General features: G+C 62.9%; 74 protein-coding genes, 2 tRNA genes, 2 rRNA genes and 2 pseudogenes (2 of these 80 only partly in view). 54 read left to right on the top strand and 26 right to left on the bottom strand.

Features of this window, described 5'->3' with window-relative positions:
* The 5 genes from ACMGT0_RS27525 to ACMGT0_RS27505 form a co-directional block, all read left to right on the top strand.
* A 23S ribosomal RNA gene (locus ACMGT0_RS27525) occupies positions 1-1,359 on the top strand; it begins 1,532 nt to the left of the window's first position.
* A 149-nt stretch (positions 1,360-1,508) separates the two neighbouring features.
* Positions 1,509-1,624 (top strand): 5S ribosomal RNA (gene rrf / locus ACMGT0_RS27520).
* Between the two features lie 150 nt (positions 1,625-1,774).
* A complete protein-coding gene (locus tag ACMGT0_RS27515) occupies positions 1,775-2,434 on the top strand; it encodes a paraquat-inducible protein A (RefSeq protein WP_054063335.1) in 660 nt (219 codons plus the stop codon).
* Positions 2,421-3,044, top strand: coding sequence for a paraquat-inducible protein A (locus ACMGT0_RS27510; protein ID WP_054059590.1), 624 nt, complete (start codon positions 2,421-2,423; stop codon positions 3,042-3,044). Before ACMGT0_RS27515 ends, ACMGT0_RS27510 begins: the two co-directional genes overlap by 14 nt.
* Positions 3,037-5,340 (top strand): PqiB family protein, encoded by a 2,304-nt coding sequence (locus ACMGT0_RS27505; protein ID WP_054059589.1) that lies wholly within the window; start codon positions 3,037-3,039, stop codon positions 5,338-5,340. Before ACMGT0_RS27510 ends, ACMGT0_RS27505 begins: the two co-directional genes overlap by 8 nt.
* Positions 5,341-5,410: 70 nt before the next feature.
* Here ACMGT0_RS27505 and mksF read toward each other — a convergent pair whose 3' ends face one another.
* Genes mksF through mksB form a run of 3 tightly spaced genes read right to left on the bottom strand, consistent with a single transcriptional unit; the run spans position 5,411 to position 10,231 of the window.
* Positions 5,411-8,251 carry an Mks condensin complex protein MksF gene (mksF, locus tag ACMGT0_RS27500; protein WP_054063336.1) on the bottom strand — a complete coding sequence of 947 codons (2,841 nt, stop codon included), beginning with the start codon at positions 8,249-8,251 and terminating at the stop codon, positions 5,411-5,413.
* Positions 8,248-8,961 carry an Mks condensin complex protein MksE gene (gene mksE / locus ACMGT0_RS27495; RefSeq protein WP_054063337.1) on the bottom strand — a complete coding sequence of 238 codons (714 nt, stop codon included), beginning with the start codon at positions 8,959-8,961 and terminating at the stop codon, positions 8,248-8,250. Before mksE ends, mksF begins: the two co-directional genes overlap by 4 nt.
* On the bottom strand, positions 8,951-10,231 hold the full coding sequence (gene mksB, locus ACMGT0_RS27490) for an Mks condensin complex protein MksB (RefSeq protein ID WP_054059586.1): 1,281 nt from the start codon (positions 10,229-10,231) through the stop codon (positions 8,951-8,953). Before mksB ends, mksE begins: the two co-directional genes overlap by 11 nt.
* A 168-nt stretch (positions 10,232-10,399) precedes the next feature.
* Here mksB and ACMGT0_RS27485 point away from each other — a divergent pair, with 168 nt between their 5' ends.
* From ACMGT0_RS27485 to can, 3 genes are all read left to right on the top strand, one after another.
* Positions 10,400-11,191: a hypothetical protein gene (locus ACMGT0_RS27485; protein WP_054063338.1), complete on the top strand. Its 792-nt coding sequence runs from the start codon at positions 10,400-10,402 to the stop codon at positions 11,189-11,191.
* Positions 11,184-11,636, top strand: a complete 453-nt coding sequence (gene rimI, locus ACMGT0_RS27480) for a ribosomal protein S18-alanine N-acetyltransferase (protein ID WP_054059584.1) — start codon at positions 11,184-11,186, stop codon at positions 11,634-11,636. The genes ACMGT0_RS27485 and rimI overlap by 8 nt, the downstream gene beginning before the upstream one ends.
* Before the next feature lie 94 nt (positions 11,637-11,730).
* Complete coding sequence (gene can / locus ACMGT0_RS27475; protein WP_054059583.1) at positions 11,731-12,375, top strand: carbonate dehydratase; 645 nt, start codon at positions 11,731-11,733, stop codon at positions 12,373-12,375.
* A 78-nt stretch (positions 12,376-12,453) separates the two neighbouring features.
* On the opposite strand, the gene ACMGT0_RS27470 is transcribed toward can, so the two are convergent.
* From ACMGT0_RS27470 to ACMGT0_RS27450, 5 genes are all read right to left on the bottom strand, one after another.
* Entirely contained in the window at positions 12,454-13,629 is a 1,176-nt protein-coding gene (locus tag ACMGT0_RS27470) for a hypothetical protein (RefSeq protein ID WP_416770586.1), read from the bottom strand.
* A gap of 116 nt (positions 13,630-13,745) precedes the next feature.
* Positions 13,746-15,374 carry a J domain-containing protein gene (locus ACMGT0_RS27465; protein ID WP_416770584.1) on the bottom strand — a complete coding sequence of 543 codons (1,629 nt, stop codon included), beginning with the start codon at positions 15,372-15,374 and terminating at the stop codon, positions 13,746-13,748.
* Between the two features lie 12 nt (positions 15,375-15,386).
* Positions 15,387-17,084: a molecular chaperone HscC gene (locus tag ACMGT0_RS27460; RefSeq protein WP_273826337.1), complete on the bottom strand. Its 1,698-nt coding sequence runs from the start codon at positions 17,082-17,084 to the stop codon at positions 15,387-15,389.
* Positions 17,085-17,300: 216 nt separating this feature from the next.
* Positions 17,301-19,001, bottom strand: a complete 1,701-nt coding sequence (acpA, locus tag ACMGT0_RS27455; RefSeq protein WP_416770582.1) for an acid phosphatase — start codon at positions 18,999-19,001, stop codon at positions 17,301-17,303.
* A 202-nt stretch (positions 19,002-19,203) separates the two neighbouring features.
* On the bottom strand, positions 19,204-20,622 hold the full coding sequence (locus ACMGT0_RS27450; protein WP_416770580.1) for a short-chain fatty acid transporter: 1,419 nt from the start codon (positions 20,620-20,622) through the stop codon (positions 19,204-19,206).
* A 326-nt stretch (positions 20,623-20,948) separates the two neighbouring features.
* Here ACMGT0_RS27450 and ACMGT0_RS27445 point away from each other — a divergent pair, with 326 nt between their 5' ends.
* Positions 20,949-22,262: an MFS transporter gene (locus ACMGT0_RS27445; RefSeq protein WP_054060190.1), complete on the top strand. Its 1,314-nt coding sequence runs from the start codon at positions 20,949-20,951 to the stop codon at positions 22,260-22,262.
* 127 nt (positions 22,263-22,389) lie between these two features.
* Positions 22,390-22,719: a hypothetical protein gene (locus ACMGT0_RS27440; protein WP_416770577.1), complete on the top strand. Its 330-nt coding sequence runs from the start codon at positions 22,390-22,392 to the stop codon at positions 22,717-22,719.
* A gap of 6 nt (positions 22,720-22,725) precedes the next feature.
* Here ACMGT0_RS27440 and ACMGT0_RS27435 read toward each other — a convergent pair whose 3' ends face one another.
* From ACMGT0_RS27435 to ACMGT0_RS27425, 3 genes are read right to left on the bottom strand one after another with little or no spacing between them, the layout of a single operon-like run.
* Positions 22,726-23,754, bottom strand: coding sequence for an SIS domain-containing protein (locus tag ACMGT0_RS27435; RefSeq protein WP_054063343.1), 1,029 nt, complete (start codon positions 23,752-23,754; stop codon positions 22,726-22,728).
* 20 nt (positions 23,755-23,774) lie between these two features.
* Positions 23,775-24,776 (bottom strand): ROK family protein, encoded by a 1,002-nt coding sequence (locus ACMGT0_RS27430; RefSeq protein ID WP_416770575.1) that lies wholly within the window; start codon positions 24,774-24,776, stop codon positions 23,775-23,777.
* Positions 24,777-24,784: 8 nt separating this feature from the next.
* Entirely contained in the window at positions 24,785-26,191 is a 1,407-nt protein-coding gene (locus ACMGT0_RS27425; RefSeq protein WP_054063345.1) for an APC family permease, read from the bottom strand.
* Between the two features lie 206 nt (positions 26,192-26,397).
* Here ACMGT0_RS27425 and ACMGT0_RS27420 point away from each other — a divergent pair, with 206 nt between their 5' ends.
* Together ACMGT0_RS27420 and ACMGT0_RS27415 are read left to right on the top strand one after the other, a co-directional pair.
* Entirely contained in the window at positions 26,398-27,600 is a 1,203-nt protein-coding gene (locus ACMGT0_RS27420; RefSeq protein ID WP_416770573.1) for an ROK family transcriptional regulator, read from the top strand.
* 86 nt (positions 27,601-27,686) lie between these two features.
* Positions 27,687-28,385 (top strand): metallophosphoesterase, encoded by a 699-nt coding sequence (locus tag ACMGT0_RS27415; protein WP_054060184.1) that lies wholly within the window; start codon positions 27,687-27,689, stop codon positions 28,383-28,385.
* Here ACMGT0_RS27415 and ACMGT0_RS27410 read toward each other — a convergent pair.
* Positions 28,366-28,590: a DUF6555 family protein gene (locus ACMGT0_RS27410; protein ID WP_054060183.1), complete on the bottom strand. Its 225-nt coding sequence runs from the start codon at positions 28,588-28,590 to the stop codon at positions 28,366-28,368. The genes ACMGT0_RS27415 and ACMGT0_RS27410 overlap by 20 nt on opposite strands.
* 128 nt (positions 28,591-28,718) lie before the next feature.
* Between ACMGT0_RS27410 and ACMGT0_RS27405 the strand changes: the two are divergent.
* A pseudogene (locus ACMGT0_RS27405) lies at positions 28,719-29,543 on the top strand (PAS domain-containing protein); the annotation flags it as partial.
* A 108-nt stretch (positions 29,544-29,651) separates the two neighbouring features.
* Positions 29,652-30,083 (top strand): methyl-accepting chemotaxis protein, encoded by a 432-nt coding sequence (locus tag ACMGT0_RS27400; RefSeq protein ID WP_416773564.1) that lies wholly within the window; start codon positions 29,652-29,654, stop codon positions 30,081-30,083.
* 60 nt (positions 30,084-30,143) lie between these two features.
* Here ACMGT0_RS27400 and ACMGT0_RS27395 read toward each other — a convergent pair whose 3' ends face one another.
* Positions 30,144-30,626 (bottom strand): RidA family protein, encoded by a 483-nt coding sequence (locus tag ACMGT0_RS27395; RefSeq protein ID WP_054060182.1) that lies wholly within the window; start codon positions 30,624-30,626, stop codon positions 30,144-30,146.
* 177 nt (positions 30,627-30,803) lie between these two features.
* Between ACMGT0_RS27395 and ACMGT0_RS27390 the strand changes: the two genes are divergently transcribed.
* From ACMGT0_RS27390 to ACMGT0_RS27355, 8 genes are all read left to right on the top strand, one after another.
* Positions 30,804-31,691 (top strand): Dyp-type peroxidase, encoded by an 888-nt coding sequence (locus ACMGT0_RS27390; protein WP_416770570.1) that lies wholly within the window; start codon positions 30,804-30,806, stop codon positions 31,689-31,691.
* Positions 31,692-31,937: 246 nt separating this feature from the next.
* The gene (locus tag ACMGT0_RS27385; protein WP_054060180.1) at positions 31,938-32,396 is read left to right on the top strand and encodes a hypothetical protein; all 459 of its coding nucleotides are present in this window, start codon (positions 31,938-31,940) and stop codon (positions 32,394-32,396) included.
* Positions 32,397-32,617: 221 nt separating this feature from the next.
* Entirely contained in the window at positions 32,618-33,712 is a 1,095-nt protein-coding gene (gene ddlA, locus ACMGT0_RS27380; protein WP_054060191.1) for a D-alanine--D-alanine ligase, read from the top strand.
* Positions 33,713-33,798: 86 nt separating this feature from the next.
* Entirely contained in the window at positions 33,799-34,305 is a 507-nt protein-coding gene (locus ACMGT0_RS27375; RefSeq protein WP_054060179.1) for a GNAT family N-acetyltransferase, read from the top strand.
* Positions 34,306-34,453: 148 nt separating this feature from the next.
* Positions 34,454-35,185, top strand: coding sequence for an AraC family transcriptional regulator (locus tag ACMGT0_RS27370; RefSeq protein ID WP_054060178.1), 732 nt, complete (start codon positions 34,454-34,456; stop codon positions 35,183-35,185).
* 85 nt (positions 35,186-35,270) lie between these two features.
* On the top strand, positions 35,271-36,752 hold the full coding sequence (locus ACMGT0_RS27365; protein ID WP_054063349.1) for an efflux transporter outer membrane subunit: 1,482 nt from the start codon (positions 35,271-35,273) through the stop codon (positions 36,750-36,752).
* On the top strand, positions 36,749-37,891 hold the full coding sequence (locus ACMGT0_RS27360; RefSeq protein ID WP_416770566.1) for an HlyD family secretion protein: 1,143 nt from the start codon (positions 36,749-36,751) through the stop codon (positions 37,889-37,891). Before ACMGT0_RS27365 ends, ACMGT0_RS27360 begins: the two co-directional genes overlap by 4 nt.
* Positions 37,881-39,395: a DHA2 family efflux MFS transporter permease subunit gene (locus ACMGT0_RS27355; RefSeq protein ID WP_416770565.1), complete on the top strand. Its 1,515-nt coding sequence runs from the start codon at positions 37,881-37,883 to the stop codon at positions 39,393-39,395. The genes ACMGT0_RS27360 and ACMGT0_RS27355 overlap by 11 nt, the downstream gene beginning before the upstream one ends.
* A gap of 252 nt (positions 39,396-39,647) precedes the next feature.
* On the opposite strand, the gene ACMGT0_RS27350 is transcribed toward ACMGT0_RS27355, so the two are convergent.
* Positions 39,648-39,724 (bottom strand) — tRNA-Met (locus ACMGT0_RS27350).
* 115 nt (positions 39,725-39,839) lie between these two features.
* Positions 39,840-41,051, bottom strand: a complete 1,212-nt coding sequence (locus ACMGT0_RS27345; RefSeq protein WP_416773562.1) for a methyl-accepting chemotaxis protein — start codon at positions 41,049-41,051, stop codon at positions 39,840-39,842.
* Between the two features lie 1,181 nt (positions 41,052-42,232).
* On the opposite strand from ACMGT0_RS27345, the gene ACMGT0_RS27340 reads away from it, so the two are divergent.
* The 24 genes and pseudogenes from ACMGT0_RS27340 to ACMGT0_RS27225 all read left to right on the top strand — a co-directional run bounded on the left by ACMGT0_RS27340 (position 42,233) and on the right by ACMGT0_RS27225 (position 70,158).
* Positions 42,233-43,450: an MFS transporter gene (locus ACMGT0_RS27340; protein ID WP_054060606.1), complete on the top strand. Its 1,218-nt coding sequence runs from the start codon at positions 42,233-42,235 to the stop codon at positions 43,448-43,450.
* A gap of 205 nt (positions 43,451-43,655) precedes the next feature.
* A pseudogene (locus tag ACMGT0_RS27335) lies at positions 43,656-44,708 on the top strand (cache domain-containing protein); the annotation flags it as partial.
* 135 nt (positions 44,709-44,843) lie between these two features.
* Positions 44,844-45,611, top strand: a complete 768-nt coding sequence (locus tag ACMGT0_RS27330) for a methyl-accepting chemotaxis protein (protein ID WP_416773561.1) — start codon at positions 44,844-44,846, stop codon at positions 45,609-45,611.
* An 889-nt stretch (positions 45,612-46,500) separates the two neighbouring features.
* Positions 46,501-48,027 (top strand): B12-binding domain-containing radical SAM protein, encoded by a 1,527-nt coding sequence (locus tag ACMGT0_RS27325; protein ID WP_054060608.1) that lies wholly within the window; start codon positions 46,501-46,503, stop codon positions 48,025-48,027.
* Positions 48,028-48,030: 3 nt separating this feature from the next.
* The gene (locus ACMGT0_RS27320) at positions 48,031-49,023 is read left to right on the top strand and encodes a kinase (RefSeq protein ID WP_054060609.1); all 993 of its coding nucleotides are present in this window, start codon (positions 48,031-48,033) and stop codon (positions 49,021-49,023) included.
* 2 nt (positions 49,024-49,025) lie between these two features.
* Positions 49,026-49,979: a GDP-L-fucose synthase family protein gene (locus ACMGT0_RS27315; protein WP_054060610.1), complete on the top strand. Its 954-nt coding sequence runs from the start codon at positions 49,026-49,028 to the stop codon at positions 49,977-49,979.
* A complete protein-coding gene (locus tag ACMGT0_RS27310; RefSeq protein WP_054060611.1) occupies positions 49,972-50,805 on the top strand; it encodes a transketolase in 834 nt (277 codons plus the stop codon). The genes ACMGT0_RS27315 and ACMGT0_RS27310 overlap by 8 nt, the downstream gene beginning before the upstream one ends.
* Positions 50,802-51,782 (top strand): transketolase family protein, encoded by a 981-nt coding sequence (locus ACMGT0_RS27305; RefSeq protein WP_054060612.1) that lies wholly within the window; start codon positions 50,802-50,804, stop codon positions 51,780-51,782. Before ACMGT0_RS27310 ends, ACMGT0_RS27305 begins: the two co-directional genes overlap by 4 nt.
* A gap of 37 nt (positions 51,783-51,819) precedes the next feature.
* A complete protein-coding gene (locus tag ACMGT0_RS27300; RefSeq protein ID WP_204375752.1) occupies positions 51,820-52,989 on the top strand; it encodes a DegT/DnrJ/EryC1/StrS family aminotransferase in 1,170 nt (389 codons plus the stop codon).
* 3 nt (positions 52,990-52,992) lie between these two features.
* Positions 52,993-53,718, top strand: a complete 726-nt coding sequence (locus tag ACMGT0_RS27295; protein ID WP_054060614.1) for a sugar phosphate nucleotidyltransferase — start codon at positions 52,993-52,995, stop codon at positions 53,716-53,718.
* A 76-nt stretch (positions 53,719-53,794) separates the two neighbouring features.
* Positions 53,795-54,733 carry an NAD-dependent epimerase/dehydratase family protein gene (locus tag ACMGT0_RS27290; protein WP_054060615.1) on the top strand — a complete coding sequence of 313 codons (939 nt, stop codon included), beginning with the start codon at positions 53,795-53,797 and terminating at the stop codon, positions 54,731-54,733.
* Between the two features lie 38 nt (positions 54,734-54,771).
* A complete protein-coding gene (locus ACMGT0_RS27285; protein ID WP_054060616.1) occupies positions 54,772-55,581 on the top strand; it encodes an ABC transporter permease in 810 nt (269 codons plus the stop codon).
* 5 nt (positions 55,582-55,586) lie between these two features.
* The gene (locus tag ACMGT0_RS27280; protein ID WP_416770559.1) at positions 55,587-56,909 is read left to right on the top strand and encodes an ABC transporter ATP-binding protein; all 1,323 of its coding nucleotides are present in this window, start codon (positions 55,587-55,589) and stop codon (positions 56,907-56,909) included.
* Positions 56,906-58,459 (top strand): hypothetical protein, encoded by a 1,554-nt coding sequence (locus ACMGT0_RS27275; RefSeq protein WP_416770558.1) that lies wholly within the window; start codon positions 56,906-56,908, stop codon positions 58,457-58,459. Before ACMGT0_RS27280 ends, ACMGT0_RS27275 begins: the two co-directional genes overlap by 4 nt.
* On the top strand, positions 58,456-60,210 hold the full coding sequence (locus ACMGT0_RS27270; RefSeq protein WP_416770557.1) for a hypothetical protein: 1,755 nt from the start codon (positions 58,456-58,458) through the stop codon (positions 60,208-60,210). Before ACMGT0_RS27275 ends, ACMGT0_RS27270 begins: the two co-directional genes overlap by 4 nt.
* Complete coding sequence (locus tag ACMGT0_RS27265) at positions 60,207-62,144, top strand: hypothetical protein (protein ID WP_416770555.1); 1,938 nt, start codon at positions 60,207-60,209, stop codon at positions 62,142-62,144. The genes ACMGT0_RS27270 and ACMGT0_RS27265 overlap by 4 nt, the downstream gene beginning before the upstream one ends.
* A 2-nt stretch (positions 62,145-62,146) precedes the next feature.
* On the top strand, positions 62,147-63,154 hold the full coding sequence (locus tag ACMGT0_RS27260) for a hypothetical protein (protein WP_416770554.1): 1,008 nt from the start codon (positions 62,147-62,149) through the stop codon (positions 63,152-63,154).
* An 11-nt stretch (positions 63,155-63,165) separates the two neighbouring features.
* Positions 63,166-64,092 carry a glycosyltransferase family 2 protein gene (locus tag ACMGT0_RS27255; RefSeq protein WP_054063358.1) on the top strand — a complete coding sequence of 309 codons (927 nt, stop codon included), beginning with the start codon at positions 63,166-63,168 and terminating at the stop codon, positions 64,090-64,092.
* Positions 64,093-64,159: 67 nt separating this feature from the next.
* Positions 64,160-64,810, top strand: a complete 651-nt coding sequence (gene cysC, locus ACMGT0_RS27250) for an adenylyl-sulfate kinase (protein ID WP_273824003.1) — start codon at positions 64,160-64,162, stop codon at positions 64,808-64,810.
* 251 nt (positions 64,811-65,061) lie between these two features.
* Positions 65,062-66,057 carry a 2-dehydro-3-deoxygalactonokinase gene (locus tag ACMGT0_RS27245; RefSeq protein ID WP_416770552.1) on the top strand — a complete coding sequence of 332 codons (996 nt, stop codon included), beginning with the start codon at positions 65,062-65,064 and terminating at the stop codon, positions 66,055-66,057.
* Between the two features lie 14 nt (positions 66,058-66,071).
* Positions 66,072-66,692, top strand: a complete 621-nt coding sequence (locus tag ACMGT0_RS27240; RefSeq protein ID WP_054060625.1) for a 2-dehydro-3-deoxy-6-phosphogalactonate aldolase — start codon at positions 66,072-66,074, stop codon at positions 66,690-66,692.
* 48 nt (positions 66,693-66,740) lie between these two features.
* On the top strand, positions 66,741-67,889 hold the full coding sequence (gene dgoD, locus ACMGT0_RS27235; RefSeq protein ID WP_416770551.1) for a galactonate dehydratase: 1,149 nt from the start codon (positions 66,741-66,743) through the stop codon (positions 67,887-67,889).
* A 91-nt stretch (positions 67,890-67,980) separates the two neighbouring features.
* Complete coding sequence (locus ACMGT0_RS27230; protein ID WP_054060627.1) at positions 67,981-69,291, top strand: MFS transporter; 1,311 nt, start codon at positions 67,981-67,983, stop codon at positions 69,289-69,291.
* A 63-nt stretch (positions 69,292-69,354) separates the two neighbouring features.
* A complete protein-coding gene (locus ACMGT0_RS27225) occupies positions 69,355-70,158 on the top strand; it encodes an IclR family transcriptional regulator (RefSeq protein ID WP_054060628.1) in 804 nt (267 codons plus the stop codon).
* Positions 70,159-70,161: 3 nt separating this feature from the next.
* Here the strand turns inward: ACMGT0_RS27225 and ACMGT0_RS27220 are convergent, their stop codons facing one another.
* Both ACMGT0_RS27220 and ACMGT0_RS27215 read right to left on the bottom strand, forming a co-directional pair.
* On the bottom strand, positions 70,162-70,899 hold the full coding sequence (locus tag ACMGT0_RS27220) for a FadR/GntR family transcriptional regulator (protein ID WP_054060629.1): 738 nt from the start codon (positions 70,897-70,899) through the stop codon (positions 70,162-70,164).
* 109 nt (positions 70,900-71,008) lie between these two features.
* Positions 71,009-72,745: an IlvD/Edd family dehydratase gene (locus tag ACMGT0_RS27215; protein WP_054060630.1), complete on the bottom strand. Its 1,737-nt coding sequence runs from the start codon at positions 72,743-72,745 to the stop codon at positions 71,009-71,011.
* A gap of 191 nt (positions 72,746-72,936) precedes the next feature.
* Here ACMGT0_RS27215 and araD1 point away from each other — a divergent pair, with 191 nt between their 5' ends.
* From araD1 to araH, 5 genes are all read left to right on the top strand, one after another.
* Complete coding sequence (gene araD1, locus ACMGT0_RS27210) at positions 72,937-73,929, top strand: AraD1 family protein (protein ID WP_054060631.1); 993 nt, start codon at positions 72,937-72,939, stop codon at positions 73,927-73,929.
* A 110-nt stretch (positions 73,930-74,039) separates the two neighbouring features.
* Positions 74,040-74,915, top strand: a complete 876-nt coding sequence (locus ACMGT0_RS27205; protein ID WP_054060632.1) for an SMP-30/gluconolactonase/LRE family protein — start codon at positions 74,040-74,042, stop codon at positions 74,913-74,915.
* 74 nt (positions 74,916-74,989) lie between these two features.
* On the top strand, positions 74,990-75,994 hold the full coding sequence (locus ACMGT0_RS27200) for a substrate-binding domain-containing protein (RefSeq protein WP_416770548.1): 1,005 nt from the start codon (positions 74,990-74,992) through the stop codon (positions 75,992-75,994).
* Between the two features lie 61 nt (positions 75,995-76,055).
* Positions 76,056-77,600, top strand: a complete 1,545-nt coding sequence (araG, locus tag ACMGT0_RS27195; protein ID WP_054060634.1) for an L-arabinose ABC transporter ATP-binding protein AraG — start codon at positions 76,056-76,058, stop codon at positions 77,598-77,600.
* 9 nt (positions 77,601-77,609) lie between these two features.
* Positions 77,610-78,578 (top strand): L-arabinose ABC transporter permease AraH, encoded by a 969-nt coding sequence (araH, locus tag ACMGT0_RS27190; RefSeq protein ID WP_054063361.1) that lies wholly within the window; start codon positions 77,610-77,612, stop codon positions 78,576-78,578.
* A gap of 82 nt (positions 78,579-78,660) precedes the next feature.
* Here araH and ACMGT0_RS27185 read toward each other — a convergent pair whose 3' ends face one another.
* Complete coding sequence (locus tag ACMGT0_RS27185) at positions 78,661-79,809, bottom strand: aldose epimerase family protein (protein WP_416770545.1); 1,149 nt, start codon at positions 79,807-79,809, stop codon at positions 78,661-78,663.
* Positions 79,810-80,013: 204 nt separating this feature from the next.
* On the opposite strand from ACMGT0_RS27185, the gene ACMGT0_RS27180 reads away from it, so the two are divergent.
* Positions 80,014-80,784: an SDR family NAD(P)-dependent oxidoreductase gene (locus tag ACMGT0_RS27180; RefSeq protein ID WP_273823985.1), complete on the top strand. Its 771-nt coding sequence runs from the start codon at positions 80,014-80,016 to the stop codon at positions 80,782-80,784.
* Positions 80,785-80,907: 123 nt separating this feature from the next.
* Here ACMGT0_RS27180 and ychF read toward each other — a convergent pair whose 3' ends face one another.
* From ychF to ACMGT0_RS27140, 8 genes are all read right to left on the bottom strand, one after another.
* Entirely contained in the window at positions 80,908-82,008 is a 1,101-nt protein-coding gene (gene ychF / locus ACMGT0_RS27175) for a redox-regulated ATPase YchF (RefSeq protein WP_416770543.1), read from the bottom strand.
* A 23-nt stretch (positions 82,009-82,031) separates the two neighbouring features.
* Positions 82,032-82,616, bottom strand: a complete 585-nt coding sequence (gene pth / locus ACMGT0_RS27170) for an aminoacyl-tRNA hydrolase (RefSeq protein ID WP_054060639.1) — start codon at positions 82,614-82,616, stop codon at positions 82,032-82,034.
* A gap of 165 nt (positions 82,617-82,781) precedes the next feature.
* The gene (locus ACMGT0_RS27165; RefSeq protein ID WP_054060640.1) at positions 82,782-83,378 is read right to left on the bottom strand and encodes a 50S ribosomal protein L25/general stress protein Ctc; all 597 of its coding nucleotides are present in this window, start codon (positions 83,376-83,378) and stop codon (positions 82,782-82,784) included.
* 136 nt (positions 83,379-83,514) lie between these two features.
* Positions 83,515-84,456, bottom strand: coding sequence for a ribose-phosphate pyrophosphokinase (locus ACMGT0_RS27160; protein WP_003171603.1), 942 nt, complete (start codon positions 84,454-84,456; stop codon positions 83,515-83,517).
* Positions 84,457-84,502: 46 nt separating this feature from the next.
* Positions 84,503-84,577, bottom strand: a tRNA-Gln gene (locus ACMGT0_RS27155).
* Positions 84,578-84,600: 23 nt separating this feature from the next.
* Entirely contained in the window at positions 84,601-85,464 is an 864-nt protein-coding gene (ispE, locus tag ACMGT0_RS27150) for a 4-(cytidine 5'-diphospho)-2-C-methyl-D-erythritol kinase (RefSeq protein WP_054060641.1), read from the bottom strand.
* 1 nt (position 85,465) lies between these two features.
* Positions 85,466-86,083, bottom strand: a complete 618-nt coding sequence (gene lolB / locus ACMGT0_RS27145; protein WP_054060642.1) for a lipoprotein insertase outer membrane protein LolB — start codon at positions 86,081-86,083, stop codon at positions 85,466-85,468.
* Positions 86,084-86,087: 4 nt separating this feature from the next.
* Positions 86,088-87,812 carry a tetratricopeptide repeat protein gene (locus tag ACMGT0_RS27140; RefSeq protein ID WP_054060643.1) on the bottom strand — a complete coding sequence of 575 codons (1,725 nt, stop codon included), beginning with the start codon at positions 87,810-87,812 and terminating at the stop codon, positions 86,088-86,090.
* 186 nt (positions 87,813-87,998) lie between these two features.
* Between ACMGT0_RS27140 and hemA the strand changes: the two genes are divergently transcribed.
* A complete protein-coding gene (gene hemA, locus ACMGT0_RS27135) occupies positions 87,999-89,288 on the top strand; it encodes a glutamyl-tRNA reductase (RefSeq protein WP_054060644.1) in 1,290 nt (429 codons plus the stop codon).
* On the top strand, positions 89,285-89,601 hold the 5' end (the start) of the coding sequence (gene prfA, locus ACMGT0_RS27130; protein WP_054060645.1) for a peptide chain release factor 1. 766 nt of this gene lie beyond the right edge of the window; 317 of the gene's 1,083 nt are visible here — the first part of the coding sequence; it begins with the start codon at positions 89,285-89,287; the stop codon falls past the right edge of the window. The genes hemA and prfA overlap by 4 nt, the downstream gene beginning before the upstream one ends.

Raw genomic sequence — 89,601 nt, 5'->3', positions numbered from 1 at the left:
GAAGTGGTTGATGCCATGCTTCCAAGAAAAGCTTCTAAGCTTCAGATAACCAGGAACCGTACCCCAAACCGACACAGGTGGTTAGGTAGAGAATACCAAGGCGCTTGAGAGAACTCGGGTGAAGGAACTAGGCAAAATGGCACCGTAACTTCGGGAGAAGGTGCGCCGGTGAGGGTGAAGGACTTGCTCCGTAAGCCCATGCCGGTCGAAGATACCAGGCCGCTGCGACTGTTTATTAAAAACACAGCACTCTGCAAACACGAAAGTGGACGTATAGGGTGTGACGCCTGCCCGGTGCCGGAAGGTTAATTGATGGGGTTAGCGAAAGCGAAGCTCTTGATCGAAGCCCCGGTAAACGGCGGCCGTAACTATAACGGTCCTAAGGTAGCGAAATTCCTTGTCGGGTAAGTTCCGACCTGCACGAATGGCGTAACGATGGCGGCGCTGTCTCCACCCGAGACTCAGTGAAATTGAAATCGCTGTGAAGATGCAGTGTATCCGCGGCTAGACGGAAAGACCCCGTGAACCTTTACTATAGCTTTGCACTGGACTTTGAATTTGCTTGTGTAGGATAGGTGGGAGGCTTTGAAGCGTGAACGCCAGTTTGCGTGGAGCCATTCTTGAAATACCACCCTGGCAACTTTGAGGTTCTAACTCAGGTCCGTTATCCGGATCGAGGACAGTGTATGGTGGGTAGTTTGACTGGGGCGGTCTCCTCCTAAAGAGTAACGGAGGAGTACGAAGGTGCGCTCAGACCGGTCGGAAATCGGTCGCAGAGTATAAAGGCAAAAGCGCGCTTGACTGCGAGACAGACACGTCGAGCAGGTACGAAAGTAGGTCTTAGTGATCCGGTGGTTCTGTATGGAAGGGCCATCGCTCAACGGATAAAAGGTACTCCGGGGATAACAGGCTGATACCGCCCAAGAGTTCATATCGACGGCGGTGTTTGGCACCTCGATGTCGGCTCATCACATCCTGGGGCTGAAGCCGGTCCCAAGGGTATGGCTGTTCGCCATTTAAAGTGGTACGCGAGCTGGGTTTAGAACGTCGTGAGACAGTTCGGTCCCTATCTGCCGTGGACGTTTGAGATTTGAGAGGGGCTGCTCCTAGTACGAGAGGACCGGAGTGGACGAACCTCTGGTGTTCCGGTTGTCACGCCAGTGGCATTGCCGGGTAGCTATGTTCGGAAAAGATAACCGCTGAAAGCATCTAAGCGGGAAACTTGCCTCAAGATGAGATCTCACTGGAACCTTGAGTTCCCTGAAGGGCCGTCGAAGACTACGACGTTGATAGGTGGGGTGTGTAAGCGCTGTGAGGCGTTGAGCTAACCCATACTAATTGCCCGTGAGGCTTGACCATATAACACCCAAGCAATTTGCGTCGAATGAGCAGATTGCGGTGTATGAAGACGAAGTGAACCGAAAGTTTGCCACGCACAAAGCACCGAAAACTGTCACGTACCCGATTCGCTGGAGCGTTGCCCAGGCAACGAGCCGGCTACCGAATTTCTTGACGACCATAGAGCATTGGAACCACCTGATCCCATCCCGAACTCAGAAGTGAAACGATGCATCGCCGATGGTAGTGTGGGGTTTCCCCATGTGAGAGTAGGTCATCGTCAAGATTAAATTCCAAAACCCCTATCTGCGCAGGCAGGTAGGGGTTTTGTCTTTTCTGGGCTCCGACGCGGCGCACCCCGACAAATTTGCACAGTTATTTTCGAGCCAGCCCACTAGAATAGGCTCAATTTCCTACAGAGTCAGAGCCTCTATCTATGCCGGATCCGGTTGACACCCCTCAGGTGTCGGAACTGCCCCTGGACGAGCTGGTGGCTTGCCACGAGTGCGATCTGCTGATGCGCAAGCCCCAGCTCGGCCTGGGTGAAAAGGCCCAGTGCCCACGCTGTGGGTACGAACTCTATGCCCACCGCCACAATGTCGTCGAACGCAGCCTGGCGCTGGTGATCGCGGCCCTGCTGCTGTACGTCCCGGCGAACTTTTTGCCCATCATGCAACTCAATCTTCTGGGGCGTACTTCCGACGACACGGTGTGGAGCGGCGTCCTGGGCCTGCACCACACCGGCATGACCGGCATCGCCGTCGTGGTGTTTCTGTGCAGCATGGGCATTCCCCTGCTCAAGCTGCTGTGCCAGCTGGCGGTGCTGCTGAGCATCCGCTGGGATATCGGCCGCAGCTATGGCCTGCTGCTCTATCGCATTTACCATCACCTGCGTGATTGGGGCATGCTCGAGGTCTACCTGATGGGCGTGCTGGTCGCCATCGTCAAGTTGGCGGACCTCGCGGAGTTGAGCCTGGGTCTTGGCCTGGCCTGTTTTGTCGGTCTGTTGTTGCTGCAGATCCTGCTGGAGGTGGTGATGTCTCCCCATCAGATCTGGCAGGCGTTGTCGGGAGAGGATGAACATGCGGGCGATTGATGCAGGTATCCTGATCTGCACGGAATGCCATGAGCTGAACCGGCACGAGCCGGATACCGACGGGCAGCTTTGCACCCGCTGCGGTGCCCAGGTGCATCCGCGCCGTCCCAACAGCCTGATGCGCACCTGGGCCCTGCTGCTGACCTCGGCGATTCTCTATATCCCGGCCAACATGCTGCCGATCATGACCGTCAGCTCCCTGGGCAAGGGCGACCCGGACACCATCATGTCCGGCGTCATCACCCTGGTGCAACATGGCATGTTTCCGATTGCCGCCGTGGTTTTTGTCGCCAGTATTCTGGTACCCACGTTCAAACTGGTGGGCATCGGCCTGCTACTGTTCTCGGTACAGCGTCACCAGCCGCTGTCGGCCCGGCAGCGAATCATCATGTACCGTTTCATCGAATTCATTGGCCGCTGGTCAATGTTGGATATTTTCGTGATCGCCATCCTGGTGGCGATCGTCAACTTCGGCAGAATCGCCAGCGTCGAGGCCAACCTCGGCGCGGTGGCCTTCGCCAGTGTGGTGATATTGACGATGCTTGCTGCAATAACCTTTGACCCCCGACTGATTTGGGACAACACGGAGTCGGACGACGACAATGAGTGATCTGCCAAAAGCCAAAACCCGCCCGGCATCGAACTGGTCGGCCATCTGGGTTCTGCCACTGATCGCCCTGATCATCGGCGGCTGGCTCGGCTGGCGGGCCTACAACCAGACCGGTATCGAGATCCAGGTACGTTTCGAGAGCGGCCAGGGCATCCAGGCCAACAAGACCGAAGTCGTCTACAAGGGCATGCCGATCGGCAAGGTTAAGGCCTTGACCCTGGACACCGAGGGCTCTACCAAGGGGGTGAACGTCACCATCGAGATGAACAAGGACGTCGAGTCGTCCCTGCGCACCAACACCCGCTTCTGGCTGGTCAAGCCGAATGTCTCCCTGGCCGGTATCACCGGCCTGGAAACCCTGGTCTCGGGCAACTACATTGCCGTCAGCCCGGGTGATGGCGAACCGGCGCGCAAGTTCAAGGCACTGTCCGAGGAGCCGCCGCTCTCGGACCTCAAGCCCGGCCTGCATATCACCATCAAGGCTGACCGGCTGGGTTCGCTCAATCGCGGCAGCCCGGTGTTCTACAAGCAGATCCAGGTCGGCCAGATCAAGAGCTATGCACTGTCGCCGGACCAGAACATGGTTGAGCTGAAGGTTTTCATCGAGCCGGCCTATGCCAGCCTGGTGCGCAAGCACACGCGTTTCTGGAACGCCAGCGGCATCAGTATCGACGCCAACCTGTCGGGGGTGAAGTTGCGCAGCGAGTCCCTGGCCAGCATCGTCGCCGGTGGCATCGCCTTCGCCACGCCGGAAAACCGCAAGGACAGCCCGCCCACCGACCCGAGCCTGCCGTTCCGCCTCTACGAGGACTTCGATGCGGCCCAGGCGGGGATCCGGGTGAAGGTGAAGCTCAGCGATTTCGAAGGCTTGCAGGCCGGCCGTACGCCGGTGATGTACAAGGGTATCCAGGTCGGCAGCCTGAAGACCCTGAAGATCGATCCCGACCTGACCAGCGCCAATGCCGAACTGACCCTCGACCCCCTCGCCGAGGATTACCTGGTGGAGGGCACGCAGTTCTGGGTGGTCAAGCCGTCGATTTCCCTGGCCGGGATCACCGGCCTGGAAGCGCTGGTCAAGGGTAACTACATTGCTGTGCGGCCTGGCGACAAGGGCGGCCGTCCCCAGCGCGAGTTCGAGGCACGGGCCAAGGCGCCACCGCTCGACCTGCGTTCACCCGGCCTGCACCTGGTGCTGTTCACCGACAACCTCGGTTCGCTGGAAGTCGGCAGCCCGATTCTCTACAAGCAGGTCAAGGTCGGTTCGGTGCAGAGCTACCAGTTCTCCCGCGACCGCAAGCAGGTGGTGATCGGCGTCCATATCGAGAAAGAGTACGAGGGCCTGGTCAACGCCTCGACCCGCTTCTGGAATGTCAGCGGCATCACCCTGACCGGCGGCCTCACCGGCGGCATCCAGGTCAAGAGCGAGTCGTTGCAGACCCTGATCGCCGGCGGGATCGCCTTCGAGACCCTGCGCGAGAAGGCTCCGCTGAAACGGCGTATTCCACGTTTCCGTCTGTTCCCCAACCACGAGGCGGCCGAGCAGCAGGGTACCCTGATCACCATCCGGGTCGACCGTGCCGACGGCTTGCGCCCTGGTACGCCGATCCGTTTCAAGGGGCTGGATGTCGGCAAGATCGAAAGCGTCGACCTCAGCGATGACCTGCAGTCGGTACTGCTGTCGGCACGCATTACCGAGGTGCCGGAGAAGATCGCCCGGGTCGGCAGCCAGTTCTGGGTGGTCAAGCCGGAGCTGGGCCTGATCAAGACCGCCAACCTGGAAACCCTGGTCACCGGCCAGTACATCGAGGTGCAGCCGGCGACGAAGAAGCAGGGCGCACAGACGAGCTTCGTTGCGCTCAAGCAACCACCGGAGGCACAGGTGGCCGAGGCCGGCCTGAGCCTGACCCTGAGTGCCCCGCGCCGTGGTTCGCTGAAGGAGGGTGTTCCGGTGACCTATCGCGAGGTGGCGGTGGGCAAGGTCACCGGCTACGAACTGGGCGCGACTGGCGACCGGGTACTGATCCATATCCTGATCGAGCCGCGTTATGCGCCGCTGGTGCGCACTGGCAGCCGCTTCTGGAACAGCAGCGGGTTCGGTTTCGATGTCAGCCTGTTCAAGGGCGCGACGGTGCGTACCGAGTCGCTGGAGACCCTGATCCAGGGCGGTATCGCCTTCGCCACGCCGGATGGCGAACGGATGGGCGCGGCGGCACGGCCGCAGCAGACCTTCGCGTTGTTCGACAAGTCAGAGGATGAATGGCTGACCTGGGCGCCGAAGATCCCGCTGGGCAAGTAGCCACGAATCCGGGACAAACAAAAACGCCGCGATCCAATGATCGCGGCGTTCTTGTTTACAGCCCGTGGAATCAGGCCTCGTCCAGCTCCGGCTCCGCAGCCTCGCTGTTGAGCGTGGCCCGAACCTGGTCCAGGCGACGAATGTACTTCCAGTCCGCTTCGTCGATATAGATTCCGTTCGGGCCGCTGCCGCCTTCCAGGTCGATGGCCACATGGGCCGAGACCTGCGGCTTCACGCTCGCCAGGATCGGCACGAAGCCCAGTTGCAGGCTGGTCTCCAGCAGCGCCGCCTGGTTGCGCTCGTCGATGTCCGCCGCCTCGTCGAGGTAGTACGGCAGGCGCACGCGACCGGCCAGGTCACGGTCCATCAGGTGCAGCAACAGGTACATGTTGGTCAGCGCCTTGATGGTCATGGTGGTGCCGTTGGACGCCGCGCCATCGATGTCGGTGTGGATCACCGGCTGGCCATGGACCTTGGTGATTTCGAACGCCAGTTCGAACAGGTCCTTCAGGCCCAGCTGGTTGTGGTTGGCCGCCACCAGCCGCGCCAGGTATTCCTTGGCCTCTTCGTTCTTGTTGTCCTGCTCGGCGCTCTGGGTCAGGTCGAACACCGACAGCGTCTCGCCTTCCTCGTACTGGCCGGCGCTGTGGATGATCTGGTCGATGTGCTTGAGCGCTTCCTTGTTCGGCGCCAGAACGATGCGGAAGCTCTGCAGGTTGGACACCTGGCGCTTGTTGATCTCGCGGTTGAACAGCGCCAGTTGGTGCTCGAGGCTGTCGTAGTCGCTGCGGATGTTGCGCAGGGTCCGGGCGATGTCGGTGACCGCGGCGCGACGGGCCTTGCCCAGGGTCAGGGCTTCGTCGGTGCGATGGTCATAGGCGTTGATCAGCAGTTGCAGGCGGCGCTCGACGTCGTCTTCGCTGTCGAACTTGGCCACGCCCTTGAGGCGGACCTGGGCATACAGCGCCTCGATCTGCCCATCGACCCGCTGCAGGCCCTGCCAGCTGTCCTGGTAGTCGTTGAGCAACGGCAGCAGGTTGTCCATGGAGTCATCGACCGGCTCCATGAACGGCGTACCGAACGGCAGGTCCGCCGGCAGCAACTGCCGACGACGCAGGGCATCGTCGAGGGTGCGTTGCTTGGCTTCCATGTCGCCGATCTGCCGGCCGACCAGTTGCAGCTTGGCCGACAGTTGCTGGACGCGTTCGGTGAAGGCATCGCTGGAACGCTTGAGTTCGTCCTGGGCGGCTTCCATCTGCGCCAATTGTTCCAGCTTCTCGGGCTCTTCGGCGGACAACGTCTCGGCCCGGCGGAAGTCTTCCAGCGCCTTCTGCGCATCCAGCACCTGCTGGTACAGCGCTTCGGTCTGCGACTTGCTCGCTGCCCGGTCGGCGGCCACGGCCTGCTGGGTCTTGAGCTGCTTGAGTTCCTTTTCCAGGCGCTCCTTCTGGTCACGCAGGGCCGCGCGGTCGGCCAGGGCCTGCAAGGCCGGCGGTTCGATGTGCGACAGGTCGATGGCAAGGCCGGGAGCGACGAACCGTTCACCCTTGAAGCCGTCGAGGATCAGTTCCAGCGACTTGACCCACTCGCCCTCGTCATCCAGGGCGATGCCATGTTCACCCAGCGGCAGGCTGAACAGCGAACTGTTGAACAGGCGCATCAGGCGCTCGACGTCCTGCTGCGAGAACTCTTCGCGCAGGCGGGCATAGCTGTTGTTGTCGGCGTGATCGAGTTGCTGCTTGACCGACTTGAGGCGTTTTTCCAGATCGCGCAGGCGCTCTTCCAGGTCCTCGGCACTGAACTGCCGGGACTGGGCCAGGGCGCCGGCGAGTTCGTCGTGGGCATCCTTGGCGGCCAGCAGTTGCTGTTCCAGCACCTTGACGTCGTCGACCAGGGCGAAGCGATGCTTGAGCACCGACAACTCGCCGAGCCAGCGCTGGATACCGCTGATCTCCCGCTCCAGGCGCATCAGTTCCTGGGTACTGCCGCGCTGGTCGTTCTGCAGGGCGTCCTGTTCCCGGCGGTAGTGCTCGGACTGGATCACCAGCTCTTCCTTGCGCGCTGTGGCGTAGTCCGACCAGGTGCCCAGCAGCGAGTCCAGCAGCGGCGAGATGCGGTGCAGCTTGCCGCGCAGCACGTCGCGCTGGCGTACCCCGGCGGCCAGCGCCTCCACCAGCGGACCGGCGGCGACCAGCGAGTTGTAGTCCTGCTCCATGCGCCGCACATCGCGGAACGCTTCCTCGCAGGCGGCGATATAGTCGACGCTGCCGGAACGCAGGCTGTGCTCGAAGGCATCGAGGAACAGTTGCTTGAGCTTGGCCGCGGTGATCTCGCGCATGTGCAGCAGGTTGATGAACAGCGCGCGGAAGGTCTTCAGGCTCTGCTCGCTGGTGGAGCGCAGCGGGATCAGGGTCAGGTCCAGCGGGATCGAGGTGTGCCCGCCGACCAGCAGCCGCCGCAGCTCATCGGGCTTGAGCTCATAGGCCTTCAGGCCGTTGCGCTCGAGGTTGTTGAACAGCTCCTTCTGGCGCAGGCAGGTGTCGTCCTTCTGGTAGTGCGCCAGGTCCAGTTGTCCGGCATAGGCGAAGAACTGGTGGCCGAAACCGCCGCCCGGGCCGCGCCCGACCACGCCGATCACATGCGGGCCGTGGGGCAGCGAAACTTCCACGAGGATGTAGCTGGTGTCGCTGGCGAAGTAGAAGCGGCGCGACTGCTCCAGGCTGTACTTGCCGAAACTCATGTCCGACATGCGCGCCAGGATCGGGAACTGCAGGGCGTTGATCGACGCCGACTTGCCGAGGTTGTTCGCCCCGTACACCGACAGCGGGTTTTCCAGCGGGAACAGCCCGAGGCTGTAGCCGGCGGTGTTCAACAGGGCGAAGCGGCGAATGCCGTAGCGTTCCTGGCTCATGCATCCATCTCCTGCTGCTCGTCGGCGATGGCCCGGGCCAGCGCGTCTTCTTCACTTTCTTCCCGGGTTTCGTCGAATTCGCTGAGGTCCAGCGGGTCGTCGGTCTCCAGGAGTTTTTCGTCGCTGTCCTCGTCGACGATCACCGGCGTCGGCAACGGCAGCACGCTGTGCAGGCTGGCCGCCATGTCGCGGTCCTGCTGGACCGACAGGCAGACATCGAGGAAGCGGTGCATCGGCGGCAGGAAGCGGAACAGGCCGGGTTCCTCCAGGGCAAAGCCGAGTTGCGTCATGCGGCGCATGATCTTCTCTTCCAGCTCGTCCTGGCTGGTGACTTCGGCCTGGACGAACAGGTCGCGGTACTTCTCCAGCAGCGAGGGCAGTTCGTCACGGCCGAGACTGCCGCCGTCGAGCACGGCGATCGGGTCGCGGCCCTGGTCGGCCAGGTGCTCGACCAGGATGAAGGTGAACAGCGCCAGGCGCTGGGCGGTCTTGTTCACCTGCGCCGTGGCATTGTCCGGGACGAAGTAGTAGAAGCCGCGGGTATCGCAGACCAGTTCGAAGCCGAGCGCCTTGAACAGCGTGCGGTACTGGTCCTGGCAGTTCGACAGTTGGGCGTACAGCTCCGGATCGCGGCGGCTGATGTGATAACCCTTGAACAGCTCGCGAAAGATCGGCGCCAGCTGGGACAGTTCGGAAAGATCAAGATGCATGAGGTGTGCTCGCGGAATTCTCGGCGCTGTCTTCGACACGCGAGAGCAGGGCGAAGGAGCGTAGGCTGACCAGGTGCTCCTGTGTGTAGTAGTCGCGGCGTTCGAGACGCTCGCGCTGGAAACGTTTCTCCCGCGACAGGCGCGAGAACCAGTAGAGCAATTCGTCGGTGGCGCCGTCCGGCTCCTGTTCCAGCAGCCAGCTCATCAGGTCCGGCATCGGCAGGGCGTCGGTGCAGCGTTCGAGCATTTCCTTGACCGTGCGCGGGGCTCGTGGCGAATCGCCGCCGCGGGTTGCCTTGTGCGCCTTGGGGAAGCGCGACGGCTTGGCCTCGAAGCGGGCCAGCGCATAGACATAGGCTTCGACCTGGCCGGAACTGCCGAGGAAGGTGCTCTGCGGTCGGGTGAACATCGGCATCGCCGCCTGCGGCACGGCGTCGAGGCCCTTGCGGCGGATCACCGACAGTGCCAGCGCCGCGCCACGGGTCACGGCGTTGTGCCGGCGGGCTTCTTCACGCAGTGGCAGCAGCAGTTCGCGGGCATGACGCAGGGTCAGCTGGGCGCTGGTCTGCATTTCCAGGATGCGCGCGTGGGTGCGCAGCAGCATGTCGTCATCGACCAGGTGACCCAGGCGCTGCTGCTCGCCGAGCATGCGCAGCAGGACGTTCTCGACCTTGCGCACGCCCTGTTCGAAGGCCCCGTCGGCGTTCACCAGCTGGATCATCGGCTCGACGTATTCGTCCCAGGTCGCCAGGACCTCGGCATAGCGCTGGCGCAGCGGGATCTGCCGGTCGCTGGTCTTGGCCCGTTCGGCCACGGCGACCAGGGCCTGTTCGTCGTTGGCGAGTTTTTTCAGCACGTCGCGCACGCGCATGTCGAGCAGGCGCAACTGGCGCGCCAGGTCGTTGCCATCGCGGATCTCGAAGGCATCCTGGATGTAGCCGGCCAGGCGTTCGAGGTGACGCAGGTAGGCTTCGATCTCCAGGCACAGGCCCAGGCGATGCTCGCGGCGCAGGTAGGCCAGGAAATCATGGATCTGCGCGTTCAGCTCGAAGCGGTTCGGGCTTTTCGCCACCGGCACCAGGATGTCGAGGCGGATCCACACGTCCAGCAGGCTGGTGATGTCCTGGGGCGTGCTTTCCAGTTGCTGGGCGGCCAACTGCTGACGCAGCTCGCCAAGGCTCATGGTGCCTTGGTCGAAGTGTTCGCACAGAGGCTCCAGGAGTGCCCAGTGTTCGGCGAGGGCGCGCAGGACGCGCTTGGGTTCGATCATGGGAATGGCCGACTGATTGGCAAATTAAAAGGGGAGATTGTACTGCATGAAACGGCTTGTTGACCCGCGGGCGATCAGAGGTACGCGGTTATTGCGATCAACTGCGGGCGATCTTGGCCGAAGGGCGGTAGAATCAGCGCCCTGAACTTATCCACAGATGGCCGCCCCTTGTTGATCGAGTCCCGCCGCCGCGCCTATCTGACCGCCATGCAGGTGGTCCACTGGCTGCCCCGCACCGAACTGCCGTTCGCCGCGCCGTCGCGCCCGGAACTGTTTGTCGAGCCCGAACCGCTGGTCGAGATACCGGCCGAAATCACCGCGCCGGCCCCTGAAGTGCGCAAGGTCGCGGAACCGTCGGCCAGGCCCGCCGAGCGGCCGAAAATCGAAGTGCCGCGGCCGTCCGCGAGTGCCCGTGCCGAAAGCAAGCCAAAGGTCGAGACAGAGGAAACTCCCGCACCGGTCAAGGCGCCCGTGGTGCCGCCGCCGCGTTTCTCCCTGCAATTGCTGCGGGCCGGGCGTTGCCTGCTGCTGGTCGAGCTGGTGACCGGCCAGCCGTTCCAGAGCCGCGATCCGTCCTACCTGCTGCTCAAGGACATGTTGCGTGCCGCCGGCCTGCCGGATGCGCCGCAGATCATCGGCGAGCCGGTACGTTGGCCGCTGCTGGCCCGCGGCAACCTGGACCAGGGCCCGGACGCGGCCCGCGAGTTCGTCCAGGGCTTTGTCCAGGCACGGCTGGAAGAGGCCGAGTGCGCCTGTCTGTGGCTGATCGGCCTGCCGGCGGTGCGTTTCGCCGGTGAGGTCGATGCCCAATCCTACAACCGCGAGCTGCAGGTCGAAGGCCTGGGCTCGGCCTGGGCGCTGCCTGGCCTGGAATTACTGATGGACGAGCCGCAGCGCAAGGCGGATGTCTGGCAAGCCATGCGTCGGCTGATGGCGCGTTGGAAACACAACGATGAGTGATGCGGTAAGTTTTCGCCTGGCCACCGAGGCGGACCTGGATGCAATCCTGAAGATCGAATACGCGGCGTTCAGCCATCCCTGGACCCGCGGCATCTTCACCGATGCCCTGAAGTCCTACCAGGTGTGGCTGATGTTCGAGGGCAACCAGCAGGTGGGGCATGGGGTGATCCAGGTGATCATCGATGAGGCGCACCTGTTGAACATCACCGTCAAGCCGGAAAACCAGGGACGTGGCCTTGGCCTGCGGCTGCTCGAAGAGCTGATGAAACGGGCCTACGACCTCGGCGCCCGCGAGTGTTTCCTGGAGGTTCGCGACAGCAACCAGACCGCGTACCGGCTGTACGAGCGCTATGGTTTCAACGAGGTCGGCCGTCGTCGTGACTACTACCCGGCGGTCGGTGGGCGCGAGGATGCGCTGGTGATGGCCGCGACGCTGGTCGACTGATCCGGCCCGATTCGAGAGCGCTGCAAACGACGGCGTGACCCCGAGCGCGGGTCGGTTGTCAGAGAACAGTGCATCAATCTCGAGGCTTTACAGCATGAACGAACTACAAGACCTGATTGATAACAACGAGCGCTGGGCCGCTGCGATCAAGGAAGAGGACCCGGAGTTCTTCGCCAAGCTGGCACGCCAACAGACGCCGGAGTTCCTCTGGATCGGCTGTTCCGACGCCCGTGTACCGGCCAACGAGATCGTCGGCATGTTGCCGGGTGATCTGTTCGTCCACCGCAACGTGGCCAACGTGGTGCTGCACACCGACCTCAACTGCCTGTCGGTGATCCAGTACGCGGTGGACGTGCTCAAGGTCAAGCATATCCTGGTCACCGGCCACTACGGTTGCGGCGGCGTGCGTGCGTCGATGCAGGACCGCCAGTTCGGCCTGATCGATGGCTGGCTGCGCTCCATTCGCGATCTCTACTACGAGAACCGCGAAGCGCTGGCGAAGCTGCCGACCGAGGAAGAGCAGGTCGACCGCCTGTGCGAGTTGAACGTGATCCAGCAGGTGGCCAACGTCGCCCACACCAGCATCGTCCAGAACGCCTGGCATCGCGGGCAGAGCCTGTCGGTGCATGGCTGCATCTACGGGATCAAGGATGGTCGCTGGAAGAGCCTGGACACTACCATCAGCGGCTTCGAGCAACTGCCACCGCAGTATCGCCTGCGGCCGGTCGGCGCGCCCTGAGTCAAGGCTGCCGGGTTCCGGCAGGAGAGAAAGACGGGGGGAGCCGGCAAGCTGGCTCCCCCCGTCTGCTTTTCAGGGTCAGATATGGGGTGCTTCGGTGGTCGGTTTCGGCGCCGGCTCACGCAGTTGCTTGAGCTGGGTCTTGACTGAAGTCGTGGTGCATTTCTTCTGCGCATCGGCCTTGCTCAGGTTGCGCACCGAGACATAGAACAGCTCACAGGTCTGTTCCTTGTTGGTCACCTGCCAGTTCTGCGTGCAACTGGTGAGCAGGGTCTTCGGATCGCTACCCGGCTTCTGCCCCATGCCCGCCTGCCAGCAGGCCGCGCTCAGGTCCTGGCCCATCACTTTCAGGCCGGCCGCATCGGCCTTGGCCTGGTCGCCGTTGTAGTTCGACGGATCGGCCGCATACCAGATATAGCTCGGATGGTTGGAGCCCAGTACCGGTACCGTCACCCCGGTCGTCGGGCTGATCTCGGCCAGGCCGAGCACCGCCACCGTGGCGCCATACTGCTGCTTGATCCAGTTACGCACCGGCGCACCGAACGCCACCATCGGCAGGGCCGTGCCCTTGGCGGTCACGCTGACTTGCTTGACCATGGTGGTCTGGTAGTCGGTGAAGTAGCCGTACACGCCTTCCAGGGTGCTGCCGGCGCTGGCGGGTGCGGCGATCGGGGCGATGTCGATGATGGTCTGGTAACCCGGCGTCTGCTCCTTGGGAATGCCGTTGTCAGTCAGCAGTTCGGCCCAGCGGTCGGTGGTCTTCGACTCCAGATAGTCCTGGGCCTGGGTCAGCGAGTAATCCGGCGGGAAGTGCAGCAGTTCGACGCTCTTGCGGTTGTCCAGGGCCATGCCCAGCGGCAGGAACAGGTACCAGCTGTACTCCCACTTGCCGTCGGCATTGAGTTTCGACGCCCCCTTGTAGGCCAGGTCGCCAGCGTCCAGCAGGGCCGCCAGCGGCTTTTCGTAGCCATCCGGAACACCGCTGAAGTGGGCGTAGAGCTGGCCGTTGTCGGTTTTCACCGTCACCTTGGCACTGCTGTAGCCGTCGCGTTGCACGCTCTGGTTCAGGTAGTGCTCGGCGGTCTGTTCCAGTGTCCAGTTGCGGTAGCAGATCACGTTGCAGTTGTTGGGGTAGGCGAACAGTTGGGTGACCCGTTCGGTGCTGCCCAGTTTCAGGTCGGCGTCGGCGTGGGCAGTGGCCATGCCCAGGGTCATGGCGGCGAGGGTGAACGTCAGTCCTGCGAGTTTCGACATGCTCATATCCTTTTCAGCGTAGGGCCCCCGTGTGGGGGAAGTACATAAAGGTACAGCCGGAACAGCGTGGAGCGGTTTTTCAGAAATCTTTTCTGATAATTTGCGGTGGCCAGGGACTAGTGCGACTTGGAGCTGGTCAACGGAAAACCGGGAAAGAAGTGCACGCAAAGGCTGCTGACGACCAGCATCAGTGCGGCGAAACACCACTGCCGCGTGCTCCACTGGGTCCAGTAGCAGACTGTCTGCCAGGGGCTGCGCCAGAAGGAGCCCGCCGGTTCGATGGGCTTGCGCTGGCTGTCGGTCAGGCCGACCAGGCCAATGCCCAGCACCGAGACCATTCCCAGCAGCCCCAGGGCCGCCCAGAACACGCCGGTGATGATCAGTTGCAGCACACCGTGGCGGATCAGCAGGACACGACCGTTGGCAGAAAGACGCTTGGGCAGCAGGTGTTCAGTCAGCCAGACGTCGAGGGGGGAGAGGTTCCAGGCCAGCACCACCCACCAACTGGCCACGGTCCGCCCCAGCAGCGCCAGTGCGCCGGCGATGATCAGCGAGCCGAACACGGCCCCCTCCATGGTTTGGCCCTTGCCCAGATGCCCGGCCATGCCCGGAACCAGCGCCAGCAGGTAGGCCAGCGTCAGCAGTAGCCCGAACAGAATCCAGCCATGGTCCGGCACGTTGCGGGGCAGGTACTTGTGCCAGAAGAATACATCCGGTTCGGGCAGGCGCTCGATCAATCGCGGGTGGCGGTGGGTCAGTTGTTCGCTCAGTTGCTGGCAGGCCTGCCAGTCGGCACCGGAGAACTTGCGGATCTTGCGGAATTTCTGCCAGCGACTGCCCGAACCGAGCAGCAGGTGCGCCGCCATGTGTTCCGACGACGGTGAAGGTTGCACCTGGGCGCGGGCCAGCAGGTTCTGATAGAAGCCTTCTTCATGGCAGCGGCCCAGCAGCGCCTGCCACAGCCACTCGGGCTCCGGTGTCACACCGGTACGCTCGTCCCAGCCGAACAACTGGCAGACCCGCTCGAACAGCGGCAGGCTCCACTGGTTTTCGTGAAGCATCTGCAGCAGCAGGTGTTGCCATTGCAGGCGACGGTCGAAGATTCTCAGCCAGGGCTGCCCGCTGTAGTGCTGCAACTGGTTGATGAACTCGCGTTCCTGGCCGGCCTCCAGCTGTGCCTGGAGTTCCTGCCGGTACCCTTGCAGCAGGTCGGCGGACAAGGTCTGCTCCTGCTCCGGCGCCATCCGTACGGTCTGCCAGGGCGTCAGCCATTCCCGTTGCTGCACGGCCCAACCGAGAATGGCGCCGCGCAGGCCCGGCTGCTCGAAGCACAGGCGCAGCAACGCCTGCTCGAAGGCGCTGGCGCAGTCCTGCTGGACAGCCTGTTCCCAGCGTTCGGGCAGATGTTCGGGGCTCAGGCCGGACATCAGCGCTTGGGCCCGGTCCTCGGCCTGCTGCGCTGCGGATGGCCCGTTCGGCGGCTGCAGTGGCGGCAGCCTTGACCCGTCCGGCTGTTCGGGCGCCTCGACGACCACTGCGGGCTCGGGAGGACGTCTTTCGACCACGACCTCGTCGTCATCGCGCCAGCGGGCAATGTCCAGAGCCTCTTCATAGGCTTCGCGCAGGCGCTGGAAGGCCTCGGCATTCTCGTCCGGGCGGGTGACCTTCAGCAGTCGCGCATAGCTGCGCTTGATACTGCGCTCATCGGCGTCTTCGGTCAGTTGCAGGATCGACCAACAGTCCATGTCGCAACTCCCTTAGTGCCAGATGCCGTTGTCGAGCCTGTTCAGCTGTTCGGTCAGTTCACTGCGTGCCTCGCGAATCCGCCGTTCGTCCTGGCTGTCCAGCACCTGCTGGAACTGGCCGGCCAGGTAGCCGATGCGTTCGCGCAGCTCGCCCAGGCTTTCCTGGTAGAGACGCTCCAGGCGGGCGGTCAGCACGGTATTGACCTGCTGGTCGCGTGGGTGGATCTTGAGCTGGCTCAAGGCCTGCAGGCGTTGCCGGATTTCCTCTGGAGTGAGCACGCCAGGGTTGTTCTCGATCACCAGCGAGTGCTGTTCACCGGTCAGCGGCACGGTGACCTGGGCTTCGAGCAGGCCGTTGTTGTCATAGGTGAAGCGCACATCCAGCTCGACCTCGCCGGCCTTGCGCTTGGGCACCGGCATTTCCAGTTCGCCGAGGAAGACGTTGTCGCGCACCAGGCGGCTTTCGCCCTGGTAGATCTTCAGTTTCACCACTTCCTGGTTGTCGTGCAGGGTGTACACGTTCTTGACCCGGCTGACCGGGACAATGCTGTTGCGCTCGATGATCGGCAGGTAGTGCCCGCTTTCGATCTGCTGGCCGTACTGCTGGGAGGTCTCGATACCCAGGGTGTAGGAGCAGACATCGGTCAGCACCACTTCCTCGAGGGCCGCCGAGCGGGCCTTGAGCGCGGCCTGGACGGCCGCACCGTGGGCCACCACCTCATCGGGGTTGAGGCTGATGGACGGGAAGCGGCCGAACAGCCCGGCCGCGAGCTTGCGCACCAGCGGCATGCGGGTGGTGCCGCCGACCAGGAGGATCTCATCGAGATCGCTGACGCGAATCCGCGCATCGCGCAGGGCGCGTTCGATCGGGCCGCGCAGGCGTTCCAGCAGCGGCGCGTAGAGATCGGCCAACTGCTGCTGGGTGAAGGTCTGGCTCCACTGGCGGCCATCGACCCGCAGGGTGAATTCGGCGCTCGGTTCCTGGCCGAGGGCCTTGCGTACCCGCTCGGCCTCACGGCGCAGGGGCTGGATCACGCTGGCCTGGTCCGGGAAGTCCGGTGCGTTGCGCTGGCTGTCGACAAAGCATTCGAGCAGCGCGGCATCGAAATCCTCGCCGCCGAGGAAGTTGTCGCCGGCGCTGGCGCGAACTTCCATCACGCCATCGAACAGTTCGAGGATCGACACGTCGAAGGTGCCGCCGCCGAGGTCGAAGACCAGGAACGAGGTTTCCTTGTCGCGCTGGTGCAGGCCGTAGGCGAGGGCCGCCGCAGTGGGCTCGTTGATCAGTTTGTCGACCTTGAGCCCGGCCAGTTCACCGGCGATTCGCGTGGCCTTGCGCTGGGCATCGCTGAAGTAGGCCGGGACGCTGATCACCGCTTCGTGCACGGTTTCGCCGTAGGCGCGTTCGACGTCTTCCTTGAGGCTCTTGAGCACCAGTGCGGAAAGCTCTTCTGGGCGGAACAGGCGATCGCCCAGGCGCACTTCCTGGGCACTGCCCATGTGGCGCTTGAACAGCGCGGTGGTGCTGCGCGGGTGGGTGTGCAGACGCTCCTTGGCGGCTTGGCCAACGAGGATCCGGCCTTCGTCGTCGAGTCCGACCACGCTCGGCGTGAGGAACTGGCCGAGTGCATTGGGCACCAACTCGCTGGCCTCACCGCGCCAGACGGCGACAAGACTGTTGGTGGTTCCCAGGTCGATCCCTACGATCATTGCGCTGAACTCCCTTTGCGATCTGCAAAAAACTGAAACAGAAATAATCCGCTCAGGATATTACCTGAGGATGGAGGGGGTAAAGAGGGTGGTAGCACTTGGCCATTATTGGTTTGGGGAGGGGGAAGTCCTGGTGGGCTTTGAGGGTCCTGTTCGCGGATGAACCGGGGCGCCGGCGGTCCGGCGCTCCGGTTTATGCGCGAACGGGGCCCCGAATCAGGCGGTAAAGCGCAGGGCGTTGGTCAGGTCGCCCATCGGCTTCTGCCCGCGGGCGGTCATCGCCTCATCGCGCTCCCTGATGCCGTCGAGTTTCTCCAGCTGGAACACGCGAGTGATCAGGCGCAGGATCGACGCGGTGTCGTACACCGTGTGGTCCACCGTGCCCTTGCGCGCGAAGGGCGAGACCACCAACGCCGGAATCCGCGTGCCCGGGCCCCAGCGGTCGCCCTTGGGCGGTGCCACGTGGTCCCACCAGCCGCCGTTCTCGTCGACCGTGACCACCACCACCATGTTCTGCCACTGCGGGCTTTCGCGCAGTACCTTCAGGGCCCGCACGATATGCCGGTCGCCGGCGGCCACGTCGGCGTAGCCGGCGTGCATGTTGAGGTTGCCCTGGGGCTTGTAGAAGGTCACAGCCGGCAGTTTGCCGGCTGCGGCGTCGGCGAGGAACCTGTTGGTGGCGGTCTCGTCGCCCAGCCCGCCATCACGCAGGCGCTTGGCACGTTCTGCAGGATTTTCCGGGCCCTGGCGGGTGAAGTAGTTGAACGGCTGGTGGTGATACTGGAAGTTCGGGATCTTCGGAATGCCGCCCGAGTCCTTGAACTGCTCCAGGGTCACCTGCCAGGCACCGGCATACCAGGCCCAGTCGATGTTCTTCTTCGACAGCTTGTCGCCGATGTGCTCGTGGGTCTGCGGCACCAGCACGGTCGGCAGGTCCGGCTTGGCGTAGTCCGGACGCTCGGGGTCGCGGATCCAGGTCGGCCAGTACGGCGGCGCCATGGTGTTCACCGCGTAGCCGTCGGGGGTCAGCGCGCTCGGGCCGAACTGCGGCGGGCCGCTCATGGCGCTGGCCGGGGATTTCTCCAGCGGCATCAGGCGCGGGTCGGTCGGATCATCGCTTTGCACCTTGGCGATCTGCGACTTGGCCACCGAGTTGACGGCATCCGGGTAGAACGGCACCTTGGCGCTGATCAGGTACTGGTGGTTGAGGAACGAGCCGCCGAAGGCGCCCTGGAAGAAGTTGTCGCAGAGCACGAACTCCTTCGCCACGTCCCACAGACGCAGGGAGTAGCGGGTCTGGGCGTAGTAGCCCATGGTCAGGCCGCCAGAGTCGGCCCAGGCGACGAAACGGTCGTTCTTGCCGCCGTTGATCTGCATCTGGTTCTGGTAGAACACGTGCCACAGGTCGCGGGTGACCAGGCCCAGGGGCAGGTCTTCGCCGTTCGGGCCCTTGAGGGCGTAGGGGGCGTTGGGCAGGTTTTCCTGGAACTGGGTTTCCACCGGGTAAGTCACGCCGTCGAGGCTTTGCGGGCCGACCTGGAGCACGCCGCCCCAGGTCGGAGGCAGGGTCTGCAGCAGGCTGCCATCGCGGTCGTATTGCTGGTAGTCGGCCGGCTTGAGCGAGGACAGCGGTTTCTCCACGCCCGGGAAGTCGCCGAACAGGTTGTTGAAGCTGCGGTTCTCGGCGTAGATCACCACCACGGTCTTGACCTGTTCCTGCAACGCCTTGTCCAGCGCGGCACCGGACAGCTCCTTGACCTCGGGCTGCTTGCCCGGCTCGCCTGGCGAGCCACAGGCACTCAGGGTCGCGCCAGCCCCCAGCACGGCGACACCACCGAGAAAACGGCGGCGGCTGGTATTGGTCGGGGTGTCGGCATCGGCGGCCGGCGACTGCTCGGGGGCTTTCTCGTCACTCATCCTGGGTTCCTGCTGGCTGGGTTAGACGTAACAAAATATTTCGCATCGCACGCTAGCAACGCAATATGACAGAACGGCGACGACCGCTCTGCGTCGGGCCATGCAGTATGCCTGTTGGGGACGGGGAGGAAAGTGCTGGCGTTAGGCCGACGAACGCTGGCCTGGCTGGCGCGTGTCTTGGCCAGCCAGGCTGAATGCCCCGCTACGGCATCACCGGCCCGCTATAGGCCAGGGTCGTCCCCAGCGCCCACAGCAGCACCAGCACCAGCGGCGCATGCACCAGCAACTGCACGAAGGAGAAACCGATCAGGTCGCGCGCCTTCAGGCCCAGCACGCCGAGCAGCGGCAGCATGTAGAACGGGTTGATCAGGTTCGGCAGGGCCTCGGCTGCGTTGTAGATCTGTACCGCCCAGCCCAGGTGGTACTTGAGTTCGTTGGCGACCTGCATCACGTACGGCGCCTCGATGATCCACTTGCCGCCACCGGACGGAATGAAGAAGCCCAGCACCGCCGAGTACACGCCCATCAGCAGCGCATAGGTGTCATGGGAGGCGATCCGGGTGAAGAAGGTCGAGATGTGATGCGCCAGGGTCTGGGCGTCGCTGCCCTTGACCGTGGTCATCAGCGCCGCGATCGAGCCGTACAGCGGGAACTGGATCAGCACCCCGGTGGTGGTCGGCACGGCCCGCGATACCGCGTCGAGGAAACTGCGCGGGCGCCAGTGCAGCAGGGCGCCCACCATCAGGAACAGGAAGTTGTAGGTGTTCAGCCCGGAGATGGCGCTGATCGCCGGCTTGCTCGAGAACTCGTGGAACAGCCAACCGGCGGCCAGCAGGGCCAACAGCAGGGTCAGCAGCGGGCTGTGTTCCAGCCATTCGCCAGGCCGGGTGCGCGGGCTCAGCGGTGGCAGGTTGAAGCTCGGGTCGACGCCGCAGGCCCTGGCATCGCGAGCCGTGTTGGGCCCGGGCGCGGTGGCGTAGGCCACCACCAGCGAGACCACGATCAGCGCCAGCAGCAGTGCCCCGGATTGCCAGAGGAAAATGGTCTGGGTGAAGGGAATGACCCCGGTGATCGACAGGATCGACGGCGGCAGGCTGGCCGGATTGGCCTGCAACTGTGCGGCGGACGACGACAGGCCCAGTGCCCACACCGCGCCAAGACCGAGGTAGGCGGCGGCCCCGGCGGCGCGGTAGTCCATGTGCAGGTCGGTACGTCGGGCCAGGGCCCGCACCAGCAGGCCGCCGAACACCAGCGACAGGCCCCAGTTGAGCAGTGACGCGACCATCGAAATCAGCGCCACCCAGGCCACGGCCGAGCGGCCGTTGCCGGGAATGCGTGCCAGGCGGTCGATCAGCCTCACCGCGGGCGGTGAGCTGGCGACCACATAACCGCCAATGACCACGAAGGCCATCTGCATGGTGAAGGGAATCAGGCTCCAGAAGCCATCGCCGAACGCCATGGCGGCATCGGTCGGTTTGGCGCCCATGGCCAGGGTACCCAGGGCGACGACGATCACCGCCAGTGCGGCGAACACCCAGGAGTCGGGAAACCAGCGCTCGGCCCAGTTCGAGCAGCGCAGGGCAAAGCGGGCATAGCGGCTTTCATCAATGTCGGCAGCCACGGAAGTACCTCGGTTTTCTTATGATTGTAGGGAGGACAGCCGCCCCGATGGAGGCGACCGGAACCGCTCAAGAATGCGGTATTCACCGCTCGCTGCAAAGGGCTGGCGAATGAGTACGGACGGGTACTGATTGTCGAAAAATGGAACCGGCTACGCATATTTCTGCTAAAAAGTGACCCGATGACAGGTTTGAGGTTGTGGTCGCCGCCGAGTGCACTAACCTTTGCCCCTTGCCGGCCGAGTGCTGATTCGGCTCACTTGTCTGTTTCCGTTACAGGTTGGCCCGCCCCTGCGGCTGTCCCCGAATACGCTATTCCGAGTTCTTTATGACCGTTGATGCCTATCCACGAAACCGCCGTTTCTCCCGGTCCGACTACAAGACCCTGGGCCTCGCTGCATTGGGCGGTGCGCTGGAAATCTACGATTTCATCATCTTCGTGTTTTTCGCCCTGACCCTCAGCCAGTTGTTCTTCCCGCCGGAAATGCCCGAATGGCTGCGGCTGCTGCAGAGCTTCGGGATTTTCGTCACCGGTTACCTGGCGCGGCCGCTGGGCGGCATCCTGATGGCGCATTTCGCCGATCGGCTGGGGCGCAAGCGGGTGTTCAGCCTGAGCATCCTGATGATGGCCTTGCCCTGCCTGCTGATCGGGGTGATGCCGACCTACGCCCAGATCGGCTACTGGGCGCCGCTGCTGCTGTTGCTGCTGCGGGTGCTGCAGGGCGCGGCAGTGGGGGGCGAGGTGCCCAGTGCCTGGGTGTTCGTGGCCGAGCATGCACCGCCCGCGCATCGGGGGTATGCCCTGGGTGTGCTGCAGGCCGGGTTGACCTTCGGGTACCTGCTGGGCGCGCTGACGGCGACCTTGCTGGCGCGGGTCTACAGCCCGGCGGAGATTCTCGATTTCGCCTGGCGCTTGCCGTTCCTGCTCGGTGGGGTGTTCGGCGTAATCGGGGTCTGGCTGCGCCGCTGGCTCAGTGAAACCCCGGTGTTCATGGCCTTGCAGGCCCAGCGCGAAGCGGGCGGCGAGTTGCCGCTGCGCACGGTGCTGCGCGAGCACCGGCGCTCGATCGTGCCGGCGATGCTGCTGACCTGCGTGCTGACTTCAGCGGTGGTGGTGCTGGTGGTGATCACCCCGACCGTCATGCAGAAGACTTTCGGCATGAGTGCCAGTCATACCTTTGCCCTGAGCAGCCTGGGTATCGTGTTCCTGAATATCGGCTGTGTACTGGCCGGCCTGCTCGCCGACCGCATCGGCGCCTGGCGCGCCGTGTCGTTCTACAGTCTGTTGCTGCCGGTGGGTATCGGCCTGCTGTATGCCTGTCTGATCCAGGGGGGAGCCTGGATCAACCTGGCCTATGCCGTGGCCGGGCTGGCCTGTGGCGTGGTCGGCGCGGTGCCGTCGGTGATGGTCGGGCTGTTCCCCAGTCGCATCCGCGTGTCCGGTATCTCGTTCACCTACAATATTGCCTACGCTCTCTGGGCCAGTACCACGCCGCTGCTGCTGATCGGCCTGATGCCCTGGAGCCCGTGGGTCTGCGTGGGCTACTGCCTGGTCATGGGGGCGGTCGGGTTGCTCACGGCCTTGTATTTCGGCGGTCGGATCGCAATGAGTGTCGATTCGCGGCCTTGTATCGGGCATTGACCGGCAATGGAGGGGCATCCGCCGGAAAGCGGTTTTTCGAGGAGATAAAGGTTCTGACATCCTGAACAGGACAATGCACGGAGTGGCGGCGTCGGTTCAGGCATTTTCCCGCAAGAGGCATTTCGAAATGGATTTTCGTGTACTTCTGGCCGTGGGCATCACCTTCGGCATTTCCCTGGCAGCCCCGCTGGCGGGATCCGCCGACGGGCCGTGGCCCCGCAACGCGTCGTCCGGGGCCAGCGCCTCACCTGTCCCGGCCTGGCCGGCTTGTCCGCAAACGCCAGTGCCGCATGGCGTCGGTTACCCTGTCCGAACGAACTTCATCCAGCATTCCTCGTCCCTGACGAGAGCGGTGTTTCGTTCGGCTCTCCATCGGCGGCAGGCCGAAGGCGCGCGATTGAGCGGCCATCTCGATGAGCTGCCACTCAAGGAGCATTTGCCGGTGTGGGTGTTCTGAGCCGACTCAGCGGGTCTGCGTGACTTTTTTCAGGAAGCGCGGTTGATCCGGATTGCGCCCGCGCAACTCGGCCAGTTTCGCCGCCATCAGGTAGAAACCCTGGATCATGGTGAATGGCTCCAGCAGCGGATGGGCAGTGGCAACGCTGGGCAACTCCGCGCCGGGTGTGCCGCTGGGTGCGACCACCATGACCTGGGCCCCACGCAGACGCATATCGTCGGCGAAGGCCAGGGTGCCGGCCTGCTCCGGTCCGGAGGGTGCGAATATCAGCACCGGATAACCGGCCTCGATGATTTCCATCGGTCCGTGGCGCACTTCGGCGCTGGAAAAGGCTTCGGCCTGGATACCCGAGGTTTCCTTGAGTTTCAGCGCGGCCTCCTGGGCGATCGGCAGCGCCGGGCCGCGGCCGATGACGATCATCTTATCGGCATGCCGCAGCACCTTCAGGGCCAGTGTCCATTCCTCGTTTGCCGCCTCGGCCAGGGCCCCGGGCAGGCTTTGCAGGGCTTCTTGCAACGCGCTGTCGTGGCCTCGCCGGGCGCCCAGGGCCGCGACGGTCTGCACGCCGGCCATCAGCATCGCCACGTAGCTCTTGGTCGCCGCCACGCTCTGCTCCAGCCCGGCCGGCAACAGCACCTCGGCATCACTGGCGGCGGCCAGCGGCGAGTCGGCGGTGTTGACGAAGGCCGCGACGCTGGCGCCCAGGCGCTTGAGATAGTCGACGCTGGCGATCAGGTCCGGGCTCCTGCCCGATTGGGACAGCGCCGCCACCCAGCATTTCTTCAGGCGCAGCGGTGGTTGTTGCAGGCTGACCAGCGACAGCGGGATCGACAGCCAGGGAATTCCCAACTGGCTCATCATGGCGTAGCCGAAGAAGGCGGCGGCGTGATCGGAGCTGCCGCGGGCGACACTGATGACCAGCTCCGGCAGGTCGCTGGCCAGTTGCTCCGCCAGTGAATGGATCGCGCGGTCCTCATCGAGCATGTGTTGCACGACGGCGGGGATCGACAGGGTTTCCTGGTGCATCAGCGACATGACAGTGTTACCTGGGTGCTTCAGCCACGCGGGCTGTCGGGTAGGGAGAGAAGGTCGCCGGGAATGAAACTCAACCCGGCGGCGTCCATGGCCATGCTCAGCGCGCCCCACAGCGGCGCGTCATGGGTGAAATGGGCGGCGACGATCTCTGGCGGAAACGGCACCACCTGGCGGATCAGTTGTTCGAGCACCGGGGCCAGGGTCGACGCCTGGTGGAACAGGCCGCCGCCAATCGCGATGCGGCTGACATCCAGCGCCACCGCAAGGTTGGCAACCTGCACCGCCATACCGGCGATCCGTTGTTCCAGGGCCTGGCGTACGGCGCGGTCGTCACTGTCGAACAGGTCCAGGACACGGTGGCCTTGGCCGAGCATCTCGTTCGCCAACTGGGTGAGGGCGCTGCCCGAGAAGAACTCCTCCAGCGGCGCCGCGCCTTTTTCGTGAGTTCGCCACAGATCCGTGCGCGACGGGTCGAGAAAGGGTTCCAGCATATAGCCGATCTCCATGGCCGCGCCGTTACGACCACGAATCAGGCGGCCGTTGGCGATGGCCGCGGCGGCGAGGCCGGTGCCGAGGTTGAGGTAGATCGCATCCTCGATCCCCGCCAGCGACCCCCAGCGTGCTTCCGCCAGGGCCCCGGCCTTGACATCGTTGTCGAGCATCACGGCAGCGGTGCCCAGGCTGCCGCCGAGCAGCGCCGGCAGGTCGAGTGCCTCGAACCCAGGCGTATTCGGTGCCATCAGCAGCCGGCTGCCGCGCACCACGCCGGGAAACACCGCCGCCACGCTGGCTACCGGCACCTCCCCAAAGTCGGCAATACAGCCACGGGCGGCCTGGAGGATACGCTCCAGCGCGGGCTCGCCCCGCAGGCCATCGGCATGGGTCGCCAGCCTGCGGGTACTCAGGTGCCGGCTCGACGGGTCATAACAGGCGACCTGGGTCTTGGTGCCGCCGACATCAATCGCCAGCAGCACGCCTGGGCTGGGCACCTGGGCGCCCGGGGTATTCAACGGCTCGAACATCGTCGCGATCACTTCTTGTCGAAAGGCCAGAGCCGGTGTGCCCGTGCCCAGAGCAGATAAGCCACGCAGCCTGCGGCGACCCACACCAGCGACCATTGGATCGGGTAGGCGCCGGGGGCGTTGTGGTTGGAGGCGAAGTAGATATAGACCCAGCCCACCAGCGCGACGAGCGCCGGGATCGGGTACAGCCACATCTTGTAGGGGCGCTCCAGGTGCGGCTTGGTCTGGCGCAGCACGAACAGCGAAATGATCTGGGCCACCGACTGCACCAGAATCATCACCGTGGTCAGCAGCTGGATCAGCGTGGTCAGGTCGGTGAGGCGGCCGATCATGAACCCGACCGAGGTCAGCACGCCCATGCTCAGGATGCCGTAGACGGGGAAATCATGCCTGGCGTGAGTGACGCTGAAGGCATTGAAGAACACCTTGTCCTTCGCCGCCTCGAACGGCACCCGCGAACCGCCCAGCAAGCCGGCGAATACCGAGGCGACGGCGGTGATCAGGATCAGCACGGTGACCACGCCCGCGGCGGTGCTGCCCCAGGTTTCGCTCAACACCACCGAGGCCACGGACTTGTAGGCTGCGGAGTCCGGGTCGAGCATGCGGTGCCAGTCCACCACACCCAGCACGCCGACCTGCATCAACAGGTAGACCGCGAGGATGCCGAGGATCGACAGCACGATCGACCTGGGAATCACCCGGCCCGGCTGTTCCACTTCACCGGCCAGATAGGCCGAGGTGTTGTAGCCCAGGTAGTCGTAGATGCCGATGGTCAGGCCGCCGGCCACGCCTAGCCAGAAACTGCTATCGCCGAGGTTGAACGCGCCTTCCGGGAAGCTGAAGGCCAGGTCGGCATGGAAGTGGCTGAGGGCGGCGACAATCAGCGCGCCGATGCTGATCAGCATGATCACCCAGAGCCCGATGCTCAAGCGGGCGATCGACTCGATCCTGCGCCAGAGCAGGAAGATGATGCCCCAGATCAGGACCAGGCCGATCAGGTTACCGGCGGTCTGGCTCATGTCCGGCCAGAACCAGGTCAGGTATTGCACGAAGCCGATGATACCGGTGGACATGATCAACGGGATGAACAGCATCGCGGTCCACACGAACAGGAAGGGCAACAGCTGGCCCGTACGTCTGCCGAAGGCTTCGCGCAGGTAGACGTAGGTCCCGCCGGCGCCGGGCAGGCATGCCCCGAGTTCGGCCCAGACCAGGCCGTCGCATAGCGCCAGCAAGGCACCGAGGATCCAGCCGAGGTAAGCCTGCGGACCGCCCATGATGACGATCATGGTGGGAATGGTAATGAAGGGACCCACGCCGCACATCTGGCTCATGTTCAGGGCCGTGGCGGGAAACAGACCGATCTTGCGCTTGATGCCGGACGAACCCTGCCCGGTGGGAGTGGTTGTGCTCATGCGTGACGACCTCTTGTGCGAGTGACGGAAGGTGGAGGGCAGGTGGCAAGGGTGTTGCGCGCCGGCGGCGGCTTCCATCGACTCGGTATCATTATTGTTATGGGGTGCGCTGGCCCCTGAAGCGGCTGCGACCGATGCGTAGAAAAACACGCCAATAAAATTAATTCAACTTGATTTAATTAATTGGCGGCAACGATCATCCGCCCATGAAAAATCCACAGCACACCCGTACGGTCACCACCGGCACCAACGCCGAACACGCCCGCCTGCACAACCGCCGGGTGATTCTCGAAGCGATTCGCCTGGGCGGACGCCTGACCCGCGCCGACCTCACGCGCCTGACGTCGCTGACCGCGCAGACGGTTTCGAACATCGTCACCGAACTGCAGGAAGAGGGCGTGCTGCTGGTGCATGCGGCCGAGAAGATCGGTCGCGGCCAGCCGCCGGTGCCGTTGTCGATCAACCCGCAGGGTGGGTATTCCATCGGCTTTCATGTCGAGCAGCACTCGATCATCGGTGTGCTGCTCGACCTGCTTGGCGACGCTCAGGCCCAGGTCACCCACGCGGTCAGCTATCCGAGTTTCGACGACGCGCTGCCGCTGCTGCTCGATACCGTGGGGCAGTTCCGGGCGCTACGTCCTGATGGGCGTTTTCTCGGAGTAGGGGTGGCGTTGCCTGGGCCGTTCAGCGTCGAAGGCATGACCTCGGTGGGGCCGACGGCGATGTCCGGTTGGGATGATCCGCAGATTCCGACACGCCTGCACCAGGCCGTCGGCTTGCCGGTACTGATCGAGAACGATGCCACGGCCGCGAGCATGGGCGAACGGCTGTACGGGATTGCCAGCGACCTGCACCACTTCGTCCACCTGTTTATCGGCAGCGGCCTTGGGGCCGGCTTGTACCTGGGCAATCGCCTGTATTCCGGGCACTGGCACAACGCCGGGGAAATCGGTCACATGACGGTGGTGCCCGGCGGCAAGGCCTGTCATTGCGGCAACCAGGGCTGTCTGGAGCGCTATATCTCGATTGCCGCGCTGCTGGAACATCTGGGGCAATCCGGCGACCAGGACCTGGCGGCCTGGAATTTCGACGATCCACGTTTCAAGGCCGGTGTCGACTCCTGGCTGGACGAGGCCGCGCCGGCGCTGCGCCAGGCGATCAACATCCTTGAATCGTTGCTCGATCCACAGACCATCCTGATCAGCGGTTTCCTTCCGCAGGCGATCCTCGCCCGGCTGGTGGCCCGGCTGGAACCCTTGCATCGCTCCATCAGCTGCCGCCCGGATCGTGAATACCCGCGCATCCAGCTGGGCACCGCCGGGCACGATGCGGTGGCGTTGGGGGCGGCGGCGTTGATGATCCTCGCGGAGATCAGCCCGGGCTATGAAGCCTTGCTCAAACCGGAGTGAGCCGGCTTATAGTGACTTCATTCAAGAGATGATGCCGCGAAGTCTCCACTGATTTCGGCGTTGTGGCACTGGCACAGGAACGGGTCATGGCTCGGTTTGCTCACTATTCCCTCAACACCCGTGGCCGGGATTTCGCCGTGGGCGACATTCATGGTCATTTCAGCCGCTTGCAGGCCGCGCTGGACCAGATCGGGTTCAACCCCGAATGTGATCGGCTGTTCAGCGTCGGCGATCTGGTCGACCGCGGGCCCCAGAGCGAGTTGGCCCTGCAATGGCTGGAGCGCCCCTGGTTCGCCGCGGTCCAGGGCAACCACGAGGCGCTGGCGATCCAGCATGCCCAGGGCCTTTCGCTGGACCAGGCGATGTACCGTGCCAGCGGTGGCGGCTGGTTTATCGACAGCAGCGCGCAAAGCCAGCGCCGGTTCGCCGCCGGTTTCGCCCGGCTGCCGATTGCACTGGAGGTCGAGACCCGACTCGGGCCGGTGGGGATCGTGCACGCCGACTGCCCCTTTGCGAGCTGGGGTGAACTGCGGGACTACCTGTCGGGTGATACTCAGGCGCAGATCGCGGTAGAGGAGGTCTGCCAGTGGTCGCGCAGCCGTGTGAGGAACCATGACACCACTGGTATCCGGGAGGTCAGGGCCGTGCTGGTCGGGCACACCACGCAGCGCCAGCCCACCGTGCTGGGCAATGTCTATCACATCGACACGGGCGGCTGGAGCAACGGGTGTTTCACGCTGGTGGAACTCGACGGGCTGGGCTTCGTCAGGCCTGACGCCAACTGACCGCTTCGATGCCGAACTTCTCGGCCACCGGCTTGCTGGTCTTTTTCACCCGTTCTCGGCCGAACCTGCCGATTCGGCCGACGCCGGCGTCGCAACTGGCCCAGTGCCAGGCCTCGGCGTTGTCCATGCGTTCGCAGCGGATGATGAAGGACTTGGGGGTACCGTGAAGGGTGTAATCGATAACGTACAGCTTTGCCGTGCTCATGGATGTGGAACTCCTCCCTGTTGTCTTGGGAGTGATCCCCCTGTACCGGAAAAATTCCGTCGATCAGCCCGGCGGTCCGTTGTGGCAAATAACTCGGAACAGTCCTTCAGAAAAAATCCCGATAGCCGATGGCAAGGACAGATAGCCGTATTTCCCTTTTGCCATCGGTGCGCACCATGTTCAACAAACGCTTGAAGCAGGAGCTGTCGGCTCTTCGCGAGGAATTGTCCAGTCTCCATCAGGTCAGGGAAAGTCTTGAACAGGAAATGCTCGTGCTCACACTGGACGCCGATGGCCGCATCCAGTCCGTCAACAGCAACTTCATCACGGAAATGCTTTACCAGAGCAGCGCCCTGGTCGGTCGTCATATTGAGGACTTCGTGCCGACGTACCTGAAAAGCTCGGATTTTCACCAGCGCTTCAAAAACGCGCTGACCCGCGCCGAACATTTCAGCGGGGCAATACGCCTGCTGCGCGGCAATGGCCAGGAAGCCTGGCTGCGCTCGATCATGCAGCCGATCCGTGGCTCCGATGGCCGAGTGCGGAGTTTCTCGATCTTTTCCAACGACCTGACCCGCACCATCGAAGGTTCTCGTGAGCACGAGAACCTGATCGGCGCCTTGCTGCGTTCCACGGCGGTGATCGAATTCAACCTGGCCGGTGAGGTCCTGACCGCCAATGATCGGTTCCTCAATGGCATGGGCTATAGCCTGGCGCAGATCAAGGGCAAGCATCATGGCATCTTCTGCGAACCGGGGGAGGTCAACAGCCCCGAGTACCAGGCGTTCTGGCAGCGCCTGAATGCCGGTGAGTTCATCGCTGGCCGTTTCAAGCGCGTGGACAGTCATGGCCGGGTGGTCTGGCTGGAGGCGTCCTACAACCCGGTGCTCGACTCCAACGAGCGGCTGTACAAGGTGGTGAAGTTCGCCACCATCATCACTGACCAGGTGAACCAGGAGCAGGCGGTGGCCGAGGCGGCGAATATCGCCTACAGCACTTCGTTGCAGACCGACGCCAGTGCCCAGCGCGGCACCACCGTGGTGACCCAGGCGGTCGACGTGATGCGTGATCTGGCGCAGCACATGCAACATGCCGGCGAGGGGATCGAGGCGCTCAACGCCCAGTCCCAGGTGATCGGCACCATCGTCAAGACCATCAGCGGCATTGCCGAACAGACCAACCTGCTGGCGCTGAACGCCGCCATCGAGGCCGCGCGGGCGGGTGAACAGGGGCGCGGGTTCGCGGTGGTGGCCGATGAGGTTCGCCAGTTGGCTTCGCGAACCAGCCAGGCGACCGACGAGATCGTCACCGTGGTGCGCCAGAACCAGGACATGGCCCGTGATGCGGTGTCGCTGATGAACAGCGGCAAGACCCAGGCCGAGGAGGGCCTGGCGTTGGCGGCCGAGGCCGGCACGGTGATCGTCGAGATCCAGGACGGCGCCCAGCGGGTGGTCAGCGCGGTCGGGCAGTTCGCCAACCAGCTGGGTACCTGATGCGGGGCCCGGTCAACGGCGATGGGCGGACGGTCGATTCCCGTCCGCCGCCTGCGACTTCTAGGGCTTGAGTGCCACGACCATATCGATCTCGACCGAGGCATTCTTCGGCAATTGGAACACCCCGACCGAGGTCCGGGTGTGCACGCCAGCTTCGCCGAAGACGGTATAGAGCACTTCCGAAGCGCCGTCGGCGACTTCGCTCTGCTGGGTGAAGTCCTCGGCGCTCTGGACGAAGACGCTGATCCGCAGGATCTTGCGGATCCGTTCCAGGTCGCCGTCGAGCATCTGCCGCAGAATCGCCAGGGCCCGCATGGTGCTGATCCGGGCACCGTGCCGGGCCTGCTCCAGGGTGGTCTGCGCGCCGACACGACCGGTCACCATCACCGTGTTGTCGACCCGCGGAATCTGCCCGCTGACATAAATCTCGAGATCGTTCTGCACCGCCGGCACGTAATTGCCGCCAATCTTCATTTCACCTTCGAAGCTGTAGCCGAGCTGATCGGCGACCTGGGCGAAGCGTTCGTTTCTGGATTGCGGCATCGTTATCTTCCTGATGATGGTGAGTGTCGTGGGGGGTGCCCAGCCTGGCTCGGCCGGGTCCGACATGCAGCAGATCATACGGCTCTCAGGCGCAACAATCACGATCAAGTCAGCGCTTGCACGCAAGCGCGGCCGCTGCAACACAGGTAAACTTGCGCCTTTCACAAAGGAGTTCCCATGAGCCACTACCAGCCCGGCATCCTCGCCAAGCCTGTACCCCCGCAGGCACGCCATCTGTTTTTCGCCCTGGAGTCCGCCGAGGCCTTGCCGGCTGCGCTCGACAACTTGGCCCGGCTGGTGGATGGGAAAAACGCCGTGGTCGGTTTTGGCGAGTCGCTGGTGCAGGTGCTGGGGGCTCGGATCGAGGGGTTGCGCACGTTCCCGGTGATCAGTGGCCCGGGTGTGGACAACCCTTCGACCCAGCAGGCGCTGTGGTGCTGGCTGCATGGCGAGGACCGCGGCGAACTGTTGCACCGCAGCCGCGAGCTGGAGCTGGCACTGGCGCCGGCATTGAAGCAGGTACAGATGACCGAGGCCTTCCGCCACAAGACCGGCCACGACCTGACCGGCTATGAGGACGGTACCGAGAACCCGGTGGACGAAGCCGCCGTCGAGGCGGGGATCGCCGCGGGCGATGTGCCCGGCCTGCACGGTGGCAGTTTTGTCGCGATCCAGCAGTGGCAGCATGACCTGGAGCGGTTTGCCGCCATGCCGTCCCATGAGCAGGACAACATCATGGGCCGCCGCAAGAGCGACAACGAGGAGCTGGAGGACGCGCCGGAGTCGGCCCACGTCAAGCGAACCGCCCAGGAAAGCTTCGCCCCCGAAGCGTTCATCGTGCGCCGTTCCATGCCCTGGGCGAACGAGCAGGGCGCCGGCCTGATGTTCGTCGCCTTCGGACGTACCCTGGATGCCTTCGAGGCTCAACTGCGGCGCATGAGCGGGCTGGATGACGGGATCACCGACGGCCTCTACCGCTTCAGTCGGCCGATCACGGGCGGCTACTACTGGTGCCCGCCGCTGAAGGATGGCCACCTTGACCTGAGCGTACTACTGGCCGTTTAAGCCGAGTCGTTCGCATTTGTGTAAAAAAACGCCGGGTGCCGCGCACCTGGCGTTTTTTTTCGGCCTGGGAACTAGACTTGCAGTGTAGCTTGCTCGCAGTTGAGCCCGGTCGGCGATGCCTTCGCACTCTTGGCCCGCCCGCCGGCTGCGAGCCTGGCCCCTGGCGGAGGCGGCGGTGTTTGCTGGCGTCATCCGCCAGCGTGCAAGGGTGCGACTCAGGCCCTGTCAGGGCTGGGAGTTTTTCTCATGTTACCCCTACGTTCCCCCTTGTTCGTGGCGCTGGCCGTTGGGCTGCTGACCACGGGCGTCCTCCGGCTGCAGGCTGCACCTGCCGACAGTGAACCGATCAACATGGCAGTGGTGCAACTGGCGCCACAGCAACAGAATGGCGTGGAGTACCTCAGCGGCGGTATCGGCGAGGATGAGCTGAAGGCACTGGCCCAGACCCGCGGCTACAACCTGCACATCGTTTCTTCCTCGGGGCCGCAGGACAAGTACCTGGCCGATGTGAACATCTCGATCAACAAGGCCGGTGGCGAGTCGGTGCTGAGCCTGATGCAGGTCGGTCCGCTGGTCTACGTGAAGCTACCGGTGGGGCACTATCAGGTCGTCGCCAGCCACGACGGGCATCAAAGCCGGCAGGATGTCGTCATCGATGGCAAGGGCACCCAGACGCTGAACGTACACTGGAAGGACGCCTATTGAGTGGGCGCCGCTCGCCGGCCGACTCAGGTTCGACTGATCCAGGCGTGCTGGAAGGTCTTCCTCGGGTCGGCTGTTCGTCGCAGGAAAACTCCGCTGACGAGCAATAGCCCGGAACATACCCGGATTGTCGATTTTGGGGATGCACAATCGACGTCTTGCGCATAGGCTGCGTACACCGGGGCCAGGGGTCCCGCAACCTATTCTGGAAACGAGGCGGGATGATGGGCAAGTTGCGAGTCGGGATCATTTTCGGTGGGCTGGGCGCGGAGCACGAGGTGTCGTTGCAATCGGCCAAAAACGTGGTCGATGCGTTGGACCGCGAGCGCTTCGAGCCGGTGCTGATCGGTATCGACAAGCAGGGACGCTGGCACCTCAATGACAGCTCCAACTTCCTGCTCAACGCCGAGAATCCGGCACTGATCGCGCTGAACCAGTCCAATCGCGAACTGGCCGTGGTGCCGGGCAAGGTCGGCCGGCAACTGGTCGAGGCCGGCAGCCAGGCCCTGCTGGACCAGGTCGACGTGATTTTCCCGATCGTCCACGGCACCCTCGGCGAAGACGGCTGCCTGCAGGGGTTGCTGCGCATGGCCGACCTGCCGTTCGTCGGCTCCGATGTGCTCGGCTCGGCGGTGTGCATGGACAAGGACATCAGCAAGCGCCTGCTGCGCGATGCCGGCCTGGCCGTGACCCCGTTCATCACCGTCAACCGCGCCACGGCTGCGCGGCTGGACTTCGATCAGGCCCGGGCCAAGCTCGGCCTGCCGCTGTTCATCAAGCCGGCGAACCAGGGCTCGTCGGTGGGGGTGAGCAAGGTCGAGGACGCCGGGCAATTCCAGGCGGCCATGGCGCTGGCCCTGGGGTTCGACGAGAAGGTACTGGTGGAGTCGGCGGTCAGCGGCCGGGAAATCGAATGCGCGATCCTCGGCAACGACCAGCCGATTGCCAGTGGCTGTGGTGAGATCGTCGTGCGCAGCGGTTTCTATTCCTACGACAGCAAGTACATCGATGCCCAGGCCGCCGAGGTGGTGGTACCGGCGGCCATCAGCGAGCAGGCCAGCGAGCGCATCCGCAGCGTGGCGCTCGAAGCGTTCCAGGTGCTCGGTTGCTCGGGGCTTGCCCGTGTCGATGTGTTCCTGACCGACAGCGGTGAAGTGCTGATCAACGAGATCAATTCGCTGCCGGGCTTCACCCGCATCAGCATGTACCCCAAGCTGTGGCAGGCGGCGGGGATGACCTACAGCGAGCTGGTCAGTCGCCTGATCGAACTGGCGCTGGAGCGGCACGAAGCACGGCGTGGATTGAAGAACAGCCGTTGAGGTCGGGGCACGACGTTACCTGGGTACGGGGTGCCGCTAGCGTACGGGGGCAACCCGGTTGCCATAGCCATTGTCAGGAGGACAGCATGTCGTTGAGTCACCGTCCGGTCGAGGCGCGGGATCTGCCCGTGATCTGTGGTTTTGCCCAAGGCGAGGAGGAACTGTTTTTCTTCTTTCCCAAGGCCCGTTACCCGCTGACCGTCGAGCAACTGCAGGGCTCGGTCGACCAGCGTTCGGACTCGACCGTGGTCGAGCTGGACGGCGAGGTGGTGGGCTTCGCCAACTTCTATCAGTGGGAGCAGGGCGGCACCTGCTCCATCGGCAACGTGGTCATTGCCCCGCATGTCCGTGGGCGTGGGGTGGGCGAGTACCTGGTCCGGCTGATGATCCGGATTGCCCGGGAGCGTCACCAGGCCAGCGAAGTGCGCCTGTCCTGCTTCAACCGGAACCTGGCGGGCTTGTTGTTCTATCCGAAGCTGGGCTTCGTGCCCTATGGCATCGAGGAACGACAGGACTTCAAGGGGCGGAGGGTGGCGCTGATCCAGTTACGTTGGGCTGGTGAGCAATCAACTGGCGCCATTCAGACCAGGTGAAGCAGGTAATCTCGCCATTCCCGGCTGTTCGAGCATTTCTGTGCAGTTTTTCAGGCAGGTGTGGGTATCTTGGCAATCGCCTGTCTTCGCCTTGGGATAGCATGGGTTCTATCGAATGGGCCTGGAAGGCATGGGCGAGAGGCGAGGCATGCAGACCCTGATCAGCGATTACCAGCACGGTGAGGTGGTGGGCAGCCACTGTCACAACGAGGCGCAACTGGTCTATGCGACCCGGGGCGTGATGTATGTGTGCACCGAGCAGGGCAGTTGGGCCATTCCCACCGGTCATGCGCTGTGGGTGCCGGGCGGCGTTGCCCATGAGATTCGCATGAGTGGCGAGGTGCGCATGCGCACCTTGTTGATCGACCCGGCGCTGCACCCAGTGGCGGTGCTCCAGTGCCAGGTGATCCAGGTGTCGCACCTGCTGCGTGAATTGATCCTCGCTTCGGCGCAGGGCGGCAGCGAGGAACGACGCTATCATCTCGGGGCACTGATCCTGCTGGAGCTGCAGGCTGCCCGACAGGTCGACCTGTACATTCCGGCGCCCCGCGATGCCCGTCTGCGTACCTTGTGTACCCGCTTCATCGACCAGCCCGCGCAGGAGTGGACGCTGGAGCAGTGCGGTGCACAGTTGAACATGAGCTCGCGAACCTTCGCCCGGCTGTTCCAGCGCGAACTGGCGATGTCCTTCGGCGAGTGGCGCACCCGTGCGCGGCTGGTGCTCAGCCAGCAGAGCCTGGCCCAGGGCACGTCGATCCTCGACGTGGCGCTCGAGTACGGTTATCAGAGCGCCAGCGCCTTTGCCGCGGTTTTCAAGCGCGAACTGGGACACACGCCGCGGCAGTACCGCATGAACGAGCCGACAGGTTGTCCCGTTTGATGCTGCGGTTGTCCCGATCACGGGAGAACCGTCCCTAGGCCGCCACCTACTCTGGGATTCACGATCCTGACTGTGAATTCCGTCGATGCACTCACTCCCTTCCCGACGCGCCAGGCCCATCGCCCTGGGCGCCTTGCTCGCCTTGTTGACCGCCTGCGGCGGTACCTCGGCACCCTCACCACTGACTCAGCCGATTGCCAGCCAGGACAGCAATCCGCTGGCGACACTGCCGGCCGGTGCCAGCGATCAGCCACTGCCCGAGCGCTGGTGGCAGTTGTATCAGGATCCGGTTCTCGACCAGTTGGTACAACAGGCGCTGCGCCACAACCAGGACCTGGCCCGGGCTGATGCCAACGTCCAGGCGATGCTGGCGGGGATTGGCGAGCTGGATGCACAGCGCTGGCCTTCGACGCAAACCCGTTTTGCGGCGCAGTATGGCAAGACCGCCAACGACCAGACCCTGGCCCAGGCCACGGACAGTCATGCGCCGGCGCAGTGGACCTTCGAACCGGGCATCGAGCTGGCCTACCAGGTGGACATCTGGGGTCAGGTGCGTCGTGCCATCGAGCGTGCGCGGGTGCAGGCGGGCGCGGCGAGCGATGCCCGTGACCTGCTGCGGATCAACGTGGCGGCACAGACCAGCCGGGCCTATCTGGATCACTGCACTTACGGCGCGCAGTTGGGCGTGACGAACCATTCGTTGCAGACCGTCGAGCACAGCCTTGAACTGACCGAAACCCAGCGCAGGGCCGGGATCGCCACCGAGCTGGATACCCTGCGGCTGCGTAGCCTGCGTGATCGCCTGCGGGCCGAATTGCCGCTGCTCGACGCCCGTCGGCGGGTGGCCGTGTATGAGCTGAACATGCTCACCGGCCAGGCTTCCGGCAGTGACCCGCAGTGTGCGGTCATCCCCAGGTTGACGGTGGCGTTGCCTGTCGGCGATGGCTGGCATCTGCTGGAGCGTCGTCCGGACATCCGCCAGGCCCGGCGCAACCTCGAAGCGGCCGTATTGGCCAGCGATATCGCCAGGGCGGATCTCTATCCCAAGGTGAGCTTCGGCGCGTCGCTGACTTCATCGGCCCAGTCACTGCACGAACTGGGCGACAGCCGCTCGGTGATGTTCGGCATCGGTCCGCTGATCAGTTGGGAGTTCCCCAATATCAAGGCCAACCGCATGCGAATCGACAGGGCCCGGGCACTGGAGCAGGCACAACTGGCCGGCTTCCGCGGTGCGGTCCTCGCGGCTCTTGCCGATGTGCGCCAGACCCTCGCCCTGTTCGATGGCCAGCGCCAGCGTGCGGCGGCGCTCCAGGCAGCCCTGCAGGACAGTGAACGCAGCTATGCCCTGGCGCAAACCCACTACCGCGCCGGTACGGTCGACGCCCTGCAACTGCTCGACAGCGAGCGCGAGCTGATGAATGTGCGCCGCCGTGAAGTCCAGGCGCGAGGCGAGCTGGCGCGCAGCGAGGTCAATCTTTTCCGGGCCCTGGGCGGCGGCTGGCAGCCGCTCGCCGTCGGTCACGCCAACACGCAATCAACGAGTCCCGAAGCTGGAGTAGAACCATGAACCTTGCCGTCGATGAACAGACCCTCGCCCAGGGCGAGCAATTGCGCAAGAAGGCCCGGCGGCGGCGCCTGATGCTGCTCGGGGGCGCAATCGCGGTGCTCGGGGCGCTGGGGTTCGGCAGTTGGTGGGCGACGACCGGGCGCTACCTGGAAAGCACCGATGATGCCTACGTGCGCGCCGATTGGGTGGCGCTCAGTGCGCGGGTGCCGGGTTACGTCGCCGAGGTGCTGGTGCAGGACGACCAGCCGGTAAAGGCCGGTGACGTGGTGGTGCGCCTACAGGACCGTGATTACCAGGCCCGGCTGGCCCAGGCCCAGGCTGCAGTCGCCGAGGCGCAGGCGGCGCTGGTTGCCGGGCGGGCGAGCCGCCAGGTTGCCGCCGAGCGCGTCGGCTTGCAGCAGCAGGCCATCGCCGTGGCCCAGGCGCAGGTGCGCAGTGCGGCTGCGGAGAACCAGCGGGCCGAGCTGGATCGACGGCGTTACCAGGGGCTGGCGCGGGACGATGCCGCGACCGTGCAGCGCCTGGAAAGCGCCAATGCCAGCGCGCAGCAGGCCATGGCGGCGTTGCAGGGCGCCCAGGCCGGCCTGCGCCGGCAGCAGGCCCAATTGGGGGAGTCCCGGGCTCGCCTGCAACTGGCCGAAGCCGAGATCCAGCAGCAGATCGCCGCGCACGCCAGTACCGTGGCTCGTGCCAGGCTGGCCGAACAGGACGTCGAGGACACCCTGATCCGTGCGCCGATCGATGGCGTGGTCGGCCAGCGGCGGGTCAGGGCCGGGCAGTACCTGGTGGCCGGCCAGCCGATGCTGGCGGTGGTGCCGGTACGCCAGGCCTACGTGGTGGCCAACTACAAGGAAACCCAACTGGCGGACATGCGTCCCGGCCAGCCGGTGGAGATCCATGTCGACAGCTTCTTCCATCGGCCGCTGCACGGCCGGGTGGTCAGCTTCTCGCCGGGATCGGGCAATGTGTTCGCCTTGCTGCCTTCGGACAATGCGACGGGCAACTTCACCAAGATCGTCCAGCGTTTCCCGGTGCGGATCCAGCTCGACCCCGATAATGAGGTGCTGCCGATACTGCCCGGCATGTCGGTCACCACCGTCGTCGACACCCATCGTCAGGAGGCGCGCAATGAGCGCTGAGGCACCGGTTTCGCCGCGCGCCTGGGTGGCGGTGATGGGCGGGTTGCTCGGCTGTTTCATGGCCGGCATGAACGTCCATGTCACCAGCGCCGCGCTGCCGGAAATCGAAGGCGCGCTGGGGGCGACTTTCGAGGAGGGCTCATGGATTTCCACCGCGTATCTGGTGGCGGAAATCATCATGATCCCGCTGACCGCCTGGCTGGTCGAAGTGTTCTCTCTGAGACGGGTGATGTGGACCGGCTCGCTGATCTTCCTGCTGGCTTCGATCGCCTGTTCCTGGGCGCCGAACCTGCCGGTGATGATTGCCATACGTGTGGTTCAGGGCGCGGCGGGGGCAGTGCTGATTCCGCTGTCGTTCCAACTGATCATCACCGAGTTGCCGGCCAGCCGGATGGCCATGGGCATGGCGCTGTTCAGCCTGGCCAACAGTGTCGCCCAGGCGGCCGGGCCGTCGATCGGTGGCTGGCTGACCGACGCCTACTCGTGGCGCTGGATCTTCTATCTGCAACTGTTTCCCGGCATCGCGCTGCTGCTGGCGGTGGCCTGGGCGATCGAGGCCAGGCCGATGAACCTGGCGCTGTTGCGCCGGGGCGACTGGCTGGGCATCGGCGCCATGGTGGTGGGGCTGGGCGGGCTGCAGATCGTCCTGGAGGAGGGCGGGCGCAAGGACTGGTTCGGCTCCGGCGAGATTCGCTGGCTGTCGCTGGCGGCAGGCGTGGCCTTGCTGGTCTTCGTGCTGTCGCAACTGTTTGGCCGGCGCGCGTTCATCAACCTGCGTTTACTGGGACACTACAACTTCGGCGTGGCCAGCGTGGCGATGTTCATCTTCGGTGGCGCGACATTCGGGCTGGTGTTCCTGGTGCCCAACTACCTTTCCCAGGTGCAGGGCTACAACGCCCATGAGATCGGTGTCAGCCTGATTGCCTACGGCGTGGTGCAATTGGTGCTGGCGCCGGTGATGCCGCGGCTGATGGGCTGGTCGAGTCCGAAGATCATGGTGGCGACCGGGTTCCTGATCATGGCCCTGGGCTGCTGGCTCGGGGCGTTTCTCGACGCCGATAGTGCGGCGAACGTGATCATTCCTTCCACCGTGGTCCGTGGTATCGGCCAGCCCTTCATCATGGTGGCCTTGTCGGTGCTGGCGGTGGCCGGGCTGGACAAGCGCCAGGCGGGTTCGGCCTCGGCGCTGTTCTCGATGTTGCGCAACCTCGGCGGGGCGGTGGGCACGGCGGCGCTCACGCAAATCGTGGCAATGCGCGAACGCTTTCATTCCGAGCGCATTGGCGAGGGAATGAATGTCTTTGTCCCTGCCGTCCAGGAGCGCCTGGGACCGACGGTGGGCGACTGGCTGCCGGACCAGCAGCAGGCATTGGCGATGCTGGGCAAGACGGTGCAGCATCAGTCCTGGCTGATGGCTTATGGCGATGCGTTTTTTGTCGCCTGTGTGGCGCTGCTCGGTTGTGCCTGTGCGGCGCTGTTGATGCGGCGTCAGGGCGGTGGCTGATGCGTTGAGGCTCGCGGATAAATCCCCCACAAGTGCTCGCGCCGTGCATGAATCCTGCGAACGACGCTGTCACTGTGGGGCCAGGCGGTCCGGCGTCCCGGTTTATCCGCGAAGGGGGCGAAGCCCTCACCACCTGACTCTCAGGTGACCAGCATTCCGGTGGGTGCTGGCAGCAGGCTTCAGGAGGGAGCCAGCACTTTTTCGGCGGGCATAAAAAAACGGCTTACCTTGCGGTAAGCCGTTTTTAGTACTTGGTGGCTACACAGGGACTTGAACCCCGGACCCCAGCATTATGAATGCTATGCTCTAACCAACTGAGCTATGTAGCCAAGTGGCGCGCATTATTCGCTCTGAACGATGATGTGTCAAGCAAATATCTGAAAATTTTCTCTACGCTATCAAAAACTTAACGCCCAACGGCGAAATCCGTGGGCGTTGCCCGTCTCAATTCAGGCGGAAGCGCCCGGTATTGTCACTCAGGGCCTTGCTGCCTTCGCTCAGGGTGTCCGCCGCGCGGTTCACCGCCCGCGCCCCTTCGAGCAGCCGGACCGCCGCCTGATCGACCTGCTGGATATTGCCGCTGACCTCGTCCGCGGTGCTGGCCTGCTCGTCCACCGCCGTGGCGATCTGGGCGAGGGTGTCGGTCACGCTCTGCACGGCGCTGGCGATTTCCACCAGGCGCTGGCCCAACCCGGTGACCGATTCGGCATCGGTCTGCGCCTGGACGCAAGCCGCTTCCATCAGGGCCACGGCCTGGCTCACGGTGGCCCGCAGGCTGTCGACGGTGCTGGCGATCTGTGCGGTGGAGCTCTGGGTGCGTTGCGACAGGCTGCGCACTTCGTCCGCGACTACGGCGAAGCCACGGCCCTGTTCACCGGCCCGGGCCGCCTCGATGGCGGCGTTGAGGGCGAGCAGGTTGGTCTGTTCGGCCACGCCGCGGATGGTGTCGACCACCAGTTGGATCTGCTGGCCCTGTTCGCTGACCCGGCCCAGCGCCGTGGCGGTTTCGTTCAGGCGCTGGTTGAGCTGCTGGATGCTGGCGGTGGTGCGCTGGCTGTCGCGGCTGCTGTCCGAGGCGATGCGCCGGGTATTCTGGGCGCTGCCGGAGGCCTGCTCGCAGCTCTGGGCGACGCCCTGGGAGGTGGCCGCCAACTGCGTGGCCGCCGCGGCGATCTGGCTGATCTGCTGCTGCTGCGCCTCGACCTCGTTGAGCGCACCGCTGGAATGGCTGTTGAGGGTACGCACGGCGTCGCTCAGTTGAAGGGTTTCATGGTCGACGCCCTGCAGGCTGGTACGCAGTTGCACCACCGCCACGTTCAGCGCGGTACTGATGGCCGCCAGTTCGTCACGGCCTTCGACCGGCACTTGCAGGCACAGGTTGCCGTCACGCAGGGATTCGGCCAGCAGGGTGATACCGCTGGCGCTGCGGCGGATCGAGGCCTGCAGGCAGATGAACAGGTACAGCGCAGCCAGCAGCAGGCAGCCGAAGATCGCCGCCACCAGGCTGAACTGGCCGGTGGCCGAGTCGTGGTAGTGGTCCAGGCGGCTGTCGAGGGTGTTCAGCGAGTCCTGGCGCAGGTCGGCCAACTGGCCGAGCAGGGTGTCGAGGGTTTTCTCGAAACCCTCGGGCTTGAGGGTGATGCTGCCGCCGAACATGCCGTCATCCAGCGCCTTGAGGCCTTCGTCCAGGTGCTTGAGGTTTTCCTGGTAGCGTCCGGCCCAGTCCTGCAGGGCCGGTGGCAGGCGGGTTTGCAGCTGGGTGCCGGTCTTGGCCAACTGGTCGCGGGCGTCACCGATACGGCTGCGCAGGTCCTTGAGTTGCAGGCGGCTCTGCAGGCTGAACTGGCCGGAGACCACCGAGGCCTGGCCGACGCTGGCCAGGCGGCCGACCCGCTCGATCAGGTCGGGCGCGTATTGGGTGGAAATCTGGGTCAGCAGGTAGGTTTCCATCCAGGAGGCGAGGATCAGCCGGCTGTCCATGGCGATCTGTTCGCGCAGGCCTTGCAGGGCGCTCAGGGCGGAGGTGAAACGGTCATAACCGTCCGGCCACCAGCCGACCTTGCTCAGGCTGGCCGAGTCGAGGCCGGAGACGGTGGCTTGCAGCACCTGGTAACGCTTGAGGGTGTCGGCATCGGCGCCTTCGCTCTGCAGCGCCTGGCCCAGTTGTTCAAGGGCCTGGTTGATCTCGGGCTGGGCCTTGTCCAGCAGGGCCATGGCGGCGAGGGTGGCAGGCGTCGGCTGGCGATTGGTCTCCGTGGCCTTCCAGCGAGCCGCACGGTCGCGCTGGGCGGTGAGCAGGTTGTCCAGGCTGTCCAGCGCCAGCAACTGGCGGACGCCGGCACGTTCTTCGCCGATCAGTGCCAGTTTGCTGCGGTAATCCTGGCCGATCATGTACAGGCTGCCCATCAGCGGGACGATGAACAGCAGGAACAGCACCTGAAATTTGCGGGCAAAACCGAATCGTCCGAGCAGTCGCATTCCCGGTGATAAAAAAGCGTGCATTGCCGACCACTCCTCAAGGCATCCGCACCGTTGGAGTGCGCTCATGACGGGTTGGTCATGACGGATGCCGTCGTTAAAGACCTCGGAAGTTTCGCCAGTGAGGGCGTTATCGGCCGGCCGCTGTAGCGAATCTTCCCATTCTCGTGGCCCTTTGTAAGGAACCGCGCTGTAGGAATCAGGGCACGCAAGATTCAGACCAGTAGCAAAGAGCTATCAATGGTTTTTCGTCGGATTAAATTGATCGTTAGCTCAACAAGTATCTGGTCTTGATGCACTAAAAAATGGCACATTGACGCACCTGCACCTGTGCATCCATCCGCGTCACGGACTACCTCATGGCTCTCACTGAAACCTCTTCCGGCCCGATGCCGACGTCGGCGCCCGCGCAATCCAGCCCGCTGGTGATGCGCATCATCGGCGCCGTGGCGCTGGCCCACCTGATCAACGACCTGATCCAGTCGGTCCTGCCGTCGATCTATCCGATGCTCAAGGACAGCTACGGGCTGACCTTCACCCAGGTCGGGCTGATCACCCTGACCTTCCAGGTGACCGCATCGCTGCTGCAACCCTGGGTCGGCTTCTATACCGATCGGCATCCGAAGCCGTTGCTGTTACCGGCGGGAATGATCTGTACGCTGATCGGGATTCTGATGCTGTCCCAGGTCGGCAGTTTCCCACTGATTCTGTTGGCTTCGGCACTGATCGGCGTGGGCTCCTCGACCTTTCACCCGGAAGCCTCGCGTGTGGCGCGCCTGGCTTCGGGAGGGCGCTACGGGCTGGCGCAGTCGACCTTCCAGGTTGGCGGTAACGCCGGTTCGGCCTTCGGCCCGCTGCTGGCCGCGGCGATCATCATTCCGTTCGGTCAGGGCCATGTCGCCTGGTTCGGGCTGTTCGCCCTGTTTGCCCTCGGCGTGCTCTACGGCATCAGTCGCTGGTATCGCGCGCACCTGAACCTGTTCAGGCTCAAGCAGGGCCAGAAGGCCACTCACGGCCTATCGAAAGGGCGGGTGCTGGGGGCGCTGGTGGTGCTCGGCCTGCTGGTGTTTTCCAAGTACTTCTACATGGCCAGTTTCACCAGCTACTTCACCTTCTACATGATCGAGAAATTCCAGCTGTCGGTCGCCAGTTCGCAACTGCACCTGTTCCTGTTCCTTGGCGCGGTGGCGGCGGGGACCTTTGCCGGCGGCCCCATCGGCGACAGGATCGGACGCAAGGCGGTGATCTGGTTCTCGATCCTCGGTGTCGCGCCGTTCACCCTGGCATTGCCGTATGTCGACCTGTTCTGGACCACCGTGCTCAGCGTGGTGATCGGTTTCATCCTGGCCTCGGCGTTCTCGGCGATCGTGGTGTTCGCCCAGGAACTGGTGCCGGGTAACGTCGGCATGATCGCCGGGGTGTTCTTCGGCCTGATGTTCGGCTTCGGCGGGATCGGCGCGGCGCTGCTGGGGCATCTGGCGGATATCCACGGCATCGAGTACGTCTACACGATGTGTTCGTTCCTGCCATTGTTCGGAGTGTTGGCAGTGTTGCTGCCAAGGACGAAAAAGGCCTGAGCCGGGCAGCGGGCCGGCTTGCCCCGGTCAAGGGCAGCCGGTTTGAACCTGCGGAAACGGACCGGGCGATCAGCTATCCGGGACAATTTATGATGTTTTTGTGCACGATAGCGCGATAAAGATTTTGATTCGCCAGCCGAAACAGGCTTAATAGCAAAGGGCCATAAACCTGTCTGGTCCGGCTGTTTGCCTCTCACTTCCCCGGATGGTGGTCGTCGCAATGAAAATAAAAAACAAACTCGTCCTGGCCTTTGTGCTGGTCGCCTTCATCCCCGTGAGCCTGGTGGCGGTCATCTCGGTGGTGAATATCCGGACTGAGGCGGTCGATCAGTTCATTGATGGCAGCACCCGGGAAATACGCCAGATCGACGGCAATATCCGGCAATTCTTCGACGGCACGCAGCAGAACGTCGATCAGATGGCGACCGATCCTGTATACACCTCCGTTGACAGCCTCAAGCACTACGAGACCGCCGATGCGGCCAGCCGGCCCCTGCCTCCGGCGGCCAGGCAGGTCATCGATGCGTTTGCCCGTTATGGCGCGACGCACCCGGCGGCCGCGATTCTTTCCATTGGCCTGGAGGACGGCACCTACGCCAAATGGCCGGACGATCCGCAGCTGGCCAACTACGATCCGCGCGTACGTCCCTGGTACAAGGCGGCCATGGCCAGCCCCGGAAAGACCGTTCGTACCCCCGCCTATTACTATGACAAGGACGCCGTGGCACTGGTGGGCAGCGCCCGGGCGATGCTCGATGCTTCCGGCAAGCCCAAGGGGGTATTCGTCGTCAGTGTTTCGCTGAAGAACCTCACCGAACTGGTCAAGAGCATCAAGCTCGGCCAGAGCGGCTACGTGATGCTGATCGAGGACGGCACCGTACTGGTCGACCCGCGCGATGCTGCCCACGGCTTCAAGAAGCTCAAGGACCTCGGCGAGCCTTACGCCAAGCTGGCGGCTACCGGAGAGGGCTCCACCGAAGTGCAGATCGATGGGGTCAACTATATGGCCAACATCTGGACTTCGCCGGGCCTCGGCTGGCGCTATGTCGGCCTGATCCAATACGACGAAGTGATGGCGGGGGCGACCCGCATGACCTATGTCACGGCGCTGATCGTGGTGGTGCTGGCAGTGATTTTCGCCTTGCTGGCCGCAGCGTTCTCCAAGGTGATCGTCAAGCCGATCGGCCAGGTCAGTACCGGCTTGCAGTCGATTGCCGAGGGCGAGGGCGACCTGCGTCGTGATCTCGATGTTCAGGGCAAGGACGAAACCGCGGAGTTGGCCGGCTGGTTCAACAAGTTCCTGGCCGCCATTCGCCAGTTGATCCAGCGCATCGGCGCGGCCTCGACCAATCTGCAGGATGCCTCGCGGGTCAACAGTGAGGTGGCCAGCAACATGAACGAGGCTGCCGGTCGCCAGCGTGAGGCGGTGGAACTGGTGTCCACGGCCTTCAACGAGATGGTCGCCACCGCCAACGAAGTGGCCCGCTCGTGCAGCACCGCGGCCACCTCCGCCGAGAGCGGACATCAGCGTGTGGCGGAAGGCAAGCAGCAGATCGAGCAGACCACCGAGAACGTCAATCGCCTGGGGCGCCGCCTGACCGAGTCGTCCCAGGCCATGGTCGAACTGGAGGAGGGCAGCCGCAGCATCAACCAGATTCTGGGCACCATCCGCGCGATTGCCGAGCAGACCAACCTGCTGGCGCTGAACGCCGCGATCGAGGCTGCGCGGGCCGGTGACCAGGGGCGGGGTTTTGCGGTGGTGGCCGATGAAGTGCGGGCGCTGGCCAAGCGTACGTCGGATTCCACCGGCGAAATCGACCAGTTGCTCAACGCCCTGGGCAGCAAGACCCAGGAGGTTTCGCAGAAGATGGAAAGCTGCCTGGACCTGTCGCGAGCCAGCGTCTCTTCCATCGAGAGCGCGCGGGGCAGCTTCGAGGGTATCGAGCTGTCGGTCAACGAAATCCGCGACCAGAACCTGCAGATCTCGGCGGCGGCGGAGGAGCAGCACAGTGTCGCCGAGGAGATCAACCGGCATATCCAGCAGATCTACGATGAGGCACGGCTGGTCGAAAGCCTGGCCAATTCGGCGCAGGAAGACTCCGGTCGGCTGTCGCATCTGTCGGAGGAGTTGAATGGGTTGGTCGGGCGGTTCAAGTCGTAGAGGACATCGCCGGGGAGGGGGCAGCCTGATTCCCTCCCGGGTTCTGAACTTGAGGTAAGTCCAATCCCTGGTGTGACGCTATCCCGGATATACGGTTGTGAGCGTCGATGCTTTAAGGGGTGATGGTCTTCAGGCGAAAAGTCTTAAGGCAGTATCGCTCTCGTGGAATTTTGTCGAGAGGAATCATGTGGTTACAGTTGTTGTAAGCGATCTTTCCACACTCCCCGCGTTTATTCTGTAATCGCTCTTCTAAACAATAGTGAATGACCTGCCGTCTGTTTGAGAGTTTCAGTTTGAGGCTGTATGGGAACTATCAGGGATAACAACTAGCCGGCCTCTTTGGCTCTCCCTTGAGTCCCGGGGCAACTACGCCAATTGTCGCACAGCAACTGCGTAATATATGGGAGCTGCTTTTGCACTCTCTTGGGGCGGGATGCCGCATTTTGAGTCATGGTGACTTGAATCGATCAGTGATGCGAAGGGAGCGGCCTTCTTGTGTCCCTGGTTGGCTGTCCAAGGCAATGCGGGAAGATAGCGGGGGTTATTCGTGGCGAGGCTGCGAAGCGTCTCTGTGCAGCCATTTCCTACTTTTTGTATCAGCTTTAGACACATTCGGGCATCTTTCGTTAGTGTCTGAGTGCCAGTATTTATGCGGTGCAGGAGTAGTAAATTTTTTCCAGTGCTATTGCAGGGTATTTCAATAACCTTATCCTGGTCAAGGACTTAATAGTGTAAGAAAAGGGCGTTAGACTTCTTCGGAAATTGTGCTTTAATCGAGTGCTTTCATGCCGCTGGCATATGAGTCTCCCTGTGTTGCAATACTTGTGGGCGTCAGTTTGTTTTTCATGGCTTGGAGCCTTGGGCAGCAAGAAACGGAAGAAAAGCACCTATGGATGCACTATTTGTAACACCTGATTCTTCGGCAAAGGCCTATCAGGGGCTGGCAAGCGTATATTCCGCGATAGAGCCGCCGACGTGGTCGTTGCTGCTGGCCGAGTCCTGTCGCAGCAAGGGCTTCGAGGTCGGTATCCTGGACTGCGATGCCGAGAAGCTGAGCCTTGAACAGGCGGTTCTGCGTGTCGAGTCCCACCGGCCGAGGCTGGTGGTGTTCGTCGTCTACGGACAGAACCCCAACTCCGGCACGACCAGCATGATTGGCGCCCTCGAACTGGCCGCCGCGCTCAAGGAACAGTCGCCCCTGTTCAAGATCTGCTTCGTCGGCTCGCACATCAGCGCCTTGCCCAGAGAGGTTCTGTCACATTCCTGTGTCGATCTGGTGCTGCTCAACGAAGGCGTCTATGCCCTGCATTCGCTATTGGCGAGCAATCTGGGCGATGACCTGTCTTCGATCCGGGGAATCGGTTACAAGCAACGTGGTCCGGCGAACTTCCCCATGCCGGTGCTCAATCCGCCCGAGCGATTGGTTCCCCAGGAGCGCATGGACATCGACATGCCAGGGTATGCCTGGGACCTGTTGCCCTACAAGGAACGTCCCCTGGACCTCTACCGGGCGCATTTCTGGCACGCCGGTTTCGACCATGCCCAGCGTACGCCTTTCGCGGCGATCTATACGTCGCTGGGCTGCAACTTCGGTTGCAACTTCTGCATGATCAACATCGTCAACCGGACGGACAACTCGGAGTCCGCCGATGCCGCCAGCTTCCGTGGCATGCGCTTCTGGAGCCCGGCCTGGGTGATGCGCGAGATGGAAAAGCTGGCCAGGCTTGGCGTGCACACGTTGCGTATCAGCGACGAGATGTTCTTCCTCAACCGCAAATTCTACGAGCCGGTCCTGCGCCAGGTGATCGAACGCGAGTTCGATTTCAACATGTGGACCTACTCGCGCGTGGACACGGTACGTCGTGACGCCCTGGAGCTGTTCAAGCAGGCAGGGGTCAACTGGTTGGCGCTGGGGGTCGAGGCGGGCAACCAGATGGTTCGCCAGGAGGTGTCCAAGGGCTCCTTCAAGGAAGTCAACATTCGTGACGTCTGCGACGTGATCCGGCAGACCGACATCAATGTGATCAGCAATTTCATTTTCGGCTTTCCGGACGATACGTTGGAGACGATGCAGGAAACCCTGGATCTGGCCATCGAGTTGAACTGCGAAATGGCCAACATGTATCCCTGCCAGGCATTGCCGGGCAGCCCGATGAACCGGATCGCACGAGAGGAAGGCTGGAAGCTGCCCTCGAGTTATGAAGGGTATGCGTTTCTGTCCTATGAATGCGAGCCCTTGCCCACCAAGCACCTGTCGGCGGCACAGGTACTGAAGTTCAGGGATGAGGCCTGGCAGCGTTATTTCACCAATCCGACCTACCTGAATCTTGTCGAGCAGAAATTCGGGCCCACGCAGCGCCTGAATATCGAAGACATGACTCGGATCAAGTTGCGGCGGAAACTGCTGGGGGACTAGCCTGTGATCATAACGCGTACACCCTATCGTATTTCGTTCTTCGGCGGTGGCACCGATTATCCAGGCTGGTTTCGTGAGCAAGGGGGCTCGGTCATCTCCACCTCCATCGACAAGTATTGCTACATCAGCTGTCGTCACCTGCCACCGTTCTTCGACCACAAGTACCGGATCGTCTACTCGACGATCGAAAACGTGATGGAGCCGGAAGAAATCAAGCACCCCGCAGTACGTGCCGTATTGCGGCACATGGAGTGCGACCGTGGCCTGGAGATACACCATGATGGCGACCTGCCAGCGCGTTCCGGGCTAGGTTCAAGCTCATCGTTCACCGTGGGCCTGCTGCATGCGTTGAAGGCGCTCGATGGGAAACAGGTGTGCCAGGACTCCCTGGCGAAACTGGCCATTCATGTCGAGCAGGATGTCATCAAGGAAAGTGTCGGCTCGCAGGATCAGATCGCAGCAGCCTATGGTGGTTTCAATCGCATCGATTTTCTGCGTGATGGCAACTTCAAGGTATCTCCTGTCATCCTGCCCGAGTCGCGGCTGCGCCACCTGCAAAATCACCTCATGCTGTTCTTCACCGGATTTTCCCGGATTGCTGCGGAAATCGCACAATCGAAAATCCAGAACATATCCGTACGTCATAGCGAACTGACGCAAATCATGCAGATGGTCGACGAGTCCTTGTCGATCCTTCAGTCCAACAGTTCGCTGGACGAGTTCGGTGAGCTGCTGCATGAGGGCTGGAAGCTGAAGAAGGGCCTGTCTGACCGGGTCAGCAACCCCGACCTGGATGCGATCTATGAAGCCGCCCGATCAGCCGGCGCGACCGGTGGGAAGTTGCTGGGTGCGGGTGGGGGCGGTTTCATGCTGTTTTTTGTCAAGCCAGAGCTGCAGTGGCGGGTTCGCGAACGCTTGAAGGCTCTGATTCATGTGCCTTTCCAGTTCGAGAGTTCCGGTAGCCGGGTCGTTCTTTATCAGCCTAACGGACTTTAAGCATGTCACAGCGTCTCTCAAGGCACTCGCGAATCTACATCGCGGGGCACCGTGGAATGATTGGCTCGGCATTTGTCCGGCATTTCACCGCAGCCGGTTTCACCGATCTGCTCCTGCGTGGGCACGACCAGTTGGAACTCACCGACAAGTCGGCAGTCGATGCGTTTTTCGCCGAGCAGCGTCCCGAGATCGTCATTCTCGCGGCGGGCAAGGTGGGAGGTATTGTCGATAACGTCAATTATCCGGCCGACTTCATTACCCGTAACCTGGAAATCCAGGCCAATGTCATCCAGAGCGCCCACCGCCATGGTGTGCGGCGACTCGTGTTCTTCGGCTCGTCCTGCATGTACCCGCGTGAGTGTCCGCAGCCCATGGCTGAGGACGCGCTGTTGAGTGGAAAGCCGGAAATGACCAGCATCGCCTATGCGATGGCCAAGCTGGCCGGGGTTCATATGTGCCTGGCGTACAACCGGCAGTATGGCGAGCAGCGTTTCATTCCCGTGATTCCGAACAGCGTATACGGCGAGAACGACAACTTCGATCCCCAGTCCGGGCATGTGCTTTCGGCGTTGATCAGCCGCTTTCATGCCGCTCACAAGGCGCAGCAACCGCTGACCACGTTGTGGGGTACCGGCACGCCGCGGCGCGAATTCCTGTGTGCCGATGACCTGGCCGCCGCCTGTCATGTGCTGCTGGAAGCGGATCTTTCGACCGTCGAGCTGCCGATCAATATCGGCTCGGGGCATGACCTGTCCATCCGGGAGTTGGCCCAACTGATCGCGACTGTCGTCGGCTACCGCGGCGAGATCGCCTGGGACACCCAGCGACCGGATGGCACTCTGCGCAAGTTGCTGGACAGCTCGCGCATCCTTGAACTGGGTTGGCAGCCGTCGATCTCCCTGGAGGCGGGCATCCGCCGAACCTATGCATCTTTTCTGGAGAGCAGCCATGCATGAACCTGAACCTGTGCTCGCCACTTACCTGGAAGAGAAGGCGCATTGGGTCTGGCGGGAGACCTTGAAGATCCACCGGCATACGCCGGAGACCCGGGTCGCCTCGTCGTTATCGCCCATCGAGATTTTCGTGGTGCTCTACTACGGTGGTTTCCTGCGGCAGAATCCGGCCGATCCCCTCTGGCCAGGGCGTGACCGTTGCATCATCAGCAAGGGCCATGGTTCGTTGTGCATGTACCCGATTCTTGCCGACCTCGGCTATTTCCCCGCCGATGAGCTGGAGCGTGTGTGCCAGGAGGGCAGTTTCCTCGGCGGAATCCCCGACCCGGTGATTCCCGGCTATGAAACGGTCAATGGTTCTCTGGGGCACGGCGTCGGTGTCGGTGCCGGCATGGCCCTGGGCCTGAAACGGCGTGGCCGTGACCAGCAGGTCCATGTGGTCACCGGCGATGGTGAATTGCATGAGGGCTCGAACTGGGAGGCCTTCATGTTTGCTGCGCAGCATCAGCTGGATAACCTCACGGTGATTGTCGACAACAACCAGATCAGCATGCTCGGCCCCACCGACAGCATCGTTTCCCATCGTGACCTGCATGCCAAGTTCACCGCATTCGGCTGGCAGGTTCAGGTCGTGGAGGATGGCCATTCTCCGCAGGCCATTGCCGCTGCGCTGAGTGCCAGCCGAGCCTCCGGCGAGCCGCAACCCCGGGCGATCATCGTCAATACCCGCAAGGGGCATCGGGTGCCGGGCCTGGAAAACGCGCCGTTGTCGCACATCACCCCGATTGCGCCGCAGTTGATTGATGAGTTGCTGGGAGTCGAATCATGAGTGACACGCTGCAGTCGATAAAGCCACGGGCGATGCGTGACACGCTGCTGGCGTCCATCGTCGAGGCCATGGAGGCCGATGACGACATTTTCTTTGCCACCGCCGACTTCGGTTCGCCGGTGCTCGACCAGATCCGCGAGCGTTATCCACAACGGTTCGTCAATGTCGGGATCGCCGAGCAGAACCTGATCAATGTCTCGGCGGGGCTGGCTCTCGAAGGGTTCAAGGTGTTCGCGTATGCGATTGCACCCTTCATCACCATGCGCTGCTTCGAGCAGATTCGCGTGAACCTGGCGCTGCTTTCCACCGTGCGGCCCATGAACGTGAACCTGATCGGGGTGGGGGCCGGCTACAGCTATGTGGTCTCCGGTCCGACTCATCAGTGTTACGAGGACCTCACACTGATGCGCAGTCTGCCGAACATGCAGGTGCTTTCGCCGGCCGACCAGGTGACGTCGGCCGCACTGGCCTCCCGCTGCCTGGAGCGTCCGGGGATCAAGTACCTGCGTCTGGATGCCCAGGTCCTGCCGGTGGTCTACACACAGGGCGCGCCGGATCTCGCACGTGGTTTCCAGGTTCATGGTGACGGTGACGCGCTTTGTCTGGTCTCCACCGGATACATGACACAGACCGCTCTCAAGGCCGCCGAGCGCCTGGCGAGCGATGGGCTGCGCGTCACCGTGGTCGACCTGTTCGACCTCAGCGGTTTTGATGAGCAGGCGCTGATTACCCTGTTCGCCAGATTTCGTGGTGTCGTTTCACTGGAAGAGGGGTTCGAGGGGCGTGGTGGCCTGGACGCCCTGCTCTTCAATCTGCTGGCTCGGCGCCTGCCCGAAACTCGCCTGTTCAACGTGGGCGTGGCTCCCCAGTACCGGTTCGAGCTGGGTGAGCGGACCGCGCTGCACGAGCAGGTCGGTATCGGGGTCGATGCAGTGACCCACAAGGTCCGCGATTTTCACGCTTCACTCTCTCTTTGATTCCATGCCCAGTAGCAAGACGGAGCAATCTTCGATCATGAAATACCCCTTGATGCGCAACAACATCCTGCGTGAAGACCTGGACGCGGTCATCGAACATCTGCGCCAGGATGATCCCAAGCTCACCCATGGCGAGCATGTGAAAGCCTTCGAAGCGGAGTGGTCGCAGTGGCTTGGGGTCAAGTACAGTGTTTTCGTCAACTCGGGGGCCTCGTCGAACCTGTTGACCATGGCCTTGCTGAAATTGCGCTATCCACAGGGCGGCGAGGTGATCGTGCCATCCCTGACCTGGGTATCGGATATCGCCAGCGTCCTGCAGAACGGTTTTACCCCGGTTTTCACCGATATCGATCCGCGTACCCTGTCCATGGACCCCAGGCAGATCCTCGACAAGCTGAGCGAGCATACCCGGGCGGTGTTCCTGACCCATGTCCAGGGCTTCGATGGCATCGATGACGAGGTGCTGGCGGAACTGGATCGCCGGGGTATTCCGCTGATCGAGGACGTGTGCGAGTCGCACGGTGCCGAACACGCCGGACGGCGCTTGGGCAGCATCGGCTGGGTGTCGAACTTCTCTTTCTACTATGCCCACCACATGAGCACTATCGAGGGCGGGATGATCTGCACCAATGACCCGCTCGTCTATCAGCAGGCCCGCATGCTGCGTTCCCATGGCATGGTGCGCGAGGCCAATGATCCGCAGACCCAGGCCGAGTACCGGGCTGCCAACCCCGAGCTCAATCCCGACTTCATCTTCGCGTTTCCCGCCTTCAACACCCGTAACACCGAGATCGGCGGAATTCTCGGGCGCAAGCAACTCAAGCGCCTGTCGGCCAACGTCGAGCGCCGCACGCAGAACCTGCATCGCTTCCTCAGCCAGATCGATCCGCGCAAGTACCGTACCGATTTCAAGTTGGAAGGTTCGAGCAACTACGCGTTCAACCTGGTCCTGCGCGAGCCCGATGACGAGTTGGTCGAGCGGCTCATGGTCCACATGCGCGAGGGCGGCATCGAGTTTCGCCGTGGCAGTGCCGGTGGCGGTAACCAGCTGCGCCAGCCATACCTGAAAGGGATCGTGCCGGACGGCTACTATCGCGAGTTCCCCGAGACCGAACACATCCATTTCTACGGCTTCTACATCGGCAACTTCCCGGATCTGCGTGATGAGGAAATCGATGAGTTGTGCCGCTATCTCAATGATGTCTAAGCCATGACGGTCCGTACCGCGATTATCCTCGCCGGGGGACTGGGTACCCGGCTGCGCAGCGTCGTCTCCAGCGTTCCCAAACCGATGGCACCGATCAATGGCCGGCCGTTTCTGGAGTACCTGCTCGATTACTGGATCGAGCAGGGCATCTCGCGCTTCATTCTGTCGGTGGGGTACCAGTGCACGGTCATCACCGAGCACTTTGGCGGGCGCTATCGTTCTGCCGAAGTAGAGTATGCGATCGAGCACGAGCGCCTGGGGACCGGCGGTGGCCTGTTGTTGGCGGCGGCGATGCTCAAGGATGAAGACGCGTTCGTGCTGCTCAACGGCGATACGTTCTTTGCCGTCGAGCTCGCGGCACTCGACCGTTTTGCCCGCAAGGCCGGTTCGGACTGGGCGCTGTCGCTGTTCCGGGCCGAGGAGGCGAACCGCTACATGGGCCTGGAACTGACCGATGAGCAGCGGATTCTCTCGCTGGCATCGCAGCGCGGGTTGCCGGGTTGTCTCGCCAACGGTGGCGTCTACTGGGTACGCCGGGACAGCCTGGCCAGTTCGCCGTTCGTGGCCGGCAACAGCGTGTCGCTGGAGGATGAGCTCTTGCCGACATTGTTGGCGCGCGGGGCCTGCCTGTCCGGGTTCGCCGCCGAGGGTTCGTTCATCGATATCGGCATTCCCCATGATTACCAGCGTGCCGGGCAGGTGCTGAACACGTCGGAGCTGCGCGGTTGATGCTCCCGGGGATGATGGCCGCCCAGGGTTGCCACGGCATTTACATTTCTTACTCACTCGAAAAAGGAAGCAGACGATGAGTCTCAATATTCTCGTGACCGGCGGAGCCGGCTATCTGGGGTCCACGCTGGTCCCCGCGCTGTTGGCGGCTGGGCACAAGGTCACGGTACTGGATAACTTTCTGTTCAAGCAGGCCAGCCTGAACCATGTATGCCACGACCCCAACTTCACGGTGGTGAGGGGCGATATTCGACTGGAGAGCGTCATGGCCCCCCTGTTGAGCAAGGCCGATGTGGTCATCCCCCTGGCCGCTCTGGTGGGGGCGCCGATCTGCAATGCGGACCCGGTGGGAGCCTCGAGTATCAACCACGACGCGATCAAGTTGATGCTGCGCCTGATGTCGCCGCAACAGCTCGTGCTCATGCCGACCACCAACAGCGCGTATGGCACCGGCGATGCCGACAACTTCTGCAACGAGGACTCCCCGTTGCGGCCGATTTCCCAGTACGCCAAGGAAAAGGTCGAGGTCGAAAAGCACCTGATGCAACGTGAGAACGCCATCAGCTTCCGCCTGGCAACCGTCTTCGGCATGTCGCCACGCATGCGCACGGACCTTCTGGTCAACGACTTCACCTATCGTGCGGTGTATGACCGATTCGTCGTGTTGTTCGAGAGTTCGTTCAAGCGTAACTACATCCATGTGCGGGATGTCGCGCGAGTCTTTCTGCATGGCCTGGAGAACTTCTCGTCGATGAAGGGCGAGGTCTATAACGTCGGCCTGTCGGACGCGAACATCTCCAAGCGCGAGCTGTGCGAGCGGATTCAGGCACATATTCCTGATTTCGTGTTTCTCGAAGCGCCCGTCGGCAAGGATCAGGACCAGCGCAACTACGTGGTTTCCAATGCCAAGGTGGAGGCAACCGGCTTTTGTCCCATCATGTCGCTGGATGACGGCATCCGTGACCTGATCAAGGGCTTCACCATGATCAAGAACTCTGTCTACGGTAACGTCTGACCCTGTCGCTCTCCCTGGTTGAATGAAAGGATCGTCATTTGCTCAAGAACCCTTCGCGGCAACACCTGGTACGCAATGTGATTCGCCATCGTTCCATGATCCAGGCGCTGGCGGTCCGCGATCTGCAGAACCGTTATGCGGGAACCCTGGGCGGGATGGTGTGGACCTTCATGCATCCGCTCGCTGTCGTGGTGGTGTTCTATTTCGTCTTCGCGGTGGGCTTTCGTGCCCAGGGGCCGGTAGGGACTCCCTTCGTCCTCTGGTTCGTCTGTGGTCTGGTGCCGTGGTTCTTCTTCAGTGAAGCGCTGCAGGCCATTACCCACTCGATCACCCGTAACGATCACCTGGTGAAGAAGACCGTCTTTCCGACGGAGGTCCTGCCGGTGGTACACCTGGTGTCCGGGCTGGTCCCCCATGGGGTGTTCCTGCTGGTGTTGGCGGGCATGATGCTGTTCTATGACGTGACGTTCCTTTGGCAGCGCCTGCTGTTCGTCTATTTCCTGCTCTGCATGAGTGTCCTGCTGTTGGGGCTGGGCTGGTTGCTGGCGGCCTTGCAGGTGTTCTATCGGGATATCGGCCAGGCGCTGACGATCCTGCTCAACCTGTGGTTCTGGAGTACCCCGATCGTCTGGTCGCTGGAGATCATGCCTCCCGCCATCCGCGAGTGGGCGGTCTATAACCCGATCTACTACATCATCCAGGGCTATCGTGGGCTGTTGATCTTTCCAACGGTTTCCTGGCCGCCGATGAGCCAGACACTGGTTTTCTGGGGTGTGAGCCTCAGCCTGTTTTTCCTTGGCTCAGCCATTTTTCGCCGGCTGAAGCCGGAATTCGCGGATGTTCTCTAAACGCCATGCCGAACGATATCGCCCTCTCCGTGACGGATGTCTCGAAGAAATTCAGGTTGTTCGCTTCACCCCGCGAGCGTCTTGTCGAGGCGCTGCATCCGTTGCGCAAGCAGTATCATCGGGAGTTCTGGGCACTGCGCGGGGTTTCCTTCGACGTGATGAAGGGGGAGATCATCGGCGTGCTCGGGCGCAACGGCTCGGGCAAGTCGACGCTGTTGCAGATCATTTGCGAGGTGATGCAGGCGACCACCGGCAGTGTCCAGGTCAATGGCAAGATCTCTGCCCTGCTGGAGCTGGGGGCGGGGTTCAACCCGGAGTTCAGTGGACGCGAGAACGTGATTCTCAATGGCGCCATCATGGGGTTTTCCCGGAGCGAGATGATCGCAAGGATGCCCGCCATCGAGGCTTTCGCCGAGATTGGCGAACACTTCGACCAGTCGGTGAAAACCTACTCGTCCGGGATGTTCGTCAGGGTCGCCTTTGCGGCGGCGATTCATGTCGAGCCGGAGATTCTGGTGGTTGACGAGGCCCTGAGTGTCGGCGATGCGAAGTTTCAGCATCGCTGTTTCCAGCGCATTCGCGAGTTTGTCGAGCAGGGCAAGACCATTCTGTTCGTGTCCCACAGTGTCGACACGATGCTGCGCTTGTGCAGGCGCGGGCTGGTGATCGACCACGGGAACCTGTGTTACGACGGTCCGATTGCGAGTGCGGTGAACGTGTACCAGAACCTGTTGTTCGGGACACAGGCAGTAGAACCGCCGACTGCCGGTGAGCAGGAATCGTCCCATGCCGAGCAGGCCCGGCTGCTGGGCAGCGGGCGTGCGGATGTCGTCGCTGGCCGGCCTTTCTACAACGACCATGAGACGCGTCTGGGCAGTGGCCAGGTGCAGGTCATCGATATCGAGATTCTCGCCGATGGGCGTTGCGATCCGCCCCGGATTCCGGCGAATCAGCCTGTGCAATTGCTGGTCAAGTTGCTGTTCCATGAAGCGCTGGAAGGGGTTTCGGTCGGCTTTGGCATCGTTTCGCTCGACGGTACCTATGTTTTTGGAACCAACCTGCACATGCAGGGCGCGCCGTTGCTGTCGGCGGGTGCCGGTGAGTGCCTGGTGATCAGGTTCGATTGGCAGGCCCGCCTGGTCGGCGGCGAGTATTTCCTGAATGTCGGCTGCTCGCAGATCACCGCCGAGTCCGACCGTTTCCTGGACGTGCGGCGTTCGGTGAGCCGGCTCACCTTTGCCGACACACCGGGCATTACCGGTTTTGTCGATTTGCAGGTCAAGCACGAAGTCTTGTCGTCGTCCGGCATGGAGGAGGCCCGCTCATGAGTTTGAAGCGACCTCTTGTTCTCGGTTATCCGAGAAGCGGTTTCACATTGTTGCTCAGTGTCATCGCGGAAATACGCCGCGTGACCGGGCTCAGCGATCCCGCACCGGGTGGCGCGTTCCTCCAGGCATTCTGTCAAACGGTGGGGGAGCAGGTCGCGCTGCGCATACAGGACGTTTTCGAGCGGCGGGGATTGGCCCAGGCGCTGATCTACAACAACAACTTCAGGTACCTGCCAGGAGGGCCGAAGTGGGTGAAGGGCGATGCCCCGCGGACCGCCTGTTTTCGCAAGTACATCGGCGTCAGGGGGGCGGGGGATTTCACCCTGATCACTTCGCACCCGGTGGAGATCCTGTCCGTCTATGGAACGGCCCACTCCCATGTGGGGCCGGATATCTGGCCGACCCACCCGGCCTTCAGCGAGCACCAGCGCTTTGCATCCATGCGGCACCCTGCCGGAACTGTGTCGTCGGCCTGCTTTTCGTTCAATGCCCTGGCCAGCGAGTACATTCAGCGCTTCATTCCCCCCGAACAGGATAACGACGAGCTGCGCCAGCGCATCGCCCTGTACAAACTCTCCGACCTGAATTTCTTCGAAGCCCTGGCTGGCCCGCTGCAAGCCTATCTGCGGGTTTTCGAGGACTACGCCAGCGCGTATCACATCATGCGCTGGGAGGATCTCATCCAGGCGCCGGTGCCGACCATCCTGGGGCTGGCCGAAGCCCAAGGGGTTTTCCTGGATGCGCAGCAGGCGGCCGAGATCTGGCAACGTATCGACCATGTCAACCTGACCGGTGCGCATCGGCACAACCTGCGGCGAGGGCAGGGAATCGTCGGTGGTTGGCGGAACTGGCTGACCAATACCCACCTGGATATCCTGCGTGACCACGGTCTGGAGCGCATGGGGCAACGTTACGGCTACGGCGTTTTCGAGGCGCTCGACGAGAGCGCCTACACACCGTTCCAGCGCGAGCTGGCAGGGTTGCTGGAGCGGCGCGAGATCTTTCGTGACTATGGCGACGAGGACCTGTTCGGCTTTGCGTTCAACAAGTCGAACCTGGATCTCGAGCGTTTTGCATTCAAGCGTTATGCGTGGAAAAGACATACCCAGATCGAGCGCTCGACCTGTTCGGACGATGAGCTGGTGGCGCAGGTCTCCGCTTGTGCCGAGGAGACTTGCGAGGTCATCAACGCCGCGCTGGCCTGCTGGCTCGACAACGGCCTGCCGCAGGCCGGTGTCAGCGAGCGGGTGGAACGGGTGATCCGTGCGCTCGAGCCGCTGCATCTCGAGACGCAGGTGCTCGATGGCTATCGTGAGCAACTGTTGGCGGCGGGAGACGCTCAGTGCGCGGCCGGGCCCTCGGCCGCCGCGGGCACGCCGGTGTTGCTCGAAAGTTTCGGAACCACAAACATCGTCGCCTATGCCGGTCGCTACTACGGTGTACCGCAGGCATTGGGCGCACTGGATTTCAGCAGCGATATCGGGCATTTGCCGGGTATCCAGGTCGACGAGCGACTGGCGGACCTGCTTGTACGGATTAGACATTCATGAACAACCTGCAATTTTGCGCGCCGCGGCTTGATGCGTTCCTGGAGCTGCTGGAACCGTCATGGTCGAACCAGGACCTGGTCGTCCGGCTGATCGGAGACAATACCCTGGCCCGGGACCTGGCGGAGGCCGCGCAGGCCCGAGGGGTCGGGCTGTTGCGCGAGTTGCCCCGGGAGGATGAGGTAGCCGCTGGTGCGCAGTGGATCATCTTCACGGAAGAGGACGGTGCGCGCCTGGCAGACCAATTGCTGGCCTGTGTCGGTTTGAGCGACGTTTCACTGCTGGCCCCGATCACCGATCATCATTTCAGCCGCCGGCCGCTGTTCCTGGTTTCCATTCCCAAGTCGGGGACTCACCTGCTCTATGAGCTGGCACGGGCCCTGGGTTATCAGGAAGGCGTGGTGCTGCCGGAGTTTCCCAAGCCGCAAACCTGGTACTGCGTCGAATACAGCAACTCGCATACGGTAGCGGCCGATTTCTTTGTCGACAGCGTGCGGCGTTCCAGTTTCGGAAATCGCCATCATGCGTTCCTGTCTTCGCCGGCATTGTTCATGTACCGCCACCCGCTGGATATCCTGGTGTCCGAGGCCAACTACTATGAGCGTGAAGGCAAGACCACCTTTGCGGGCTGGCTGAGTGGTCTCGATGTGGCTGGGCGGATCAGCCGCCTGCTGGACGACAACTGGCTGCTGGGTTCCTTGCGGCAGCGCATTGGCGGTTTCCTGCCCTGGCTGGACTTTCCCAATGTCGCTTCGCTGTCCTTCGAGGAACTGATTGGTGCGGCCGGTGGCGGGCGGGAGGCGGATCAACTGCGCCTGATCTGGTCCATCCTGCTCAAGCTCCAGGCTCCGGGCTCGCCGGTGGCCATTGCCGCGAAGCTGTTCAACCGTGACTCCGCCACATTCCGTTCGGGGCAGATCGGTGGCTTCCGGCAGGCAATGGCTGCGGCGGATATCGCCCGTTTCGTCGAGCATAACCAGGACTTGCTGAGCACCCTGGGATACCCCCTCGACGGCAGCATCGATTTGCCGGCCAACCGGCGCGGACGCCAGGCTTCGCCACTGCGTTATGCGACCGAGACATTCGATGAGACACCCATCCTGCTGGAGGGCGATTTTTTCAGCTGCAATCTGGTGCGTTTCAGGAGGCGCCTGTACGCACTGCCTCTGCAGGTCGGGGCTGTTGACCTGCGTGCCTGCTCCGAAGCGCAACTGGCAGCCTTGCCTTCGGCAACGTCGATCGGCGAACTCAAGGCCCTGCTGCTGCTGGGGAGGAGTGCGGTCGAGGAGCGCCAGGTCGTCCTCCAGGAGGTATCCCGTCTCCTGGTTGGGCGCTCTGCCGAACCGGAGGAGGGGCCTTCGCTGGTGACGACATATAACGGCTTCAATGTGTTCAGGATCCAGCAACGTTTCATAGGGCTACGCCAGGCGGCCGGTCCCATGGATCTTTCCGGCAGCTTGCAAACCCTGCTCAAGCGTTATCCGACCAGCGACCTGCTGATCGCCAGAACACTGGATGAGCTGGCCGAGCATATCGATGGCTTGTCCATGGTGATGCGTGGGTATGACACCCGGAATGAGGGCGAATCTGACCTGCACGGACAATTACAGGATGCCAATCGCGAACTGGCGTACCAGTTGGAGCGGGCCAACGCACGTATAGACAGCATGGAACAGATGTTGCACCACTTGAGCCAGCCCTGGTGGCAGCGCCTGTGGAGTCGGATCACCAGCAAGCCAGGAGGGCAATCATGAATCAATTGGCAGTGGCCGTTCCCTGGAATCAGAGCCACTACATTCCCTGGCGTGGGTGCCACCCGTTGTATCGGGCGCTGTTCGAGTCGATGCCTGAGGGAGTGAGCATCAACGCCTGGGATAACGTTGCCTTGCGGCATCTGCTGGAGCGATCCGAGCCTTTGCGTCAGCGGCTGCTGGCGGCGCTGGCGAGTCAGTCCGGCAATCAGTGGCCGGAACCCTGCTCGAGTTGTTTCGGACCTGAAAACCGCCTGCTGACGCAGGCGTTGCCGGGCGCTATCGAATTCTTTCACTCCATTGCGTTTCCCAGCCTGACCCGGCCCTTTGTGCTGCATTGCGAGTCCTTGCGTGGCCTGTTTGCACCGTGGGCAACAGCGCAAGCCAGCATCGGCGAGCAGTTGCCGCGCATTCGCGAGCATTACCGTGCATTGCTGGGAGGCCCCTGGTGTCTGGGGGTTTTCTCGGCACAGGCGGATACCCTCGTGGCGCTGAACGATTTCCTTGGGTTGCCGCAGTTGCAGTCCCGGTTGTTCACGTCCCGCCTCGGTTTACCGGTCTCCGCGGTTCAGGCTCGTGGGCGGCTTCCCGATAAGCCGTCGCTTGCCCGTCCACGGTTCCTGTTCGTATCGGTCCCGGACCATGAGAGCGACTTTTTCAGCTGTGGTGGGCATCGTGTCCTGCGCTTCTGGAAGGCATTCTGCGCCGCTGGCCACAATGGCCTGCTCAGCATGGCCTGTGAGCGCCCTGACGCCCAGGCCCTGGTCGCCGCAGGCGTGGACCTGGCCTTTGTCGAGCAGCAGACCGGTCGCAGCATTCTGTGGGCCAGCCCTGCCCAGGCCGATGTCGAAGCCTTGATGGCGGGGTCGCATGTGCTGCTGCAACCGGCCGATGTGTTGTGTCCGTTCGAAATTCTCCAGGCCATGAGCCTGGGCTGCGTGCCCGTGGTTTCGGCGCTTCGCGGGGTTGGCACGTACTTGCAGGATGGCCAGGGCGGTCTGATCGTCGGTACCGAGCCCGAGATAACCGATCCCTGGCTGCTTCCGGTGCGCCAGGAGCATGAGCAAGCCTTGCTTGTCGATGAATTGCTGGCGCGTATTCCTGGCTTGCTGCAGCCGCAGACTTACCTGGCGTTGCAGGAGCAGGGCCATCGGAGAGCGGTGACGGAGTTCTCCGGGCAGGCGTTTGCCGGGACGTTCTGGGCACAGGTCCGTCAGCTTCACGTGGACAGTTCCACGCCTGCTCCCTCAGCGAACGGCCCGGGTGTGCCGCTCGTGGACGGGGGGCTGCTGGACATGACCGGTTTACGGCGGGCGTTCAGCCAGGATGCCCGCCCGCGGATGCGGATCAATACCGGAGAGCGCAGTGTCTGGTCCGTGGGTGGCTGTTTCGTGCTCGTGGAGGGCAACTCTTCCCTGCATGCCCACGATTGCTCGGTATTGGCTCAATACACCCGCACTCAGGCGCGGCCCGCGATATGGGCCAACAGCCTGCTCGAACTGGCGGGAGCCTATCTGCCGCAGGAAGGAAGGGTGGATCAGCCCGAACCGTCGGCGCTGGTGAAACTGTTGTCGAGATGGCTGATGCCTTTCCCCTGGCTGCACAGCCAATGCTCGCAATGGCTGCGTCGCTATCGTCGTGCGCGGCAGCCGCAAGCGAGCCGCACCCCGAGCCCGCCAGTGGGGGCGGCAGAGCAGCCACACCTGGTCGTGGAAGGTTTCCATGGCTACAACATCATCCGCTATGGAAAGCGTTTTTACGCCATCCTGCAAAGCGATGGGGCATTCGAGCCCAAGCATCTGGAGACTTCGCACTCCGGCCGCTACCACAGTGACGTGGATTTGCAGGCTGTCGAGCAACTGGTCATTGCGAGCCTGGCGGGCGGCGTGGACAACGACACGCTTGCGAATCAATCGTCCGTGGCGCACAGGAGGTGAACATGACGCTATCTCATGCAAGGCCAGCGGTTCATCTCTGGGTCTATAACCATTCGTTCTACGGTATCAGCGACCAGGTCGATTTCCTGGTGATGGCGCTGCAGCAGCAGGGTTACCCGGTCAGTGTGGGCAAGCGTCCGAGCGACAGTCGCTTGAATATCGTCATCGAAAACTTCTCCGAGAGCACCCGGGACACGCTCATCGATTTCTGCGAGTCCCGTGGCAAGCGGGTGGCGGTCATCATGACCGAGCACCTCGACTTCGTGGACGACCAGATACTGATCCACGGCGACCCGCTCTGGAACAACAACGACTACATGCACCCGGCGGTGCAGGTGGCGCGCATCCAGCACCTGTTCGAGTGCCTGCCTCATATCTGCGCGTTCCTGATGCTGGGAGACTTGCCGGAATTGATCAACATGGACAAGTTGCTGCCCGGCGTCCCCGTGCGGGCCATCGGTTTCCCCTCGCTGCCGAAAGTCGCTCCCGATCCCGGCGACTCTACGCAAAGCGATCTGTTGTTCACGGGGGCCGTCACCGAATACCGCGGGCGCATGCTCGACAGATTGCGTGGTGAGGGTTTCTCGATCGCGTGCCCGGAGCGTTTCGTTTCCCGTGGGCAACGCGATGCCCTGAACCGTTCGGCACGGCTGGTGCTCAATATCCCCCAGCGCCTGGATTGGCGCTGGTTGTCGCTGATGCGCATCATTGCCGCCCTCCGGGTGGGGAAGGTGACCGTTTCGCTGGGCACGGCCGACACCTCGCAGATCGCCGCCTGCTGCCCTCAGATCAACCTGGAACACACCGATTGGCTCGACGTATTGCGTGGCCATGTCGAAGGCAAGGATGCCCTGTATGTGCGCATGCATGCGGAGTATGAAGCCATGGCGGCAAGGTTCATGCTGAAACACCCGTTTCCGCATGATCTTTTCGATTACTGGCAAATGATCGATCGCGTGCCTTATTCCGGAAATGGAGGTGAAAGATGGACGCAGAGTTATCCACAATGAGGCGTACCGTCATGCCTGCCAGCGCTAGGTCCTGCGTACCCGACACACAGGAGCAGGAGCCGCTGATTTCCCTGCTGCTGCCGACTCGTGGACGCCCGGAACTGGTCGAACGTTTTTTCGCCAGCGTGGTTGCCACGGCAGAATGCCTGTCCGCCGTGGAGGTGATCCTGTATGTGGACGACGATGACCCCGGTAGCCATGACCTGCATTGCGACGCGGTGCATACGGTGCGGCTCATCGGGCCCAACCAGTCCATGGGGGCCTATAACACCGCCTGCCTGCGCGCCTCGCGGGGGCAGATCATCGTGTTGGTCAACGATGACATGGTCATGCGTACGCCCGGTTGGGACCGCGAGCTCAGGGCCCTGGATCGGCGTTTCGCCGACCGGGTGTATCTCGGCTACTGCAACGACCTGCTGAAGAAGGGCGGCCTGGCCACGTTCCCCATCCTGTCACGCAGCACCTGCGAATTGCTGGTCGACCCTTACCCGGCCGCCTATGCCGGCGCGTTCATCGATTTCCATCTGTTCGACATTTTCAAGCGTATCCAGCATGAGGGGTTCGATCGCATCGTCTATCTGGACGACGTGGTCTTCGAGCACCTGCACTATCGGACGGGCAAGGCTGACTTTGACGAAACCTACAGCAAGCGTGGGCGTTTCAAGGATGACCCCATTTTCATCACCCTGGGTGACAATCGTCGTGATGCCGCCAGGCGTGTCGTCCGGGCGTTGCGCGGCGAGTCCGTGGGCGAGGCGGTACTCAGTGGCGCCTCGGGTGATGGGCCGGCGAAGGAGCGGGGTGCCTTGTTCTTTTACTTCAGGCGGATCTTTCTTGACCGGCAGCTACCCTTGCGTTGGCGCACCTATCTGTGGATCTGGTTCACCCTGCGCCACTCGGCAGCCCATGGCCTGTTGAAACCCTTTGTCAAAGGGTGAGTCTTTGGAATCCGCCACGAACAGGTGCTGTGTAAACCTGTCGTTTTCAACGCTGGAGAAGCAACTGATGAGCAGTGATGAAACCAGGCACCTGCCCGAGCCGGTGGAGCGCGATCTGCACTGGCAGTCGATCGAGATCGACAAGAGCGCACATGCCGCCCTCATGGGGCAGAAACCCGTTGTCCTGTGGTTTACCGGGCTGTCGGCCGCCGGCAAGACCACCGTCGCCAATCTGGTGGAAAAGCGTCTTCACGCGTTGGGGCGCCACAGTTATCTGCTCGATGGCGACAACGTACGGCAGGGGCTGAATGCCGACCTGGGGTTCAGTGATGAGGACCGTGCGGAGAATATCCGCCGTGTTGCGCATGTCGCGAAGCTGATGGTGGATGCCGGGTTGATCACCCTGGTGTCGTTCATCTCGCCTTTTCGGGCCGAGCGGGCGATGGCACGGGGCTTGTTCGAGGAGCACGAGTTCTACGAGATATTCATCGACACACCGTTGGCGGTCGCCGAAGAGCGCGATCCCAAGGGGCTGTACAAGAAGGCGCGCAGTGGCCAGCTCAAGAACTTCACCGGCATCGACTCGGTCTACGAGGTCCCGCAAGCCCCGGACATTCATATTGAAACGGTGCGCATGAGCGCCCAGCAAGCCGCTACTCATGTGGTGGATCATCTGATCCGCCAGGGATGCCTTGCTTCCAGCCACGCTGTTGCCTAGCTGTTGTCTCATACGCCGAATACGAAAACGCCGCGATCAACGCGGCGTTTTCGTTCTGCATGACGTGTGGCGGGTCCCACGTATCGGAGAAGGTCTGATATCAGCTCAAATCGATTGATCCAGGTTGTAGTTATTTTTTCCCAATATATGGGATGTAAATTTATATATTGAGATTATTGGCATCTCGGGTTTATAGTCGCCTCCATCAGCTCCACGCCCTCACTGTCCAAAAACAACTTTCAGGTGAAGCGATGCAGGCGCAATTGATCGCGCTCGATTGGGGGACGACCTCACTTCGGGCCTACAAACTCGCCGCGGGCGGCCAGGTGCTCGAACAGCGTTCGCTGTCGTCGGGTATCATGCAGTTGCCCAGTGTGCCGCGGATGATCGCCGGCCAACGGTGCGCCGATGGTTTTGAACTGGCTTTCGACGAGGCCTGTGGCGACTGGCTCGATGCCCAACCCGGGCTGGCGGTGATCGCCTGCGGCATGGTCGGCAGCGCCCAGGGCTGGTCCGAGGCTACCTATCGCGACACTCCGGCGAATGTCGCCAGCCTGGGCACCGCTCTCAACGCCGTGCGCAGCCTGCGTGGCGTCGATGTGCATATCGTGCCCGGCGTGATCGAGCGTTCCCGCCTGCCGAACGTGATGCGCGGCGAAGAGACACAGGTCCTCGGCGCGCTGCAAGGCCTGCCGGCGGACGCTGGCGGCCGTCTGCTGATCGGCTTGCCGGGCAGCCATTCGAAATGGGTCGAGGTGGCTGACGGCTGCATCGTCCATTTCGACACCTTCATGACCGGCGAGCTGTTCGCCGTACTCAGTGAACACAGCATCCTGGGGCGTACCCAGCAGCGCGGTGCGCCCTTCGACAGCGAGGCGTTCGATCGCGGCGTCCGGGTGGCGCTCTCCTGCGAGGGTGAAAACGGCCCTCTCTCGACCTTGTTCAGCGCACGCACGCTGGGGCTGACGGGCGAACTGAGCCCGGCCGGACAGACCGACTACCTGTCGGGCCTGTTGATTGGTCATGAGCTTGTCGCCCTTGCCAATGCCCAGCGCCGTCGACGCGACAGCGCCGACCTACCGTCGATCATGCTGATCGGCAATGCCCAACTTTGTGCCCGCTACAGCCGGGCGCTCGAGCGTTGCGGTTTTGCCCGGGCAAGCCTGGCCGAACACGCCACCGAGCGTGGTCTGTGGCACCTGGCCGAAGCCGCCGGGCTGCTGGGCCGGACGCCTGCGTTCAATTAGACAAGAGGTCTGACATGCTCAAGCAAGCACTGGCGAAAAACGGCCTGATCGCAATTCTTCGCGGTCTGCGTCCGCAAGAGGCGGCGGCCATCGGCGAGGTGTTGTACCAGGCCGGTTTCCGTGTCATCGAGGTGCCGCTCAACTCTCCCGAACCGTACGAAAGTATCCGCATTCTGCGCAGCCTGTTGCCCGCCGATTGCCTGATCGGTGCCGGCACGGTGCTGACCCCGGAACAGGTCGGGCAGGTGAAGGCCGCAGGGGGGCAGGTGATCGTCATGCCCCACAGTGATCCCCGGGTCCTGCGGGCGGCCAGGACGGCAGGGCTGTACCTGTCGCCAGGTGTCGCCACGCCGACCGAGGCCTTCGCCGCGCTGGCCGAAGGCGCCGATGTGCTGAAGATGTTCCCCGCCGAGCAGATGGGCCCGGCAGTGGTCAAGGCCTGGCTGGCGGTGCTGCCGGCGGGAACGTTGCTGATCCCGGTCGGCGGAATCACTCCGGACAACATGCCAGCGTTCGTCGAGGCGGGCGTCAGTGGTTTCGGCCTGGGCTCCGGGCTGTTCAAGCCGGGGCTGAGTGCCGACGAAACGGCGCTGCGGGCCAAGGCTTACGTGCAGGCCTGGAACGCATTGCGTTAAGACTTCCCGGCGCCGTGTGCGCTGCATCCCGACAAGAGAGACGACACGATGAAAATCACCAAGCTGACGACCTTTATCGTTCCGCCACGCTGGCTGTTCCTCAAGGTCGAAACCGATGAAGGCGTGACCGGTTGGGGCGAGCCGGTGGTCGAAGGCCGGGCCCATACGGTCGCGGCGGCGGTCGATGAGTTGTCGGATTACCTGGTCGGCAAGGACCCGCGCAATATCGAGGACATCTGGACCGTGCTCTATCGCGGCGGCTTCTATCGTGGCGGCGCCGTGCACATGAGCGCCCTGGCCGGGATCGACCAGGCGCTGTGGGACATCAAGGGCAAGGCCCTGGGGGTGTCGGTCAGCGATCTGCTGGGTGGTCAGGTGCGCGAGCGTATCCGCGTGTACTCGTGGATCGGCGGCGACCGTCCGGCCGACACCGCCCGGGCTGCCAGGGAAGCCGTCGGCCGGGGGTTCACCGCGGTGAAGATGAATGGCACCGAAGAGCTGCAATTCGTCGACAGTTTCGAAAAGGTCGACCTGGCCCTGGCCAACGTCGCCGCTGTGCGCGACGCGGTGGGGCCGAGCGTCGGCATCGGCGTGGACTTCCATGGCCGGGTGCACAAGCCCATGGCCAAGGTGTTGATGAAGGAACTCGACGCCTACAAGCTGATGTTCATCGAGGAGCCGGTGCTCAGCGAAAACTACGAGGCCCTGAAGGAGCTGGCACCGCTGACCAGCACGCCGATCGCGCTGGGGGAGCGTCTGTTTTCGCGCTGGGATTTCAAGCGGGTGCTCAGCGAAGGTTACGTCGACATCATCCAGCCGGATGCCTCCCATGCCGGCGGCATCACCGAAACCCGCAAGATCGCCAACATGGCCGAAGCCTATGACGTGGCGCTGGCGTTGCATTGTCCGTTGGGCCCGATTGCCCTGGCGGCCTGCCTGCAACTGGATGCGGCTTGCTACAACGCCTTCATCCAGGAGCAGAGCCTGGGCATCCATTACAACGAAAGCAATGACCTGCTGGATTACGTCAGGGACCCTCGGGTGTTCGACTATGACCAGGGGTTCGTGAAGATCCCGAATGGCCCGGGGCTGGGCATCGAGATCAACGAGGCCTACGTGACGGAACGCGCCGCCATCGGTCATCGCTGGCGCAACCCGATCTGGCGCCATGCCGACGGCAGTTTTGCCGAGTGGTGATGGCGGGCTGATCCATCAGGGAGGGGCCATGAGCGGACCCCGACATCGTTGTGAATGAACGCCCTCAATAACCATAAGAAGAGGCACACCCATGCAACCGGAAGTCCTGACCGGGCAGGCGTCGTTGCTGACGCCGAGCCGCAAGCGCTTTTTCATCATGGTCCTGCTGTTCATCACCGTGGTGATCAACTACCTGGACCGCAGCAACCTGTCGATCGCCGCCCCCGCGTTGACCAGTGAACTGGGGATCGACCCGATTCATGTCGGGCTGATTTTCTCGGCGTTCGGCTGGACCTACGCGGCGATGCAGATCCCCGGTGGCTGGCTGGTGGACCGGGTGCCACCACGCCTGCTCTACAGTCTGGCGCTGTTGTTGTGGTCGGCGGCCACGCTGCTGCTCGGTTTCGCTGCCAGCTTCATCGCGCTGTTCGTCCTGCGCATGGCCGTGGGGGCGCTGGAAGCTCCCGCCTATCCGATCAACAGCCGTGTGGTGACCACCTGGTTTCCCGAGCGCGAGCGCGCGACCGCCATCGGTTTCTACACCTCCGGGCAGTTCGTCGGGCTGGCCTTTCTGACGCCGCTGCTGGCCTGGCTGCAGCATCGATACGGTTGGCACATGGTGTTCATCAGCACTGGTGTGGTGGGCATTCTCTGGGCGTTCGTCTGGTACGCGGTGTATCGCGAGCCGCGGGAGTTCAAGGGGGTCAACCCGGCGGAAATCGACCTGATCCGCGAGGGCGGCGGGCTGGTGGATATCCAGGCCGAGACCGCCCGGCGCAAGGCGCCGTTCAGCTGGACCGACCTGGGTATCGTGTTGAGCCAGCGCAAGTTGTGGGGCATCTACCTCGGGCAGTTCTGCCTCAATTCGACGTTGTGGTTTTTCCTGACCTGGTTTCCGACCTATCTGGTGAAATACCGCGGCATGGATTTCATCAAGTCCGGCCTGCTGGCCTCGGTGCCGTTTCTCGCGGCTTTCGTCGGCGTGCTGTGCTCGGGGCTGTTCTCCGACTGGCTGATCCGCCGTGGCGCGACGCTCGGTCTGGCCCGCAAGTTGCCGATCATCGGCGGCCTGCTGATTTCCACCGTGATCATCGGGGCCAACTTCGTCGAATCGACACCCTGGGTGATCGCCTGCCTGGCGCTGGCGTTTTTCGGCAACGGGATGGCCTCGATCAGTTGGTCGCTGGTCTCGACCCTGGCGCCGGCGCGCCTGTTGGGGCTGACGGGCGGAGTATTCAACTGCATCGGCAACCTGGCGGCGATCGCCACGCCGATCGTGATCGGCTTTCTCGTCAGCGGCGACTCCTTCGCCCCCGGGATCACCTACATCGCCGCGCTGGCATTGATCGGCGCGCTGTCCTATGTGGTGCTGGTGGGCAAGGTGGCGCGGATCGAACTCTAGGCAAGGGCAAGAGCGGGCGACCATAATGCCGCCCGTTCTCTCGCTCATTGTTGAAGGCCGGATATGCAGGAAGACGCCGCGAAAAACGCCAAGGACGCCGCACCGACGGGGACCCAGACGCTGCTGCGCGGTCTTGCGGTGGTCCAGGCCGTGGCCAGTGGGGCCCGCGATCTCAAGGAGATTGCCCGGCTGATCGGCACCACCCGCAGCACCACCCATCGCCTGGCCAGTTGCCTGGTGGAGGAGCGCTATCTGCGGGTCGTGCCGCAAATCGGTTACCTGCTCGGCCCCAGGCTGATCGAGCTGGGGTTCCAGGCGCGCGAGGCCGTACCGCTGGTGACCCTGGCCGGGCCGTACCTGGATGAGTTGTCGGCGCTGACCGGCGATACCATCCACCTGGCGATCCGTGAAGACGATGACGTGCTGTACCTGCACAAGAATCCCGGCCGTAATGGCCCGGAAATGCGTTCGCGGGTCGGGCACCGCATGCCGTTGGCGCGCACCGGGATCGGCAAGGCGTTGCTGCTCGATGACTCGCCAGAAGAGTGGCAGCGCCTGTATCGGATCAGTTTGCCGGTGGGCGGCAGGACCCCGTCATGGCCGTTGCAGCCGGTCTCATCCTGGGAGCAGTTCGAGCAGCGCATGCTGGAATACGTGGCGGGGGGCTACGCCTTCGATCTGGAGGACAACGAGCCGTCGATCCGCTGTGTCGCGGCGCCGATACGCGATGCCAGCCAGCAGATCGTCGCCGGGATCAGCATCGCCAGTACCGTGCCCTATATGCCGTTGGAGAAAATGGCCGAGCTGGTGCCGTTGATCAAACAGGTCGCCGCCCGGCTCTCCGCGGAGTTGGGGGCGAGGGCCTGAGTGCTATAGCGGGGTGAGGATGTTCATCACGGTATCCAGGGCGACCCGGGTATCGTCGAGCTGCACCAGCGAGGCATGTCGCGCACCGAGGGCGTCGCGATTCTGGATGGCGGTGAGGATCGCCTTGTGCCGGGGTAGGCTGAGCCCTTGAATATCGGGGCGGCGGTTGGTGATGCTGATGGATTCGCGCAGGGGCAACGACAACATGTTGCACATGTAGGCGAGCAGATCGTTGCGGGTGGCGTCGGCGATCGCCCGGTGGAAATCCAGGTCCGCCTGCAGCAGCTGCTCGTGGGTCTGCGCCTTCTCCATGGCCAGGTAGGCTTTTTCGATCACCGCGATGTCTTCGTCGGTGGCCGTGGTGGCGGCCATCGCGGCGATTTCCGGTTCCAGGATCCGGCGCACGCCGGCCAGGGTGTTGAAAAACTCGCTGTGGGGCGTCGACTGCATCAGCCAGGTCAGCACGTCGGGATCGAGCAGGTGCCACTTCGGGCGCGGGCGCACCACTGCACCGACCCGCGGCTTGGAGTACACCAGGCCCTTGGCGCTGAGCACCCGGGTGGCTTCGCGCAGCACCGAGCGACTGACCTGGTACTCCTCGCACAGCGTCGACTCCATGGGCAGGCGCTCTTCCGGCTTGAAGCGTCCGGAGACAATCTGCATGCCCAGTTCCTGAACGATCCGGTTATGCATGCTCTTGCGCGGAGTGTTCTTGCGTGGCTTGGAGGGCTGCTGATCCATGGACGGGACGGTGCTCTGGTGAAAAGGGTTGCATCATAACATCGCTCCCGGCTTCATCAGGTGCTCTCGCGTGCCTGAGCCGCCGGGTGACGACGCCATGGCCTGCCGGTCAGTGGGAATGCCGCGGGATCTCGGCGCCACGGCAACCTACCAGGAAGTCGAAGTCGCAGCCCTGGTCGGCTTGCAGCACATGGTCGATGTACAACTGGCGATAGCCGCCCGCGATCGGTGGCTTCGGTGCCTGCAGGTCGGCCATGCGCGCCGCCAGTTCGGCGTCTGGAATGTCCAGGTGCAGGCGGCCATTGGCACAGTCGAGTTCGATCCAGTCGCCCTCCTGCACACAGGCCAGCGGGCCGCCGGCCGCCGCTTCCGGCGCGACGTGCAGCACCACCGTGCCGTAGGCCGTGCCACTCATGCGTGCGTCGGAGATGCGCACCATGTCGGTGACACCCTGGGCCAGCAGCTTGGCCGGCAGCCCCATGTTGCCCACTTCCGCCATGCCGGGATAACCCTTGGGCCCACAGTTTTTCATCACCAGCACCGAGCTGGCGTCGACCTCCAGTTCCGGGTCGTTGATCCGTGCCTTGTACTGGTCGAAGTTCTCGAACACCACCGCCCGACCGCGATGCTGCATCAGTTCGGGGGTCGCGGCCGAGGGCTTGAGCACGGCCCCCAGAGGAGCCAGGTTGCCACGCAGGACGCAGATGCCGCCGTCCGCCCGCAACGGGTTGGAGAGCGGCCGAATCACTTCGTCCTTACCGTAGATCGGTGCGTCCCGGGTGTTCTCGCCGATCGACCTGCCATTCACGGTGAGGGCGTCGGGGTGGGGAATCAGGTTGGCTTCGCCGAGGCGGCGCAATACCGCCGGCAGGCCACCGGCATAGTAGAACTCTTCCATCAGGAAGCGCCCGGACGGTTGCAGGTCGACGATGGTCGGCATGCCGCGGCCGATGCGGGTCCAGTCGTCCAGATCGAGTTCGACGCCGATGCGCCCGGCGATCGCCTTCAGGTGAATCACCGCATTGGTCGAGCCGCCGATGGCGGCGTTGACGCGGATGGCGTTTTCGAAAGCCTGCCGGGTGAGGATCTTCGACAGTTTCAAGCCTTCCCGGACCATCTCCACCGCCCGCATGCCGGACATGTGCGCCAGCACGTAGCGCCGCGCGTCGACCGCCGGAATCGCCGCGTTGTGGGGCAGGGATGTGCCCAGTGCCTCGGCCATGCAGGCCATCGTCGAGGCGGTGCCCATGGTGTTGCAGGTGCCGGCCGAACGCGACATGCCGCCCTCGGCCGCGAGGAAGTCGTCGAGGCTGATGGTGCCCGCCTTGACCTGTTCGCTGAGCTGCCAGACCACCGTGCCCGAGCCGATGTCCTGGCCCTTGTGCTTGCCGTTGAGCATCGGCCCGCCAGTGACGACGATGGCCGGCACGTCGCAACTGGCGGCGCCCATCAGCAGCGCCGGGGTGGTCTTGTCGCAACCGGTGAGCAGCACCACGCCGTCGATCGGGTTGCCGCGAATGGCTTCCTCGACGTCCATGCTGGCCAGGTTGCGGGTGAGCATGGCGGTCGGACGCAGGTTCGATTCACCGTTGGAGAACACCGGGAACTCCACGGGAAAACCGCCGGCCTCGATCACCCCGCGTTTGACATGCTCGGCGATCTGGCGGAAGTGCGCGTTGCACGGGGTCAGCTCCGACCAGGTGTTGCAGATGCCGATGATGGGCTTGCCATGGAACTGATGGTCGGCGATGCCCTGGTTCTTCATCCAGCTGCGGTACATGAAGCCGTTCTTGTCGGCGGTACCGAACCAGTGGGCGGAACGCAGGTCGAGTTTTTTATCAGACATGGTCAGCTCTCTTATCGTAAGACTATATTGTGCTTCCTGCGGGCTAAAATAAGCTCAAAATCTCATGTTTGGAAGTGTTGTTGAGTAAATAGTAATACTATATAGTCGGTTTCAACTGAGGTAGGGCGTTGCGCTCTGGCGCCGTTGCCCGCGTTACCACTCGTGCTTGGCAGGCAATCAGGAGAAGCTTCATGCGTTTGGTCCAGTTCGAATTGAGCAACGGCGAGCGTCGGGTGGGAGTGGTCGAGGAGGGCCAGGTACGCGAGGTGCGTCTGGCGCGCACGGTGCGCGAGCTGGCACTGGCCGCCATCGAGGCGGGCGTCGATCTGCGGTGTCAGGTGGAGAGCCTCGGCCTGGGTGCCGGCCACGACTACGCCACGTTGCTGGCCGAGCTGAGAGTGCTGCCGCCGCTGGATCACCCGGACCCGGCCCACATGCTGGTCAGCGGCACCGGCCTGACCCATCTGGGCAGTGCGGCGGCGCGGGACAAGATGCACCAGCAGGCCGGTGACGACAGCGCGATGACCGACAGCCTGCGGATCTTCAAATGGGGTGTGGAGGGCGGCAAACCCGCCTCCGGTCAGGCCGGCGTGCAACCGGAATGGTTCTACAAGGGCGACGGCAGCATCGTCGTGCGCCCGGGCCAGCCCTTTGCGTTGCCACCCTTTGCCGAAGACGCCGGCGAAGAGCCGGAAATCGGCGGCCTGTATGTCATCGGCCACGATGGCAAGCCTTATCGCCTGGGCTTCGCCGTGGGCAACGAATTCTCCGATCATGTGATGGAGCGCAAGAACTACCTGTACCTGGCCCACTCCAAGTTGCGCAATTGCAGCTATGGTCCAGAGTTGCGGGTGGGCGAACTGCCCCGGCACCTGGTGGGCAGCAGCCGCATTTTGCGCAATGGCGAGGTCGTGTGGCAGAGCGAGTTCCTCAGTGGCGAAGCCAACATGTGCCACAGCCTGGAGAATCTCGAGTACCACCACTTCAAGTACAGCCAGTTCCTGCGTCCGGGTGACGTGCACATTCACTTCTTCGGCACCGCGACCCTGTCGTTCGCCGACGGTGTACGTACGCAGCCGGGCGATGTGTTCGAGATCAGTCAGGCGGAGTTCGGTGCGCCGTTGATCAATGGTGTGGGCGTCGTCGACGCGGTGCTGGTGCCCGGAGCCATAGGGATGCTTTAGGGAAAGCGACACAAGCCCGGCTCCTACAGGGATCGTGTTGCGCCAATGCCCTTGTGCCAGGGCCCACAACCTCATCGGCGTCTGAAAACAAAAGCAAGCCAGGAGGCCTCATGTCGTGGACCGCTGTGACTGAACACCGTGCGCAACTGGGCGAAGGCCCGTTCTGGGACGCGCCCGGTCAGGCCCTGTATTGGGTCGATATCGCCGGCCGGCAGGCGCTGCGCCTGAGCGGCGCCGGCCTGCAGGCCTGGCAGTTGCCGGAGCCGGTGTCGGCCTTTATTCCCTGTGAGAGCGGCGATGCTCTGGTGACCCTGAGCAGTGGCGTGTATCGATTGGATCTCGCCAGTGCGCCACAGGCGCCGCGCCTGACGCTGCTGTGTATCGCCGATCCGCAACCGGGCAACCGCGCCAACGAGGCCCGCTGCGATGCCCAGGGTCGACTCTGGCTGGGCACCATGCAGAACAATATCGGCGAGCGGGGCGAGGATCTTCCCGTACGGCATCGCCGCGGTGGTCTGTTCCGGATCGATGCCGATGCACGTGCGACGCCTCTTTTACGCGGCCTGGGGATCCCCAATACCTTGCTGTGGAGCGAGGACGGCACCCAGCTGTATTTTGGCGACAGCCTGGACGGCACGTTGTATCAGTATCCGATTGCCGGCGACGGCCAGCTCGGGCCGGCGCAGGAGTGGTTCGGCCCACATCCGCGTGGCGTGCCCGACGGTTCGGCGATGGACGCCGAAGGCTATTGCTGGAACGCCCGTTGGGACGGAGGCTGCCTGCTCAGGCTGGCCCCCGATGGCGAAGTCGACCGGCTGATCGAATTGCCCGTCAGCCGGCCCACCAGCTGCGTATTCGGTGGCCCGGACCTGCGCACCTTGTACATCACCAGCGCCGCCAGCCCGTTCGAGCACCCCCTGGATGGTGCGGTGCTGGCCATCGAGCTGGACATCCCGGGGACACGCTGTCATCGATTCGCTGGATAGCTTTACCCGCATCAGGTTGCACCGCTTCACAACTCGTTCTCATGAAAGACACAACAAAAACAAGGAGTCACCTCATGAATCGTCATCGCGGTATCCGTTCCCTGTGCTGTGCCGCCCTGGCGGTATCGGCGTTCGGCCTGGGCAGTCTGTTGCAGGCTGCCGAACCGGTGAAGATCGGCTTTCTGGTCAAGCAGGCGGAGGAGCCCTGGTTCCAGACCGAATGGGCTTTCGCCGAAAAGGCCAGCAAGGACAAGGGCTTTACCCTGATCAAGATCGCCGTGCCGGACGGCGAGAAAACCCTCTCGGCCATCGACAGCCTCGCCGCCAACGGCGCCAAGGGCTTCGTGATCTGCCCGCCGGATGTGTCCCTGGGCCCGGCGATCATGGCGAAGGCCAAGGCCAACGACCTGAAAGTGATCGCCGTGGATGACCGCTTCGTCGACGCCAGCGGCAAGTTCATGGAAGACGTCCCCTACCTGGGCATGGCCGCGTACGAAGTGGGCCAGAAACAGGGCGCCGCGATGGCCGCCGAAGCGAAGAAGCGCGGTTGGGACTGGAAGGACACCTACGCGGTGATCAATACCTACAACGAGCTCGACACCGGCAAGAAGCGCACCGACGGTTCGGTCAAATCCCTGGAGGCCGCCGGCCTGCCGAAAGACCACATCCTGTTTACGCCGCTCAAGACCCTCGACGTGCCGGGCAGCATGGATTCCACCAGCTCGGCACTGGTGAAACTGCCGGCTTCGGCGAAAAACCTGATCATCGGAGGCATGAACGACAACACCGTGCTGGGTGGCGTGCGTGCCACCGAGAGCGCGGGTTTTGCCGCCGCCAATGTCATTGGTGTCGGGATCAATGGCACCGACGCCATCGGCGAACTGAAGAAACCCAGCAGCGGCTTTTTCGGCTCGATGCTGCCCAGCCCGCACCTGGAGGGCTACAACACCGCGAGCATGATGTTCGAATGGGTCACCACCGGCAAGGAACCACCGAAGTACACCGCGATGGATGAGGTGACGCTGATCACACGCGACAACTTCAAGCAGGAACTGGAAAAGATCGGCCTGTGGAAGTGACGGTCGGTTTTGCTCGGCGGCCTTGGCGACGGGGCCGCCTGGTCGGGGTGACGAGGTGGTTATGCATGCGCAATTGAACAGACAGCAGCACAGTGTTGGCGCCAGTTTGTGTTTCAACGGGATCGGCAAGACCTTCCCCGGGGTCAAGGCGCTGGACGGTATCAGTTTCACTGCCCACCCGGGGCAGGTCCATGCCCTGATGGGGGAGAACGGCGCCGGCAAGTCGACCTTGCTCAAGGTTCTCGGCGGTGCCTACAGCCCCAGCAGCGGCCATCTGCAGATCGGCGGGCAGACGATGGCCTTCAAGTGCGCCGCCGACAGCATCGCCTGCGGCGTGGCTGTCATCCACCAGGAGTTGCACCTGGTGCCGGAAATGACCGTGGCGGAGAACCTGTTCCTCGGGCATTTGCCGAGCCGTTTCGGGGTGATCAACCGCAGCGCATTGCGCCAGCATGCGCTGGACTGTCTCAAGGGCCTGGCCGACGAGATCGACCCGCAGCAGAAGGTGGGCCGCCTGTCCCTGGGCCAGCGGCAGTTGGTGGAGATCGCCAAGGCCCTGTCCCGTGGCGCCCATGTGATTGCCTTCGACGAACCCACCAGCAGCCTGTCGGCCCGGGAGATCGAACGCCTGATGGCGATCATCGGACGCCTGCGGGACGAGGGCAAGGTGGTGCTCTACGTGTCCCATCGCATGGAGGAAGTGTTCCGTATCTGCGATGCGGTGACCGTATTCAAGGACGGGCGCTACGTGCGTACCTTCGAGGACATGAGCACGCTGACCCACGATCAGCTGGTCACCTGCATGGTCGGTCGCGACATTCAGGACATCTACGATTACCGCCCTCGTCCACGCGGCGCGGTGGCGCTCAAGGTCGATGGCCTGCTGGGGCCGGGGTTGCGCGAGCCGGTGAGTTTCGAGGCGCACAAGGGCGAGATTCTTGGCCTGTTCGGCCTGGTCGGGGCGGGCCGTACCGAGCTGCTGCGCCTGCTGGGTGGCCTTGAGCGGATGACCGCCGGCAGCCTGCAACTGTGCGATGAGGCTCTGCAGTTGCGCTCGCCGCGCGACGCCATTGCCGCCGGTGTCCTGCTGTGCCCCGAGGACCGCAAGAAGGAGGGCATCATGCCGCTCTCCAGTGTTGCCGAGAACATCAACATCAGCGCCCGCCGCGCCCATTCCACCTTTGGCTGGCTGTTGCGTGACGGTTGGGAGAAGGGCAACGCCGACAAGCAGATCAAGGCGCTGAAAGTGAAAACGCCCAATCCGGCGCAGAAAATCCTGTATCTGTCCGGGGGCAATCAGCAGAAGGCCATTCTGGGTCGCTGGCTGTCGATGCCGATGAAAGTCCTGCTGCTCGACGAGCCGACGCGCGGCATCGATGTCGGCGCGAAGGCCGAGATCTACCAGATCATCCATGACCTGGCGGCCAGCGGGATTGCGGTCATCGTCGTGTCCAGCGACCTGATGGAAGTGATGGGCATTTCCGACCGCATCCTGGTGCTGTGCGAAGGCGCGATGCGGGGCGAAAAGAGCCGTGAACAGGCCAATGAATCCAACCTGCTGCAACTGGCCTTGCCGCGCCAACGCGCCGATGGCCTGGAGAACTGAGAGGTGACCATGACAAGCCAAAACAATACGTTGCCAGTCGCGCGCAAACCCCTGGACCTGCGCAGCCTGCTGGACAACTGGGCGATGCTGCTGGCCGCGCTGGGGATCTTCGTCCTCTGCACCCTGCTGATCGACAACTTCCTGTCGCCGCTGAACATGCGGGGCCTGGGCCTGGCGATCTCCACCACCGGCATCGCCGCCTGCACCATGTTGTATTGCCTGGCGTCCGGGCATTTCGACCTGTCGGTGGGCTCGGTGATCGCCTGTGCCGGGGTGGTGGCCGCCGTGGTGATGCGGGACACCGACAGCGTGTTTCTCGGTATCGCCGCAGCGCTGCTGATGGGGCTGCTGGTCGGGCTGATCAATGGGATCGTGATTGCCAAGCTGCGGGTCAACGCCCTGATCACCACGCTGGCGACCATGCAGATCGTGCGGGGCCTGGCCTATATCTTTGCCAACGGCAAGGCGGTGGGCGTGTCCCAGGACTCGTTTTTCGTCTACGGCAATGGCCAGTTGTTCGGTGTGCCGGTGCCGATCCTGATCACCATCGCCTGCTTCCTGTTCTTTGGCTGGTTGCTCAACTACACCACCTACGGGCGCAATACCATGGCCATTGGCGGTAACCAGGAGGCGGCGTTGCTGGCCGGGGTCAATGTCGATCGGACCAAGATCGTCATCTTTGCCGTGCACGGAGTCGTGGGTGCCCTGGCCGGGGTGATCCTGGCATCGCGCATGACCTCGGGCCAGCCGATGATCGGCCAGGGCTTCGAGCTGACGGTGATTTCCGCCTGCGTGCTGGGCGGGGTGTCGTTGAGCGGTGGGGTGGGCATGATTCGGCACGTGATTGCCGGGGTGCTGATTCTGGCGATCATCGAGAACGCGATGAACCTGAAGAACATCGACACGTTCTACCAGTACGTGATTCGCGGTTCCATCCTGCTGCTGGCGGTGGTGATCGATCGCCTGAAGCAGCGCTGATCCTTCGGCGCAAGCTATCGCCGTACCTCCAACCTGCTGGAGCTGCAGAGCCTCGACAAGGCCCGGCAGCTCCAGCAGGTTTTCAGTTGGCCGAGAACTTGAGGATGGTGTTCTGGGTATAGGTCTGGCCCGGATCCAGCCGCGTGGTCGGGAAGCCCGGCTGGTTCGGCGAGTCGGGGTAGTGCTGGGTTTCCAGGGTGAACGCCCCCCAATGGGCATAGACCTTGCCTGCCTTGCCCTTGACCGAGCCGTCGAGGAAGTTGCTGGTGTAGAACTGTACCCCGGGCTCGCTGGTGTAGAGCTGCAGGCGGCGACCGGACTGCGGGTCGTGCACCTCGGCGGCCAGTCGGCTGACGTCGCCCTTGGCATCCAGGACCCAGTTGAAGTCGAAGCCACCCTGCTTCGGCTCGGCGAACTTGAGCTGCGGATGATCATCCCTGATGTGCTGGCCAATGGCGGTCGGCTGACGAAAATCCATCGGCGTACCGGCCACCGGAGCCAGTTCACCGGTGGGAATCAGGCTGCTGGTGACGGGGGTGTAATGGCTGGCGTACAAGGTGGCGAGTTGCTTGAGCACATCACCGTTGCCGGCCCCGGCGAGATTGAAGTAGCTGTGGTTGGTGAGGTTCAATACCGTTGGTTGGTCCGTGGTTGCCTTGTAGTCGATGCGCAGCTCGTTATGGTCGTTGAGGCTGTAAGTGACCTCGACATTCAGGTTGCCGGGAAAGCCCATTTCCCCCGCCTTCGACAGGTAGCTCAACTTCACCCCGACCGAGTCCTTGCCGCTGACCGGCTGGGCTTTCCAGACCCGCTTGTCAAAACCCTGCGGGCCGCCGTGCAGGGAATTGGGGCCATCGTTGAGCGGCACCTGATAACGCTTGCCGTCCAGCTCGAACGCACCGTTGGCCAGGCGATTGCCGTAGCGGCCGATGGTGGCGCCGAAGAACGCGGTACCGCTCTGGTAGCCCTGGACATCGTCGAAGCCCAGTACCACGTCGTCGACCTTGCCGTTCCTGTCCGGCACCTTCAATGACTGCAGGATGCCGCCGTAGGTGATGACCGTGGCCTGCAGGCCATGGCTGTTGCGCAACACATACTGCTCGATCGCGGCTCCATCATGGGTCTTGCCAAAGGCCTTGTGTTCGCTGGACAGGCCACTGGCCTGGAGGCCCTGGCTGGCAATCATCAGGGACAGTCCAAGGCCGCAAAGCGGGTGTCGGGAGTGCAACATGGTCGAACCTCCATTTATTGTTTTAAGTTGAATAGTTCTACTAATTTGCGATATTTTGTCGTTAAAGCAGTAGATTTATAGCCTTATCTGTCGATTTTTCAATATAAAATAAGACTAATTGGATTGGCAGGTGAAAGTGGGGACTCCAGCACACCCGGGGTCCAGCGGCCTGCATTCAAGTGCCTACCGTGGAGTAACCGTCATATGAGTCATGAAGCAGGCGCCGTGTACACGGATCTGAAAGGCAAGACCGTGCTGATTTCCGGTGGGGCTTCCGGGATCGGCGAGGCCATGGTCTGCGCTTTTGCGCGGCAGGGGGCCAAGGTCGCCTTCGTGGATATGGCCAAGACCCAGGGGGAGCGGCTGGTGGCCCGACTGTCGGCCGAAGGTCACAGGGTCGAGTTCGCTCACTGCGATATCACCGACGAGATCGCCTATAAGGTGGCGATCGAAGGCTTTGCGCAAACCCTGGGGCCGGTGACTGTCCTGGTGAACAATGCCGCCAACGATGTCCGTCACACCCTGGATGAAGTGGACTCGGAGACTTTCGAGAAGCTGATCTCGGTCAACTTGAAGCATGCCTTTTTCGCCAGCCGGGCGGTGGTGCCGATGATGAAGGCCGCCGGGGAGGGCGCGATCATCAATCTGGGCTCCATCGGCTGGATGATGGCCTCCAGCGGGTACCCGGTTTACGCCGCCAGCAAGGCGGCGACCCATGGCATGACCCGGGCCCTGGCACGGGAGCTGGGGCCGTGGCGTATCAGGGTCAACACCCTGGTGCCAGGCTGGGTGATGACTGAAAAGCAGCTGGCGCTGTGGGTGGACGATGCCGCCAGGGAACTGATCAGCCGCAGCCAGTGCCTGCCCGGGAGCGTCGAGCCTGTCCATATCGCGAACATGGCGCTGTTCCTCGCTTCCGAGGTGTCGTCCATGTGCTCGGCGCAGAACTTTATTGTCGATGGTGGTTGGGTGTAGGGCTGGTCCCGTTGAAGGCAACGATTGTGGCCTGTGTCACCCTGGAATAAAAAATCCCCGTGTCAGCGAGTGAACACGGGGATTTTTTTGACTATCGAGGTCCGTGTAGACCCACGGTCACACTTACACGTTGAAGCGGAAGTGCATCACGTCACCGTCCTTGACGATGTAGTCCTTGCCTTCCAGGCGCCATTTGCCGGCTTCCTTGGTGCCCGCTTCGCCCTTGTACTGGATGAAGTCGTTGTAGGCGATCACTTCGGCGCGGATGAAGCCTTTTTCGAAGTCGGTGTGGATCACGCCGGCAGCCTGGGGGGCGGTGGCGCCGACACGCACGGTCCAGGCGCGGACTTCCTCGACACCGGCGGTGAAGTAGGTCTGCAGGTTGAGCATTTCGTAACCGGCGCGGATCACTCGGTTCAGGCCAGGCTCTTCGAGGCCCAGGGCTTCGAGGAACATGTCCTTCTCTTCACCGTCTTCCAGTTCGGCGATTTCCGCCTCGATCTTGTTGCACACCGGCACCACCACTGCGCCTTCCTCGTCGGCGATGGCCTTGACCACGTCCAGCAGCGGGTTGTTCTCGAAGCCGTCTTCGGCGACGTTGGCGATGTACATCACCGGCTTGGTGGTCAGCAGGTGGAAGCCGCGGATCACCGCCTTTTCTTCCGCGCTCATGTTCTTCATCAGGCTGCGTGCCGGCTTGCCTTCGGTGAAGTGGGCGATCAGTTGTTCCAGCAGGCCTTTCTGGACCATGGCATCCTTGTCACCGCCCTTGGCGTTGCGCGCGACCTTCTGCAGTTGCTTCTCGCAGCTTTCGAGGTCGGCGAAGATCAGTTCCAGGTCGATGATCTCGATGTCGCGTTTCGGGTCGACGCTGTTGGCGACGTGAATCACGTTGTCGTCTTCGAAGCAGCGGACCACGTGGGCGATGGCGTCGGTTTCACGGATGTTGGCCAGGAACTTGTTGCCCAAGCCTTCGCCTTTCGACGCACCGGCTACCAGGCCTGCGATGTCGACGAATTCCATGGTGGTCGGCAGGATGCGCTTGGGATTGACGATCTCGGCCAGGGCCGCCAGGCGCGAATCGGGCATCGGCACGATGCCGCTGTTCGGCTCGATGGTGCAGAAGGGGAAGTTCTCTGCCGCGATACCGGATTTGGTCAGGGCGTTGAACAGGGTGGATTTGCCGACGTTGGGCAAGCCGACGATGCCGCAGTTGAATCCCATGGTGTTTCCCCTCGGGTAAAGAGTCAGGCCTTCTGGGTGTGCAGGTTTTTCATCGCACGGTTCCATTCACCGGCGAGAATATCCGGCAGCACGCCGAGGGCAAAATCGATGCTGGCATCGAGTTTTTCCTGTTCGGCGCGTGGCGCACGACCCAGGACAAAGTTTGAAACCATGCTTGCAACGCCGGGGTGGCCAATGCCGAGCCGCAGGCGGTGAAAGGTGTTCTGGTTGCCGAGCTGCGCGATGATGTCGCGCAGGCCGTTGTGACCGCCATGCCCGCCGCCCTGCTTGAGCTTGGCAACGCCGGGCGGCAGGTCGAGTTCGTCGTGCGCCACGAGGATTTCTTCAGGCTTGATGCGGAAGAATCCAGCCAGTGCCGAAACGGCCTGGCCACTACGGTTCATGTAGGTGGTGGGAATCAGCAGGCGAACATCCTGACCCTGGTGACTGAAGCGCCCGGTCAGGCCGAAATACTTGCGATCGGCCACGAGGCTGATGCCTTGTGCCGAAGCGATGCGTTCAACAAAAAGGGCCCCCGCGTTATGCCGGGTCTGTTCGTATTCGGTGCCTGGATTACCCAGGCCAACGATCAGTTTGATGGCAGTCACGACAGGGGCCCTTCTATGGAATGGTGGATAACAACGCCGTTGGAAACGGCGGCGAAAGTGGACGAAAAGTGCTCATTTACCATGATGTAAACTCCGCATTCTCGCCCGCTTTCTCGCTACGTTCCAGTCCGCGATGTTTCCAATCACTCCGGCGTCAGAGTGAAATTACTCTGCAGCGCCTTCTGCTTCTGGAGCAACACGTGGAGCGTGAACGTTGGCTACTGCCTTGTCGTCGCCGTGTGCCAGAGCTACGAACTCAACGCCTTTTGGCGCCTTCAGGTCGGACAGGTGAATGATCGAACCGACTTCGGCGTTGGCCAGGTCGACTTCGATGAATTCAGGCAGGTCCTTGGCTTCGCAGGAAACTTCGATCTCGTTCACGACGTGGGAGATCTCGCCGCCTTTCTTCACTGGAGCCGCTTCGTTGATGAAGTGCACAGGAACGGTAGCGGTCAGTTTCTTGCCAGCGACAACGCGAACGAAGTCGGCGTGCAGGATGAACTGCTTGGCTGGGTGACGCTGCAGGGCCTTAACGATCACGTTCTGCTTGGTGCCACCCACGTTCAGCTCGATCACGTGGCTGAAGGCAGCCTCGTCTTCGAACAGCTTGGCAATTTCTTTTGCCAGGATGGTGATGGACTCAGGAGCCTTGTCGCCACCGTAGACAACGGCAGGAACCTGGCTGGCGAGACGACGCAGGCGGCGGCTCGCACCTTTCCCCAGGTCGTTACGCGCTTCGGCGTTCAGGATGAAATCAGTCATTTTGTATCTCCAAAATAGCCATCTTCCGAGCACGTCTGCGACCGACGTGAGCGGTATGGGCAAAAAAGCCCCGCCCCAACAGGGGTGTTGGGGCGGGGCGCTTTACGTCAACGGGTGGTCTGCCAGGGCCGGGCCCTTAGCGGAACATCGCGCTGATCGATTCTTCGTTGCTGATGCGGCGAACCGCTTCGGCGACTACCGGTGCGATATCCAGTTGACGGATACGTGCACAGGCTTGTGCTGCGGCGGACAGCGGGATGGTGTTGGTCACCACCAGCTCGTCCAGCACGGAATTTTCAATGTTCTCGATCGCCCGGCCCGACAGCACAGGGTGTGTGCAGTAGGCAAAGACCTTGGCAGCGCCATGTTCCTTGAGGGCTTTCGCCGCGTGGCACAGGGTGCCGGCGGTGTCGACCATGTCGTCGACGAGAATGCAGGTGCGGCCTTCGACGTCACCGATGATGTGCATCACTTCGGAGTGGTTGGCCTTCTCACGACGTTTGTCGATGATGCCCAGATCCACGCCCAGCGACTTGGCAACGGCACGTGCACGCACGACGCCGCCAATGTCCGGAGACACGATCATCAGGTTTTCGAAACGCTGGTCTTCGATGTCATCCACCAGAACGGGGGAGCCGTAGATGTTATCTACCGGGATATCGAAGAAGCCCTGGATCTGGTCAGCGTGCAGGTCAACCGTGAGGACACGGTCGATGCCTACCACGGTGAGCATGTCAGCCACGACTTTCGCGCTGATAGCCACACGTGCGGAGCGCGGACGGCGATCCTGACGGGCGTAACCAAAGTAGGGGATCACCGCAGTGATTCGGGTGGCTGAGGAACGGCGGAAGGCATCAGCCATCACGACGAGTTCCATCAGGTTATCGTTGGTCGGAGCACAAGTCGGCTGAATGATGAAGACGTCTTTACCGCGGACGTTTTCATTGATCTCAGCGGTAATCTCGCCGTCGGAGAACTTTCCGACAGAGATGTCACCGAGAGGGATATGCAGCTGACGTACGACACGCCGAGCCAGATCGGGGTTGGCATTCCCCGTAAAGACCATCATCTTGGACACGCGCAGTACCTGAAGGCTGAGGGTAACCTGGATGAGTATTAGAAAATGGCAGGGGCGGCTGGATTCGAACCAACGCATGGCAGGATCAAAACCTGCTGCCTTACCGCTTGGCGACGCCCCTGTATCTGTTGCTACGAGTAGCTGCTACTCGCATTCCTGGAGCAGACTTTGCAACTTTCGGTGCAACATCGAGATGTTGCTGCCTTTGGCTACAAACCCTGTATGGGTCTCTGCAAGAAGGGCCGAGACTTTATCAGCTTCAGCTTTGTTTGGGAAGGCCCCAAACACACAACTTCCAGTTCCGGTCAGTTTCGCTTCGGTAAATTTACCCAGCGAACTCAAGGCATTACGTACTTCCGGATAACGCCTTGAAACAACCGGCAAGCAGTCATTTCGACTGTTTCCCTCGGGAACGGGGCGCACTTTAATGGGCGCGGAGTCACGTGTCAACAGCGGATCCGAAAAAATTTCTGCTGTACTTACAGAGACTTGCGGGACAAGCACGACATACCACGGTTCCTCGGGGTCCACCGGTGTGAGCTTTTCCCCGACACCTTCGGCGAAAGCCGCATGGCCGCGGACGAAAACCGGCACGTCGGCACCCAGGCTCAGGCCCAGGGCCGCCAGGCGGTCCTCGTCCCACTTCAGTTGCCACAGATGGTTCAGGCCGAGCAGGGTGGTCGCGGCATTCGAGCTGCCGCCGCCGATGCCGCCACCCATGGGCAGGATCTTGTCGATCCAGATGTCCGCGCCGAGCGTCGATCCGGATTGTTCCTGGAGTTTTTTCGCCGCGCGCACGATCAGGTTACTGTCGTGGGGTACGCCGTCGAACTCGGTGTGCAGGTGGATCACCCCGTCGTCACGCAGGGCAAAGCGCAGCTCGTCACCGTGGTCGAGGAACTGGAACAGCGTCTGCAGCTCGTGATAACCATCGGCCCGGCGGCCGATGATATGCAGCATCAGGTTCAGCTTGGCCGGCGAGGGCAGGGTCAGTTGGCGGGCGCTCATGTCATTGCCCCAGCCGGCGTGGCTGCCAGTCCTTTACGACGAGCGTGACGTCGAGATCCTGGCCGTGCAGCTTCAGGCGCTCGGGCAGCCAGTAGCCGTTCTGTTCGGCATAGCTCTGGTATTCGACCTGCCAGCCGTCCTGCTCCAGGGTGGCGAGCCGGCTGTCGTTGTCCAGGCTCAGGCGGCTCTTGCTGTCGGGTGCGGGCAGGCCGCGGACCCACCAGACCAGATGGGAAACCGGCAGTTTCCAGCCCAGTTGCTCCTCCAGCAGGGCTTCGGGGCTTTGCGCCTCGTAGCGGCCCTGGTTGGCCACTTCCAGCGAGACCTGGCCGGGACGCCCGGTCAGGCGCGCGGCACCGCGGCCCAGCGGGCCGGACAGGCGAATGTCGTAGTAGTCCTGGCGCTGCAGCCAGAACAGTGTACCGCTGCCGGAGTCCTTCGGCGCACGGATGCCGACCTTGCCGTTGATCTGCCAGCCATCGAGGCTGCTCAACTGCTGCTTGTGGCTGGCCCAGCGGGCCGGGTCGCCGTGGCCCTCGACGGACTCACGGGCGCCGAAGCCCGCACAACCGGCGAGCAGGGCGATCAGGCTGAAGACAACGAGGTGGCGCAGGAACATAAGCTTAAAGAGTCTCGGAACCGGTCAGGCGTTTGATGGTGCCACGCAGGATGGGGCTGTCGGGCTGGTCCTTGAGGAACCTGCCCCAGATTTTTCTGGCTTCGCCCTGCTTGCCATTGGCCCACAGGACTTCGCCCAGGTGCGCCGCGACCTCCTGGTCGGGGAAGCGCTCCAGGGCCTGACGCAGCAGGCGCTCGGCCTCGTCAAGGTTGCCCAGGCGGAAATTGACCCAGCCGAGGCTGTCGAGCACGGCGGGATCTTCCGGGTTCAACTGGTGCGCCTTTTCGATCAGTTCCTTGGCTTCGGCATAGCGGGTGGTGCGATCGGACAGGGTGTAGCCGAGGGCATTGAGGGCCATGGCGTTGTCCGGTTCGCGCTTGAGAATCGCCCGCAGGTCCTTTTCCATCTGGGCCAGATCGTTGCGTTTCTCCGCCTGCATGGCGCGGGTGTAAAGCAGGTTGAGGTCGTCCGGATACTGCAGCAGCGCCTGTTGCAGGACTTTCCAGGCCTGCTCGCCCTGATTGTTGGCGGAGAAGATCTCGGCTTCGATCAGGTACAGCTGGATCGCGTAGTCCGGCTGCTCGTCACGGGCCGCGGCGAGCCGCTTCGAGGCCTCGGCGCCACGGCCGCTGGTGACCAGGATGTCGGCCTGGCGCAGTTGGGCCGGCAGGTAGTCGTTGCCCGCACCGACCTGCTCGTATTCTTCCAGGGCGCCCTGCGGGTCGTTTTTCTCCTCGGCGATGCGGCCGAGGTTCAAATGGGCGGAGTCGACGTGGCTGTCACGGGCGATCAGTTCCTCGAGATAGCCCTTGGCCTCGTCCCAGGCCTTGGCTTCCAGGCAGACCAGTGCCAGGGAGAAGCGCAGTTCGTCGTCTTCCGGATACTGCTGGACCAGGTTGGAGAACTGCACCTTGGCGTCGGCCATGCGGTCCTGTTCGACCAGCATGCGCGCATAGGTCAGGCGCAGGCGCTTGTCTTCCGGATACTTCCTGATGCTTTTTTCCAGCAGCGGAATCGCTTCCTTGCCGCGATTGAGGTTCTGCAGCAGGCGCGCGCGCAGCAGCAGCGGCGCGATCTCGCCATCTTCCGGCGGGTTGTTCTCCAGCAGCGTCAGGGCGCCCTGGTTGTCGCCGTCCTGTTGCAGCAGCAGGGCCTTGCCGAAAATCAGCTGGCCGTTCTTCGGATGCCTGACCAGCAGGCGGTCGAAGCTCTTCATCAGGCCGTTGCGGGTGTCCTGGTCGGTGTCGGCGGCCGACAGGGCGAGGAAGTCGAAGTGGGTATCGCCCTTGCCCTGCAGGACCTTCTCCATATAGACCATGGAATCGTCATAACGCCCGCCGCGGGCCAGCTGGATGGCGGCCGCACGCTGTGCTTCGAGATCGTCCGGGGCGTTTTTCGCCCAGATCAGCGAGGTATCGAGGGCGGCCTGGTCGGCACCCAGGTACTCGGCGATGCGGAAGGCGCGCTCGGAGATGCCCGGGTCCTGGGTGTTAATCGCCTGGGTGACGTAGTTGTCCAGGGCAATATCGAAACGATTTCGCTGTCCGGCCAGTTCCGCGCTCAGCAGGCTGAAGACCGTGTCTTCACTGAAGGAGCCGTAGACCTTGGGCTTTTCCGGGGCCGCCGTGGTTTCCTCGGCCGGCGGTGTATGGACCGGCGACACGGGTGCCAGGGCCTGGCAGCCGCTGAGGAAGGCAAAAGCGAGAAGCAACGCGGACGATCTATTCATATAGGAGAAGGGCAACTAACCTGCGGTCGGGCCATCATGACACAAGCGGTGGGCAGAACCATACCCGAGACCGCTCACCGGGGGCATTAATAGCAACGTTCGATTATGACAATAGTCGGCGGTGGTTGTTCTGAACCGGGTGAAGTAGGACAATTGTCGGCTTCTCGACATCATCAGCGACCTTGAATGGCCTTCCTCGCACTCGGCATCAACCACAAGACGGCCTCCGTAGACGTGCGCGAGCGCGTGGCGTTCACTCCCGAGCAGTTGGTGGAGGCGCTGCAGCAGCTCTGCCGTCTGACCGACAGCCGGGAAGCCGCTATCCTCTCCACCTGCAATCGCAGCGAACTGTATGTGGAACAGGATCACCTGGCGGCGGAGACGGTACTGCGCTGGCTGGCCGATTATCACCACCTGAGCCTGGAAGAGCTGCGTGCCAGCGCCTATGTGCACGAGGACGATGCGGCCGTTCGTCACATGATGCGTGTCGCCTCCGGGCTGGATTCGCTGGTGCTCGGCGAGCCGCAGATTCTCGGCCAGATGAAGTCGGCCTATGCCGTGGCACGCGAAGCCGGGACCGTCGGTCCGCTGCTCGGGCGGCTGTTCCAGGCCACCTTCAGTGCCGCCAAGCAGGTGCGCACCGATACCGCCATCGGCGAGAACCCGGTGTCGGTGGCGTTTGCCGCCGTCAGCCTGGCGAAACAGATTTTCAGCGACCTGCAGCGCAGCACCGCGCTGCTGATCGGTGCCGGCGAGACCATCACCCTGGTCGCCCGCCACCTGCACGAGCAGGGCGTCAAGCGTATCGTGGTGGCCAACCGGACCCTGGAGCGGGCCAAGACCCTTGCCGAGGAGTTCGGTGCCCATGCGGTGCTGCTGGCCGACATTCCCCAGGAGCTGGTGCACAGCGACATCGTCATCAGTTCCACCGCCAGCCAGTTGCCGATTCTCGGCAAGGGCGCCGTGGAAAGCGCACTGAAGCTGCGCAAGCACAAGCCGATCTTCATGGTGGACATCGCCGTCCCCCGGGATATCGAGCCGGAAGTCGGCGAGTTGGACGACGTTTACCTCTATACCGTCGACGATCTCCACGAAGTGGTCGCCGAGAACCTCAAGAGCCGCCAGGGCGCCGCGCAGGCGGCCGAGGAACTGGTGAGCAACGGCGTCGACGACTTCATGGCGCGCCTGCGCGAGCTGGCCGCGGTGGATGTGCTGCGTGCCTACCGCCAGCAGAGCGAGCGCCTGCGTGACGAAGAATTGCAAAAGGCCCAGCGTCTGCTGGCCAATGGCAACAGCGCCGAGGACGTGCTGATGCAACTGGCCCGCGGCCTGACCAACAAGTTGATGCATGCGCCCAGTGTGCAACTGAAGAAGTTGTCCGCCGAAGGCCGTCTCGATGCGCTGGCCATGGCGCAGGAACTCTTTGCCCTCCGTGAGGGCTCATCGGATAGCTTTTCGGATAAGAAACCGCAATGAAAGCGTCACTGCTCAAAAAGTTGGACGTCCTCCAGGACCGTTTCGAGGAACTGACCGCCTTGCTTGGCGATGGCGAGGTCATTTCCGACCAGGCCAGGTTCCGCACCTACTCCAAGGAGTACGCCGAGGTCGAGCCGATCGTCGCCGCCTACCAGCAGGTGCTGAAGGTGCAGGCGGACCTCGAGGGCGCCCAGGCGCTGCTCAAGGACAGCGACCCGGACCTGCGCGAAATGGCGGTCGAGGAAGTCCGCGAGGCCAAGGAGCAACTGGTCGAGCTGGAATCCACCCTGCAACGCATGCTGCTGCCCAAGGA

The organism is Pseudomonas sp. RHF3.3-3 (assembly GCF_048069595.1).
Taxonomy (GTDB): Bacteria; Pseudomonadota; Gammaproteobacteria; order Pseudomonadales; family Pseudomonadaceae; genus Aquipseudomonas; species Aquipseudomonas fuscovaginae_B.
The sequence above is the reverse complement of the archived record's forward strand: the minus strand, read 5'-3'. Positions and strand labels throughout refer to the sequence as shown.

Excerpts from the sequence above, each read along its gene's own strand:
- ACMGT0_RS27515 (WP_054063335.1), top strand. The coding sequence starts at position 1,775 with ATGCCGGATCCGGTTGACACCCCTCAGGTGTCGGAACTGCCCCTGGAC.
- ACMGT0_RS27510 (WP_054059590.1), top strand. The coding sequence starts at position 2,421 with ATGCGGGCGATTGATGCAGGTATCCTGATCTGCACGGAATGCCATGAG.
- ACMGT0_RS27505 (WP_054059589.1), top strand. The coding sequence starts at position 3,037 with ATGAGTGATCTGCCAAAAGCCAAAACCCGCCCGGCATCGAACTGGTCG.
- mksF (WP_054063336.1), bottom strand. The coding sequence starts at position 8,251 with ATGAGCCAGGAACGCTACGGCATTCGCCGCTTCGCCCTGTTGAACACC.
- mksE (WP_054063337.1), bottom strand. The coding sequence starts at position 8,961 with ATGCATCTTGATCTTTCCGAACTGTCCCAGCTGGCGCCGATCTTTCGC.
- mksB (WP_054059586.1), bottom strand. The coding sequence starts at position 10,231 with ATGATCGAACCCAAGCGCGTCCTGCGCGCCCTCGCCGAACACTGGGCA.
- rimI (WP_054059584.1), top strand. The coding sequence starts at position 11,184 with ATGAGTGATGCGGTAAGTTTTCGCCTGGCCACCGAGGCGGACCTGGAT.
- can (WP_054059583.1), top strand. The coding sequence starts at position 11,731 with ATGAACGAACTACAAGACCTGATTGATAACAACGAGCGCTGGGCCGCT.
- ACMGT0_RS27470 (WP_416770586.1), bottom strand. The coding sequence starts at position 13,629 with ATGTCGAAACTCGCAGGACTGACGTTCACCCTCGCCGCCATGACCCTG.
- ACMGT0_RS27465 (WP_416770584.1), bottom strand. The coding sequence starts at position 15,374 with ATGGACTGTTGGTCGATCCTGCAACTGACCGAAGACGCCGATGAGCGC.
- ACMGT0_RS27460 (WP_273826337.1), bottom strand. The coding sequence starts at position 17,084 with ATGATCGTAGGGATCGACCTGGGAACCACCAACAGTCTTGTCGCCGTC.
- acpA (WP_416770582.1), bottom strand. The coding sequence starts at position 19,001 with ATGAGTGACGAGAAAGCCCCCGAGCAGTCGCCGGCCGCCGATGCCGAC.
- ACMGT0_RS27445 (WP_054060190.1), top strand. The coding sequence starts at position 20,949 with ATGACCGTTGATGCCTATCCACGAAACCGCCGTTTCTCCCGGTCCGAC.
- ACMGT0_RS27440 (WP_416770577.1), top strand. The coding sequence starts at position 22,390 with ATGGATTTTCGTGTACTTCTGGCCGTGGGCATCACCTTCGGCATTTCC.
- ACMGT0_RS27435 (WP_054063343.1), bottom strand. The coding sequence starts at position 23,754 with ATGTCGCTGATGCACCAGGAAACCCTGTCGATCCCCGCCGTCGTGCAA.
- ACMGT0_RS27430 (WP_416770575.1), bottom strand. The coding sequence starts at position 24,776 with ATGTTCGAGCCGTTGAATACCCCGGGCGCCCAGGTGCCCAGCCCAGGC.
- ACMGT0_RS27425 (WP_054063345.1), bottom strand. The coding sequence starts at position 26,191 with ATGAGCACAACCACTCCCACCGGGCAGGGTTCGTCCGGCATCAAGCGC.
- ACMGT0_RS27420 (WP_416770573.1), top strand. The coding sequence starts at position 26,398 with ATGAAAAATCCACAGCACACCCGTACGGTCACCACCGGCACCAACGCC.
- ACMGT0_RS27415 (WP_054060184.1), top strand. The coding sequence starts at position 27,687 with ATGGCTCGGTTTGCTCACTATTCCCTCAACACCCGTGGCCGGGATTTC.
- ACMGT0_RS27410 (WP_054060183.1), bottom strand. The coding sequence starts at position 28,590 with ATGAGCACGGCAAAGCTGTACGTTATCGATTACACCCTTCACGGTACC.
- ACMGT0_RS27400 (WP_416773564.1), top strand. The coding sequence starts at position 29,652 with ATGCGTGATCTGGCGCAGCACATGCAACATGCCGGCGAGGGGATCGAG.
- ACMGT0_RS27395 (WP_054060182.1), bottom strand. The coding sequence starts at position 30,626 with ATGCCGCAATCCAGAAACGAACGCTTCGCCCAGGTCGCCGATCAGCTC.
- ACMGT0_RS27390 (WP_416770570.1), top strand. The coding sequence starts at position 30,804 with ATGAGCCACTACCAGCCCGGCATCCTCGCCAAGCCTGTACCCCCGCAG.
- ACMGT0_RS27385 (WP_054060180.1), top strand. The coding sequence starts at position 31,938 with ATGTTACCCCTACGTTCCCCCTTGTTCGTGGCGCTGGCCGTTGGGCTG.
- ddlA (WP_054060191.1), top strand. The coding sequence starts at position 32,618 with ATGGGCAAGTTGCGAGTCGGGATCATTTTCGGTGGGCTGGGCGCGGAG.
- ACMGT0_RS27375 (WP_054060179.1), top strand. The coding sequence starts at position 33,799 with ATGTCGTTGAGTCACCGTCCGGTCGAGGCGCGGGATCTGCCCGTGATC.
- ACMGT0_RS27370 (WP_054060178.1), top strand. The coding sequence starts at position 34,454 with ATGCAGACCCTGATCAGCGATTACCAGCACGGTGAGGTGGTGGGCAGC.
- ACMGT0_RS27365 (WP_054063349.1), top strand. The coding sequence starts at position 35,271 with ATGCACTCACTCCCTTCCCGACGCGCCAGGCCCATCGCCCTGGGCGCC.
- ACMGT0_RS27360 (WP_416770566.1), top strand. The coding sequence starts at position 36,749 with ATGAACCTTGCCGTCGATGAACAGACCCTCGCCCAGGGCGAGCAATTG.
- ACMGT0_RS27355 (WP_416770565.1), top strand. The coding sequence starts at position 37,881 with ATGAGCGCTGAGGCACCGGTTTCGCCGCGCGCCTGGGTGGCGGTGATG.
- ACMGT0_RS27345 (WP_416773562.1), bottom strand. The coding sequence starts at position 41,051 with ATGTTCGGCGGCAGCATCACCCTCAAGCCCGAGGGTTTCGAGAAAACC.
- ACMGT0_RS27340 (WP_054060606.1), top strand. The coding sequence starts at position 42,233 with ATGGCTCTCACTGAAACCTCTTCCGGCCCGATGCCGACGTCGGCGCCC.
- ACMGT0_RS27330 (WP_416773561.1), top strand. The coding sequence starts at position 44,844 with ATGAACGAGGCTGCCGGTCGCCAGCGTGAGGCGGTGGAACTGGTGTCC.
- ACMGT0_RS27325 (WP_054060608.1), top strand. The coding sequence starts at position 46,501 with ATGGATGCACTATTTGTAACACCTGATTCTTCGGCAAAGGCCTATCAG.
- ACMGT0_RS27315 (WP_054060610.1), top strand. The coding sequence starts at position 49,026 with ATGTCACAGCGTCTCTCAAGGCACTCGCGAATCTACATCGCGGGGCAC.
- ACMGT0_RS27310 (WP_054060611.1), top strand. The coding sequence starts at position 49,972 with ATGCATGAACCTGAACCTGTGCTCGCCACTTACCTGGAAGAGAAGGCG.
- ACMGT0_RS27305 (WP_054060612.1), top strand. The coding sequence starts at position 50,802 with ATGAGTGACACGCTGCAGTCGATAAAGCCACGGGCGATGCGTGACACG.
- ACMGT0_RS27300 (WP_204375752.1), top strand. The coding sequence starts at position 51,820 with ATGAAATACCCCTTGATGCGCAACAACATCCTGCGTGAAGACCTGGAC.
- ACMGT0_RS27295 (WP_054060614.1), top strand. The coding sequence starts at position 52,993 with ATGACGGTCCGTACCGCGATTATCCTCGCCGGGGGACTGGGTACCCGG.
- ACMGT0_RS27290 (WP_054060615.1), top strand. The coding sequence starts at position 53,795 with ATGAGTCTCAATATTCTCGTGACCGGCGGAGCCGGCTATCTGGGGTCC.
- ACMGT0_RS27280 (WP_416770559.1), top strand. The coding sequence starts at position 55,587 with ATGCCGAACGATATCGCCCTCTCCGTGACGGATGTCTCGAAGAAATTC.
- ACMGT0_RS27275 (WP_416770558.1), top strand. The coding sequence starts at position 56,906 with ATGAGTTTGAAGCGACCTCTTGTTCTCGGTTATCCGAGAAGCGGTTTC.
- ACMGT0_RS27270 (WP_416770557.1), top strand. The coding sequence starts at position 58,456 with ATGAACAACCTGCAATTTTGCGCGCCGCGGCTTGATGCGTTCCTGGAG.
- ACMGT0_RS27265 (WP_416770555.1), top strand. The coding sequence starts at position 60,207 with ATGAATCAATTGGCAGTGGCCGTTCCCTGGAATCAGAGCCACTACATT.
- ACMGT0_RS27260 (WP_416770554.1), top strand. The coding sequence starts at position 62,147 with ATGACGCTATCTCATGCAAGGCCAGCGGTTCATCTCTGGGTCTATAAC.
- ACMGT0_RS27255 (WP_054063358.1), top strand. The coding sequence starts at position 63,166 with ATGCCTGCCAGCGCTAGGTCCTGCGTACCCGACACACAGGAGCAGGAG.
- cysC (WP_273824003.1), top strand. The coding sequence starts at position 64,160 with ATGAGCAGTGATGAAACCAGGCACCTGCCCGAGCCGGTGGAGCGCGAT.
- ACMGT0_RS27245 (WP_416770552.1), top strand. The coding sequence starts at position 65,062 with ATGCAGGCGCAATTGATCGCGCTCGATTGGGGGACGACCTCACTTCGG.
- ACMGT0_RS27240 (WP_054060625.1), top strand. The coding sequence starts at position 66,072 with ATGCTCAAGCAAGCACTGGCGAAAAACGGCCTGATCGCAATTCTTCGC.
- dgoD (WP_416770551.1), top strand. The coding sequence starts at position 66,741 with ATGAAAATCACCAAGCTGACGACCTTTATCGTTCCGCCACGCTGGCTG.
- ACMGT0_RS27230 (WP_054060627.1), top strand. The coding sequence starts at position 67,981 with ATGCAACCGGAAGTCCTGACCGGGCAGGCGTCGTTGCTGACGCCGAGC.
- ACMGT0_RS27225 (WP_054060628.1), top strand. The coding sequence starts at position 69,355 with ATGCAGGAAGACGCCGCGAAAAACGCCAAGGACGCCGCACCGACGGGG.
- ACMGT0_RS27220 (WP_054060629.1), bottom strand. The coding sequence starts at position 70,899 with ATGGATCAGCAGCCCTCCAAGCCACGCAAGAACACTCCGCGCAAGAGC.
- ACMGT0_RS27215 (WP_054060630.1), bottom strand. The coding sequence starts at position 72,745 with ATGTCTGATAAAAAACTCGACCTGCGTTCCGCCCACTGGTTCGGTACC.
- araD1 (WP_054060631.1), top strand. The coding sequence starts at position 72,937 with ATGCGTTTGGTCCAGTTCGAATTGAGCAACGGCGAGCGTCGGGTGGGA.
- ACMGT0_RS27205 (WP_054060632.1), top strand. The coding sequence starts at position 74,040 with ATGTCGTGGACCGCTGTGACTGAACACCGTGCGCAACTGGGCGAAGGC.
- ACMGT0_RS27200 (WP_416770548.1), top strand. The coding sequence starts at position 74,990 with ATGAATCGTCATCGCGGTATCCGTTCCCTGTGCTGTGCCGCCCTGGCG.
- araG (WP_054060634.1), top strand. The coding sequence starts at position 76,056 with ATGCATGCGCAATTGAACAGACAGCAGCACAGTGTTGGCGCCAGTTTG.
- araH (WP_054063361.1), top strand. The coding sequence starts at position 77,610 with ATGACAAGCCAAAACAATACGTTGCCAGTCGCGCGCAAACCCCTGGAC.
- ACMGT0_RS27185 (WP_416770545.1), bottom strand. The coding sequence starts at position 79,809 with ATGTTGCACTCCCGACACCCGCTTTGCGGCCTTGGACTGTCCCTGATG.
- ACMGT0_RS27180 (WP_273823985.1), top strand. The coding sequence starts at position 80,014 with ATGAGTCATGAAGCAGGCGCCGTGTACACGGATCTGAAAGGCAAGACC.
- ychF (WP_416770543.1), bottom strand. The coding sequence starts at position 82,008 with ATGGGATTCAACTGCGGCATCGTCGGCTTGCCCAACGTCGGCAAATCC.
- ACMGT0_RS27165 (WP_054060640.1), bottom strand. The coding sequence starts at position 83,378 with ATGACTGATTTCATCCTGAACGCCGAAGCGCGTAACGACCTGGGGAAA.
- ispE (WP_054060641.1), bottom strand. The coding sequence starts at position 85,464 with ATGAGCGCCCGCCAACTGACCCTGCCCTCGCCGGCCAAGCTGAACCTG.
- lolB (WP_054060642.1), bottom strand. The coding sequence starts at position 86,083 with ATGTTCCTGCGCCACCTCGTTGTCTTCAGCCTGATCGCCCTGCTCGCC.
- ACMGT0_RS27140 (WP_054060643.1), bottom strand. The coding sequence starts at position 87,812 with ATGAATAGATCGTCCGCGTTGCTTCTCGCTTTTGCCTTCCTCAGCGGC.
- hemA (WP_054060644.1), top strand. The coding sequence starts at position 87,999 with ATGGCCTTCCTCGCACTCGGCATCAACCACAAGACGGCCTCCGTAGAC.